The 111,682-nt window shown below is 67.4% G+C and carries 106 protein-coding genes, 1 tRNA gene and 8 pseudogenes (2 of these 115 running past the window's edge); 51 read left to right on the top strand and 64 right to left on the bottom strand.

Going from position 1 to position 111,682, the window contains the following annotated elements; genetic code table 11:
* Positions 1-202, top strand: partial view of a tyrosine-type recombinase/integrase gene (locus ACRXBZ_RS39360; RefSeq protein WP_433883408.1) — the 3' portion only. Its footprint begins 2,165 nt before the window's first position; only the last 202 of its 2,367 coding nucleotides appear in the window; its start codon lies beyond the left edge, outside the window; it ends in the stop codon at positions 200-202.
* Here the strand turns inward: ACRXBZ_RS39360 and ACRXBZ_RS39365 are convergent.
* Positions 135-1,388, bottom strand: coding sequence for an ISAs1 family transposase (locus ACRXBZ_RS39365; RefSeq protein ID WP_433883409.1), 1,254 nt, complete (start codon positions 1,386-1,388; stop codon positions 135-137). The genes ACRXBZ_RS39360 and ACRXBZ_RS39365 overlap by 68 nt on opposite strands.
* Before the next feature lie 279 nt (positions 1,389-1,667).
* On the opposite strand from ACRXBZ_RS39365, the gene ACRXBZ_RS39370 reads away from it, so the two are divergent.
* From ACRXBZ_RS39370 to ACRXBZ_RS39380, 3 genes and pseudogenes are all read left to right on the top strand, one after another.
* Complete coding sequence (locus ACRXBZ_RS39370; protein ID WP_433883410.1) at positions 1,668-2,381, top strand: tyrosine-type recombinase/integrase; 714 nt, start codon at positions 1,668-1,670, stop codon at positions 2,379-2,381.
* A gap of 204 nt (positions 2,382-2,585) precedes the next feature.
* Positions 2,586-2,762 (top strand): annotated as a pseudogene (locus ACRXBZ_RS39375) (hypothetical protein); the annotation flags it as partial.
* Positions 2,763-3,083: 321 nt separating this feature from the next.
* The gene (locus ACRXBZ_RS39380; protein ID WP_433883411.1) at positions 3,084-3,980 is read left to right on the top strand and encodes a C39 family peptidase; all 897 of its coding nucleotides are present in this window, start codon (positions 3,084-3,086) and stop codon (positions 3,978-3,980) included.
* A gap of 197 nt (positions 3,981-4,177) precedes the next feature.
* Here the strand turns inward: ACRXBZ_RS39380 and ACRXBZ_RS39385 are convergent, their stop codons facing one another.
* Positions 4,178-4,321 carry a hypothetical protein gene (locus ACRXBZ_RS39385; RefSeq protein WP_433882445.1) on the bottom strand — a complete coding sequence of 48 codons (144 nt, stop codon included), beginning with the start codon at positions 4,319-4,321 and terminating at the stop codon, positions 4,178-4,180.
* A gap of 377 nt (positions 4,322-4,698) precedes the next feature.
* Between ACRXBZ_RS39385 and ACRXBZ_RS39390 the strand changes: the two genes are divergently transcribed.
* From ACRXBZ_RS39390 to ACRXBZ_RS39400, 3 genes are all read left to right on the top strand, one after another.
* Positions 4,699-5,145: a hypothetical protein gene (locus ACRXBZ_RS39390; protein ID WP_433883412.1), complete on the top strand. Its 447-nt coding sequence runs from the start codon at positions 4,699-4,701 to the stop codon at positions 5,143-5,145.
* A gap of 45 nt (positions 5,146-5,190) precedes the next feature.
* Positions 5,191-5,412: a hypothetical protein gene (locus tag ACRXBZ_RS39395; RefSeq protein ID WP_433883413.1), complete on the top strand. Its 222-nt coding sequence runs from the start codon at positions 5,191-5,193 to the stop codon at positions 5,410-5,412.
* 378 nt (positions 5,413-5,790) lie between these two features.
* Positions 5,791-6,123 carry a hypothetical protein gene (locus ACRXBZ_RS39400; RefSeq protein WP_433883414.1) on the top strand — a complete coding sequence of 111 codons (333 nt, stop codon included), beginning with the start codon at positions 5,791-5,793 and terminating at the stop codon, positions 6,121-6,123.
* A gap of 604 nt (positions 6,124-6,727) precedes the next feature.
* On the opposite strand, the gene ACRXBZ_RS39405 is transcribed toward ACRXBZ_RS39400, so the two are convergent.
* A complete protein-coding gene (locus ACRXBZ_RS39405; protein ID WP_433883415.1) occupies positions 6,728-6,901 on the bottom strand; it encodes a hypothetical protein in 174 nt (57 codons plus the stop codon).
* Positions 6,902-6,957: 56 nt separating this feature from the next.
* Between ACRXBZ_RS39405 and ACRXBZ_RS39410 the strand changes: the two genes are divergently transcribed.
* Positions 6,958-7,587, top strand: coding sequence for a hypothetical protein (locus ACRXBZ_RS39410; RefSeq protein WP_433883416.1), 630 nt, complete (start codon positions 6,958-6,960; stop codon positions 7,585-7,587).
* Between the two features lie 852 nt (positions 7,588-8,439).
* On the opposite strand, the gene ACRXBZ_RS39415 is transcribed toward ACRXBZ_RS39410, so the two are convergent.
* The gene (locus ACRXBZ_RS39415) at positions 8,440-8,859 is read right to left on the bottom strand and encodes a hypothetical protein (protein WP_433884180.1); all 420 of its coding nucleotides are present in this window, start codon (positions 8,857-8,859) and stop codon (positions 8,440-8,442) included.
* A gap of 82 nt (positions 8,860-8,941) precedes the next feature.
* Between ACRXBZ_RS39415 and ACRXBZ_RS39420 the strand changes: the two genes are divergently transcribed.
* The gene (locus ACRXBZ_RS39420; RefSeq protein WP_433884108.1) at positions 8,942-9,598 is read left to right on the top strand and encodes an FHA domain-containing protein; all 657 of its coding nucleotides are present in this window, start codon (positions 8,942-8,944) and stop codon (positions 9,596-9,598) included.
* Positions 9,599-10,214: 616 nt separating this feature from the next.
* Here ACRXBZ_RS39420 and ACRXBZ_RS39425 read toward each other — a convergent pair.
* The 3 genes and pseudogenes from ACRXBZ_RS39425 to ACRXBZ_RS39435 all read right to left on the bottom strand — a co-directional run.
* Positions 10,215-10,511 carry a hypothetical protein gene (locus ACRXBZ_RS39425; RefSeq protein ID WP_433883417.1) on the bottom strand — a complete coding sequence of 99 codons (297 nt, stop codon included), beginning with the start codon at positions 10,509-10,511 and terminating at the stop codon, positions 10,215-10,217.
* Positions 10,512-10,732: 221 nt separating this feature from the next.
* Positions 10,733-11,215 carry a Tn3 family transposase gene (locus ACRXBZ_RS39430; RefSeq protein ID WP_433883418.1) on the bottom strand — a complete coding sequence of 161 codons (483 nt, stop codon included), beginning with the start codon at positions 11,213-11,215 and terminating at the stop codon, positions 10,733-10,735.
* A pseudogene (locus ACRXBZ_RS39435) lies at positions 11,112-11,341 on the bottom strand (transposase); the annotation flags it as partial. The gene ACRXBZ_RS39430 and the pseudogene ACRXBZ_RS39435, both read right to left, overlap by 104 nt.
* A gap of 249 nt (positions 11,342-11,590) precedes the next feature.
* Here ACRXBZ_RS39435 and ACRXBZ_RS39440 point away from each other — a divergent pair.
* On the top strand, positions 11,591-15,922 hold the full coding sequence (locus ACRXBZ_RS39440) for an HAD-IC family P-type ATPase (protein ID WP_433883419.1): 4,332 nt from the start codon (positions 11,591-11,593) through the stop codon (positions 15,920-15,922).
* On the opposite strand, the gene ACRXBZ_RS39445 is transcribed toward ACRXBZ_RS39440, so the two are convergent.
* Positions 15,897-16,265 carry a hypothetical protein gene (locus ACRXBZ_RS39445; protein WP_433883420.1) on the bottom strand — a complete coding sequence of 123 codons (369 nt, stop codon included), beginning with the start codon at positions 16,263-16,265 and terminating at the stop codon, positions 15,897-15,899. The two genes, ACRXBZ_RS39440 and ACRXBZ_RS39445, sit on opposite strands and share 26 nt — an antisense overlap.
* A 479-nt stretch (positions 16,266-16,744) precedes the next feature.
* Here ACRXBZ_RS39445 and ACRXBZ_RS39450 point away from each other — a divergent pair, with 479 nt between their 5' ends.
* Positions 16,745-17,359, top strand: a complete 615-nt coding sequence (locus ACRXBZ_RS39450) for a transposase family protein (protein ID WP_433879185.1) — start codon at positions 16,745-16,747, stop codon at positions 17,357-17,359.
* A 155-nt stretch (positions 17,360-17,514) separates the two neighbouring features.
* Here the strand turns inward: ACRXBZ_RS39450 and ACRXBZ_RS39455 are convergent, their stop codons facing one another.
* Genes ACRXBZ_RS39455 through ACRXBZ_RS39465 form a run of 3 tightly spaced genes read right to left on the bottom strand, consistent with a single transcriptional unit; the run spans position 17,515 to position 21,061 of the window.
* Positions 17,515-18,042 (bottom strand): DUF6262 family protein, encoded by a 528-nt coding sequence (locus ACRXBZ_RS39455; protein WP_433879186.1) that lies wholly within the window; start codon positions 18,040-18,042, stop codon positions 17,515-17,517.
* Positions 18,039-20,516 (bottom strand): site-specific integrase, encoded by a 2,478-nt coding sequence (locus tag ACRXBZ_RS39460; protein WP_433883421.1) that lies wholly within the window; start codon positions 20,514-20,516, stop codon positions 18,039-18,041. The genes ACRXBZ_RS39455 and ACRXBZ_RS39460 overlap by 4 nt, the downstream gene beginning before the upstream one ends.
* Entirely contained in the window at positions 20,513-21,061 is a 549-nt protein-coding gene (locus ACRXBZ_RS39465; protein ID WP_433883422.1) for a tyrosine-type recombinase/integrase, read from the bottom strand. Before ACRXBZ_RS39465 ends, ACRXBZ_RS39460 begins: the two co-directional genes overlap by 4 nt.
* Positions 21,062-21,202: 141 nt before the next feature.
* Here ACRXBZ_RS39465 and ACRXBZ_RS39470 point away from each other — a divergent pair, with 141 nt between their 5' ends.
* The 3 genes from ACRXBZ_RS39470 to ACRXBZ_RS39480 are packed head-to-tail and all read left to right on the top strand — an operon-like array spanning position 21,203 to position 25,448.
* The gene (locus ACRXBZ_RS39470) at positions 21,203-22,384 is read left to right on the top strand and encodes a tyrosine-type recombinase/integrase (protein ID WP_433883305.1); all 1,182 of its coding nucleotides are present in this window, start codon (positions 21,203-21,205) and stop codon (positions 22,382-22,384) included.
* Positions 22,381-24,870 (top strand): tyrosine-type recombinase/integrase, encoded by a 2,490-nt coding sequence (locus ACRXBZ_RS39475; protein ID WP_433882207.1) that lies wholly within the window; start codon positions 22,381-22,383, stop codon positions 24,868-24,870. Before ACRXBZ_RS39470 ends, ACRXBZ_RS39475 begins: the two co-directional genes overlap by 4 nt.
* Positions 24,867-25,448, top strand: a complete 582-nt coding sequence (locus ACRXBZ_RS39480; protein WP_433882206.1) for a hypothetical protein — start codon at positions 24,867-24,869, stop codon at positions 25,446-25,448. The genes ACRXBZ_RS39475 and ACRXBZ_RS39480 overlap by 4 nt, the downstream gene beginning before the upstream one ends.
* A gap of 54 nt (positions 25,449-25,502) precedes the next feature.
* Here the strand turns inward: ACRXBZ_RS39480 and ACRXBZ_RS39485 are convergent, their stop codons facing one another.
* Positions 25,503-26,174, bottom strand: a complete 672-nt coding sequence (locus ACRXBZ_RS39485) for a site-specific integrase (protein WP_433883423.1) — start codon at positions 26,172-26,174, stop codon at positions 25,503-25,505.
* A 133-nt stretch (positions 26,175-26,307) separates the two neighbouring features.
* On the opposite strand from ACRXBZ_RS39485, the gene ACRXBZ_RS39490 reads away from it, so the two are divergent.
* The 3 genes from ACRXBZ_RS39490 (at position 26,308) to ACRXBZ_RS39500 (ending at position 27,967) form a co-directional block, all read left to right on the top strand.
* Positions 26,308-27,384, top strand: a complete 1,077-nt coding sequence (locus ACRXBZ_RS39490; RefSeq protein ID WP_433883424.1) for an ISL3 family transposase — start codon at positions 26,308-26,310, stop codon at positions 27,382-27,384.
* Between the two features lie 58 nt (positions 27,385-27,442).
* Complete coding sequence (locus ACRXBZ_RS39495) at positions 27,443-27,571, top strand: hypothetical protein (protein ID WP_433883425.1); 129 nt, start codon at positions 27,443-27,445, stop codon at positions 27,569-27,571.
* A gap of 138 nt (positions 27,572-27,709) precedes the next feature.
* The gene (locus ACRXBZ_RS39500; protein WP_433883426.1) at positions 27,710-27,967 is read left to right on the top strand and encodes a hypothetical protein; all 258 of its coding nucleotides are present in this window, start codon (positions 27,710-27,712) and stop codon (positions 27,965-27,967) included.
* A gap of 154 nt (positions 27,968-28,121) precedes the next feature.
* On the opposite strand, the gene ACRXBZ_RS39505 is transcribed toward ACRXBZ_RS39500, so the two are convergent.
* The 5 genes from ACRXBZ_RS39505 to ACRXBZ_RS39525 form a co-directional block, all read right to left on the bottom strand.
* Complete coding sequence (locus ACRXBZ_RS39505; RefSeq protein WP_433883427.1) at positions 28,122-28,355, bottom strand: hypothetical protein; 234 nt, start codon at positions 28,353-28,355, stop codon at positions 28,122-28,124.
* 355 nt (positions 28,356-28,710) lie between these two features.
* Positions 28,711-29,538 (bottom strand): phosphate ABC transporter ATP-binding protein PstB, encoded by an 828-nt coding sequence (gene pstB / locus ACRXBZ_RS39510; protein ID WP_433884109.1) that lies wholly within the window; start codon positions 29,536-29,538, stop codon positions 28,711-28,713.
* A 93-nt stretch (positions 29,539-29,631) separates the two neighbouring features.
* Entirely contained in the window at positions 29,632-30,525 is an 894-nt protein-coding gene (gene pstA, locus ACRXBZ_RS39515) for a phosphate ABC transporter permease PstA (protein ID WP_433883428.1), read from the bottom strand.
* Entirely contained in the window at positions 30,525-31,499 is a 975-nt protein-coding gene (gene pstC / locus ACRXBZ_RS39520; RefSeq protein ID WP_433883429.1) for a phosphate ABC transporter permease subunit PstC, read from the bottom strand. The genes pstA and pstC overlap by 1 nt, the downstream gene beginning before the upstream one ends.
* Positions 31,499-32,449 (bottom strand): PstS family phosphate ABC transporter substrate-binding protein, encoded by a 951-nt coding sequence (locus ACRXBZ_RS39525; protein ID WP_433883430.1) that lies wholly within the window; start codon positions 32,447-32,449, stop codon positions 31,499-31,501. The genes pstC and ACRXBZ_RS39525 overlap by 1 nt, the downstream gene beginning before the upstream one ends.
* A gap of 333 nt (positions 32,450-32,782) precedes the next feature.
* Between ACRXBZ_RS39525 and ACRXBZ_RS39530 the strand changes: the two genes are divergently transcribed.
* From ACRXBZ_RS39530 to ACRXBZ_RS39545, 4 genes are all read left to right on the top strand, one after another.
* Complete coding sequence (locus ACRXBZ_RS39530; RefSeq protein ID WP_433883431.1) at positions 32,783-33,430, top strand: arsenate-mycothiol transferase ArsC; 648 nt, start codon at positions 32,783-32,785, stop codon at positions 33,428-33,430.
* Between the two features lie 299 nt (positions 33,431-33,729).
* Positions 33,730-34,134, top strand: a complete 405-nt coding sequence (locus tag ACRXBZ_RS39535; protein WP_433883432.1) for an FHA domain-containing protein — start codon at positions 33,730-33,732, stop codon at positions 34,132-34,134.
* Positions 34,135-34,404: 270 nt separating this feature from the next.
* Entirely contained in the window at positions 34,405-34,704 is a 300-nt protein-coding gene (locus tag ACRXBZ_RS39540) for an NUDIX hydrolase (protein WP_433883433.1), read from the top strand.
* On the top strand, positions 34,662-34,949 hold the full coding sequence (locus tag ACRXBZ_RS39545; protein ID WP_433884181.1) for an NUDIX hydrolase: 288 nt from the start codon (positions 34,662-34,664) through the stop codon (positions 34,947-34,949). Before ACRXBZ_RS39540 ends, ACRXBZ_RS39545 begins: the two co-directional genes overlap by 43 nt.
* Positions 34,950-35,004: 55 nt before the next feature.
* Here ACRXBZ_RS39545 and ACRXBZ_RS39550 read toward each other — a convergent pair whose 3' ends face one another.
* Positions 35,005-35,229 (bottom strand): hypothetical protein, encoded by a 225-nt coding sequence (locus tag ACRXBZ_RS39550; RefSeq protein WP_433883434.1) that lies wholly within the window; start codon positions 35,227-35,229, stop codon positions 35,005-35,007.
* A 1,487-nt stretch (positions 35,230-36,716) separates the two neighbouring features.
* Here ACRXBZ_RS39550 and ACRXBZ_RS39555 point away from each other — a divergent pair.
* On the top strand, positions 36,717-37,163 hold the full coding sequence (locus tag ACRXBZ_RS39555) for a DUF6292 family protein (RefSeq protein ID WP_433883435.1): 447 nt from the start codon (positions 36,717-36,719) through the stop codon (positions 37,161-37,163).
* Positions 37,164-37,235: 72 nt separating this feature from the next.
* Here ACRXBZ_RS39555 and ACRXBZ_RS39560 read toward each other — a convergent pair whose 3' ends face one another.
* Positions 37,236-37,625 (bottom strand): hypothetical protein, encoded by a 390-nt coding sequence (locus ACRXBZ_RS39560; RefSeq protein ID WP_433883436.1) that lies wholly within the window; start codon positions 37,623-37,625, stop codon positions 37,236-37,238.
* Positions 37,626-37,922: 297 nt separating this feature from the next.
* Here ACRXBZ_RS39560 and ACRXBZ_RS39565 point away from each other — a divergent pair, with 297 nt between their 5' ends.
* Positions 37,923-39,851: an acyl-CoA dehydrogenase family protein gene (locus tag ACRXBZ_RS39565; protein WP_433884110.1), complete on the top strand. Its 1,929-nt coding sequence runs from the start codon at positions 37,923-37,925 to the stop codon at positions 39,849-39,851.
* 1,179 nt (positions 39,852-41,030) lie between these two features.
* Here ACRXBZ_RS39565 and ACRXBZ_RS39570 read toward each other — a convergent pair.
* Positions 41,031-41,177, bottom strand: a pseudogene (locus ACRXBZ_RS39570) (MerR family DNA-binding protein); the annotation flags it as partial.
* 137 nt (positions 41,178-41,314) lie between these two features.
* Positions 41,315-41,996, bottom strand: a pseudogene (locus ACRXBZ_RS39575) (GNAT family N-acetyltransferase); the annotation flags it as partial.
* Between ACRXBZ_RS39575 and ACRXBZ_RS39580 the strand changes: the two are divergent.
* Positions 41,997-42,182, top strand: a pseudogene (locus tag ACRXBZ_RS39580) (flavoprotein); the annotation flags it as partial. It lies immediately after the preceding pseudogene.
* Positions 42,183-42,302: 120 nt separating this feature from the next.
* On the opposite strand, the gene ACRXBZ_RS39585 reads toward ACRXBZ_RS39580, so the two are convergent.
* A complete protein-coding gene (locus ACRXBZ_RS39585; RefSeq protein WP_433883437.1) occupies positions 42,303-42,509 on the bottom strand; it encodes a hypothetical protein in 207 nt (68 codons plus the stop codon).
* A 374-nt stretch (positions 42,510-42,883) separates the two neighbouring features.
* Here ACRXBZ_RS39585 and ACRXBZ_RS39590 point away from each other — a divergent pair, with 374 nt between their 5' ends.
* The 3 genes from ACRXBZ_RS39590 (at position 42,884) to ACRXBZ_RS39600 (ending at position 44,459) form a co-directional block, all read left to right on the top strand.
* A complete protein-coding gene (locus ACRXBZ_RS39590) occupies positions 42,884-43,363 on the top strand; it encodes a hypothetical protein (protein ID WP_433883438.1) in 480 nt (159 codons plus the stop codon).
* A gap of 276 nt (positions 43,364-43,639) precedes the next feature.
* A complete protein-coding gene (locus tag ACRXBZ_RS39595) occupies positions 43,640-44,011 on the top strand; it encodes a transposase (RefSeq protein WP_433883439.1) in 372 nt (123 codons plus the stop codon).
* A gap of 292 nt (positions 44,012-44,303) precedes the next feature.
* Positions 44,304-44,459 carry a hypothetical protein gene (locus tag ACRXBZ_RS39600; protein WP_433883440.1) on the top strand — a complete coding sequence of 52 codons (156 nt, stop codon included), beginning with the start codon at positions 44,304-44,306 and terminating at the stop codon, positions 44,457-44,459.
* On the opposite strand, the gene ACRXBZ_RS39605 is transcribed toward ACRXBZ_RS39600, so the two are convergent.
* Positions 44,437-45,681 carry a patatin-like phospholipase family protein gene (locus tag ACRXBZ_RS39605; RefSeq protein ID WP_433883441.1) on the bottom strand — a complete coding sequence of 415 codons (1,245 nt, stop codon included), beginning with the start codon at positions 45,679-45,681 and terminating at the stop codon, positions 44,437-44,439. The genes ACRXBZ_RS39600 and ACRXBZ_RS39605 overlap by 23 nt on opposite strands.
* 162 nt (positions 45,682-45,843) lie before the next feature.
* Between ACRXBZ_RS39605 and ACRXBZ_RS39610 the strand changes: the two genes are divergently transcribed.
* On the top strand, positions 45,844-46,800 hold the full coding sequence (locus ACRXBZ_RS39610) for a patatin-like phospholipase family protein (RefSeq protein WP_433883442.1): 957 nt from the start codon (positions 45,844-45,846) through the stop codon (positions 46,798-46,800).
* 19 nt (positions 46,801-46,819) lie between these two features.
* Here the strand turns inward: ACRXBZ_RS39610 and ACRXBZ_RS39615 are convergent, their stop codons facing one another.
* The 3 genes from ACRXBZ_RS39615 to ACRXBZ_RS39625 all read right to left on the bottom strand — a co-directional run bounded on the left by ACRXBZ_RS39615 (position 46,820) and on the right by ACRXBZ_RS39625 (position 48,536).
* Positions 46,820-47,077, bottom strand: coding sequence for a hypothetical protein (locus tag ACRXBZ_RS39615; RefSeq protein WP_433883443.1), 258 nt, complete (start codon positions 47,075-47,077; stop codon positions 46,820-46,822).
* A 102-nt stretch (positions 47,078-47,179) separates the two neighbouring features.
* Positions 47,180-47,380, bottom strand: coding sequence for a WS/DGAT domain-containing protein (locus ACRXBZ_RS39620; RefSeq protein ID WP_433883444.1), 201 nt, complete (start codon positions 47,378-47,380; stop codon positions 47,180-47,182).
* Positions 47,381-47,906: 526 nt separating this feature from the next.
* Entirely contained in the window at positions 47,907-48,536 is a 630-nt protein-coding gene (locus tag ACRXBZ_RS39625) for a wax ester/triacylglycerol synthase domain-containing protein (protein WP_433883445.1), read from the bottom strand.
* Between the two features lie 219 nt (positions 48,537-48,755).
* Here ACRXBZ_RS39625 and corA point away from each other — a divergent pair, with 219 nt between their 5' ends.
* A complete protein-coding gene (gene corA / locus ACRXBZ_RS39630) occupies positions 48,756-49,901 on the top strand; it encodes a magnesium/cobalt transporter CorA (RefSeq protein ID WP_433883446.1) in 1,146 nt (381 codons plus the stop codon).
* A gap of 40 nt (positions 49,902-49,941) precedes the next feature.
* Here corA and ACRXBZ_RS39635 read toward each other — a convergent pair whose 3' ends face one another.
* From ACRXBZ_RS39635 to ACRXBZ_RS39650, 4 genes are all read right to left on the bottom strand, one after another.
* A complete protein-coding gene (locus ACRXBZ_RS39635) occupies positions 49,942-50,166 on the bottom strand; it encodes a hypothetical protein (protein WP_433883447.1) in 225 nt (74 codons plus the stop codon).
* Positions 50,167-50,308: 142 nt separating this feature from the next.
* Complete coding sequence (locus ACRXBZ_RS39640; protein WP_433883448.1) at positions 50,309-50,899, bottom strand: LGFP repeat-containing protein; 591 nt, start codon at positions 50,897-50,899, stop codon at positions 50,309-50,311.
* A 64-nt stretch (positions 50,900-50,963) separates the two neighbouring features.
* Positions 50,964-52,115 (bottom strand): peptidoglycan recognition protein family protein, encoded by a 1,152-nt coding sequence (locus tag ACRXBZ_RS39645; RefSeq protein ID WP_433883449.1) that lies wholly within the window; start codon positions 52,113-52,115, stop codon positions 50,964-50,966.
* Positions 52,116-52,186: 71 nt separating this feature from the next.
* Positions 52,187-53,011 (bottom strand): class I SAM-dependent methyltransferase, encoded by an 825-nt coding sequence (locus ACRXBZ_RS39650; RefSeq protein ID WP_433883450.1) that lies wholly within the window; start codon positions 53,009-53,011, stop codon positions 52,187-52,189.
* Positions 53,012-53,364: 353 nt separating this feature from the next.
* Between ACRXBZ_RS39650 and ACRXBZ_RS39655 the strand changes: the two genes are divergently transcribed.
* On the top strand, positions 53,365-59,598 hold the full coding sequence (locus ACRXBZ_RS39655) for a PA14 domain-containing protein (protein ID WP_433883451.1): 6,234 nt from the start codon (positions 53,365-53,367) through the stop codon (positions 59,596-59,598).
* Positions 59,599-59,663: 65 nt separating this feature from the next.
* The gene (locus ACRXBZ_RS39660; RefSeq protein ID WP_433883452.1) at positions 59,664-60,176 is read left to right on the top strand and encodes a hypothetical protein; all 513 of its coding nucleotides are present in this window, start codon (positions 59,664-59,666) and stop codon (positions 60,174-60,176) included.
* An 850-nt stretch (positions 60,177-61,026) separates the two neighbouring features.
* Here the strand turns inward: ACRXBZ_RS39660 and ACRXBZ_RS39665 are convergent.
* The 3 genes from ACRXBZ_RS39665 to ACRXBZ_RS39675 form a co-directional block, all read right to left on the bottom strand.
* Positions 61,027-62,064: a tyrosine-type recombinase/integrase gene (locus tag ACRXBZ_RS39665; RefSeq protein WP_433883453.1), complete on the bottom strand. Its 1,038-nt coding sequence runs from the start codon at positions 62,062-62,064 to the stop codon at positions 61,027-61,029.
* Positions 62,061-62,396, bottom strand: coding sequence for an AbrB/MazE/SpoVT family DNA-binding domain-containing protein (locus tag ACRXBZ_RS39670; RefSeq protein ID WP_433883454.1), 336 nt, complete (start codon positions 62,394-62,396; stop codon positions 62,061-62,063). Before ACRXBZ_RS39670 ends, ACRXBZ_RS39665 begins: the two co-directional genes overlap by 4 nt.
* A 258-nt stretch (positions 62,397-62,654) precedes the next feature.
* A tRNA-Leu gene (locus tag ACRXBZ_RS39675) sits at positions 62,655-62,740 on the bottom strand.
* 124 nt (positions 62,741-62,864) lie between these two features.
* Between ACRXBZ_RS39675 and ACRXBZ_RS39680 the strand changes: the two genes are divergently transcribed.
* Both ACRXBZ_RS39680 and ACRXBZ_RS39685 read left to right on the top strand, forming a co-directional pair.
* Positions 62,865-64,220, top strand: a complete 1,356-nt coding sequence (locus tag ACRXBZ_RS39680) for a M20/M25/M40 family metallo-hydrolase (protein ID WP_433883455.1) — start codon at positions 62,865-62,867, stop codon at positions 64,218-64,220.
* A gap of 60 nt (positions 64,221-64,280) precedes the next feature.
* Positions 64,281-65,246 (top strand): tyrosine-type recombinase/integrase, encoded by a 966-nt coding sequence (locus ACRXBZ_RS39685; RefSeq protein ID WP_433883456.1) that lies wholly within the window; start codon positions 64,281-64,283, stop codon positions 65,244-65,246.
* Between the two features lie 110 nt (positions 65,247-65,356).
* On the opposite strand, the gene ACRXBZ_RS39690 is transcribed toward ACRXBZ_RS39685, so the two are convergent.
* Entirely contained in the window at positions 65,357-65,995 is a 639-nt protein-coding gene (locus ACRXBZ_RS39690; RefSeq protein ID WP_433883457.1) for a VOC family protein, read from the bottom strand.
* 76 nt (positions 65,996-66,071) lie between these two features.
* Positions 66,072-66,425, bottom strand: a complete 354-nt coding sequence (locus tag ACRXBZ_RS39695; protein WP_433883458.1) for a hypothetical protein — start codon at positions 66,423-66,425, stop codon at positions 66,072-66,074.
* Positions 66,426-66,493: 68 nt separating this feature from the next.
* Between ACRXBZ_RS39695 and ACRXBZ_RS39700 the strand changes: the two genes are divergently transcribed.
* The 3 genes from ACRXBZ_RS39700 (at position 66,494) to ACRXBZ_RS39710 (ending at position 69,637) form a co-directional block, all read left to right on the top strand.
* The gene (locus ACRXBZ_RS39700; RefSeq protein ID WP_168588588.1) at positions 66,494-67,282 is read left to right on the top strand and encodes a glycerophosphodiester phosphodiesterase family protein; all 789 of its coding nucleotides are present in this window, start codon (positions 66,494-66,496) and stop codon (positions 67,280-67,282) included.
* 103 nt (positions 67,283-67,385) lie between these two features.
* Positions 67,386-68,795, top strand: coding sequence for an MFS transporter (locus tag ACRXBZ_RS39705; protein ID WP_168588589.1), 1,410 nt, complete (start codon positions 67,386-67,388; stop codon positions 68,793-68,795).
* A gap of 497 nt (positions 68,796-69,292) precedes the next feature.
* Complete coding sequence (locus ACRXBZ_RS39710) at positions 69,293-69,637, top strand: RNA polymerase-binding protein RbpA (RefSeq protein ID WP_433883459.1); 345 nt, start codon at positions 69,293-69,295, stop codon at positions 69,635-69,637.
* 55 nt (positions 69,638-69,692) lie between these two features.
* On the opposite strand, the gene ACRXBZ_RS39715 is transcribed toward ACRXBZ_RS39710, so the two are convergent.
* From ACRXBZ_RS39715 to ACRXBZ_RS39730, 4 genes and pseudogenes are all read right to left on the bottom strand, one after another.
* Positions 69,693-70,481 (bottom strand): polyprenol monophosphomannose synthase, encoded by a 789-nt coding sequence (locus ACRXBZ_RS39715; protein WP_433883460.1) that lies wholly within the window; start codon positions 70,479-70,481, stop codon positions 69,693-69,695.
* A 53-nt stretch (positions 70,482-70,534) separates the two neighbouring features.
* On the bottom strand, positions 70,535-72,109 hold the full coding sequence (lnt, locus tag ACRXBZ_RS39720) for an apolipoprotein N-acyltransferase (protein WP_433883461.1): 1,575 nt from the start codon (positions 72,107-72,109) through the stop codon (positions 70,535-70,537).
* A 158-nt stretch (positions 72,110-72,267) separates the two neighbouring features.
* Positions 72,268-72,489 (bottom strand): annotated as a pseudogene (locus ACRXBZ_RS39725) (acyl-CoA synthetase); the annotation flags it as partial.
* Positions 72,490-72,746: 257 nt separating this feature from the next.
* Positions 72,747-74,111: a hypothetical protein gene (locus ACRXBZ_RS39730; protein WP_433883462.1), complete on the bottom strand. Its 1,365-nt coding sequence runs from the start codon at positions 74,109-74,111 to the stop codon at positions 72,747-72,749.
* Here ACRXBZ_RS39730 and ACRXBZ_RS39735 point away from each other — a divergent pair.
* Positions 74,088-74,429 (top strand): hypothetical protein, encoded by a 342-nt coding sequence (locus tag ACRXBZ_RS39735; protein WP_433883463.1) that lies wholly within the window; start codon positions 74,088-74,090, stop codon positions 74,427-74,429. The two genes, ACRXBZ_RS39730 and ACRXBZ_RS39735, sit on opposite strands and share 24 nt — an antisense overlap.
* Positions 74,430-74,563: 134 nt before the next feature.
* On the opposite strand, the gene ACRXBZ_RS39740 is transcribed toward ACRXBZ_RS39735, so the two are convergent.
* The 4 genes from ACRXBZ_RS39740 to ACRXBZ_RS39755 all read right to left on the bottom strand — a co-directional run bounded on the left by ACRXBZ_RS39740 (position 74,564) and on the right by ACRXBZ_RS39755 (position 80,311).
* On the bottom strand, positions 74,564-75,268 hold the full coding sequence (locus ACRXBZ_RS39740; protein ID WP_433883464.1) for a hypothetical protein: 705 nt from the start codon (positions 75,266-75,268) through the stop codon (positions 74,564-74,566).
* A gap of 13 nt (positions 75,269-75,281) precedes the next feature.
* Positions 75,282-76,148: a vWA domain-containing protein gene (locus ACRXBZ_RS39745; RefSeq protein WP_433883465.1), complete on the bottom strand. Its 867-nt coding sequence runs from the start codon at positions 76,146-76,148 to the stop codon at positions 75,282-75,284.
* Positions 76,149-76,214: 66 nt separating this feature from the next.
* On the bottom strand, positions 76,215-79,940 hold the full coding sequence (locus ACRXBZ_RS39750; protein ID WP_433883466.1) for a caspase, EACC1-associated type: 3,726 nt from the start codon (positions 79,938-79,940) through the stop codon (positions 76,215-76,217).
* A complete protein-coding gene (locus tag ACRXBZ_RS39755; protein ID WP_433883467.1) occupies positions 79,937-80,311 on the bottom strand; it encodes a hypothetical protein in 375 nt (124 codons plus the stop codon). Before ACRXBZ_RS39755 ends, ACRXBZ_RS39750 begins: the two co-directional genes overlap by 4 nt.
* A gap of 275 nt (positions 80,312-80,586) precedes the next feature.
* On the opposite strand from ACRXBZ_RS39755, the pseudogene ACRXBZ_RS39760 reads away from it, so the two are divergent.
* From ACRXBZ_RS39760 to ACRXBZ_RS39770, 3 genes and pseudogenes are all read left to right on the top strand, one after another.
* Positions 80,587-81,390 (top strand): annotated as a pseudogene (locus ACRXBZ_RS39760) (alpha/beta fold hydrolase).
* Between the two features lie 13 nt (positions 81,391-81,403).
* Complete coding sequence (locus tag ACRXBZ_RS42210) at positions 81,404-81,898, top strand: phosphotransferase (RefSeq protein WP_490885435.1); 495 nt, start codon at positions 81,404-81,406, stop codon at positions 81,896-81,898.
* Between the two features lie 179 nt (positions 81,899-82,077).
* Positions 82,078-83,121, top strand: a complete 1,044-nt coding sequence (locus ACRXBZ_RS39770) for a 2,3-butanediol dehydrogenase (protein WP_433883468.1) — start codon at positions 82,078-82,080, stop codon at positions 83,119-83,121.
* Between the two features lie 191 nt (positions 83,122-83,312).
* Here the strand turns inward: ACRXBZ_RS39770 and ACRXBZ_RS39775 are convergent, their stop codons facing one another.
* The 4 genes from ACRXBZ_RS39775 to ACRXBZ_RS39790 all read right to left on the bottom strand — a co-directional run bounded on the left by ACRXBZ_RS39775 (position 83,313) and on the right by ACRXBZ_RS39790 (position 87,196).
* On the bottom strand, positions 83,313-83,558 hold the full coding sequence (locus ACRXBZ_RS39775; protein ID WP_433883469.1) for a hypothetical protein: 246 nt from the start codon (positions 83,556-83,558) through the stop codon (positions 83,313-83,315).
* 80 nt (positions 83,559-83,638) lie between these two features.
* The gene (locus ACRXBZ_RS39780) at positions 83,639-84,484 is read right to left on the bottom strand and encodes an endonuclease/exonuclease/phosphatase family protein (protein WP_433883470.1); all 846 of its coding nucleotides are present in this window, start codon (positions 84,482-84,484) and stop codon (positions 83,639-83,641) included.
* A gap of 201 nt (positions 84,485-84,685) precedes the next feature.
* Positions 84,686-84,994, bottom strand: a complete 309-nt coding sequence (locus tag ACRXBZ_RS39785; protein WP_168588600.1) for a hypothetical protein — start codon at positions 84,992-84,994, stop codon at positions 84,686-84,688.
* Between the two features lie 681 nt (positions 84,995-85,675).
* Complete coding sequence (locus ACRXBZ_RS39790) at positions 85,676-87,196, bottom strand: molybdopterin-dependent oxidoreductase (RefSeq protein WP_433883471.1); 1,521 nt, start codon at positions 87,194-87,196, stop codon at positions 85,676-85,678.
* 137 nt (positions 87,197-87,333) lie between these two features.
* Between ACRXBZ_RS39790 and ACRXBZ_RS39795 the strand changes: the two genes are divergently transcribed.
* Positions 87,334-88,398 (top strand): NAD-dependent epimerase/dehydratase family protein, encoded by a 1,065-nt coding sequence (locus ACRXBZ_RS39795; protein ID WP_433883472.1) that lies wholly within the window; start codon positions 87,334-87,336, stop codon positions 88,396-88,398.
* Here ACRXBZ_RS39795 and ACRXBZ_RS39800 read toward each other — a convergent pair.
* Positions 88,360-88,482 (bottom strand): annotated as a pseudogene (locus ACRXBZ_RS39800) (sensor histidine kinase); the annotation flags it as partial. The gene ACRXBZ_RS39795 and the pseudogene ACRXBZ_RS39800 overlap by 39 nt on opposite strands.
* Before the next feature lie 52 nt (positions 88,483-88,534).
* Complete coding sequence (locus tag ACRXBZ_RS39805) at positions 88,535-89,896, bottom strand: hypothetical protein (RefSeq protein WP_433883473.1); 1,362 nt, start codon at positions 89,894-89,896, stop codon at positions 88,535-88,537.
* A 116-nt stretch (positions 89,897-90,012) separates the two neighbouring features.
* Between ACRXBZ_RS39805 and ACRXBZ_RS39810 the strand changes: the two genes are divergently transcribed.
* From ACRXBZ_RS39810 to ACRXBZ_RS39820, 3 genes are all read left to right on the top strand, one after another.
* Positions 90,013-90,657 (top strand): glycosyltransferase family 2 protein, encoded by a 645-nt coding sequence (locus tag ACRXBZ_RS39810; RefSeq protein WP_433884111.1) that lies wholly within the window; start codon positions 90,013-90,015, stop codon positions 90,655-90,657.
* A complete protein-coding gene (locus ACRXBZ_RS39815) occupies positions 90,651-91,337 on the top strand; it encodes a TIGR04282 family arsenosugar biosynthesis glycosyltransferase (RefSeq protein WP_433884112.1) in 687 nt (228 codons plus the stop codon). Before ACRXBZ_RS39810 ends, ACRXBZ_RS39815 begins: the two co-directional genes overlap by 7 nt.
* Positions 91,338-91,600: 263 nt before the next feature.
* Positions 91,601-91,984: a TraR/DksA family transcriptional regulator gene (locus ACRXBZ_RS39820; RefSeq protein ID WP_168588604.1), complete on the top strand. Its 384-nt coding sequence runs from the start codon at positions 91,601-91,603 to the stop codon at positions 91,982-91,984.
* An 87-nt stretch (positions 91,985-92,071) separates the two neighbouring features.
* Here ACRXBZ_RS39820 and ACRXBZ_RS39825 read toward each other — a convergent pair whose 3' ends face one another.
* The gene (locus ACRXBZ_RS39825) at positions 92,072-93,145 is read right to left on the bottom strand and encodes an FAD-binding oxidoreductase (RefSeq protein WP_433883474.1); all 1,074 of its coding nucleotides are present in this window, start codon (positions 93,143-93,145) and stop codon (positions 92,072-92,074) included.
* Positions 93,142-94,398 carry an aromatic ring-hydroxylating dioxygenase subunit alpha gene (locus ACRXBZ_RS39830; protein WP_433883475.1) on the bottom strand — a complete coding sequence of 419 codons (1,257 nt, stop codon included), beginning with the start codon at positions 94,396-94,398 and terminating at the stop codon, positions 93,142-93,144. Before ACRXBZ_RS39830 ends, ACRXBZ_RS39825 begins: the two co-directional genes overlap by 4 nt.
* A gap of 130 nt (positions 94,399-94,528) precedes the next feature.
* Here ACRXBZ_RS39830 and ACRXBZ_RS39835 point away from each other — a divergent pair, with 130 nt between their 5' ends.
* Positions 94,529-95,470, top strand: a complete 942-nt coding sequence (locus ACRXBZ_RS39835) for a LysR family transcriptional regulator (protein ID WP_433883476.1) — start codon at positions 94,529-94,531, stop codon at positions 95,468-95,470.
* 154 nt (positions 95,471-95,624) lie between these two features.
* Here ACRXBZ_RS39835 and ACRXBZ_RS39840 read toward each other — a convergent pair whose 3' ends face one another.
* Entirely contained in the window at positions 95,625-96,635 is a 1,011-nt protein-coding gene (locus ACRXBZ_RS39840; RefSeq protein ID WP_433883477.1) for a DUF1015 family protein, read from the bottom strand.
* Positions 96,632-97,642, bottom strand: coding sequence for an NAD(P)-dependent oxidoreductase (locus tag ACRXBZ_RS39845; RefSeq protein WP_433883478.1), 1,011 nt, complete (start codon positions 97,640-97,642; stop codon positions 96,632-96,634). The genes ACRXBZ_RS39840 and ACRXBZ_RS39845 overlap by 4 nt, the downstream gene beginning before the upstream one ends.
* A gap of 259 nt (positions 97,643-97,901) precedes the next feature.
* Here ACRXBZ_RS39845 and ACRXBZ_RS39850 point away from each other — a divergent pair, with 259 nt between their 5' ends.
* The 4 genes from ACRXBZ_RS39850 to ACRXBZ_RS39865 all read left to right on the top strand — a co-directional run bounded on the left by ACRXBZ_RS39850 (position 97,902) and on the right by ACRXBZ_RS39865 (position 100,008).
* Positions 97,902-98,147, top strand: a complete 246-nt coding sequence (locus ACRXBZ_RS39850; protein WP_433883479.1) for an SHOCT domain-containing protein — start codon at positions 97,902-97,904, stop codon at positions 98,145-98,147.
* Between the two features lie 181 nt (positions 98,148-98,328).
* Positions 98,329-98,949: an L-threonylcarbamoyladenylate synthase gene (locus ACRXBZ_RS39855; protein ID WP_190814117.1), complete on the top strand. Its 621-nt coding sequence runs from the start codon at positions 98,329-98,331 to the stop codon at positions 98,947-98,949.
* 199 nt (positions 98,950-99,148) lie between these two features.
* Positions 99,149-99,373 (top strand): FCD domain-containing protein, encoded by a 225-nt coding sequence (locus tag ACRXBZ_RS39860; RefSeq protein ID WP_433883480.1) that lies wholly within the window; start codon positions 99,149-99,151, stop codon positions 99,371-99,373.
* A gap of 431 nt (positions 99,374-99,804) precedes the next feature.
* Positions 99,805-100,008, top strand: a complete 204-nt coding sequence (locus tag ACRXBZ_RS39865) for a cold-shock protein (protein WP_168588610.1) — start codon at positions 99,805-99,807, stop codon at positions 100,006-100,008.
* Positions 100,009-100,102: 94 nt separating this feature from the next.
* On the opposite strand, the gene ACRXBZ_RS39870 is transcribed toward ACRXBZ_RS39865, so the two are convergent.
* The 10 genes from ACRXBZ_RS39870 to qcrB all read right to left on the bottom strand — a co-directional run bounded on the left by ACRXBZ_RS39870 (position 100,103) and on the right by qcrB (position 109,085).
* On the bottom strand, positions 100,103-101,539 hold the full coding sequence (locus tag ACRXBZ_RS39870; RefSeq protein WP_433883481.1) for an MFS transporter: 1,437 nt from the start codon (positions 101,537-101,539) through the stop codon (positions 100,103-100,105).
* A 27-nt stretch (positions 101,540-101,566) separates the two neighbouring features.
* Entirely contained in the window at positions 101,567-102,019 is a 453-nt protein-coding gene (locus ACRXBZ_RS39875) for a MarR family winged helix-turn-helix transcriptional regulator (protein WP_433883482.1), read from the bottom strand.
* 136 nt (positions 102,020-102,155) lie between these two features.
* On the bottom strand, positions 102,156-102,434 hold the full coding sequence (locus tag ACRXBZ_RS39880; protein WP_433883483.1) for a DUF6343 family protein: 279 nt from the start codon (positions 102,432-102,434) through the stop codon (positions 102,156-102,158).
* Between the two features lie 56 nt (positions 102,435-102,490).
* A complete protein-coding gene (locus ACRXBZ_RS39885) occupies positions 102,491-103,054 on the bottom strand; it encodes a winged helix-turn-helix domain-containing protein (RefSeq protein ID WP_433883484.1) in 564 nt (187 codons plus the stop codon).
* Between the two features lie 297 nt (positions 103,055-103,351).
* Positions 103,352-103,834, bottom strand: coding sequence for a DnaJ family domain-containing protein (locus ACRXBZ_RS39890; RefSeq protein WP_433883485.1), 483 nt, complete (start codon positions 103,832-103,834; stop codon positions 103,352-103,354).
* Between the two features lie 40 nt (positions 103,835-103,874).
* Positions 103,875-104,387, bottom strand: a complete 513-nt coding sequence (locus tag ACRXBZ_RS39895) for a mycothiol transferase (protein ID WP_168588658.1) — start codon at positions 104,385-104,387, stop codon at positions 103,875-103,877.
* An 86-nt stretch (positions 104,388-104,473) separates the two neighbouring features.
* Positions 104,474-105,316, bottom strand: coding sequence for an SAM-dependent methyltransferase (locus tag ACRXBZ_RS39900; RefSeq protein WP_433883486.1), 843 nt, complete (start codon positions 105,314-105,316; stop codon positions 104,474-104,476).
* 69 nt (positions 105,317-105,385) lie between these two features.
* Entirely contained in the window at positions 105,386-106,414 is a 1,029-nt protein-coding gene (locus ACRXBZ_RS39905; protein WP_433883487.1) for a CobW family GTP-binding protein, read from the bottom strand.
* 52 nt (positions 106,415-106,466) lie between these two features.
* Positions 106,467-107,384: a ribonuclease Z gene (locus ACRXBZ_RS39910; RefSeq protein WP_433883488.1), complete on the bottom strand. Its 918-nt coding sequence runs from the start codon at positions 107,382-107,384 to the stop codon at positions 106,467-106,469.
* A 36-nt stretch (positions 107,385-107,420) separates the two neighbouring features.
* Positions 107,421-109,085, bottom strand: coding sequence for a cytochrome bc1 complex cytochrome b subunit (qcrB, locus tag ACRXBZ_RS39915; RefSeq protein WP_433883489.1), 1,665 nt, complete (start codon positions 109,083-109,085; stop codon positions 107,421-107,423).
* 943 nt (positions 109,086-110,028) lie between these two features.
* Here qcrB and ACRXBZ_RS39920 point away from each other — a divergent pair.
* Both ACRXBZ_RS39920 and ACRXBZ_RS39925 read left to right on the top strand, forming a co-directional pair.
* Entirely contained in the window at positions 110,029-110,247 is a 219-nt protein-coding gene (locus tag ACRXBZ_RS39920; RefSeq protein WP_433883490.1) for a hypothetical protein, read from the top strand.
* Between the two features lie 56 nt (positions 110,248-110,303).
* Entirely contained in the window at positions 110,304-111,656 is a 1,353-nt protein-coding gene (locus ACRXBZ_RS39925) for an HNH endonuclease signature motif containing protein (protein WP_433883491.1), read from the top strand.
* Between the two features lie 15 nt (positions 111,657-111,671).
* Here ACRXBZ_RS39925 and ACRXBZ_RS39930 read toward each other — a convergent pair whose 3' ends face one another.
* Positions 111,672-111,682, bottom strand: the 3' end of a protein-coding gene (locus ACRXBZ_RS39930) for a hypothetical protein (protein ID WP_433883492.1). 349 nt of this gene lie beyond the right edge of the window; only the last 11 of its 360 coding nucleotides appear in the window; its start codon lies off the right edge, out of view; its stop codon occupies positions 111,672-111,674.

Genomic DNA, 111,682 nt, shown 5'->3' on the forward strand with positions numbered 1-111,682 from the left:
TATTCGATGTCCAATGCTCAGGGTGTCGCCGACGCAGCGGCCGCGCCTGGTCGAGATTATCCGAAATCTTGGCGACCGAATAACCGAGGCCAAGATGAACAACTGGCTGGGCGAAGTCCAGGGCAAAGGCAAGATCACTGTGTGTTGCGCCCCGCAACTTGGAGTGACAGGACGGGGAGTGTTCGTGTGCGGTCCCTGCTGATCCATTCGGTTGTCCGGCGGATGTCGTTGTGTCCAGTTATGCGAAGCATCGATATTGCGGTATTCCGTAATGTTGCCAGTATATGGGCGCCGGTGCCGGTATAGATTTGTTGTGCGTCTTCGTGGTATGTTGTGTCACGGACATGATGGCTTTTGTTTTCTATTCCCCAGTGGTCGCGGACTTGGTCGTGTAGGTCTTCGGCGGTGACTGTGGTGGTGTTCTGGCTGGTGATGATCCAGGCGTGCTCTTTGCTGACGAGTTCTCCGGAGAGGGTTGTTTCTTCTCGTTTGACGCAGGCTACGGAGCGCGCGTGTGGGAAATCGATTCCGTCGGCGTCGGTAATCCAGGTAGTCCAGCGGCGTATCCGGCCGTGGGTGTCATCGACGACGACATGATGCGGGGTTTTCCGCAAGAACGGAAGAGTGCGGTCGTATATCTTTTTCTTAAGCGCCGCTTGATTTCCCTTTACTGTCATGACGTAGTCGAATCCGCGTTCGCCGGCGATGTATTCGGCGGTCTCTCGCTGGGTGTGCACGGCGTCCATGGTGACCACCACACGGCCGTCCACACCGCGGGAGACACCGTCGAGCAGGGTCTTGACCTGGGTGATCTCGTTTGTGCCCGAGGGAACGGCCACTTGGGCGACGGTGACACCATCGCAGTGGATCATCGCGGAGAACAGCGTGAACGACTCGTGATCCCCGATCCACGAACCGCGCAGCACTTTGCCGTCGATAGCCAGTCGCAACGTGCCGCCCGGGATAGGCCGGGCATGACGCAGCAGCCACGGCCCGATCAGTCCTTCCAGCTTCGCTACATCGACATTTTCCAGTGCGCGCCGGATCGTGGACGTATCCGGGACACGGAAAAACCCGCGGAACCAGCACCATCGTCCACCTATTTTCCGCAGTAACGACGCCGGCAGATCGGCGACCTGGTCGGCGATCTGCCGGAAATTTGACGCGCCCGCCAGCACCGCGATCAACGACGCCGCGAGAAGGAACGCCAAACTGTACACACGGCCCTTCCGCTTACGGCGATCCGGCACCTTGCCGAGCAACTTCATCAGTTCCGCCAGATCGGCATCATCACCGTCGGCGCTACCCGGAAACGACGCCCATGACGAGCTATGAGAAAATGACAACGGATGGCCTTCTTCTGGAGTTTGGTTTTTCGCAATTTCCATGATCCCAGAAGGAGGCCATCCTCCATCTCCCGGCCCAGCACGCCAACCCGGCCGGCTACCCTACGAGCCGAGTTGATCACTCCGCGCGATCTTGCCTTAGCCCTGGGGCGAAGTCCAAGGGCTCCAGGTCAGCCTCGAAGCCGCCAAGGGCAAGCTCACCAGCCTCGACCGCAGCCTGCAACGCATGCGCACCAACCGAAGCAGTGGAACCACCGACCTCGGCATACCAATCATCACCAGCTCACGATGAGATCGTTACGCAACTTCGTAATCCGGAAAATGGAACTGCGACACAAGATCGAGATCCACAACCTGATCGGCCGCGTGGTCGAGTGCCCGCTGGACGAGATGAACCGGCCACGGGCCTCGGTCGAACCACAGCTGCGGATCCCGCCGACCGAGGCGGAGATCGAGCAGCTGTTCGCCGGATGGCGCGACGAGCTGGCCACCTGCCGCAAGTTCGCCCCTGCCGCCCGCAACTACGCCGTGGCCAGGCTGGCCGCCGATGTTGGCTTACGGATCAACGAGGCCCGGATGCTTGACCTGGACGACGTGCGGTGGGAGCTGGGCCGGTTCGGCAAGCTCAACGTGCGACACGGCAAAGGCTCCCGCCGGCGCGGCCCGAAGCCCCGCCTGGTGCCGCTGATCAACGGCGCCGACCGGAACCTGCGCTGGTTCATCGAGGATGTCTGGGGCCAGTTCGACGTCGATCACACCCGGACCGGTGCCCCGCTGTTCCCCTCGGAACGCAAGTGCCGGGACGGTTCCAGCGGCCGAGCCACCGCCGATGTGTTCCGACGATCGCTGGCCCAGGCCGCTGACCGGCACCTTCCCACCTGGACGGGCAAGGTCACACCGCATGTATTGAGGCATTTTTGCGCTTCCCAGCTCTATCTGGGTGGCATGAGCCTGTTCGCCATCCAGGAATTACTACTAGCTAGGACCCGCCACCCAACTGGGTGCGAGCCCTGGGTTCACCGCTGGTTCCACTGAGATCAACGCCGCCGCCACGATGGGCAAGACCGTGGCCGTCATCCGCAGTGCCCTGTCCCGGCTCCAGCCCGCGGAGCTTGAAGCCGTGCTCGCTCACGAGCGCGAACGCTGGCCCGCCGGCGACCTCAGCACCTCCATCCCACCACCAACGCCTGGCGAGCTCGAAGCTGATCTGGCCAGCACCCCCAGGGCGCCGACCAGTTCGCCGCCGAGCTCGGCTATGGCCCCCAGCTGCGCGCGGTCCTGCAAAGCTGGCTCGACCGGGGCTGGGGCGATGACGCCACGGGCCTGCTGGCCAAGGTGCTGAGCACGCATCCCCAGCTGGCCGACCGCATCAGCCGCTTGGAGGCGATCGCCGAGACCGAGGAGGCACGGGCATGAACCCCAACTTGGTGCCGTCCAATCCCACGGCCCTGGTTCCGGGCCAAGACAGCTGCCCACCGCACCGGTCTACATCCTGCCCTGCATCGCAAGCCGACCGGCTCCGTTCGGAGGCTTCCCGTTGATCACTGCCGCCAGCTACGGAGCGAAGTCAGTCGAACGGCGATCCTTGCGCTGATCAGGTGATCTATTGAAGCTTCAGTAACGCTCAGTTAGGTTGTCGGCAGTGCATCACGATCCGGTCACGACGCCTCGCCTCCGAGAGGCCACCGCACCCCCGGCGGTGGTGACCGGATCTCCCCCCGACAACGAAAGGCAACCGTGCCCAAGCATCACGAGGCGGACGGCCATGCCCCGAAGGCCGCAGTCCGCGCACTGGTTCACAGGTCCCGTTCCGGCAAGGCTGTCTCGGCGGTGCTCGCCGGTGGCGCGATCGTGGCGATCGGTTACCCGCTGGTGGCGGGTGCGGTTGCGGCGCCGGCGCCCGTCCCGCCACCCGCCGGCACCCGAGCCGCCGACATCCGAGCCGTCGAACACGCGAGTCCGGCGCCGGCACCCGCCCCAGCCCCGGCTGCGACGCCGACCCCGGCGCCGGCCGAGATGGCGGCACCCACGGCACCTGCGACTCCCGCTGCTCCCGCGGCAGCTCCGGTTCCGGAGACCCAGAGCGCTCCAGAGACCCACCCACAGGCCGTCACCAAGACGCTCACCGTCGACTACCAGGCGCAGCAGACCGGCTACTGGTGCGGCCCCGCGGCGGCCCGCATCGCACTGTCCAGCAAGAAGACCGAGAACCTGCCGGACCAAGCTGCGCTAGCCACCGAACTCGGCACCACCAAGAACGGCACGGACCACATCCGCCAGATCGTCGACGGACTCAACAAGCAGCTGGCAGGAACCGGCACCGACTACGTCACCAAGGACTGGGGCGGCCGCCCGCTCACTCCGGAGATGACCGAGGAGTTGTGGTCGGACACCGTCCGCAACGTCGACAACGGCAAGGCGATGGTGGCCAACATCGTCGCGCCACCCGGCAACCAGCCCGCCGGCTACCCCAAGAGCCAGACGATCTACCACTACGTCGTGATCACCGGCTACAACGCGGAAAACAACACCGTGCACATCTCCGATTCCGCACGGTTCAGTGGGAACGAGCAGTACTGGCTGAGCCTCGACCAGCTCGCATCGCTGATCCAGCCCAGGGGCTACGCCGCCTGACAGACAACACCAGCCCTGCAAGCAGTGAAGGCCCGCCGATCCCCGGCGGGCCTTCACTGTGTGGTGCACGCACCAGCAATCCGCGCGGCGCAGCGTGAGGTTCCCCGTGTGTCCTGAACGTGAAGGAGGGCTCGTGACGTAGGCGTCCCGAATTGGTGACCTCGCGGATTCAACTGTCGCGTGTTCTCCGTCCTGTGTCACCGGCAGTGGTCATCGGGGCGTAGCGGGGCCCAGGCGCCCCCGGCCTCGGTGGCGAGCCGGGCGGCGTGATCGAGGGTGTAGCCGAGCATCCTGGCGACCACCGGCGCGCTTGGAGGACGAGCTGCCGGAGCGCCAAACATCATCCACCATGGATCAAGCAAGGAGGGCCCGGCTGGTGAGGCCGACGGCGAACACGGCCAGGCCGCTGAGCACGACTCGCGGGCAGCTGTTCGCGTCCGCGCGGCCACCGGCAGGGATGAGACCGTGCCCACCGTGTTCGTCGGCGCGTAGGCGATGGTCAATCCCAGCTATCAGCAGGACCCGAGGCTGCGGTCCGCGAGTACACACCCCATTGGGTGGGCGCCATCGAACAAAACCCTCGCGGGCGTCGCTTCGGTGCCCCTGCGGAACAGCCTCGGTATTCGGTGGCCTGTTGTGTAACCGCTGGTACTGGCAGCCTTTGGGTGTGGAGCGGACGCTTGCCGCGAACGCTGTGTGTCGATGAGGAGGAATGATCATGTCCACTGCTGCGCATCCTGCACACCACCCGCTGCAGTTGGCCGTGGCCCGTGGGCTTTACGGCGCGGTCGCCGGCATCGGCGGCGGAATTGTGTTCGGCATTCTCATGGCGGTGATGGGAATGCTGCCGATGGTCGCGATGCTCGTTGGCAGCGACAACGCCGGGGTCGGGGTCGTGGTTCACCTGGTGATCTCGGCGATCCTCGGTGTGGGCTTCGGCCTGGTCGCCCCGTTCACCCAGTTTTGGCCGCTGCTGGGGGCTGGTGTGGTCTACGGTGCGATCTGGTGGGTTCTCGGTGGTCTGCTGCTCATGCCCGCCGGGCTGGGCATGCCGGTGTTCCAACTGGGTGCCATGGCGATGTGGAGTCTGCTGGGGCATCTGCTCTACGGCATCGTCACCGCCGCGGTGCTCTACGGTTTCCGTCACCGGGTGGGCCACTCGTGACCGACACCGAATCTCTGGTGTTGCGGATCTACATCGCACTCGGCTGTGCCAGTTGCTGGACCCGCGGTAAAGCTCGCGGCAACCCTGCGGCGGGTGCGGCCGGGTCGGCCGGTCGAGGTGATCGACCTCGCCGAGTGGGGGCCGATGCCCAAGGGACTCGTGGGCACGTCGGCCTACCGGCTCGGCGAGGCCACCATCTCGCTGGGCAACCCCTCGCTGCGGGAACTGCTGTTCCGGCTGGACAATCCCAGACCAGACGGAGGGTGATGGTGGCTAGTTCGGCGACCATCACCGGAGGTCTGGTGCACGACGCGTACTGCCTGTCCGAAGTCGACCTCTTCCGCGACCTGCCACGGCGGGAGATGGCCGACCTTGCAGCGCGTGCCCCGACACCCTTGCGAGCACGGTGGACCTTGACCCGATACAACAAGTGTGGGCGGTTCCCGCGTCTTCCGTTGGGCCAGGCGGCGATGGCAAAGCCGATGCGTGGTCGGCCTCGGAAGCGGCTAATGCCCGTGCGGGGCCCGGCTGTCGAGCAGGCCGCGCCGAAGCCACCCGCCACAATGGTCGGATCACCCTTGACTGCGTCGGAACCGGGCGTGTCTCGGCCCGGGCCGCCGCGACGGGAGCTTATCCTGGTCCGCCATGTCGCCCTCATCGCACGACGGAATCGTTGGCCAGGTTCAGGCAGCGGTCGACACGGCCCTGGTGAAGGTGCTCACCGCCGACGCAGCAGCCATGCCGCGGGCGCGGTCCCACGTGCAGCACGCCTTGGGGCTGCTGGCCCAGATCGACGACGATCAGGCGATCATCGTGCAAGACGCCGCGGACGCCATCCGCGGCGCGGATGAGCACCTGAACGCGGGCCGTTGGCAGGAGGCCCGTTGCGCACTGGTCACCGCACGCGGACGACTGGCCCGGCCCGGCGCCCGCTATACCGGCACCACCCGACCCACGAACAACCCCACACCCGAATAGGCCATTGAGCCGACGAGCACCGCGAAGAACGTAACGAGGGTCGGGTGGCCCGAGGGTGAGACCCCCTCGGTCGGGCCACCCGGCCTTGCTCGCGAGGGCGGTCCCTACCGTGATCAGTTCGGGTAACCGACAGTGGCGGGTGGACCTGCGAACGCCAGATCAGGACCAGTTGATTTCGTCGATGTGTTCGCACACCGGCAGAGAAATACATAATTGCGATTACTTGGTGTTCATATTTTCCGATCTCTTTGCTGAATTATCCTTCGATTAGGTGTGCGTCGTGTGGCCGACTCGCGATGGCCGCGTCGTCAAACCACGATGGGCCTACGGGGTGAAAGCGCTCCGGTCTCGACGGCACGTAGAGAGAGGAAAAAGATGTCGAATCACACCAGAGAGTATCCCCACTGTCCACCAAGGGGCATGGTGAGGAGATTACGACGAGTGACTGGAACGAGGCCGCCGTCCAGGTCAACCGTCTCCGGGACCAGCTTGAGCGCATGAAGTACGTGGATGCGCTAGAAAACAGAATCACAGAACTTGAAAATACTGTGCGGGAGATGCAGACGAAGTACCTGGAGGACAGGGACGGTGTGATTCAGGACCGTCATCTCGCGGAGGACTGTGTCACGACTACGAAGATCGGCAAGGATGCGGTCACCTCGAAGAAGATCGCCGACAATGCGGTCGCGGCCGCGAAGATCGCCGACAACTCGGTTACGACCCCGAAGATCGCCGACAACTCGGTTACTGACGTTGAACTCGCTCCGAATGCGGTCAAGTCCGAGAATATCTTCAAGGGATGCCGTCCTGCGAGACAAGATTGCCAACAACGTGGTGAACACCGACAAACTGGCGACCGACGCCGTCACGAGCGACAGGATCGCCGCGAATGCGGTCACCGACAGGGAGATCGCGAACAACGCGGTCAAGTCCGGAAAGATCGACGAGAACGCCGTCGCAGGCAGGGAACTCGCCAGCAACGCTGTCACGGCTGAAAAGATCGCCGACAACGCGGTGCAGGAAAAGAAGCTCACGAATGGCGCGGTCAGCTCTCACAAGATCGCGATCGGAGCCGTCCAGCGCAGCCACATCGCGCCCAATGCGGTGGGGACGGAGGCACTGGACGCCGGGGCCGTCACGACCGCCAAGATGGCGGACAACTGCGTCACCGACCGGCAACTCGCCCCGAACTGCGTGGCGGACGGAAAGATCGCGGACAACGCCATCGCGGGCCAGAAACTCTTGTCCGGGGCTGTGACCACGGACAAGATCGCTCAGAACGCCGTTACGGGCAACGAACTCGCACCCAACTCGGTGACCACCTGCCATGTAGTTGCAGCGGCCGTGACGAGCGAGAAACTCGCGGACAGCGCTGTTTCCGAACCGAAGCTCGCGAAGGACGCAGTGACGACCGAGAAGATCAAGGACAGCAGCGTCACTCCCGCCAAGACCACCTGGACGTAATCCTCACGTCCGCAAGCGCCCCCGCATCCTTCCGGTTCGCCGGTTAGATGCGGGGGCGCTTTTCTATTCGGGCTCCCGGCTTGCTCGGGGGGTAAAGCCGGACGCCGGACGGTTGCAGGAAAGCGGCTTGACAGTGCCCTACGGGTAGGGCCGGGGCACCGCCGCCATGAGTGAACTCTCCGCACCTGGCCCTACCCGTATCCACTTTTCAACAAGGCTGTAAAAGCCCTACAACGACAGTACGGCCGCCCGATCATGCCCGCAGACCCAGGCGGCCAGCTTCACTCAGGCAGGGAAAGCATGAACAGATGAGCTTCGATCTCGCCGTTGTTCGTGTTGAGACAGGCGGGACGACAGGCACGGAATTTCCGCAGGTCAGCCCCTTGCGTAATCGGTCGACAACCCGCAGTATTCCTTACTGCATGCGTCGCTGACCTGCAAAACCAACGTGGCATATGTGCCTTGGCGAGGAGTCGGAGGTCTCGCGAGGGAATCGGGGGTGGGCGGGCGATCATCGGGGGGTCGCCCGCCCCACGATCAGGGAAGGGGCTCGTGTGTTCCGAGACGAGCAGACTCGCCACGGAGCAGCGAGCGGTGTTATCGGAACCGATAAACTAGTTGCAGGCTCAACAATTCATACTGATCATGTGACGGATCAGTTACAGCGCGAGTCCGAGAAGGCCCATTTCGTGGGTTTCCAACAGTTGCCTCGTCAACCTCGAAGCGAGTCCAGAGTGAGCGATTCCCTGCAGTGGCTCGTCCGGGAGCTGACAGATCAACTTGAACACGCTGTTGACCAGGCGCACGAACGTCCGACGGAACAGTTGCATGCGTGCTGACGGCTACGACGTCTCAGCATCCACTGTGGAGCGTGCGACGTGGCGGCGGAATTTGCTGCAGCCGGTGGAATACCAGCGCGAGCGGCGGCTGGCCAAGGCGCGTAAGGCGTTCGTCGATCCTCCGACGCGACCAAATCGGGTGTGGCAGCTGGACTTTTCGGAGTTCGAGACCACAACCGGCGGGGTGTGGCGGATCGCCGGATGCGCGGACTATTTCTCGAAGTATGAATTCAGGTGGCATCTGGCTGCCGCCTGCAACGCCGGTGATGCCGTCACGGCCGTCGAGATCGCTATCGCCGAGGCCGAACGGCTCGCCGGCGGGGTCTCGTTGGCCGAGCAGCTCACCGACCCGATCACAGGGAAACTCGGGCAGGATCAAGCTGGTCACCGACAACGGTGGCGCGTTCAAGGGATCGCGGTTCGCGGCGTTCATCGCGTCCCGGTCCGAGCTGCACATCCGTACCCGGCGCAGCAGTCCTGGCCAGAACGGGGCTCGAGAGCGGGCGTTCGGGTCACTGAAGTACGAGCACCTCTACCGCCCGGAGATCAGCGACGGCCCGGCCCTCGCGCTTGAGACGGAGTACTACCGGCAGGTGTTCAACCACGTCCGGTCGCACGAAGCCCTCGGCTTCGCACGCCCGGTCGATGCCCACCAGGGAGATCAACACGCACAACTTTCAACCGAGCTGCCAGGAGGTGTTATGCAGACTCCAGCCAGCATGCCGAGCTCGGGGCCAGCGGAGGGGCCGCAGGAAGCTACCCGGCCTTCTGCGGAGATCCCAGAGTCCGTGAACATCCGACATCCTTCTCGTGAACCCAGTCCGTGTGTGTCGGCGGCACAACTGATCTACACCCGCGGTCCTGGTGCGGGGACGGGGGTCGCGGTGGAGCCGCCTTGCATGCTGGGACGCGATCGAGGCTGCGATGTGGTGCTCGATGATCCCACGGTGTCCCGCTTTCACGCCGAGGTGCTGCTGATCGGCGACCGTTACGTGCTGGCCGATGTGGGCTCGCTGAACGGCACCTACGTCAACGGGCGGCCTGTCGATCGGGCCGAGCTCGCCGACGGGGACACGGTGTGGATCGGCAACTTCCATCTCCGCTTCCGCGTCTCCTCCCAACATCAACCGTTCCATGGAGGTTCGCCTCGGCATGCCGATCGAGAGCGATAGCTCGCGCGTTCAGGTAGCACTCGATGGACTGGCCGGAGTGAGCCTGGGAAGGCTCACTCCGGCCAGTAGTGCGGGTCGGCGGGTGCATCGCCATTGCCAGGTCCTCGGTCCAAGAGGCCAAGATTGCCGAGCGTGCCTGGGGCTATGTGACGCTGGCTCACGCTCACATGGTCGTGAGGCCAACCGACTACTGCACGCGATAACCCCTCGCGATTCCCTGTACGATGGCTGCGTCGCACGCGCGGCCTCACGCCTCACCGGAGGAGGGCCCACTGCCGGCCGCTTCAGCTGTGGGTTCCTCACCTTCGGTGGGGCCCGGTTCGGTCTCTTCGGTGGTGGGGGTTTCGGCTGCTTCGGTCGTGGGTTCCTCACCCTCGGCAGGGCCGACTTCGGTCCCCTCGATGTTGGGCGGCGTAAACCGTTGTCTGCTGCGCGAAACCAACCGAGACGCCAAAGTGACCGGGTGTCACGTGGTTTGCCACGCAGCTCGAGGTGTGTGAAGCCAGGTCGCGCCTGGCATCCAGCTCGCTGCGGGTTCGTTCACCTGGTCCGATAGGAAGGTTCTACGCCGGACCTGGCGTCCAGCCCGACCTAGTCCCACCAGAACCGGGCGAGCTCAGTGCTCGTCGTAGTGGTCGCTGTGGACGGCGTGGCGATGTCCGTCATGGATGTAGTCAACGTGGTCGCCGTGGGGTACGGCGACGTGGCCGCAGCCTTCACCGTGAGCATGCTCGTGCCCTTCGTGTACGAGGTGCTCGCCCTGCTCGCACTCGTCATAGTGGTCGTCGTGCACCCGGTGCAGGTGCCCATCGTGCACGTAATCGACGTGGTCGCTGTGGGGTACGGCGACGTGGCCGCAGCCTTCACCGTGAGCGTGTTCGTGCGTGGGGTGCTCGTGATGCGCCATCGTCACCATCGACCTTTCGCTCGTTCCGAGCATTTCATTGACCCTAAAAGCCTAGTATCGGATGCAGCAATGCGCATAGAAAAATGTGACCAGTCCGGCGCCGCAGCTACGCGCCAGAACAAAGCGGGGCAATTTCTGTCTATGACCTGGGCAGCAGGCGGTCCGCTGCAGATCCGGGAGCGCGGCAACACCGTTCGCCGTCCTGGCCGGGGAGCAACAACGGTGACTCACTGAGCCGCCGCCGGGGCGAGGTCGAGCTCAAGGCGGGCGTCGAACGGTTCCGGGGTCAGTTCGATCTCGTCGGTGGCGTACTCCCCGAAACGCTGGATGCGGGCGGTCAGGTACGGCGAGAGCACTGTCAGATCCTCCAGGGTGATCGTCCAGCCCTCGGCGATCAGCTCGCGGACCACCATCATCATGTCCAGTGTGGTGTGGAAAATGACCGTGTTGGTCAGCAGGGTGGAGAACTTGAGGATCTTCTCCTGCTCCTCGGGGTCGTTGGCGGCGATCACCCCGTGGTTGCCGAACCGGCACCAGGAGGAGAACTTGTTGTAGGACTCGACCTTGTTCGTCTCGGCCGTGGTCCGCCGACGCAGTTGGGCGTCCGAGAGGAACCGCAGCAGTTGGACAAGTCTTGGCCCGTGTGCCGTTACGCGAGTTGCCGCCGTCGCGGCCGACCGGGTCGTGCTTGCCGTAGCCGAGATGATCATCCATCTCGCCGGCTAGCGCGGCCTCGGTGACCAGCTTGGTCAGCCGGCCCAGCAGCCCACCCTCACCAGTCAGCCGCAGCCCTTCAGCACGGCCCGATTGGCCAGCTGCTGGATCTGCTCATCCATCACCGCCAGGTCTGCCGCGGCGGCCTCGCTGGCCTGCTCTGCCTTCACCTCAGTCACTGGTGCCTCCTACACGGGTCTTTCGGGGTTCGCGTGGCGTTCGCGTGTCTTACGCTCGTGGTTTACCAACGTGCTCGTGCGTCAGGGAGGCGGGTCGTGGCTAGAGCAGCAGCGCGTGCGCGATCGCGGGAATCGGGTTCGAACGGCTCAGCGGATTCGGCTCGCACGGCGTCGAACGGCTGAGCGCCTTCGATGTTGCGTACGTTGGGTGCGTTGGCCTCGCAGATCGTGGCGCCGGTGGCGGCTGCCGCGCAGAGCATCGTGGGCTTGGGGCGTCGGCGGGCTTGGGTGTCGGAGGGGCGTGCGCACGTTGAGGTGCGTGGTGTTCACCAGCCGGGGAGCGAGGAAGCCGGCGAGCGGATCGTCCGGCGGTTGGAGAAGGTGCCGGGCGTTGTCTGGGTCGAGATCAACGCTGTGGTGGGGCGGGTGGTCATCGGGCACGATCCGGACCTGGTGGGGATCGCCGGGCTGGTGGGTGCGGTGGAGGATGCCGAGGCGGACACCGGCTTGGACGAGGAACCGTTCGCCGCGGTCAGCGCGAGCCACCCGGACAATCCGGCGAAGGTGATTGCCGAGGCGACGATGCTGGGTGCGAACTTGACTGGCGCTGCGATCGCGATGGGGGCCCGGCTGCTGCCGCTGCCCGCGCTGCCGCCGTCTGTTCCGGCACTGGTGTCGACCGGTGAGTCGGTCTCCCGGGTCCGAGGGCCGCTGGAAACGCGGATCGGGAAGACCGCCACTGACCTGCTGTTCGGGCTCAGCAGTGCGATGGCGAACACGCTCGCGCAGCGTCCGGCGAGTTTGCTGGCGGAATCGGGGTACCGGTTCTGCCTGTTGCGGGAGACGCAGGCGGCGCAGCGGAGCTGGGCCCGGTGGGAAGCCGGAACGGGGACGCATCCTGCCAGTCACCGCAGTGCGCCGGTGGCGGTTCGGCGGCGCCCTGTGCCGTTGCCCGATGGCCCGGTCGAGCGCGCCGCGAACGGTTCGGCTCTCGCTGGGCCGGCGGCGTTCGCGGGCATGCTCGGGGTGACGCGGAGCTTTCAGCGTGCGCAAGCGATGTTGGTCGCGGGCGCGCCGCGCGCGGCGCAGGTGGGGCGGGGCGCGTTCGCGGCGCAGCTGGGGTACGGGTTGTCCGAGCGGACGACGCTGGTGTTCGAACCCCGGGTGTTGCGGCGGTTGGACCGGGTCGACACGGTGGTGATCGACGCCGGCGTTGTGCGCACTGGTGCTCGGCTGGTGCATGACGTGATTCCCGCGCAGAGCGATCACGCGGTCGTTGAGCTGTGGGAACGGGCGCACCACTTGGTCGGTGTGACCAAGGCGGATGGAACGCGGCGTGAGGGTTGGTCGCTGTCTTCGGTGGCTCGGTCGCGGTTGCCTTCTGATGTGCGTGGCGCGGCGGGGCCCGGCATTGAGGTGTTCGCGCTCCGCCACGATTCGCGCAGCGTTGCGTGGGTCCTTGCCGCCGAGGAATTGGATCCTCTCGCCGAGGAGTTGGTCGCGGCAGCTCGTGGGGTCGGGTCGGTGGTCGTCGCTGGGGATGGGGGCCGGTTGGCGGCGCGGATCGGTGTTGATCGCGTGGTTGCGGGTGGGGTGCGGCTGGCTTCGGCTGTGCGGGAGATGCAGCGGGAGGGCCGTGTCGTCGCTGTGGTGTCCTCGCAGGCGCGGGCGGCGCTGGCGGCTGCGGATGTCGGTTTCGGTGTGACCCGTGATGGTGAGGTTCCGTGGGGTGCGCACCTGATCGCGGGCGCGAGCCTGGGGGAGCCGTGTGCGTTGTTGCGCAACGTGTCGACCGCGCGTCATGTCAGCAGGCGCAGCGCGCAGCTGTCGTTGATCGGTTCGGTCGGCGGGGCGGCGCTAGCCGCTTTCGGGCCCGCTATCGGGAGTCAGGCCCGTGCTGGAATTCCGGTGGCCGTGTGTGCGGCGATCGCGCTGGGAGCGGGAACGTGGTGGGGGATGCAGGCTGCGTGGCGCCCGGTTCCGCGCGCCGTGCCGCGCACTGCCTGGCATGCGATGGCGCCCGGCACGGTGCTGGAATTGCTCGACAGTTCACCAGAGGGCCTGACCGATGATGCGGCGCACCAGCGTTTCCCGGATCATGACGAAGGAGCGGACTTCCGCCGGATGGGTGTGCTGCGGGCGTCGTTGGAGGAGCTGGCGAGTCCGTTGACGCCTGCCTTGGCGGGTGGGGCCGCGATCTCGGCGAGCATCGGTGCCGTCGCGGACGCGACGATCATCCTGGGCGTGCTGGGAATGAACGGGTTGATCGGCGGCGTGCAACGTATCACCGCGGACCGTGCGTTGAACAAGTTGCTGGCGGCCAGCGTTGTTCGGGTTGTGGTGCGCCGCAAGGAAAACGTGACGCAGTTGCCCGCTGACCAGCTCGTGCTCGGTGATGTGGTGGAGTTGGTGGCCGGGGATGCTGTTCCGGCCGACTGCCGACTCCTGGAGGCGGACGGGCTGGAGCTCGATGAGTCGAGCCTGACCGGCGAGTCGATGCTGGTCACCAAGACAGTGACGGCGACTCCGGCGGTGCCGGTCGCGGACCGGACCTGCATGATCTACCGGGGCACCGCGGTCGCCGCCGGGCGAGCCGTGGGTGTCGTGGTCGCGATCGGTGCGAACACCGAGGCCGGCAGCGTGATCGGGCCTGAGGTCCGACGAGGTGCAGATGGTGTCGCGGCTCGCCTGCAGACGCTGGCGAAGGTGACGGTGCCGGTCTGCCTGGGAGCAGGTGGGGTTCTGCTGGTCACGGACATGCTGCGGGGGCGTCGGTTGGGGACATCGCTGGGGCGGTCGGTGAGCCTGGCGGTGGCGGCCGTTCCCGAGGGATTGCCGTTCGTTGCCACCGTCGCCGAGCTCGCGGCTGCCCGGCGGTTGTCGAAACGCGGGGCGTTGGTGCGTAACTCCGCGACGATCGAGGCTCTGGGCCGGGCGCAGGTGTTGTGCTTCGATAAGACCGGCACCCTCACCGAAGGGCGGATCGCGCTACGGCGGGTATCCGACGGCGCGTCGAGCCGGTGGCTCGAAGAAATATCCACAGTGGAACGCCGAGTGCTCGCGGGTGCTTTGCGGGCAAGTCCGTTGGTGGACAACGGTGAACTGCTCCCGCATCCCACCGATCGCGCGGTCGTCGATGGCGCGCGCGGCGCGGGAGTGCACCCGGCCGAAGGCAAGCAGGGCTGGGTGCCGATCGACGAGATGCCCTTCGAGCCCTCCCGCGGCTACCACGCGGTGCTCGGCACCTTCAGCGACGGCAATCTGCTGAGTGTGAAAGGTGCCCCGGAGATCGTGCTGGCCCAGTGCACCCGGTGGCGCAGACCAGATGGCGACGTGCCGCTGGAGGGTACCGCTGGTCGAGGCGTCGAGCGTGTTGCCGAAAACCTCGCCCGGCAGGGCTACCGGGTGCTGGCTGTCGCCGAGCGGGCTGCTTCGGATCGCAGTGATCTCGACGAGTCCCGGATCCGGGATCTGCGGTTGATCGGATTCGTCGTGCTGGCCGACCCGGTACGGCCCACCGCGGCCGCCGCCGTCGCACAGCTCCAGCGGGCCGGTGTCGAGGTCGTGATGGTCACCGGCGATCACCCCAGCACCGCCGAGGCGATCGCCGCCGAACTCAACGCGCTCAACGAACGCCGCGTCATGACCGGCACCGAACTGGACACCCTCGACGACGAGCAGCTGGCGGCGGAAGTAGCCGCCGTCGCGGTGTTCGCGAGGGTCAGCCCGGCACAGAAGGCGCGCATCGTCGAGGCCCTGCAGCGCAACGGCCGTGTGGTCGCGGTGACCGGGGACGGCGCCAACGACGCCCCGGCGATCCGGTTGGCCGACATCGGCATCGCGCTGGGGGAGCGCGCAACTCCTGCGGCGCGTGAGGCCGCCGACCTCGTGGTCACCGACGACCGCATCGAGACCATCGTCGACGCCATCGTGGAAGGCCGCGCCATGTGGGCATCGGTGCGCGACTCGCTGGCCATCCTGCTCGGCGGAAACCTCGGCGAGATCGGCTTTACCGTCGTCACCGGTCTGATCAACGGCGGGGGCAGCCTCAACGCCCGGCAGCTGCTGCTGGTCAACCTGCTCACCGACATCCTCCCGGCGATGGCGATCGCGGTAAGGCCACCGCCGACGATCACCGCCGAGATGCTGCTGGCCGAAGGCCCCGAAGCCTCGCTTGGCGCGGCGTTGACCCACGACATCTACCGCCGTGCCGCGGTCACCGCCGGGGCCGCCATCTGTGCGTGGATCCTGGGCAGAGCGACCGGAACCCTCCGCCAAGCCAACACGATCGCACTCGTGGCACTGGTCGCCGCCCAGCTCGGACAGACCCTGGTCGTGCGCGGACGGACACCACTGGTCGTGGGGTGTGCGCTTGTCTCGTTCGTGGCCCTGGCCGCCGTCGTCCAGACACCCGGGCTGAGCCAATTCTTCGGGTCCAGCCCGCTACTCCCGCACGGCTGGATGATCGCGGCAGGCGCAACGACCGCCGCCACCGCCCTCAGCCTCCTGCTCCAGAAATGGTGAACCTCCCCGGACGCGTTCGGCCGGCCATGGCGGGCTCCGCTACATCAGTCCACGAAGGACACGGCGTCCAGCAGCGCCAACATGGTAGACAGCACCGGCTCACGTCAGACCGCAGCCCGGTCATCACCTCCGCGACGTGGTACGCCGTCATCCGCCACGTTCCCTGCGAAGCGGCAGATGACTGTGGAACTCGCCCCTCACCACCGCGTAGCGGAGGGCCTGGCGGCCGATCGGAGCGGGCGAGGAAGTTGATCACTGGTTTGAGCACGAAGTTCAACGCGAAGGAGAGCACGTAGGACACGGTCACCGCGACCGCCAGCGGCAACCAGGTCCAGGTGCGCAACGACGCCAGGATCGTGAGATCGACCAGGAAGGTGAATCCGCCCAGGATCGCGAAGCCGACGAGGTCTCGGGGAAGTACCCGGCGCAGCGGCCGGGATCATCCACCGGAGCGAACGGCGGGAGATCGCCCGGGTGGTCACGTCGCCGACGGCCCGATCGTGTCGGTGGTGCCTGGTACCCGTTGCGGCCATGGATAGGTCGACCCCGGCTTCGGAAGAAGACATCGCCTCGGCGGGCGCCGCGCTCGGGGGGTGAATTACCGGAGGATCTGGTGGCGTGGCGGCGCTGCGCGGATGGCACCCACGCGATGGCCCAGATCTTGCCGTTCCTCTACGACCCGCTTGCGATCCGCGCAGCGCTGAGTGTCAGCTGCCACGAACTAGGGCTCTGTCGCAATTTGCGTGATCAACTATTGCCTGGGTGATCGGCGCTGGCCTGGTTTTGCGATCATGGTTCGTGTGTGATGATCACGGTGTTGGCGTGCTGCTTCCGCATCTGGCCGGGGTGGTGGTTGAGCGGGTGGAGCAGGAAGACGCGGGGGTGCGGATCTGGGCATCGGCCAGGGCCTCCTCGGCGGCGTGCCCGGCCTGCGGCAACTGTTCGGCGCGGGTGCATAGTCGGTACGACCGCACAGTGGCGGACGTGGCGGTGGCAGGTCGGCCGGTGGTGTTGTGGCTGCGGGTGCGGCGGTTTTTCTGCACTCACCAGGACTGTTCGGTGCGGACGTTCGCCGAGCAGGTAGAGGGCCTGACCATGCGCCATGCCCGGCGGAGCCTGCCGCTGCGCGGGATGCTGGAGTCGATCGGGCTGGCGCTGGCCGGCCGTGCGGGAGCCCGACTGGCCAATCGTCTGGGGCTGCGGGCGGGACGGGACACGCTGTTGCGGCTGGTGCGAGCCGTGCCCGACCCGCCGGTGGAAGCGGTAACCGTGCTCGGGGTGGATGACTTCGCGATCAGACGTGGGCAGAACTACGCCACTATCTTGCTGGACATGGCCACCCATCGACCCGTCGATGTTTCTCCGGGGGTTCAGAGTCTGAGGCGAGGCTCCGCGACGGAGTCTCAGCAGCTCAGCGGCTATGTCTGGGAAGAGTAGTGATCGCAACAGGTGTCGTGCAAGCGGGCAGCCTGATCGTCAGTCGACTGGGTGAGGATCAAGCGTGAGACGACGTGAGCAGGCTCGGCGCTGAGCATGAAAACGGTTGTGGGCATGAGGACCGTGGTCTTCATGCCCACAACCGTGTGGATGGGTCAGGCTCGTCGGTTCAGGTTGGCGATGAGTTCCCGGTTGGCCGCGCGGGCTGCGGCGAGTTCATCGTCGCGGCGCTCGAGTTGATCGGTGAGGTCGACGACTTGCTGCTCGAGGGTGGTGACGCGGTGCTGGAGTTGGTCGATGTCGGCGGGTGCGCCGAGTCCGGACTCGTGCCAGGCTTGCTCGCCGAGGACCGCGGTGAGTCTCTTCTCCAGTTGCCGGATGTGGGAGGCCTGCCGGGTCAGGCGGCCTTGGGCGTTGGCGAGGTCGGCTTGGAGTGAGGCCCGGCTGACCAGGGGGCCGTGGCCCTCGGCGGCTGGTGGGTTGGCTTGGGCGGTGTGGATCTGGGCCAGTAGGTCGTGGTGACGGTAGAGGAACGTGCGGTCAACGCTCGCGGCGCGGGCGATGGCCGACACGCTGATCTCCCCATCATGGGCGGTGGCCTCGTTGAGGGCCTTGATTACCCGTTGGCGGCGGCGGGCCGAGTCCGCTCGCCGGCCCTCGATCATCTGGTTGCTGGTGCTCATGCGCTCCGGTCCGGTCGGATGTCGGGAAGGGGTTGGCGGACGCGGGGCATGCCCAAACCGACGACCCGGCTGCGGGTGCGGCGGACGAGGGCGATGGCGTCCTCGATCTGGGAGCGTTCCTCGTCGCTGAGGTCGGCGAGGTCGGCGTTCATGCGGTTGATCAGGCGCCGGATCCGGGTGATCTCCTCGTCGGAGGGCATGGCCTCGGATTTGGCCCAGTCGTCGGCGTCGAGTGCGGCGAGCAGCCGTTCGCGGTTGCGCAGCAGGTCATCGTGATATGCCTGCAGATCCGGCAGGAATGACACGTCGCTGGAGAAGTGGCCGCACCCGATGCAGCGGAATCTGACGGGGCAGTCGTGGCCGCCCGCGGCGACGTTGCTGGGCTCGGAGCATCCTCCATAAGGGACGGCGACCTCGCCGACCGCGCGGCGGGCGTGCTCGGAGTCCAGCATGGCCTTGGCCTGCCGCCAAACACGATTGCCATGCCGGTCGAACTGCATCGTGGTGACGCGCTCCACCGCCTCCCGGCGACGCTCTTCCCCGACCCGGTAATACCGTTGCGCCGTCAGGATTTGACGATGATCCATCAACTCGCGCAGGACGTCGACCGGAACCCCGGCGTCGGCGTGCCGTTGCGCGTAGGTATGCCGGAAGGCATAGGGGAAGATCCTTCTCTTGTCGAATGGCAGCATCTTCGTCGTCGTTCTGCTATCGACCGTGACAGCTATCGGGACCAGGATGTCGGGTAGCGCGTCGACCCACTTCCGGTGTCGGCTGGTGACACCGTTATCGGTGATCGAGCGCCGCCCGTGTGGGTTCCGGGCTGGGGCGGGCAGGAGCTTGAGGAGGTCGGTGGGCTCGGCGGGGAACCGCAGCCGGACACACTGCTGTTGCGCGGCGATCGCCGCGGCGGTCGCCGCGGGGATCGGAAGCCGGCGACCATGCCGGTGGGTTTTGATGTTGTCGTAGACGAGCATGGGCTTGCCGTCGGCGTCGCGTTCCAGGCAGTCGAGGGCGAGTTGGCAGATCTCATCCGGCCGGCGCCCGGTGTCGATCAGCAATTCGACGGCGACGCGGATCTCTGTGCAGCTGGTGTCTTCCAGGAGTTGGAGGTGGGCGCAGAGGTGCCGCATGACCTCGGGCGGGAGGTCTCTGCCGGCTTCGGCGTCCTCGGGCTCGTCTGGGATGTCGTCTGGGCCCAGGGTGAATTCGTCGGGCATCCCGGACATGGGCTCGCCTTGCCGGGTCAGCCCCATCGCCCGCATCCGAGACAGCAGGAGCCGGACGTCGCGGCAGAACACGATCCTGCGGTAGGCGCTGATCGTGCCCTGCTGCGTGAGGTAGGCGAGCCGGTTGCAGAAGGCGGTGATGTCGGCGCGGAGCAGGAGCGCGGGCAGGCTGCCGTGATCCTCGCGCTGCAGCCGCAGGCTCGTGGATAGCTGCGCTATCGAGTTGATCCGGGACTGCAGGATCCCTCTGATCGAGGTGCCCCGGTGTCGTGGGAGATCGTCGAACGCCCATTTCTTGGTGGCCTCCCGCAGCCAGGGCTGGCTGATCTCTGTGAACCGCAGCGTTCCGCGCATCCCGAACACGGACAGCTCCCAGACGTCCTTGTGGCGTTCGGATTCTGGGGTGAGCCTTCGCCGAACAGCATGGTGGACGATGCTTTTGTGAAGCCCGCGATGGCTGTTCGGCATAGCTTCGGGATCGAGGTCGCCCAGCGACGCCACCTGCTGCGAACGGGCCAGGTCGCATAGCGGCCGCAGCCGCGTGAGGTTGTTCTTGATGCCCTGCTTGGTGCGTTCCTGCAGCCCATGGATCACCTCGGCGACAACGCGCGGCGGCAGCCCGCGAAGGCTCACCGTGTTGTTCTCCGCGACGGCGGACGTCGTCCGCCGCCAGTGGCCTTCCTCCGGCGCGTTCCCTCGCTGTTGCGCCACTTTCCACCGATACTTGTGGGCAGAACAGTAGGGGGCCGCGCCGCCGCGATCACGGGTGCAGGCCTCCACCAGGCACTGGCCGTAGGCGGGCAGGGCCACCACGTCGGGGTGCGCCAGGAACTCGGCCAGCGGCAGTCGCAGAGAGCCGTGTTGGGCGTAGTGGGTGCCGCAAAGTAGGAGCCGCGCGCTCTTCCACGGACGTGGACATGAGGGAACGGAGCAGCGGCCCGCGCCTATCGAGCGCCAGTGCCGTCTCGCGGTGACGAGGAACTCCTCCCACGGCGTCTCTTCGGCTGCCTGCCAGCGGTTGTGGCAGGCAGCGCACAGGTGCTTGGACGACCTGCCGATCTTCTCGCAGCCCTCGACCAGGCACTCCTTCCACCCCAGCAGGGGATGCTCCTGCGGAAAGGACAGGATCCTCACCGCGGGATCCCAGCCCAGCAACGTCACGAATTCCGGCTCGATCGCCTCCCACAGACCCGCGGTGATCTCCTCGTCGCCCTTGGCCTCCAGCGCAGCCGCCGCCGCTGTCACCGGGAGATCCCCTCGACCAGCGCGCGGGGCGTGGGCACCCGGTCAACGGCGGCCCGCAGGCGGGAGGGATCCGGGTGCAGATATGGCTGCGAGGATGAGGGGCTGGCATGCCGCATCAGGTTTTGAATCTCATCGAGCGCGGCGCCGGAGTCGGCGAGATTGCTGCCGAACGCGTGCCGGCACATATGCGGCGAGACCGCCCTGGCCAGCTCAGCGCGCACGCTCAGGGCCCCGAACAGCTCGTTGATCGCGTCCGGTGGGACCGGGCCACCCAGCGGCTCCCGGAAGAGGTTGACGAGCAGGAAGTCGCTGTCAGCTGCCGCCGGGCACTGCTCCCGCTCGGCGACGTACTGGTCGATGGCGCGCACGACTAGGAAGTCCGCCGGCGCCGAATGAGTGCGCCGCGACTTCGCCCACGCCCCGTTGATGTTGTCCCGGCGGACCACATGCAGATGCGCTCCCCGGACCTCGCACCCCACGGATCGGTTGTCCGGCAACAGATGCAGGTCGCTGCGACGCAGGCCTGCCACTTCGCTGCGACGCATCCCTTCTCCCGGGTTCCTGACCCTGTTGCATGATGTCGCCTGAACCGGGTGATCTTGCTGGTGGTGCGGCGGTTCTCCGTGGGTGTGGTGCTCGTGGCTGGTAGTCGTTCACGACACTGTCCACTTGAGAGTGAGAAACGCATGCGGGCATTCCGGGTGAGGTTGCCGTCCGGCCAGCAGTATTGGACGGTACTGGATGAGGATCTGCAGGTGGTGGCCGTCGCCGATGACTTTCTGCGGCAGCAGCGGTTCGGTCGCGACGGGGCGGAGTCCACGACGAAGGCGTATGCGCATGCGATCGCGTTGTTCCTGCGGTGGTGTGCCCGCACGGGGCGGTCCTGGCAGGCCGGTATCGAACACATGGCGTTGTTCATTACCTGGCTGGCTCATGCCGGGCCGGACACCTCGAGCGCTGAGGCCTCCGGTAGCGGTGGGGTGGTGTTCGCGGGTCCTGGCGCCGCGCTGGCGCGGTCCCCGTCACGGATCAACGCGATCCTGACCGCGGTGCGGGGCTTGGTGGTGCACGCGGTCGCCGCCGGGCAGGCCTCGGCTGGTTTGGTGTCGCTGCTCTATGAGGTGGCCGACGACCGTGATCTGCCGGAGGCCGCTCGGGATGCGGAGGGGCGGATGGCGTGGCGGCTGCGAGCGCGGCATCGGTTGCGGGAGCCGGAAACCACGATCGATCGGGTCAGTGACGCCGAGATTGTCGCGCTGTTGCGGGCGTGCCGCTCGGCGCGGGACCGGCTGATCGTGTTGTTGATGGCTCGGGCAGGGCTGCGCCGTGGGGAGGTGTGCGGGCTGCGCCGCAGCGATGTCCACTTGCTGATGGATTCGCGTGCACTGGGGTGCGAGGTGTCTCGGTCGCATCTGCACGTGGTGCGCAGGGAGGACAATCCGAACGGGGCGTGGGCGAAGTCCCGCCGTCAGCGGGCGGTGCCGCTGGATTTCCTTGTCGTGCAGGCATTCGACACCTACGAGTTCGAACGCATGAGGGTGCCGCAGGCCAGGAACAGTGACCATGTGTTTGTCAATCTGTTCCGTGGCCGGCTCGGCGCGCCGATGCGTCCGGACGCGGTCGGGGAGCTGATGGCGGCGGCCTCTCGCCGGGCGGGGCTCGACGGGCCGGTCCGCGCGCACCAGTTGCGGCATGCCGCCGGCAGCAATTTCGCGGATGCCGGCGCCGGGATCGATGTGGTCGCCGACGTGTTGGGGCACGCTGCGGTCTCCTCGTCGAGTGTGTACGTGCATCCTGACCCGTCCCGCCTGCGGGCTGCGGTGGACGCGGTGCCCAGCCCGCGCGAGCAGGCGGAGGTGGGTCGGTGAGCACCGTCGTGGCGCGCGCCGTCGCGGTCGCCGAGGATGCGCGTGAGTTCCCGCACGTGTTGGGTGGGGTCAAGTTGGACGGCCCGGCGGCGCGCCTGGCCTCGATGGTGGAGCGCGACTTCCTGGATGAGGCGGGGTGGGACCCGGCGATGCGGGTGTTGTCTCCACCCGCGGAGCATCGGCTGCTGGGTAGGCGGGTCTGCCGGGCGCAGGGGTGTGAGGGCACCGCCCACAGCAGGTTCCGCGTGGTGTGTCACCGCTGTTCCACCCGGTTGACCGGGCTGGGGATGAGCGCCGAGGAGATCGCTGCTGCTGCGCAGCTGCCGGGAGAGCCTGCGCGGGCGGAGCGTTGCGCGGTGCCGGGATGCCAGTGCGTGCCGACGATGCGGCATGCGGTGTTGTGCGAACCGCACGCCAAGAAGTTCCGTGTCCGGCGGCCGCGGAGGTCGCTGGAGGAGTTCCTGGCTGATCCGCGGGTGCGACCTTTCCCGCCGATGCGGCCGTGCCAGGTGGCGGCGTGCACCCGGGCGGCGGACGGCGCGTGCGGCTACTGCAATACCCACTATCAGCGCTGGCGCGCGGCCCAGGGAAGCGACCCCGAGCTGGATCAGCGGGAGTGGCAGGCCATCGAATCGGGTGTGGCCGAGCCTGGGCAGGTGAACCTGCGAGCGCTGCCGGTTCGGGTGGCCGTGGAGGTGCTGTTCGGCATCCAGCAGCGTGTCCGTGGCGGGGCGCAGATCCCGCAGGTGAGTTTGCGGGTGCTCTGTGACACGCTGCGCCGTCAACAGGTCGGCTCGATCGAGGACGGTGAGGTTGTCCGCGATAAGCCGGTTCGGGTGTTGCTCACCGCGCTGACCCAGCATGTTCGTCGCGCGCTGGCTGACCCCGGTGTCGAGCAGGGCAAGGATGTCTGGGATTTGGCGATCTTCGGTCACCGCGGAACCCTGTCGTTCCTCGGGATCGGGCAGCCGTGGCTGCGCCGGTCCGTCAAGCGGTGGGCGGCCGAGCAACTGCCCCGCCACCGTGGCCGCGGCGCCGCCCGGGTCCGCAGCAAGGTCAACGCGCTGGGGCTGCTCTCGGAGTATCTCGGCTGCCGATCGGACCGTGGGGGCGATCCTGCCGCGCTGGGCCGCCGGGACGTCGAGGGATTCCTCAATCGGCTGGCCTACCTGGAATCCAGCGATCAGATCAGCCGCTACCGCCGGAACTGCCTCTGCCGCGACGTGCGGGCGGTCCTGGCCGGGATCCGCGCCCTGGGCCTGACCCGGCCCGGTCAGCCCGCGGCGGGGCTGCCCGGCGATTTCGCCCTCGGGCGTAGTGACATCCCGGCCGAACCCGAGCGCGGTGAGCCCGGCCGGGACCTGCCGCCGGAGATCATGGCCACGTTGTGCGCCAACCTCGCCACCCTCGAGCCCGTCGATGTCAGGGTTGCCGCCCAGCTCGGTATCGACACCGGACGCAGGCCCGAAGACATCCTCGGCCTGCCGCTGGACTGCCTGGACCGCGACAAGGACGGTGGCCCCGTATTGGTCTATGACAACCACAAGGCCGACCGGCTGGGCCGGCGTCTGCCGATCAGCCAGGCCACCGCCGCGGTGATCACCGAGCAGCAAGACCGGGTTCGGGCCCGCTTCCCCGCTATCCCACCGGCCCGGCTGGTACTGCTGCCCTCACCACGCCGTAATCCCGACGGGCGCAAGGCGATCAGCATCGACATGCTGGACAACCGCCACCGCGAATGGGTTGATGCGCTGCCGATGCTGCGCACCCGCGAGGGCGCCGAGTTCGACAAGACCAAGATCACCCCATATGCCTGGCGGCATTCTTATGCCCAGCGCCATGCCGATGCAGGGGTGCCGATCGACGTGCTGGCTGAGCTACTTGATCACCGGGACTGGGGCGCGACTCGGCGCTACTACCGCATCGGGGAAGATCGGCGCCGCGCCGCCGTTGACGCGGTCACCGCGCTCAGCTTCGACCGGCACGGCAACCGGATCTGGCGTGACGCGCAGTCCTTTTTGGACTCTGAACATGCTCGCTACGCGATCGGGGAAGTTGCCGTGCCCTACGGCACCTGCAGCGAACCATCCAACGTGCAGGCCGGGGGCGGAGCCTGCCCGGTGCGCTTCCGATGTGTTGGCTGTTCCCACTTCCGGACAACGGTTGCGCACCTGCCCGACCTACAGGCCTACCTCGACGACCTGCTGCACACCCGTGAGCGGCTGGCCGCCACCGTCGACGGGGTCGACGAGTGGGCCCGCCTCGACGCCACCCCCACGCAAGAGGAAATCACCCGGATCCGGCAGCTGATCAACCGCATCAACGGTGACCTCGCCGACCTGGACCAGACCGAGCAAGCCCGCATCCACGACGCGGTCGCGGTGGTGCGCCGTCACCGCGCCGCGCACGCCGTTGCCCTCGGCATGCCCACCGCCCGGACCGCCGCAGTCCCGGCGCCGGCTACCACCGCGGAGGCCACCGCATGACCGCCACGACGAGCCAGCCAGTCAACACCATGCCGGCAAGCAGGAGAACCCAAGCGATGCGCGACGGTCGTCACGCCGACACCGCACGTCGTCGACAACGCGTCCTGGCCGCCCTCGACCGCGCCGTCGCCGAGGGCTCCGAGCTCGGCGCATCCGCCATCGCCCGCGCCGCGGGCGTCGATCGCAGTTTTCTCTACCGACACCGTGACCTGCTGGAGAAGATCCACGCCGCCGACGCCGAGCCACCTGCCACCGACGAGGGCACCGGGCCAGCGGTCACCCGGGCCTCGCTGCAAGCCGATCTGCTCGCCGCGCACGAACGCGCCGCCCGCCTCAACACACGAGTTCAACACCTCGAGAAGCGGCTCTCCGAGGCCCTCGGGGAGCAGGCCTGGCGCGAATCCGGACTCGGCACCCCAACCGACATCGACGCCCTCCACCAGCAGATCACCCACCTCGAACAACAGGTCGTCGACCTACGCCTGCAACTCGCCGAACGCGACGAGGACCTCGAAGCCGCCCGCGCCGCCAACCGCGAACTCATGACCCGCCTCAACGCCCCCAACACCAACAGGTGAACAACCCCAGCAGCCACTTGCACCACACCTGTCGCACCAATAACATCATCACCATCAGCCTCTGAGCTGCGCAAACGCGAGGAAACGACCTCCACCACAGGGCGGACCCGCGGAGAACAGCCCGACGCGGGCCAGCAACAGCACGATCAGCCGGTCGCGAGCCGATCGGCACGCCAAGAGCAAGGCGACGATCTCCTCGTCGCTGGCACGGTCCACCGCGGTGTCCGGTTCGCTCAGCCGGTGCCGGGCACGCAACCGGTGGGACAGCCCGCCGTCCTCGCCCTGCGCCTCCAGAGGCAGATCACGGGCGTCAGCCAGCTCGTAGATCTGCCCGAGGACGCACTGCGGAACCTCCTTGTTGGCCACCGCGAACGACAAGAAGCCCCGTACGGCCACCAGCACCCGGTTGATCCGCCCCTCGCTGCGCGCTGGCATGGCGCCAGGGCCCAGCACGACTCGGTCATCGCCGGCCGGGGTGTACTTCAGCCACGTCATGAACAGGCCCATATCGGCCGCGGCCGTCCGCCAGTCCCGGCCAGTCTTTGCGCACCAACGGGCGAACAACGCCACGCCACCCGCGTACGCCTTCGTCGTGGACTCGGCCCGATCCCGGCCAAACCGCAACTCCCGCAGGAACCGGTCGGCGACTGGCATCACCTCCAACTCCTCGTCAAGCACCGTCCAATACCGGCCACCCGAGGGCATCTGCACTGGAAACACACGCACTGGCTACCCCTGCTCGTTCTTGATCGGCAACAAGGAGCCACAGAGCTACACCCCGAGAGAACCGTCGCAGGACGCGCCACGCGGGCGATCAACGCAACGTCACACCACAGACTGAAGAACCCGAGAGAACGATGTGCTGGAGGGTCGGGAGGCCGACACCCTCGCCGAGTGGCTCAAGAAGCATCCCGAGGTCCAGGTGATTACACGCGATAGGTCCGGAGCCTATGCCGAGGGCGCTTCCCGCGGTGCGCCTCAGGCGGTGCAATGCGCGGACCGGTGGCATCTGTGGAAGAACCTGGGCGAGGCAGTGGAGAAGACCGTGCTCGGGCACCGCGGCTGCCTAACCGAGCCCGCCGTCGACGATGTACGCGGCGAAGGCGACACCGTTGCCGACGGCGCGGCCGAGGTGTCGCCGAGCCCGACACCGGTCGCAGAGCCAGCCGTCTCTGGCGAGGCCGCCGAATCCGGCCTGGCGGCGCGGATCCGCCAGCGGTACGCAGCCGTGCAATCTTTACGTGCCCAGGGCAAGGGCATCCGTGCGGTGGCACGCGAGCTCGACCTCGACCGCAAGACCGCGCGCCGATACTTCCAGGCCGGCAGCGTCGAAGAACTCGTCTCCAAGACCGCCTCCCGTTCATCCTTATTGGACGAATACAAGCCCTACCTGCACCAGCGGTTTAACGACGGCTGCGCCAACGTCTCCCAGTTGGTCCGCGAGATCCGCGAGCAGGGCTACGGTGGCAGCGCTCAGACCGTCTATCGCTACCTGCGTCCCTTCCGCTCCACCGGCAAAGCCCCCGAGTCTGCGCCGAGGCCGCCGAAGATCCGGGAGGTCGTCGGCTGGATCATGCGCGACCCCGACAACCTCCCGGACGACGACGGGCAACGACTCAAGGCCGTCCTGGCCCGCTGCCCCGAGTTGGAGGCCACCCGCCGCCACGTCGGCGCGTTCGCCAGCATGATCCGCGACCTGCGCGGCGATCTGCTGCCCGACTGGATGGACCGCGTCCGCGCTGACAACCTGCCCGCTCTACGCTCGTTCGTCAACGGCCTCCGCCAAGATCTGGCCGCGGTCACCGCCGGGCTCACCCTCACCTGGAGCAACGGCCCAACGGAAGGGGCCGTGAACAGGGCGAAATACCTGAAAAGGCAGTCCTTCGGGCGGGCCAAACTGGACCTACTACGCAAGCGCATCCTGCTCACGACATGATCCCCAAGATCCGGCCACCAAAAAGTTGATCACGCAAATTGCGACAGAGCCCTTCCTCGTGGCAAATGACACGCTGAGCAGCAGGGAGATCTGGCTGAAAGTGATGGAGGACTTCCACGCGCCAGACGACCTCGCCTCGCTCAGCGCACAACAGGCGGGTTCGGTCGCGGAAGCGTTCGTGCCCTAATTGCTTACGATCGCCGCCGATCACGGCGGTTGCGACCTCGTGGTTGATCTACGGCCAGGATCCCGTCGGGGATGCGTTCGCGCGTACGACAAGGTAAGGGCTGGTGATGCGGAGCCGCTATGGGAGAGCGTGATAGCCATGCTTGGCGATGTCGCCAGCGCGCTGGAGAACGGCACGATCGCTTGTCTCGACCACGACGCGGCGATGCGCGCACGGGGTTTCGACACCGCGGGCGGCTACGTGGCGGTAGTCGAGGACGGCCACCTGAGCTGGGAGCCACCTGAGGGCTGGGTAGGACCAGCACTGACTCCGGCGCTCTGGCTGCCTCGGCTCAGGTCCAGCAACAAGGGAAACGGCCGCCGGAGACGGGACGCCGAAGGGCAATCGCCGCCCTGATCACAGTCATGTGCCTGGCCTTGCTGCTTTGGCTGATCAGGCCAGCTGTGTGGTCGCGATCAACCCAGACGCACTTTCTGCGCTGGTAACCCGGCCATCGTCGAGGGGCGGGCACCTGTCTGACAGCTGAACGAGCAGGGAAGGTACTCCGCTGTTAGGAGGCGAGCGACTTTGGCTCGTCTGGGACCAGGAAGCGGGAGGCGGAGGGCCGCAACGGGCCGTCTTTGCGGCGGAGGTATTCCAGCGCGGCAAGGTATTCGTCGGCGACGCGGTAGCAGCTCCAGGTGCCTTTGCGTTCGCGTTGGAGGATTCCGGCGTTGACGAGGATCTTGAGGCGCTTAGGGAGGGCTGGGGCATGTCGAACTGGTCTGCGAGGTCCCGGATGCATGTCTCGCCCTCGGCGGAGGTGGCGACCAGGGAGACCAGGGAGACCAGCTGCAGGCGTACGGGGTCGCCGAGGGCTTTGAACAGCCGGGCTGCTGCGGTGGCCGTGTCTTCGGCGACGTCCGATCCGCCTGCCAGCAGGGCTGGACGGCCGGTTCGGCGGTCAGGCGAGCGGACTTGGTCATCACAGGTCCATCCTCGTCACGCATGATGAACGGAAGATGAACTTGTGTTGGGCTGTCCACAGCCGGTAGCCCATCCCGCGGACGGCGTTGATCCACTGCGGTCGGCGGTGGGTGTCGCTGAAGGGTGCCTTGCCTGGCGCGGGCGTGGCCCATGGGAGGCGGGCGCTGCGGCCATCAGCCGAACTTTCCGGTGATGTAGGCCTCGGTGCGGGTGTCGGAGGGGTTGCCGAAGATCTTCTCGGTGGTGTCGTACTCGACCAGCCGGCCGGTGCGGTCGCCGTGCTCGTCGGCTTCGGCGGTGAAGAACGCGGTGCGTTGGGAGACGCGGCCGGCCTGTTGCATGTTGTGGGTGACGATGATGATCGTGAAGTGGTCCGCGAGGTCGTTCATCAGGTCTTCGATCTTGGCGGTGGCGATGGGGTCCAGTGCCGAGCAGGGCTCGTCCATCAGGATCACCTCGGGTGAGGTGGCGATGGCGCGGGCGATGCACAGGCGTTGCTGCTGTCCGCCGGAGAGGCTGAAGGCGTTGTTCTTGAGCTTGTCCTTGACCTCGTCCCACAACGCCGCGCGGCGCAGTGCCTCTTCCACTACGTCGTCCATGTTGGACGATTTCATGCCGGTGACGCGGGGGCCGTAGGCGATGTTGTCGTAGATGGACTTGGGGAAGGGGTTGGGCTTCTGGAAGACCATGCCGATGCGGCGGCGCAGTTCGATCACGTCGACCTGCGCGCCGTAGATGTCCACCCCGTGGTAGGCGACGGTGCCTTCCACCTGGGCTTCCGGGATGAGGTCGTTCATCCGGTTGAGGCAGCGCAGCACGGTGGATTTTCCGCATCCGGAGGGGCCGATCAGTGCGCTGATCTCCTTGCTGCCGAAGCGGAGGTTCACATCCGCGACGGCCAGGAAGCCGTGGTAGCGGACGCCCAGGTTCTGGACGGTGATGACGCCGTCCGGGGCGGTGGCCGGGGTCTCCAAGGACCTGTGGTGATCCAGTTCCGTCATCAGTCGCCGGGTTTGGTCGCGCCGGTCCTCGGGTGAGGACTGCGGGTTCGCGGTGCGTTCCGGTCGAGTCATGGGATGGTTTCCTCCGGTCCTTCACCAGCGCTGGAAGTAACGGTTGCGCAGCCAGATCGCCAGTGCGTTCATGACCACGAGGATGATCATCAGCAGCAGGATCGCCGCCCACGCCAACTCCCGGAACTCGATTTGGGGCAGGCTGACCAGATTGAAGATCTGGACCGGCATCACGGTGTAGCGGTCCAGGACGTTGTCTGGGTTGAACGTCACGAACGTGGTGGCGCCGACCAGGATCAGCGGCGCCGCCTCGCCGATGGCTCGCGAGAGCGCGAGGATCGACCCGGTGGCGATCCCGGGAATCGCCGCGGGCAGCACCTGGCGCCAGGTGGTTTGCAGCGGGGTGGCGCCCAGCGCCAAGGATCCTTCGCGGATCTCCTGCGGCACCGCGCGCAGCGCCTCGCGGGTGGTGATGATGATGACCGGCAGGATCAGCAACGCCAATGCGACCGACCCGGCCAGGGCCACGGCCCCGATGGAGATCGGGCCGCGCACCACGAAGGCGAGCGTGAGGATGCCGTAGATGACCGTGGGAACGGCCACCAGGTTCTGGATGTTCAGCTCGATCAACCGGTTCCACCAGCGGGTGGCGTCGGCGTACTCCTCCAGGTAGACCGCGGCGGCGATGCCCAGTGGCAGCGCGATGAGCGCGGTCATGCCGATCACGATCAGCGTCCCGAAGATGGCCGACTGCACCCCGGCACCTGCGGGGTTGATCTTCGAGGGTTGCTGCGTGACCAGGTCCAGGTCGAACCGTGCCAGCCCCTTTTGCACAATGGTGGCCAGTACGAGGAACAGGAACACGCACACCAGGGCCAGGCAAGCCCACAACGCGAAGGCGAACGCCGCCGAGCGCAGGTCGCTGCGGCGGCCGCCGACCAAGGCGTGTTCTGTAGGCAGCGTTGTCGCGGTCATCAGTACGCCTGCCTGTACTTGCGGACCATCCGGATGCTGATCATGTTGACCACCAAGGTGATGAAGAACAGCAGCGCGCCGACGGCGAACAGCGAGTAGTACACCGGGCTGCCCTGCGGGGCGTCGCCACTGGCGACCTGGGCGATGAAGCCGGTCATCGTCTGCGCGCCCACGGCCGGATCGAGGGTGAACGTCGGCCGGTTGCCGGCGGCGATCGCCACGATCATCGTTTCGCCCACCGCGCGGGAGATGCCGAGAACGATGGCCGCGACGATCCCGGAAATCGCGGCCGGGAACACCACGCGCACCGTGGTCTTCATGCGATTGGCTCCGAGGGCGTAGGAGCCCTGCCGCAGTGCCTGCGGGACCGCCGACATGGCGTCCTCGCTCAGGGACGCGATGGTGGGCACGATCATGAAGCCCATCACCAAGCCCGGCGAGAGGTTGTTGAACAGCTCCACGCCGAGCAGCGTCTGCAGGTAGGGCGTGACGATGGTCAGGGCGAAGAATCCGTAGACCACGGTCGGCACCCCGGCCAGGATTTCCAGCAGCGGCTTGACGATGCGCCGAACCCGGTCGCCCGAGTACTCCGACAGCACTACAGCCGCGCCCAGGCCGAGCGGCACGGCGACCAGTAGCGCGATCACCGTGGTCGACAGGGTTCCCACGATCAGTGGCAGCACGCCCCAGGCTTTGTCGTCCCAGTCGAACTTTCCGCCGAACCCGGCCGTCCACGACGTGCCGGTCAGGAACTCACCGACGCCGACATGGCTGAAAAACGTGCCCAACGGCGCCAGCAGGGAGACGACGATCCCGGCCGTGACCACCACCGACAGAAACGCGGAGCCCGCCAGGATCGCCATGACGATGTGCTCGTTCCACCGGCGGCGGCGCGCCACCAAGCCGACCGCCGCCGCAGGCCCGAGGTCCCGGGCTCCCCGCGGGGCACCCGGGGCGGTCGTGCCGCGTGCCATCAGTTACCGGCTTTCGCCTTCAGCTGCTGGAGCTCGCCCTGGGACTCGCCCTTCTGCTGCTCGGTCAGCGGGATGAACTTCGCGGCCTCCACGATCTTCTGGTTCTGCTGCAGGTAGAACTCCGCGAAGCTCGCCACCTGCGGCTTCTTCACGCCAGCGTCCGAGGCGTAGATGAACAGCGGACGCGACAGGGGCTTGTAGGTGCCGTTCTGCGCGGTCTCCGGCGACGGCGCAACGCAACCGCCGCCGCTATCGACCTTGACCGCCTTGAGCTTGTCGGCGTTGGCCTCCAGGTAGGAGTAGCCGAAGTAGCCGAGCCCGCCCTTGGAACTGGCCACACCCTGCACCGTGACGTTGTCGTCTTCGGAGGGATTGTAGTCGGTCCGGCTCTCGCCTTCCTTACCGTTGATGGCCTCGGTGAAGTAGTCGAAGGTGCCCGAGTCCGAGCCCGCGCCGAACAGCGCCAGCGGCTCGTTCGGGAATTTCGGATCGACCTGGTTCCAGGTCTTCACCTGGGAGCCCGGCTCCCAGATCTTCTTGAGCTGGCCCACCGTCAGGCACTCGGCCCAGGTGTTGTCCTTGTTCACCACGACGCTCAAGGCGTCGTTGGCCACGTGCAACTCGGTGTACTGGATGTTGTGCTGCTGACAGATCTGAGCCTCCTTATCCTTGATCGGACGCGAGGCATCGGAGATATCGGTCTCGCCGGCGCAGAACTTCTCAAACCCCCCACCAGTACCGGAGGTCCCAACGGTCACGTTCACCTCGGGGTGCTCCGACATGTACAGCTCCGCTGCCGCCGACGACAGCGGTTCGACCGTGCTGGACCCGTCGATGACCACGGGGCCCGACACCCCGCCGCCTCCTCCAGGACTCCCGCACGCACCCAGCATCAGCAACGCGGCAGCGAACGCGGCACCGCGCGCTACCTTCACCTGACGGATCGTCACAGCTTGTCCTTTTGCGGTCGGTCCACTCGATCCCGACGATCGATCCCCGCCATTCGCGTGACGCCTGTATTGAAGGTTCTCAATCCAAACTCCAGATGAACAGAAGCTGTACAGCTAGGGTTGGATTGAAAAATCCCGATCCAAGACGTGAGCGGAGGCCGTTGCGTGCGCAGCGTGTCTGTCAGGCGGGGCTCGTGGTGTCAATGTTGTTGTGTCGCAGTAGGTTTCTCCTGGATTGACAAATATCCATCCAGCGGCTGTGATGCCTCCGTGAGGAGTGCCGCTTCGCTCCACTGTCGCAGTTCTGCAGTTCCACGCCAGTCGGGGGATGACATGTCCGGGACTCAAGCCGAGGGGCGCGCCCGCCGCATCGACCACCAGCTCGAAGAACTCACCGCCGAACTGGCGGAGCGCTTCCACGGAGTGTTCAGCGAACAAACGGTCTACCGGTTCGTGCTCGAGACCTACGGGATGTTCCGGCAGCAAGCTACAGTGGACATTCACTTGGTGAGCCTCACGGCGCACTTCGCTCGGCAGCGCCTCACCGACTACGGACGTGCTCAGGGATTGACCCACATCACCGCGCCGCAGGTGCTGTTCGTCTGCGTGCACAACATCGGGCGTTCGCAGATGGCCGGTGCGTTGCTGGAATACCACGCTTTCGGCAGGGTCATGATCCGCTCGGCCGGGTCGCAGCCCGCCGGGAGTATTCCGGCGACGGTGGTGCAGGCTTTGGAGGAATGCGGCATCTCGTTGACGAAGGCCTATCCCAAGCCGCTGACCGATGAGGTCGTGCGGGCCGCCGACGTGGTCGTCACGATGGGCTGCGGTGATTCGTGCCCGGTGTTACCTGGGCGCCGTTACCTGGACTGGGATGTCGAGGATCCCGTCGACCGGCCGATCGAGGACGTCCGGCGCATCAGGGACGACTTGGAGCGGCGGGTGCTCGGCTTGCTCAGCGAGCTGTGGGATGACCAGTAGATCGTTACTCGTCGGTCTTCATGTCGGAAACGGTGGGCTTGGCGGTCCGGCTGGCGCCGACGAGGGTCGCCGATGGATGCCAAGACGGAGTCCACCTGATGAACGCGGCGTTTCGCAGACCCGAACTCCTAATGTTTTCTCAGCTCTGCCCCAAGGGTTTCTGAGTTGTGAGGAATAGCTTGCGAAGTGAGCCGGGCAAGGAAACCTCCTCGCAGGCGAGCAGCAACAGCCTCGCCCTGCCCCGCGGAGGCCGGGCTCCGACGGGACCCCGACCCCGCACGTTTCGTCAGGAGACCGTCATGAACGAGGCCCAGCACAACCGGCCCAGCACTGGGGACGACCGGACCCGCCCCGCCGTGCCGGTACCGGACGCCCCGCTGGCACCTGCGCCGACCAGTGGGGCGTTGACTTCCGGGGCCGCGCGGCTGATCCTCAGCCGCGGGCCGCAGGCCGGGACCGTCATCCCGGTCGCAACACCGTCGACCACCGTGGGCCGCAGCAGTGCGTGCGACGTCGTGCTCGATTCGCCCACAGTGTCGCGCTGCCACGCCGAAATCCGCCACGACGGCCGCGGCTACACGATCGTCGACAACGGCTCGCTGAACGGCACCTACCTCAACCGCCGACCGGTCGACCGGGCACCACTGACCACCGGCGACGAGATCTGGATCGGCACGTTCCGCTTCACCTTCCACGCTCCGTAACGCCGCTTTCCAGCGAGGAGCGAAGGGCGCTACTAGAGCTAGAGGAATGATCTGAGCGCCGGAAACCCAAGGGTGCGAGCGTGTCCGAAACACGTGCGCCACTGAGACCGTGCTGACTTGACAGCGAGATACGCACGCCGTCGGCGCATCAGTGCCGTGACGTGGCTGTCGCTGCTGCGGTTGAGTCACAGCCGTCGGTGCGTAGTTGGGGCGGGCGACCTCCCAAGGGGGCGCCCACCCCCGGACAACAGATCTTGTGCTGATCAGCGAATGATCTTCGGGCGGCAGCACTCGTGCCTTTCGGCGGGCCTGGCACCTGCTGGGCTGCCTACGCTTGTCGGTGTGCCGCGGCAATCGGCGTACTACCACGATCCGAACGCCCCCGTGGCCAACTCGCTGGCTCCCACCTCGTTCGCGGTGGTTCGTGATGCTCGTGGTCGGGTCTTGCTGTTGGAGCGCATCGATACCCGGAACTGGGAGCTGCCGGGCGGGAAGGTGAACGTCGGCGAGTCGGCACTGGATGCGTGGTGCGTGAGGTGGAGGAGGAAGCCGGCATTCTCATCACCGTGACCGGGTTAGCCGGCGTCTATACCGGCCCTGGGCACGTCATGGTGTACTCCAGCGGTCAGATGCGCCAGCATTTCGCTGTGTGCTTGCACGCCAAGCCGCTGCGGGGCGAACCGCGCCCGGATCACGAAGAACGATCAACGCCGCGTGGTGGAACCGAAGCCCTGGACGCACTCCCGATCCACCCGAGCATGACCCTCCGCCTGATGCAGGCGGTGAAACAGCCTGCACAGATCCATCTGGCCTGAGCGCCGTCGCGGCGTGCTAGCCGACTCATCCGCTCCGGAACCGTCGGCCACCCGATTACTCCGAGGCCGTGCTGCCGGCACGCTGTGCGACCACGACACCCACGCTGATCGCCGCCGCCACTGGCCAGTCGATCACCGAGAACGCGGCCAGTGCTCCCAGACCACCGTAGAAGGCAATCATCTGGGCGGACGGGAGATAGCCTCGAACGGTCTCGACGGTGCTAGTAAGATCATCGCGAGTGGGGATGTAGTGATCGGGGCGGTGGAACTCGGCGGTCACACCGGGGAGACTCACCGTCGTCCCCCCAGCACCCGATGGCGTCCCCCCAGCGCCCGATGCCGTCACCTCAGTACCCGCTGGCTTCCGCTGCTTAGTAGCCATGGCTCCTCCTCAGGACAGACTCCATGCCACATGATCAGCCGTGCACAGGTTGAAATCACCCGAACCGGACCATTCGAACAGCACGATTTTACCCTTGGATGCGAGGAAAGCGCCCGCCCCGAGACGTTTGGGCTAGGGCTCGTTGCCGCAGCTGATCCCTTCAAGCGTGGTGTTTCAACACCGTTGATGCGCGCGGTGCGCCCGGCAGCCCCGGCCACCCGAACGCGGTAAAGGCCCCCCGCATCGACGACGTGCCCCGCCGCGATAGCCATTCACCGGCCGGCATTGAAGCCCGAAGGTGCGAGGCGCTGGGGCTGCATCGCCCAAGCCGGCGGCGTGGAGTCGGAGAGGGAGCTCGCTCTTGCCGGGCTGCATCAGGTGTGCGCGCCGATGCTCGACCGGCTGGGGCTTGCCGGGTCCGCAACGGGGTGTGCTGCGGGGCGCGGGTCGTGTTCGGATTGCGGGAAGGAGGCTCCCCGATCGTTCCTGGCAGTCAAAGTCAGTCGCGCGTGGCAGCCCGGTCCGTTTCGGAGTTTCGGTGGCGACGTCATTGGTTTGAATGTGCAGCTGGCCGCCTGCTACGGCCGGGGCGCGGTCGTGTACGGCCGACTGACCATGAGAGCCCCCGCGTGGGCAGGGTCGGCCCTGAGGTACGACCACCACGGCGCCGACCGTGTCCCCAGGACGCTTGACGCGAACTGCGTCTTACTTCGATCGGGGCATTGCAGGACAGGACCACCCCGTCGGGCGATAAGATCCTGCTGCGCTGCGGCAACGCCGATCACCCGGCCGCTGACGTGTGTCGGCGGCGACGGCCGGCGAGGCCCGGATCTTCCGCAGCACAACGCTCGGTGGACGATTGATTTGAGCAGATCAGCGGCCTGTGTAGCGGCAGCGGTGCCGCCGCGCCCTGCTCGGGAACCCTCCGCACGAGCCAGGCCGTCTCCTGGTTGGGGCCGCGCGAGGGCCCACGGTTGCCCAGGCCGCACACGGGCCACGGGCATACCTTGTGCCAGAGTGATCGCGGTCCTCCCCCCGAAACAGCCGCGGCGCCGCGATCGCCCGCCGTGGCCTGCTTCTTCGGCCCCGGAGACCCTCCGAAGAAGCAGGCCACCTCATCCATCACACAGCATGCGAACGGTGACTTCGGTTCGCACGGTGAGCACGAATCGTTCCGCGGAACTCCAGATACATTGGTCGAGGAACGCCACGACCGTCCCCTGGCAGCCCAGAACCGCCACCTTGCCCTCCTCGTGCTCCAGGACCTCGAAACGCGCTTCCTCGGGTCCCTGGGCCCGTTCACTGCTGATCTCCGCCCGGTCTGTGGGCCGCCCAATCGTGTTCGATGTGGCAGTCGGCAAGACGGGTCGTGACGCGGTATGCCAGTGACGTGGATATTGGTCAAAGTGGATATCGATCCTGCCGGATCTGTGGCGACAGCCGTCATGGACTACGTTCACGCGGTCGCCCGCGGCGTGGGGGTGTGCACAGACGGCAATGCGGACACCGTTGAGGTCGAGTTTGATCTGTTGACCTCTGCGTACGTCGCGTTGCCTTTTCGTGCCCCTAACTTCCCCGCTTACGATCTCGCGCTGGTGTGGGATGAGGAAAGTGGTTGGGCCGTGGCGATCGAATCAGACCCGAACTACCCGCCGATTGCCATTGTCTACCAAGGCGGGCAAGTGCTGCCTGCCCCCGCAGCCGTGGTCGCTTTCGTCGACGATCTACGTGCTGGCCGACAGCCGGGACAGCCGAACCGTCCGGTGTTTCGCCGTGGCAGCGACGACGATGACCTCCGTGCCCGGCTGACTGACTACCGCCGGTGCCCCTAAACTAAAAGAGGGCCGAACAGTCAGTGGTGGCTGCGGCAGGCTGGAGTGTTGGTGCCACCCAGGAATGCCCACTCACGGTTGCCTTACCCCGCCGGGCCGCTTCGCAGGTATGGCCGCGAACGGCGCGGCGTCCTCGTACTCGGCGTCGCTCATGGCGGGGTCAGCGGTGTCTGACGGTGGCCGCTGATCGCGGTCCGGGTACGGGATCTCCTCGCTGTCTCGGCGACATGCGCGCTCACAGCCCACAGGCCGGATCCCGTCGGGCCCCAATGCTCCCAGCCCATGACGGCCATGCCGGAGCGGTGTTTGCATCTTTTGGCCACGCGTGCGCCAGCCGGTAATGGCCAGCGGCATGTGCTTGAACGTCACCGAGGCCGTGTCGCCCGGGACGATCAGGTAGCACGTGGTGAGGTTCGTCTTGGCCGTCCCGTCGAGCCCGCCGAACGCGCCGCGGCCAGCCAACCGCGCTGACCTCGACGCTCGAGGGCTATGCCGTCGTCCGCGCCTTTGGCATCGTCATGCCACAGACGAACAACGAGGTCAGTGTTGTGCAACGGCACCTCGGTTCGGGTGGAGACGATTAGTTGAGTGTTCCGCTGGGGCTGGCTGGTGGTGAGGGTAGTAGATCGTCTGGCGTTAGGCGGGTGGTACCTGCAGCGGTCTCGGGTTGTTGGAGGAGCCGATCGCTTCCGGCTGTTACCCGCCGGTAGTACCGTTGGTTTGTCTATGTCACATGCGGCGGTGCCGTTGGGGGCAGCGATGAACACGGTGGGCAGCCATTTCGCGAGTGGGGCGCAGGTCGACGCGGCCCGGGCCAGGCAGGTGGCCGAGGAAGCGCGTGAGTCCCGTTGGGACAGGCCGAGTTTCGGTAAGGAGTTGTTCCTCGGGCGGCTTCGGCTCGATCTGATTGACCCTCTGCCCGAGGCAGAGCCCACGGTCGGGGGCGAGGCGTTCCTCGAACGGCTGCGCGAGTTCTGCGAGGCCAAGGTCGATGGCCGGCAGATCGAGCGGGAGGCGTGGATTCCCGATGAGGTGATCAACGGTTTGAAGGACATTGGTGCCTTCGGTATCACGATCTCGAGGGAATACGGCGGTCTGGGCCTGCCGGCGGTTTATTACCACCGTGCGTTGATGCTGGTCACCACGGTCAACCCGTCGATCGGGGCGTTGCTGTCGGCGCATCAGTCGGTCGGGGTGCCGCAGCCGGTCCAGTTGTTCGGTACCGAGTGGCAGAAGCAGGAGTTTCTGCCGCGGTGTGTCCGCGAGATCACCGCGTTCTTGCTCACCGAGCCGGATGTGGGCAGCGATCCGGCGCGGCTGGCTGTCAGTGCGGTGCCCAGCGAGGACGGGCAGAGCTACACGCTCAACGGGGTCAAGTTGTGGACGACCAACGGGGTGCTGGCCGATCTGCTCGTGGTGATGGCGCGGGTGCCCGAGTCCGAGGGGCACCGGGGTGGCATTACGGCCTTCGTTGTTGAGGGCGCCGCAGCGGGCATCACGGTGGAGAACCGCAACGCGTTCCTCGGGCTGCGTGGCATTGAGAACGGCGTGACCCGGCTGCATAACGTGGTCGTCTCTGCCGAGAACCGGATCGGTCGCGAGGGCGACGGTCTCAAGATCGCGTTGACCACGTTGAACACCGGGAGGCTGTCGCTGCCCGCGATGTGCGCCGCCGCCGCGCGGTGGTGTCTTCGGATCGCCCGCGAGTGGTCGTCTCAGCGGGTCCAGTGGGGCCGACCCATCGGTGAGCACGAGGCGATCGCCAGCAAGGTCTCGTTCATTGCCGCGACGGCCTTCGCGCTGGAGGCCGTGGTCGAAGTGTCCGGCAGGTTGGCCGACGCCGACCGGCACGACATCCGCATCGAAGCAGCGCTGGCCAAGCTCTACAGCACCGAGCTGGCCTGGCAGGTCGCCGACGAGCTGGTGCAGATCCGCGGCGGCCGCGGGTACGAGACCGCAGAGTCGCTTGCCGCCCGCGGTGAGCGCGGGGTGCCCGCCGAGCAGTTGCTCCGGGACCTGCGCATCAACCGGATCTTCGAGGGATCCAGCGAGATCATGAAACTGCTCATCGCCCGGGAGGCGGTCGACACACACCTGTCGGTGGCCGGCGACCTCATCGACCCGACCGCCGATCTGCCGCGCAAGGCGCGCGCCGCGGCCCGCGCCGGCAGCTTCTACGCCCGTTGGCTGCCGACGCTGGTGGCGGGCAAGGGCCAGGTGCCGACCGGCTTCGCCGAATACGGCCCGTTGGCCGGACACCTGCGGTTCGTGGAACGGGCCAGTCGGCGCATCGCCCGGCAGACCTTCTACGGGATGACGCGCTGGCAAGCCAGGCTGAAACACCGCCAGCTCTTCCTCGGTCGCATCGTTGACATCGGTGCGGAGCTGTATGCGATGAGCGCGAGCTGCGTGTACGCACGAACGGGCGACCGGGACGAGTCGGCGGTCGAGTTGGCCGACACGTTCTGTCGGCAGGCCCGCCTGCGCGTCGAGGACCTGTTCCGGCGCCTGTGGCACAACACCGACGCCGACGACCGCGGCCTCGCTCGGCGGGTGCTGGAGGGCCGGTATTCCTGGCTGGAGGAAGGGATCCTCGATCCGTCGATCGACGGCCCGTGGATCGCCGAAGCGGCAGCCGGTCCGTCGCAATACAAGAACCATCGACGGACAGTGCCCCACGCCGGTTGAGTGTCCATCGCGACGTTCTCGGTGGATGTGCTGGGTCCGGACCGTGACTTGGCCCCTGGCGTTGTCTGCCCGCCTCGGATAACGAACGCGGCGATGTCTTGGTCGCTGGTGTGGTCCCTGACGCCGACGGCTGCGGCCCCCGCCTCGGTCACGCTGGTTGATGCCAGGGCGGATTCCACCTCGGTGGCGTCCTGGACTGGCAGGGATGCCGAAAACAACTACAGGCATGATGATCTGCAGCGCTCGCCCGCAGGTCTGATCCGAACACGAGGGCAGGCCACGACGTGCGATCTCGGCTGGCCAGGATGCGCAGGATCCCTTGGGTCTGCGAACCGGGTCATGTGCTGTGCCGTCGTAGCTGGTCCTCACCCGGTCTGGAAGATGTTGGAGGTTCACAAATGACACGTCAGATGAGCACAGAGATGCAGCAGTGCATCGACATGTGCAATAACTGCCACGAGCGCGCTCCGGTGACCGCATGAGATCGAATAGACCTGCATCGGTGTTGGTGCCGGCATCCCGATGGTCGATTTTTCGCGGTTCCCCTGCGCGTGTCGGTCCCCCTGGGGGAGGGATATCAGCAGATCAAAACTCGGTGTTTGCGGTACCGGACTCAGCGGAGCTGATCATCCCGATCATGCTGAGGGTTGCGCGCTCGATCTAGCGGCGGATACGGAACGTGACGTGAAGGCCCCGATTCACACCTCGTCGCCGTCCGCGAGTTCGGCTTGGTCGATCGGTTCGCGGTTGTGGCAGGTGCCATTCACGAGCCTGTATCCGCGAGAACGTACCGTTGGTTGGCCAGAAGTATTTCCGCCGCGCAACTGAGCGACCACCTCGTTGGGCACCACTCGCGTTGGTGACTCGTCGGGCATCCGGCGTCCGGTGCTGCTGCACTGGACACTTCCCCGGCGGCAGGGCCCGCGGGACACCTTGAAGGAGTTGTTATGTTGCGAACACTGACGGTCGTCGGGTTCATCGCTGTGGCCACACTGGCCGGTTTGTTCCTCTACCGCCGCGCCGGTAAGCGCAGCTGACCACAAATGCTCGATCTTCACCGGCGGGGTTTCGCTGTGTCCGGGGTCGTGGCAGTGGTGTGCCGGGCACGGCGGTGAGCATCGCCGCGAGTTCGGCGCGCAGCGCGGTCAGCCGCCGCATCTCGGCGTCGATTTCGTCCAGGTGGCGGGCCAGCAGCTTCTCGGCGGGCTCGCAGGCGCACACGCCGGTGTCGCGTACCTCCAGCAGTTCGCGGATCTCGGCCAGTTGCAGCCTCAGCCGTCGCGCGCCGCGGATGAACAGCAGGCGGTCGATGACGGTCTCGTCGTAGCTGCGGTGATCGCCGCTGGTGCCGCGTAGCTGGCGGCCAGGCGGTACTGGCCGCCGCCGATGACGGTGGCGTCGTGGTCGTTCATCGGGAACCTTTCACCGAGCCGCCACCCCGGACGCGAGTGACGGTTCGTTCATCAGATGTCGTCGCGGGCGCGGCGGCGTTCGAGGAAGACGGTGTCGCGCCAGATGCCGTGGTGCTTGGCGATGCGTTCGCGGATGCCGACGGTGCGGTATCCGGCGGAGTAGTGCAGGGCGATGCTGGCGCGGTCTCCGGGAAGATCGAGGTTTGCAGCGTCCACAGGCCGTCGGTGTCGGCGGCGGTGACTTGCTTGTGCAGCAAGGCTTTTCCGATGCCAAGTCTGCAGAATCCGTCGCCGACGTAGACTGATGTTTCGGCAACTCCGGCGTAGCAGTGTCGGTTCGACACGGGGGTGACGGCGGCCCATCCCGCGACTTCGCCGTCGATCTCGGCGGCCCAACTATGGTCCGGAAGCCATTTTGCTTCCAGGGATTTCCTGGGCGGGACTTCGGTTTCAAAGGTGGCGTACCCGGTGTCGATGCCCTCGGCGTAGGTGCGGCGTACTGCAGGCCAGTCCCCGGGTTCGAGGGATCGGACGGTGACGTCATCGGGTAGGTTGGTCGGGCAGCAAGGTCGCGCGAGCATGCCCATGACGGCCTCAGCCGCGTGGGGGAGTCCGGTGCAGCAGGCGGTGCCGACCGAGACACGGGTGGCGGTGCTTCCTTGTGTAGCAGCACGAATCCGGCATCGGCGAGCTTGCGCACGTGGTGGGAGCCGGTGGACTTGCTGATGCCCAAGTGGGTGCGGGCCCGGTGGGTTTGGCCCCGCCGGCAAATGTTGCCGAGCATGGGCTGGAGCCGCTGGTACTGGAGGCGAGCAGCGAGGTGGGGGCCTCGGTGCGCCAGTGGGGGCATGTGCGGTTGTTCTCGCAGTGGTCGGAGCTGATCGATCCGGCCACCGCCCGGCTTCTGGAGCAGCAGGGGTGAATCTCCACCCACCGTAGATGTCGTCAGTGCTCTCTACAGGCAGGTCCGCGCAGCTCACACGGGGTTATTTCACCCAGGTGAGGGGGCGTGTCGGGATTGGACAAAGCCACCGGATGCTTAACGTGGGACGTCATGTCGCACCCCGCGCATGATGCCATCGCCTGCCAAGTACGGGAGGCGATCGATACGGCATTGGTGGCCGTGCTCACCGGGGACGGTGACGCCACCCAACAGGCCCATCCCCACGTGCAGCGTGCCGTCGACCTGCTTGCCCAAAACGATGAACAGCCAGCGGTTGCGGACGACGCTGCCGAAGCTGTCCACGCCGCAAATGATCACCTGCGCTCGGGCCGGTGGGATGATGCGCGCTCCGCTCTGGTGACCGCCCGAGGACGCTTGGCACGGCCCGGTTCCCGCTACACCGCCACCCCATCCAGGGCAGAGAACTCCTCGGCCGAATAGCCCTGTGCATGCCCCTTCGCCGCCGACGAACGAAGGAGAGCAGCTTCGGGTGCACGGTCAGTTACCGCCATGCTCGTACCTAACCCTCGGGCACTCGCGGTACCCGGAGTGAACCTACCTCCGTCACGCTGCGGCTGACCGCCCGTTTTGAGAGAGTCAGCCAGACCCTGCAGGTTGGGAACCTCGGGGTGCCACTGCTGTTCGGGCAGGTGAGTACTGAGTGAGAGGTAGTCGTAATGGGTCTGGTCAAAGAGACGCAGCGATCGCTGTACGCCACGGTGGGTGCCGCGGCGTGGACGATGGACGCGATGCGCGCCATTCCCGATCAGATGGGGCGCGCGTGGCAGCAGCGCACGCAGTGGATGAACCGTGCCGGCGAAGCGTATGACGACCTCGCCGAGCGCGGGCAGGCCATCATGGGCGGCGCGAGGCAGGAAGTCCAGCACCAGGCCGGTCAGGTGGGCGAACAAGCCCGTCGAATCCCTGGCGTCGCGCGCGCCGAGCGGGCCATGACCGGAAGGGTCGTCGATGCAGACCAACTCCCGATCGCCGATTACGACAGCCTCACGGCGGGAGAAGTTGTCCAGAGACTGCAGGGTCTGTCTCAGCGGGAGCTGCAGAAGGTCGCAGGCTACGAAAAGCGGCACCGGGCGCGCGCGACCGTGCTGAACCGCATCGACGAACTGCTCGCCAAAAGCCCGACTACGACGACATGACTGCTGCCGAAGCGGTTTTGACCGCTGAGCAGCAAGAGGATCTAGGGCCGACGAAAGGCGCCACAAGCCGCGGCATCCTCGCGTCGGCTAGTTGGAGCCGCCGGCTGCCCAACGCGGGCGGGGCGTGGCCATACCTTCAGCCGGAGGCACTTCGTCCCTGCTCACGAGCCCCGGCATCAGTAAGGCTGAAAGTGCCTCGGGGCGGGATGGCGCTACTGTAGCGACTCACCAGACGAGCCCCGCCCGCCCCGAGGCCTTTCGCGATGCCGTCCCTTCATGGCGCGCAGGACCGGTAGCTGGGGGCTCCTGCGGACGGTGTGGATCAAGCAGTACCACCGCACGATCACCGGCGACAGGTGTCAAACGTGTCCTGTCCGTCCACAGTGCACACGCTCCACCCGCAGCGGCCGGCAGTTAATGCTGCGGCCCCGCGAGATCCACGACACGGTCGAGCACGCCCGCGCCGAGCAGACCACCGACGAATGGAAACAACGGTACGCCACCCGTGCCGGGGTTGAGGGCACGATCCACCAAGCGGTCGCGGCCACCGGCATCCGCCGAAGCCGCTACCTCGGCCTGGCCAAGACCCACCTCGCCCACGTCATCGCTGCCATCGTGATCAACCTGATCCGCCTGGATGCCTGGTGAACCGGCACCCCCACCGGGCAGGACACGCACCAGCCACCTCGCCAGACTCGACCTCACTCTCGCCGCATAACGATCAATTTCGTGGGCTGACCTGCTGACCTGCTGATCCTGGCCGGCCACGTCGCGCTGGAGTCGATGGGCTTCAAGACCTTCGGTTTCGCCGGTGGTCGTGAGGACGTCTGGGAGCCCGACGAGGACGTCTACTGGGGCCCCGAGACCACGTGGCTCGGCGAGATCATCCGCCACGTTCGAAGCGTGTGCGCAATGCGTTGGTCAAGGCCTGAGGTCGAAGATGCCGGACGCGAATCTCCGGGCGGTGGTGGTGCACGCCGTGGAAGTCCACACCGGAGACTCCAGCGGAGGCGCGTTGGTTGCGGTGCTGACCGAAAAGCAGACCGTGCTGTCTTCCGTGCCGGACGGGGTGATCAGCGTGGGAGGGGCCCGGTGAGTTGGGGGAGGGGGCCGATTTGCCAGGGATCGTTGTCGGTGGTGTGGGTGAGCCAGTGGTGTGCGTCGTGTTGGCCCATGGCGATGAGTTCGTCGAGGTATTGCGGGTCGAAGAACAGGTAGCTGAGCAGTTCGCCGTGGGCGGGGCTGTCGCCGCCGAGGAACTGGCTGAACAGCCGTTGGCGGGCTGAGCGGAGGCTGAGTTTGCGGCTGCTGGAGCGGAAGATCTCCAGGGCGTGTTCGCCGATCGCGCCGCGCCGGTCCGGCGCGATGAAGATGTAGGGGACCCGGCGGTATGGGGGTTTGCCCCGGGCCTTGCGGTATTGCTGTGTTGCGGGTGCGGCTGCGGGATCGGTGTAGAAGAGGTTGATGTTGCCGAGGGTGATGATGTCTTCGGCCAGCGGGTCGACCAGGGCGCCTTCGAGGACGTGCAGTGCTCCGTCGGCGAGGTCTGGGGGACTGCCTTCGTGTCGGCCCGGTTCGTCCGATGGTGGGGTGACCGCGTCGGTGCCGATGACCACGATGCGGTCGGCTCCGAGGTCCAGTGCCGGTTTGATGGGGGTGTTCAGGCGGGTCCCGCCGTCGACGTACCAGCCGTGCGCCTCGGCTGGGGATTCGATGCGGACCGGTGGGAACAGGACGGGCAGTGCGGCGGAGGCTTGCAGGTGCACGTGGTCGATCGTCGCGGGTACGTAGTCGAGGACGTGGGAGAGGTGCAGCGTCGGCTGGACCGCGCTTTCGACGAACACGACGGTGCGGCCACTGCGGACGGCGGTCGCCACGACGGCCACGGCGTTGACGCGGCGCTGCATGACGTTGTGGTGCAGCGCGGAGAGGTCGATCCACTCTTGCAGGCGCCGTTCGAGCGGCGCCGGGTCCAGCAGGCTGGAGAACCGGAATCCCGGCAAGGACAGTGTTTCGCCCAGGTAGCGGGTTGCGGCGAGGAGCATGTGTTGGTGCAGCGGGCGCATGACGTGTCCCTTGCCGACATCGCGCCAGCGCTCCAGCATGCCTGCAGCGACGTCCTCGGCGCTGCGGTCGTGGGAGGCGGCGAGGTAGGCAGCGTTCATGGCACCCACGCTCGTGCCTACGAACAGGGAGGGGCGCTGACCGAGGCGGTCGAGCTCGGGCACGAGCACGGACAGCACGCCCGCCTCGTACGCGCCACGGGCGCCACCGCCGGCCAGAACCAGCGCGATTCGTTCGCCGTCCACCATGCCCATCGTCGCATCGATCCGTGCAGTGCGTGCACGCCGAGCTCATCACCGGTATTGGTAGCCGATCAGGTGGTTGGCGGGCGGCCGGTGGGCGGCAGCCGCTGCCCGGTCGCAGCATCGTTGCGCGCCCCTCGATCGGGTGCGGTGACAACGGAAAGGACGCGGATGATGCAAGCGGATCTTGTGCTTGAGGGTGGTGGGGTCAAGGGGATCGGCACGGTGGGAGCCGTCCTCGGGCTGTTGGAGCGTGGCTACGCGTTTCCGCGGATCGCCGGTACCTCGGTCGGGGCAATGGTGGCCGCGCTGACAGCCGCGGGAGCCGACGCCGGGCAGATCCGCGGCGCGATGGGCAGGCTCGACCTGTCCCGGATGCCTGACCGGATGCCACCACGTCTGCCGTTGATCAGCGAGGGACTTGCACTGATTACCCGGAATGGTGCGTACGAAGGTGACTACGTCCGGGATTGGATGCGCCGCGAGCTGCAGGCGCTCGGGGTGACGACGTTCGGCGATCTTCGCCGCGAATCCGACGGCGACGACGGCAACCTGCATGGCGATCAGCGCTACAAACTCGTGGTGCTGGCCACCGACATCACCCATGGTCGGTTGCTGCGGCTGCCGTGGGACTACCACCTGTTCCACCGCGAGCCCGACGAGCAGTCCGTCGCCGATGCGGTGCTGATGTCGATGTCCATCCCGCTGTACTTCGAGCCCCAGCGGCTCACCGACCCGGCCACCGGAGACGCCTCGGTCATCGTGGACGGCGCGGTGCTGTCGAACTTCGCCGTCGAGATCTTCGACCGCACCGACGGACGGCAGCCGCGCTGGCCCACCTTCGGGGTCCGCATCCTGCCCGACCTGCCCGCTGGGATCGGCCAGGTCTTCCCCGCGCTCGGGCTACCGCTGCCACCACCGTTCGAACTGCTCAAGAAGGTGGTCGTCACCGCCTTCGTGGGAAACGACCAGACCCACCTCAACCTTCCCGAGGTCCGCAACCGCACGATCGCCATCGACACCGCAGAGGTGGGCATCACCGAGTTCGACGTAGACCCCGACACGGTGCAGACGTTGGTGCACCACGGGCGGGATGCCGTCGATGACTTCCTGACCAACAGGCACGAATGACTCCTTCTGCGTCGGGTTCTCATGTTGCGATCCACCACGTCGCTCGCCGGGTATCGACCACCCGCAACAGCCGTACCTGATCAACACCGAGCACGCGAGCCACCCAATGCACGACCTTGTCGAGGTCAGCGCGCCGTGCGGGCTCGTCCTCGCTGGGCGTCGCCGGCATCGACGCACACTCGCGCCACTTGCCGTCCAGGGCCGTATAACCCATCACCCAGCGAGGCGGCACCGGCTCAAGCTGCACCACGATGTTGCTGTGCGGTGGCTTGCGCATCGTCGACCCTTCACTTCACGGCATTGCGTCAGCAGCGCGGCACCGATCGGTTGCCAGCCCCAGAGCGGTGCGAACAGCCGTGCGGACCCCGCAGCGTGATCTTCAGGAGTCGAGGTCGTCGAGTTCCGCGACAGCGTGGGGTAGGGCTTCGCTGAGCTTTTCCAGATCGCCACAGCGCGCCGGTTGGCCTGGACTCCGATGTGGATGGTCCCGGTACTGGGTCACGGTGACCGACAGGGCATGACCGGCGGCGAGCGGCGCCAGGGGATAGAGCTCACGCAGCGAGGCACCGTCCAGCGACACCGAATGTCGGGCAGCGGCGCATTGGTGACCACGGTGTCGAACAACAGACCGGCAGCGTGACCGGCCAGCGGGGCGGCGATTCGGTGCGTGAAGGACGACATCAGACCAGCGAGCACGGGGAACGCACCCGTGTAGCGGACCGGCGCTCTTGTTGCGGTGCATCGCGGCCCGGACCATCCGCAGCGTCACGGGGTCCGGCTAGATCGCACAGGTAGCCAGACAGTTGGTTGTTGTCGGGTCGGGACTTCTCTCGTGATCGGTGGTTGACCGGGACCAGAGCCCGCACGGTGAGCCCGTCGAGGGCGTACCTGCGAGTGTCCAGCCACCGACGGAGCGCTCCGGTCACCACCGTGAGTGCGATGTCATTGGTCGTGCCTCCGTGGCGGGTGCGGATCCGGCGCACGTCTCGTCGTTCGACGGGGACCAAGGCCACGCGACGGGAGGCTGACGCACGAGCGTGCAGCGGGGAATCCGGCGCGTGTAGTCGCATGTTGCGCACCACGGCGGAGGCGATCCCGACCGTCTGCTACACGGTCCCCGGGAGATCACCAGCGGCGGAGAGCACGTCGCCGAGCAGCCGGTGCGGTCGCGAGACCATTCCCACCGCACGCCAGGCAGCGTTGAGCACGGGATCCGCGGGTGGCATGGTCTGCCGCGGCGCCCAGTCGGGGGTGAAGCCGTCCAGCAGTCCGAGCCCGGCTTCGACCGCTCCGCAACCGTCGGCCAGGGCGTGGTGCAGCTTCACCAAAACCGCGAACCGGTCACCGTCCAGACCGGTGATCACATGCAGTTCCCACAGCGGCCGGCTCAGATCCAGCGGTAGGGCGTTGAGCTCCGTGACGAGCACAGCGAGCTCTTCACGACCGCCCGGTGACGGCAGCTGGTGGGTGTGGACGTGGTCCCGGGCACGGAAATCGGAAGGCTCTTCCCAACGCGCGTGACCTGGAGGAAACCACGAGCTGCGGACCCGCAGGCGCAACCGCGGAATCCGCGCCGCTCGCTCTGCGAGCACGCCCGCCACTCGCCCCGGATGCACTGGGCGCCGCGGTGCGAACACTGCGACCGCGCCGAGGTGCATCGGTGCCGCGTCCCGCTCCAAGCACAAGAACGCCCAATCGAGCGCACTGACCGCCTTGGCTGGGGGCCGTCGCAGCACGTCGGCGCGCTCAATGGGGCAGGCTCGTAGGGGTGGTTCAGCGGCTTGGGCGGGGGGTATCTTCGGGTCGGTTCCGTTACGAGGCCGGGGGGAAGGGGGTGGGGCCGCGATGAGCAGCCAACCTCCTAGTCGTCCGTACTGATGTTGCCGCTTTCCGCTGGCCGTTATGTCTGGTTGCGGCTGTCCGTGTGTTTCGTGTTCCTCGTCCGGAGGCCTGTCATGCCTGAGTGGCGTCCGCGTTCGTTGCGTCGTTCCAAGGTGGCCCGGCTGCCCGAAGAACAGCGCAGCGAAGCGCCGGAGCAGTCGATGGATCCGCGGTCGCAGGCGGAGACGCCGTTGGCGGATCGGCCGCTGATCGACACCGCGATCTACCACGAAGGGGTCCGGGTGGCGACCCCGTCCAGCCTGGCCGAGACCTACCGGCAGCTGCCGGGCGAGGACGGCACGATGGCCTGGATCGGGCTGTACCGGCCCGACGAGAAAGAGCTGCTGGCCGCCGCCGAGGAGTTCGACCTGCACAAGCTCGCGGTCGAGGACGCCATCGTCGCCCACCAGCGCCCCAAGATCGAGCGCTACGGCGACACCCTGTTCGTCGTGTTGCGGGCCGCCCGGTACCTGGACGAGGTCGAGGAGGTCAGCTTCGGCGAGCTGCACCTGTTCATCGGCCCGCACTTCGTGCTGACCGTCCGCCACGGCCAAGCACCGGACCTGTCCGTGGTGCGCCGCCGGATGGAAGCCGATCCCGACCTGTTGCGCCACGGCCCGGAGGCGGTGCTGTACGCGATCCTCGACAACGTCGTCGACGGCTACGCACCGGTGATCGCCGGTCTGCAGAACGACATCGACGAGATCGAAACCGAGGTCTTCGGCGCGGACCCGTATGTGTCGCGGCGCATCTACGAACTCTCCCGCGAGGTCATCGAGTTCCAGCGGGCCACCCGCCCGCTGCTGTCGATCCTGCGCAGCCTGGAGGCGGGCTTCGAGAAGTACGGCATCGACGAGGAGCTCCAGCGCTATTTGCGGGACGTGACCGACCACGCCACCACGGTCGCCGAACGCGTCGACGGGTTCCGGCAGATGCTGGACAACATCCTCACCGTCAACGCCACGCTGGTCACCCAGGCCCAGAACGAGGAAATGAAGAAGATGACCGAGGCCAGCTTGGCGCAGAACGAGGAGATCAAGAAGATCTCAGCGTGGGCGGCGATCCTGTTCGCACCGACGCTGATCGGCACGGTGTACGGGATGAACTTCGACTTCATGCCGGAACTGCACTGGCTCGGCGGCTATCCGTTCGCGCTGGCTCTCATGGCCGCGGTCTGCATCGGCCTGTACGCGATCTTCAAACGCCGAAACTGGTTGTGACTCGACCAGGTCACCACCGGCCTGGGGTGCTGAGGGCCGGTCAGGTTCGACTCGGCTTCAGGGTTGGGGCGCCGATCTGGTGCAGGTAGTAGTCGCGGTCGGCGCGCGAACTGGTGCAGCGCCAGGTCGAACAGGCGCCCAGGAAGCCGCCGACCTGCAAGCCATTGCCGAAGCCACCGACGCTGAATCCCATCCGCGTGGCCGTCTCCGGTTCGGCCGGTTGGCCATCGAGTACGGCATTCACAGCAGCGGGCGCAATGCGCACTGAAGCAAGTCGACCAGGCCCACGCTGCTTTACCGGAGAACAACTCCGAAACCGAAGGGGCCGGCGCTGCGCCGTAGCGACAGTCCCAGTCTGGCCCAGGCAATTTCTGCTGAGATCCTTGCGACGCGGCAGTTGAGGTGCATTACTGGCGGTATGCGGTGGTGATGCCGGTGGTGGTGTTCCATTCGATGTAGCCGCCTTGGAAGTCGCTTCGGCGTCCGGCGGGTACCGGGTATTCGTCGCTGGTAGGGTAGCCCAGCCAGGACGTTTCCCAGCCGAGGGTGCTCCAGTGGTCCCGGATGGCTCCGTGGACGAGGTGGGCGCCGGTGGTGGGTGTCCAGTAGATGGAGGCGTTCTTGGTGAAGTGGTTGTAGCGGCCGACTCCGTCCGGTGTGGCGAGTTCGTCGGTGGTGGGGTAGCCGGCGGGGCCGGTTTCCCATCCGCTGGAGGCCCAGGCGTTGCGTATGGCTCCGTGTACGGCGTGGGCGCCGGTGTCCGGCGTCCAGTAGATCGAGGCGCTGTGGGTGAAGTGGTTGTAGCGACCAATGCCGTCGGGCGTGCCCAGTTCGTCGGTGGTCGGGTACACGCCCGCAGTCGGACCGCCGAGCCGGTTGTAGGTGCCGTGGATGTCACCCTTGACCCAGTGCGCCCCGAGGTCGCTGCGCCAGGCGATGGTGGACCATCCGCTGCCGAACACCGTGGCTCGGCCGTCCTCGGGCCAGTTGGTTTCCACCGCGTAGACCGGGCCTGCCGTGTTCTCGCCGCCGAGTGTCTGCCATTTCTGGTGGATCGGCCCGTTAGCGCCAGTCTCCGGCCAGTTGCGTGGTGCGGTCCCGGACCGAACCGAGTGCGTTGTAACCGAAGTTGCCCGGACAGACGGTGCTTCCCACGTCGCGGTGGGCGAAGATGGTGGGCAGCGTGACCGGCGTTCCTGTGGCGTATTTCGAGGTGCCGCCTCCGGCGCTGACGAGTGTGACGCTGCCGAGGGGATCGACGTAGCTGTTGGTGAGTTTCCACGCGATCATCTGCGACGCGGATTCCAGCGTCGCGGTGCTGGGCGGAATCGCGTCGTGGTCGCCGATCATCGAGATGCCGAAGACGTGGCGGTTGAATCCGCCGGTGTGGGCGCCGAGGGTCGGCAGGTGCAGGCCGCCGGTGCGGCCTTCGAAGATGGTGCCGCACTTGTCGACCAGCGCGTTGTAGCCGATGTCGCCCCATCCGTTGGTCACCGAGTGGTAGTAGTAGATGCCCCGCACCAGCGCTGCGGATTGGTCGCAGGTGTAGTCGTTGCTGTCGGCGGTGTGGTGCAGCGCGGCGGCCTTGACCGTGGTCGCGTATTCCGGGGCCCAGGTCATCAATGATTCATCGGCGCCCCACTGCGCCCGCGTGACGACGGTCGGCATGGTGGAAACGCCGCTGCCCGCGGCGGAGAACTGGCTGATCTGGGCGTCGTTGGTCGAGGTGCCCGGATCGATGGTGACCAAGGTCAGTTCGTCGGTGGCGGGGGCGCCCGCGCGCTGGGCTCGGACCTGGACGCGGGTGGCGGGCCCGGTCCACAGCGGTTCGGTCGTCTTCGGTGACTGGCGGCGGTCCGGACCGCCGTCCTGCTGGTCCAGGGTCTGCCACGCACTCCAGGTGCCTCGAACGGATTGGGTGCGCAGTTCGATCGTGTCAGGCTCCGCGCCTTGCCAGGTCAGGCCGACGAGCGAGAACTGCCGCTGCGGCGCGGCTTCGCGCAGGTCGGCCGGCGCTCCTGGTGGCCGACCTGCATCGGCCAGCGGGACCGTCTCCGCTCGCGGGGTGACAGCGTTGGCGTCGGGCACCGCGGCTGGATGAGCGGCTTTCTCCGCGAGTCCCGCTGGACTCGCCTGGGCGTGGGGCAGGCCACTGGCCGACAACGCGAAGACGATGGCGAAAAGTGCGATTCTCGAGTGACGATTCGTCGTCATTGCCACCTCGGCAGGTCAGAACCAGAAAAAACAAACAGCACGGTTTTCAGGACTCGGCAACCAGAGAACCGCTATGCCTCAGTATCAATCCGGGTAGCGGTGAGAGCGAGGGCTGGGCCGTGGGGATGGTCGGGGGTGTCGAAGCCGATGTTGGTGACCGTCCAGCCGAAGTGTTCCAGGGCGGCGAGCAGGTCGGCGCGAGTGAGCCAGTTGCTGTAGGGCGCGCTGCCGCCGCAGAATCCGTTGCGTTGCAGGGCTTCTGCGTAGTTGAAGCGGTGCAGAGTGTGGTCGAAGCCCTGGTGGGTGGCCCGTTGGTGGCTGGGGAAGCGTGGTGCGAGCAGCTCGCTGCGGGTGATGACGTCCTCGTCATAGACATGGGTCCACAGGAAGAGCTTGGTGGCGACTTTCGCGGTGAGTGCGATGGTTTCGACGGGGTTGCGCATGTGGTAGAGCACGCCGCTGGCGAAGCAGAGGTCGAAGCGCTCCTCGGCGTCGCGCAGGTAGGGCGTGAAGTCACCCAGCAGAAACCGGGCTTGGGGCATGCCCAGCAGTTCCTTGACAATCAGGCATTTCAGGTAGGCGCGGGTTTGCGCTTCGACCGCGATGATCTCGGCACCGGCCGCGTGGAGTTGGTAGGTGTGTCCGCCTTCGAGCGGCCCGAGTTCGAGGATCCGGCTGCCCGCCACACCACCAAAGCTGTCGATGGCCCAGGTGACCCGGGCGTCATCGAACAAGGGCAAGGGTCCGGCTTGGATGTCCTGCAACGGCGGGGGAAGCTGCGATGACCACTCCCCGGTGAACAGGTCGATGGCGTTCTGCGGTGAGGGTGCGCTGGTCACGTACTCGTCGAGGATCGACGGCGCGGCCGCCTCCGGTGGCTCCGGTGACGGTGGCATGGATGTGCGGGACCTGCGAAGGAGCGAACGCACGGCCTGGCCCTTTCTGCTCCTGGTCGGCGATGGCCAGGTATGCGCTTGTCAGCGGCGACGCAGGGCCGCCGAAAACCGGGTTGTCGCGGCATTTATCGGTGCGACCACATCGGACGTTACACGAAAATCGCGCCCTCCCAATATTTTTCATTGTCGACAGCCAGACGCGTGTCCGTGTCCGTTACTGATCGCTTCCGAAGTGTCGCTGTCAGCTATCACTCTTTTGTCGTATTGGTGTACTGATGGTCGTCTGGTGAAGATTTGAGAGCTTTCTTGGCGCGGGCTGTGGGGCCTGCACCGATTCTTCGAGGAGTTTCGGCATGGTCCCTGCCCGTCGTGGTGATGACGCGCGCTCTCGTGATCACGGTTTCGTGGTTCGTTGGCTTTCTGTTCTTCTGGTGTTCGCCGTCGTTGTCTCGGTTGTCGAGGTTGTGGTGCCGCCTCCGGTGGCGTCGGCGGCCGAGCCCACGCAGCGCGACCCGCGTGAGAATCCGCTGCTGCCCGGTCAATCGACGCCCGAGCGGACCTCGCCTGGCCAGACGGATGCTGACTTCGCGCCGTTGACGGCTCGGGACGGGTATGTGGGGTCGCGGTTCGATCCGGTGCGGTCGAAGCCGGTGTCGCGGTCGATGTTTGTCGAGGAGTGGGCGAACCCGGACGGGACGCGGACGGTGCGGCAGTCGACGGTGCCGTTGAACGTCCAGGACGCGGCGGGCCAGTGGCAGCCGGTGGACACCACGCTGGTGCCCGATCAGCGCTCGGCGCGGGCGCAGGCGCCGCGGCATGTGCTGCACCCGTCGGTGGCGGGCAAGGCCAACGATCCGGCCGTGGTCGCGGTGGAGGTCGAGGGCAAGAAGGCGTCTCTGGCGTTGGAGGAGTCCGCGGACCGCCCGGTGCGCCTTGATCGGGACAAAGCGACGTTCACCGAGGTTCAGCCGGATACGGACCTGACCTACGAAGTCACACCAGGAGCGGTGAAGGAGACCATCGTCCTGAAGCGTCAGGGCAGGTCGTCGTGGCGTTTCCGTTTGAACACCGAGGGTCTCACGCCTGAGTTGGATGCCACCGGTGGTGTGGTGCTCAAGGATGCCGGTGGTGTGGTGAAGGTGGTCCTGCCGCCGATCGAGGCATGGGATTCCTCCGGCGGCGGCGAGAAGGCGCCCGCGATGATCGGTGGCCGCTACGAGCTGGCCCAGGACGGGCCGCAGTGGTTCCTCACGGTCTCGGTGGATGAGCAGTGGTTGCGGGCGCCGCAGCGGCAGTACCCGGTGTTCGTGGACCCGACGATGTCGTTCGGTGTGATCGACTCGCGTGCGTACCGCTCCGATGGGTACGAGTGCGCGAACTGCGGGCTGCGGGTGGGCAACAGCCAGGCGGCTGGTGACACTTACAACCGCAGCGTGTTCAAAGTGGACTACTCGCCGCTGTTCGGCAAGACGGTGGTCGGTTCGCGCCTGGACGTGTGGAAGGTGCCGGGTTACACGGGCTCGGTGAAGTCGTGGAACACCGACCTCTACCACGCCTCCGGTTTCCACTTCAACGGTGTGGGCGGCTACGTCGCCAGCACCTACGTCGGGGACACCGGTCAGTTCTCCGGTGACGGGTTGACCGGGTTCATCCGCTACCTGGTGGAGCGGGGTGATCCGACTGCGTGGTTCATGCTCATCGGGCACGAGCAGGCCGGGGTGTGGACCTACAAGCACCTCGACGCCACGCTGCTCGTTGACGTGGGATCGGCGCCCCCGGCTGCGCCGCTGGTGGCACCTGCGGACAACGCGACGGTGACGACCACGACGCCGACGCTGCAGGTGGGGGCGGTGTCGGATGCTGATGGGGAGGCGGTCAAGTACTGCTTCCGCGTCGCCACCGGCCCGGACGCCAAGACCGGCGTGGTGGTGGAATCCGGGTGCCTGGACACGCCACAGTGGACAATTCCGCCCGGGGTGTTGCAGGACGGTGTGGCCTACACCTGGCAGGTCACCACGGTGGCGAACCTGACCAGCACGACCTCGCCGTGGGTGGGGCATGTCAAGGTCGATCTGCGCATCGGTGACCACGGCCCGTCCCCGACCGATGATGTCGGCCCAGTCGAGGTGAACCTGGCCAACGGCAACGTTTCCACACAGGTGTCCTCGCCGACGTTTACCACGGTCGGTGGCACTGCGGGTGTGTCGTTCTCCTACAACTCGCAGCAGACCGACCCCAAGGGGCTACGTGCGTCGTATTTCAAGGACCTCAACCGCAACACGGTGATCGATGATGGTGTGCAGCCGACGCTGGTGCGCACCGAGCCGCAGGTCAACGTCGACTGGGGCACGACTTCGCCGTTCACGCCGGCGTTACCGGCGGATGACTTCATCGTGCAGTGGAACGGTTTCTTCCAGGTCCCGGCCACCGGCAGCTATTTGTTCGCGGGGGTGCACGACGACAAGACCACGGTCTGGATCAACGGAACCCAGGTCTACCTGGGCGAAGGGCCCAGCGATGTGAACTGGACCCAGGCCACCGGTGTGTCGTTGACCGCGGGGCAGCGCGTGCCGATCAAGGTGGAGCTGGCGGAGAAGACGGGTTCGGCGCGGCTGCGGTTGTTCGTCAAGACCGCCGATGACGTGACGGTGCCGTCGCAGATCGTGCGCTCGGACTGGCTCTACACCGAGGACCTGCCCGCGCTGTCGGAAGGCTGGACGCTCTCGGCGGATCTGGACGGCAACGGCGGCAGCTACGTCTCGGCGCAGGTGGCCGACCAGACCGTGGTGCTCACCGACGCCACGGGTGCGAAGCACACCTGGACCAAGGCCGCCACCGGCGGCTACACCCCACCCACCGGCGAAGACGGCGTGCTCGCGCTCGACACGGCTGGGCGCGTGACGCTGACCGATGGCGGTGAGGTGTTCGTCTTCCGCGCCGACGGGAAGCTGGAGTCGCAGAACTCCGTTGCGGACTCCCGCAAACCCGCTGCGCTGCAGAACATCTACGACGGCAGCCCGGTGCGCCTGCGGGAGATCAAGGACCCGGTCTCCGGTCGCTCCCACGTGCTGCACTACAACCGGCCCGGCGACGACTGCTACGGCGGCACACCGGTGCCGCCTGGCGGGGACGCGTTGCCGCCGGCGCAGATGCTGTGCCGCATCACCTACTGGGACGGCACCGAAACCCGCCTGTGGTACGTGGCCGGGAGGCTCTCCCGGATCGAGGACCCGGGCAGCGAACTCACCGACTTCGGCTACAGCCCCGCAGCCGGCAAGATCGACGTGATCCGTGATCCGCTGGCCAACGACTGGATCGCCGTGGACCCCGCGACGCGCGAGTCGAGCACCGAGGTCTTCACCGCCATCAACTACGACACCACCACGGGCAAACCGAAAGCCACGTCGGTGACCCAACCCGCGCCCGCATCCGGCCAGGCCCGCCCCGCGCACACCTACCGCTACATCAACACCGGTGAAACCCAAGTCGACGTCGCCGGCCTGGCGCCTGCGTCGGGCTTCGCGCGGAAGGTCACCTTCGACGCCGGGTACCGGCAGCTCACCGACACCGACGCCACCGGCAAAACCAGCCGCCAGGAGTGGAACGTCAAGGACCAGGTCGTCGCCGCGATCGATGCGGCGGGCCGCAAGACCACCACCATCTACGACCACGCCGACCGGCCCACCGACACCTACGGACCCGCACCCGAGTCCTGCTTCAACGGCCTGGTACCAACCACCGCCTGTTCGTCTACTGTGGATCACAACCGCACCGAATACGACGGCGGTATCAACAGCCTCGCGGTGTCTCTCTACGACAACCGCGAACTCGCGGGAGCGCCCAAGGTCTACGTCACCGGAATCGGCACCGTCGACGGCAGTTTCGCCCGCAACCTCGGTTATGACGCCCCGGTACCTGGATTCCCGGCCGACCACTTCTCACTGCGCGCCACCGGCGAGATCGTCTTCCCACAGGCCGGGACATACACCCTGCGGGTGCTGGCCGACGATGGGGTGCGCCTGTGGGTGGACGACCAGATCGTCATCGACGACTGGCGCAACACCACACCAGCCTGGCGGCAGGCCACGGTGTCCAGCCCCAGTGCGGGTGCGATCAAGCGGATACGTATCGAGTACTACGAGTACGACCTCACCGCGCAACTGGAGCTGCACTGGACCACTCCGTCCGGCCTCCAGGAGGTCGTGCCCGGCACCCAGTTGCGGCCCCGCTACGGGCTGACGACCTCGACCACCGAGGACGAGTCCAACGGGGTGCCCAACAAGGTCACCACCACCCGCTACAACGACAACGGCCTGGACTGGATCTACGGGCTGGCCACCGCCACCGTCGCCGACCCCGGGGGACTGGCGCTGACCAACTCCAGCGCTTTCGAAACGCCCGGTGTCGGTTATCTGCGGCAGACCGGGAATACCATGCCGTCCGGCGCGCAGGGCACCAACACCTACTACGGCGACGCCGAAACCCGCGACGACCCCTGCACCCAGGCGGTTGATCCCGCCAACCAGGGCGGGCTGGCGAAGCTGACCACCGCGCCAGCACCCGCTACCGGCCCGGCGCGGGTGGAGGAGCAGGTGTACGACGCCTCCGGTCGTGTCGTGGCCGAAGCGGTCAACGGCGCCTGGATCTGCACCCGCTACGACGCCCGCGACCGGGTCATCGAGAAGACCTATCCGGCCAATCCCACCGCCCCGGCACGCACCGGCACTACCAACTACGCCGTTGGCGGCGACCCGCAAACCACGTCGGTGACCGACTCTGCGGGAACCATCACCACCCGAGTGGACCTGCTGGGCCGCACCACGCTGTACACCGATGTGCACGGCACCCGCACCGAAACCAGGTACGACCAAGCAGGCCGCGTCACCAGCGAAATCGTCACCCCTCCGAACATCGCCGACTCACCCCAGACCACGGAGTACCGCTACGACGACGCGGGCCGCGTCCTGGAAGTCAAACTCCTGGCCACGGTCAACGGAGTCCCCACCACCACGGTGCTCGCGATGCCCGGCTACGACGCCGCCGGCGAGCTGTCCTTGGTCAACTACGGCAGCGGCACCTCCCTGACCACGATCGGCAAAGACCAGGCCGGACGCATTACCTCACTGACCTGGCGCAAGCCCGACGCCACCCAGGTCGTGTCCACGGTGACCCGCAGCCGGGCGGGCACCATCACCGACGAGACCCTCGCCGGTGTCGATGCCCGACCCGCAGGCCCGAACTACGTCTATGACGCCGCCGGTCGGCTCACCGAGGCGTGGGTGACCGGCCACTATTACACCTACGACTTCACCACCGCACCCAGCGGCTGCCCCACCGGCACCCAAGCCACCGCTGGAACCAACACCAACCGGCTGCGCCTGATCGACGCCGCCACCAGCGGCACGACCGAGACCGGCTACTGCTACGACGCCGCCGACCGCATCCTCGCCACCACCGGCACCAACCCGGTCGCCGGCATCACCTACGACGACCACGGCAACACCACCCAATACACCCAGGGCGCGGTCACCACCCGGCTCGGCTGGGACAGCGCCGACCGCAACCTCACCGCCAGCACCACCAGCACCAACCCCGCCGACGTCGCAGCGGTAACCTATGGCCGCGACGCCGCCGACCGCATCGTCCGTCGCGACACCACCCAGGGCGACACCCCGGCTGCGGTGCTCTACAGCTACACCGCCGGCGGCGACACCGCCGACCTCGTCCTGGACGCCAACAAGCGGGCTGTCTCCCGCTCGATCTCGCTGCCGGGCGGGGTGCTGTGGACGGCCACGCTCGACGCTCAAGGCAATGCCACCTCGCGCTACGACCACCCCACGGTCCGCGGCGACCTCACCCTGACCACCGACGCCGCCGGTGTCCAGCTCGGCGACCTCCGCACCTACACCCCCTACGGCGAACCGTTGACGGCCGCGGGTGTCGTCGACCCGGACAACGTTCCAGACAACCAAACCGGCCAACTCGACTACGGTTGGCTCGGCCAACACCAACGCCCCTACGAACACGCCGGCGCCCTGTCCCTCATCCAGATGGGAGCCCGCCCCTACTCACCCTCGCTCGGCCGGTTCCTCTCGGTCGACCCCGTCGAAGGCGGCTCCGCCAACGACTACGACTACGTCAGTGCCAATCCCATCAACGCCACCGACCTCGACGGCCGCTGTCCCTGGTGCCTCGGCATTCTCGCAGGCATCGCCGCTAGAGCCGTCGTTTCCTGGGCTTTTCGGGCTGCGATCCGCCCTGCGGCAACATGGGCGTGGAGCAGAGCCCTCGTGCCCGCTGCTCAGTACGTCCAAGTCCAGACGAGAGCCTTCATCACGCGCCGTGTAGTCGGCAGGCTGCGATTCACCAACACTGCTCTTAAAAGTTATGGAAGGCCCTATCAGCACAGTCGGCAACTCATCAAGATGATCACTAAGGCGAAGGCTGTTCGAGATCCACGCGGGGCGAGGGGAACGGTAGCATGGTTCGTGAGAGGATCGTGGAATGGTAGGCGAGGAATCTATGAGCTGGTAGTGCATCCTCGGAAGAGGCTCATCTACCACTTCTTGTTCAGGAGAGGAAAGTGACGTCGCCCCAGTATTCTCCTTGGCCAGTCGTGGTTCCAGGCGAACCAGAGCCATGTGTCTGGTCGTTGGCGTTCACTCCCCTCCCAGGAGCGAGGGGCTGGTTCGAGCTCTACAACAGGCTGCCCGACGACTACACGCCACCGTCCGAAGGGCTTTCACCGGTGCTCGTCGACGAGTTCGACATCGAAATTGGCGTGACGAGTCACAAAATCGAAGGAATAGGAGCGAGAATCAATTCTCGTGAATGGGTCTGGGGGTCGCTTCCTCATGGTGTCCCACGCGGCGGTCAAACCGTGGCGGTAAGCCTTGGGCTCGACTACGAACCAGAGCTCGCAGTCGGAGTGGAATATGAAAGTAAGTTTCCGGTCAGGCTGGCTGCCGACGACGGGCTGTACGCGGGTCCTGCCGAGCACGAGGAAGTAACGCGTTGGGTGTATGGCTCGTGTGGTTTCTGGCTCGGCGCTGACGACAGCGGTTCACTGAAAGCGCTCTATTTTCCTGTGCAGGCCTCCGGTATGTCGGAACGGGAAACAGCGTCAAAGCGGACTTCGTGGCTGAAAAGGCTTGGGCTGCACTGATCTGGACTGTCCCTCTGGTCCTATCGGGGCTGCCATTCGTGATCACTGTTCAAATGCCGTAAGCGGCGCTGGTCAGCAGGCCCAACGGGTGCATCCCGGGCCTCAGCTAGCGCTGGGGTTTCCATTGCTAGCGATCGACGTCATCGCCGGGCATCGCCTGAGCGTCCCATATTAGCTGCCGCGCTTGAACGGCAGTTTGTGGAGCACAGGTCAGGTTTGCTGAGTGGGTGGCGGCAGGGTGCCGTTCGGTGAGCTGGCCCATGGCAGCCGTCGGTCCTCTGCGGACGGGGTAGCTGTGGGGAGGTCGAGGATAGGTGGGGACTCGACCTTCCCGCGTGCTGGGGAGCATGGGCGTGTGTATCAGCTGGTCGGCCACGGGCCGCCGGCAGATGCTGGCCGATGATTAGTGGTTGGGGTCTTGGTTCAAGACGGTCCACGGGATTGAACTCCTACTGGCGCTGGAGGGTCCGGGAGCTGAGGCTCGTGATCCTGGGCAGTCGTACAGTGTGACGTTTCCTCGCCCGGGCTGGATAGCAGGAGCAGGAGCGAATCTGGAGCGAGGGATGTACCGTAGTAGGTGGGAACTGCGTGGAACCGCTGTCAACTTACGCGGTTTGTCCAGCGGTTTCTCGGTTTTCGCTGGTGAGTGTCCTCATAGGACTTGGCTGGGGGTCAAGGGGTCGTGGTCATGATGCGGGCGCGTCTCGGCGTAGGAAGTAGGGCACTGCTCCAGGTTGGCAAAGTGGAGCCGGACGCTGCTTGTTGGAGCGTCCGGCTCGATACTTCGGTGTAATCGATATTTTCAGTCTTAATTGAAATTCATGTGATGTTCTGCTGTTCCGTCGTCGGTTCAGGCGAGTGGGTGGGGTTCATCGGTGAGTCCTGCGAGTGCGGTGGCGATTTCCTGGATGGTGGCTCGGATGTAGGTGGTGGTGGTGCCTGCGTCGCCACTGCCACTGTCGGTGTGTCCGGCGTAGGCGCGGGCGACGGCGTAGCCGTAGTTACGTTCGACCCAGGTGAGAGTGGTGTGCCGTAGCCAGTGGGTGGAGATCTGCTGGGTGGCGACCCAGGGTAGGTGTCTGCCGATGCGGTTCCAGAGGTGGTCGTAGCGGCGGGTGGTGATTGGCCGGCCGTTGGTGTAGCGCAGCAACTGCCCAGTGCGCGGGGCGCCTCGCTGTTTGGCGTGCTGCTGTAGGTGGGCCATCAAGGTCGGCGAGACGGGTTGCCAGCGGACGCTTTCGCCTTTTTCTCGGAGGAAGATCAGGCATTGTGTGGGGTCGAGGTCTTGGGGGCGGAGGGCGAGTGCGCCGCCGCGGCGGCAGGCGGTTTCGGTGTGGAGCCGGAGGAGGAGGGTGTCGAGTGCGGGGTCGTTGCCGGTGGTGGCGGCGATGTGGTTGATCTCGGCCAGGCGGGTGTCGGCCACGGCGCGGCGGGTGGAGGGCAGGCGGCGGGGTTTGGCGACTTTGCTGGCGGGGTTGTCGGTGGGGGTGATGAGTCCGTCGTCTTCGGCGTGTCGGTAGAGGCAGCGGAGTGCGGCGATGAGGTGTTCGCCGGCGCTGCGTCCGCCGCGGGCGTTGCGGCGGGCGATGACGTGGCTCTTGATGTGTTCGACGAGTTGCTTGATTTCTGACGGTGTCGGTTCGTCGAGGCGGCGTTGCCCCCAGTGGTTTTGGATGCGGTTCCAGTAGGAGCTGTAGACGCGGCGGGTGCCGTCGGTGACGGCCGCGGAGACGATCGGGATGTAGTCGGCGAACGTGGGCACAGGCGGCCGGTTCTCGGGTGTGGTGAGCAGGTCTTCAGCCGAGAGACCTAGGCGGTCTAGGAGCAGGCGCGCGGCTTCCAGATCGGCTTGAGACGTGTGCGCGGGCTGGGGTTGGCGGGTTGTCATGCGGGATCACCGTCCAGCAGCCTGGCGCGGCAGCGGGTGATCATGTCGTCCAGTACGGCGGGCGGGTGCACGACGAGGACACCGTGGGCGGGTTCGGCGGCCAGCAGGACCCGGTCTCCGGGCAGCAGGCCGCAGCAGTGCCGGACCGATGCGGGAAGCCGTAGATGCCCCTGCTTGGTGATACTGAACACGCCGTGGGCATCGGTGCGGATGGTCAGGAGGCCGTGTGTCTCGCGGATGGCCAGTCGTGTTCCAGGTGTCCAGCCGAGTGCCCTCAAGACTGCTTGGTCGGCGACCCGGCCCCTGGCATCGACAGCCGCCAATCCGTGCACCAGGCCACGCTCGCGCGGTACTGGGACGGAAGGGAGGGGAAGCGTTCGACGGGCGCTGGTGACCCCGGGGTGCCCTACGGCCGACGGGCCGTCCCGACGTTCGGGAGTTGTGGAGGGAACTACCGGCTTGATCACTGGGCCGGTCACATCGACCACCCCCACCGCAAGCAGCGGGGCGACCGGGAAAACGCTGATCCAGCGTGTTGGAGTGCCTTCAAACACTGGCACGTCAGATGTAGCAGGGATGCCACATTTTTGTGTCCGAGGGGGGACTTGAACCCCCACGCCCATTAGTAGGGCACTAGCACCTCAAGCTAGCGCGTCTGCCATTCCGCCACTCGGACATCTTCGGTTCGGCCCCTCTTTCCTTTTGGGCCGTCCCGCTGTGTTGTGTAGATAGATTAGCCCATGGTCAAACATGCTTGAACGGCACCCCCCTCTTTGCTGGTCGGGTGATAGAAATGCCTGGTGAGTGCACATAACAAGGGTATCTCCGGCACTGATCACGACGCTGGGTTGCTGCGGGCCGAGGACGAGGTAGTCGGTTTGGCCAGCGACCTGATCCGCATCGACACCACCAACACGGGCGACCCCGAGACGCTCGTGGGGGAGCGGGCCGCCGCCGAGTTCGTGGCCGCCAAGCTCAGCGAGGTCGGCTACGACGTCACCTACGTCGAGTCAGGGGATCATCCCGGGCGGGGCAATGTCGTCGCCCGGTTGCCAGGGGCCGACGAGACGCGGGGTGGGCTGCTGGTGCACGGGCACCTCGACGTCGTGCCCGCGGATCCTGCCGAGTGGTCCGTTCATCCCTTCTCCGGGGCTGTGCAGGACGACTATGTGTGGGGTCGGGGCGCCGTCGACATGAAGGACATGCTGGCCATGAGCCTCGCAGTCGCGCGGCGGCTCAAGCGCGATGACATCACTCCGCCGCGGGATGTCGTCTTCGCTTTCTTGGCCGACGAGGAGGCCGGCAGCTTCCACGGGGCGCAGTGGCTGGTCGATCATCGGCCGGAGCTGTTCGAGGGCTGCACTGAGGCGATCAGCGAGGTCGGCGGCTTCTCGGTGACGCTCAAGGACGGCGTGCGCGCCTATCTGATCCAGTCCGCCGAGAAGGGTATTCGCTGGTTGAAGCTGCGGGTGCGGGCTCGCGCCGGACACGGCTCGATGGTGCACGACGACAACGCTGTGACCAAGCTCTCCGAGGCTGTGGCCAAGCTTGGCAACCACCGCTTCCCCCTGGTGTTGACCGACTCGGTACGCGAGTTCCTTGATGGCGTGACTGAGATCACCGGTTGGGACTTCCCGGAGAACGACATCGAGGGCGCTGTGGCCAAGCTCGGGAACCTGTCGCGGATTGTTGGCGCCACGCTGCGCGACACCGCGAACCCGACGATGCTCACCGCCGGGTACAAGCACAACGTGATCCCGTCGGTCGCCGAGGCCGCCGTGGACTGCCGGATCCTGCCCGGTCGGGAGGAGGCCTTCGACCGTGAGCTGGCCGAGCTCCTCGGGCCGGACGTGGAGCGGGAGTGGGTCGGGTTGCCTCCGGTGGAGACCAAGTTCGAGGGGCGCATCGTCGATGCGATGACCGCTGCGCTGCTCGCCGAGGATCCCGGTGCGAAGGCGCTGCCCTACATGATGTCCGGTGGGACTGACGCGAAGTCGTTCAGCCGACTGGGCATGAACTGCTACGGCTTCGCGCCGTTGAAGCTGCCCGCGGACCTCGACTTCGCCGCCTTGTTCCACGGCGTTGACGAGCGGGTGCCGGTGGAGTCGCTGAAGTTCGGGACCCGCGTGCTCGACCGGTTCATCCGCAACAGCTGATTGTCGGTGCCGTCTGGTTTCATCTACCCGAGTTGATCATGATCACCGGGGAGGTGTGGCGTGGACGTGGCGCGCTTGATCGAGGTCTACCTGGAGCACCTGCAGGCCAGGAAGCTCGCGGCGAACTCGCTGCGCGCTTATCGCCGCGACCTGGAGTCGGTGGCCGGTGAGCTGGTCGAGCTCACCGGCACCGGCGCCGACCGGTTGGCCGTGGACCAGGTCACGGCTTCGGTGCTGCGGTCGGCGTTCGCGCGGTTCGCCGTTTCGCGGTCGGCTTCGTCGGTGACCCGCGCCTGGTCGACCTGGAACGGTTTCTTCGGGTTCCTCGTGGTCGAGGGCGCGGTGTCCGGCAACCCGATGCAGGTGGTGCCGAAGCCGCGCAATGCCCCCTCGACGCCGAAGCCGTTGCAGGGCGAGGACACGCCCGAGCGGCTGCTGCGCACGGTGGCCGCCGGGGCGCGTCGTACGCGGAATCCGTGGCCGGAGCGCGACCTGGCCGTGCTCGCCACGTTGTTGTGCACCGGGGTGCGGTCGGCCGAGCTGTTGGAGCTCACCATCGCGTCGTTGGCGGGGCGGCCTGGGGATCGGCGGCTGCACGTGCACGGCAAGGGCGGCAAGAACCGGTCCATCCCGATCGAGGACACCCTGGACGCGTTGATCCAGAGCTACCTGCAGTCAAGGCGGGCGCGGTTCGGTGAGCGGCTGCCCGGTGGCGAGCCGTTGTTCGTCGATCACCACGGCGATGCGCTGCGGCGGGGCGGCCTGCAGTACCTCGTGCGGCAGTCTTTGCGGGCTGCGGGCGTTTCGGATCGGGTGCAGCCGGGTGCGATGGTGCACGCCTTGCGGCACACATTCGCGACGCGGCTTGCTGAGGACGGGGCGAGTGCCGCCGAGATCGCCAAGCTGCTCGGGCACTCCTCGATGAATTCGAGCCAGACCTACATCGACGTGACCGCGCGCGAACAGCGGTTGTCGGTGCGCGCGAACCGGACGTTGCAGGTGCTCGGCGAGCTCTCCGGCGGTTAGTGCCCTGATCGGGAACGACCCCCGGAGCGATAAACCCCAGCCGTGGTTATCGGGAACGACCCCCGGAGCGATAACCCCAGCCGTGGTGGGTCTGCGGAGCGAAACCTTCTTCAGCCCCACGTGTCGGCGGCTGCCAGGCCGATTGCCGCACCGGTCGGGTCTGCTACCACGGCTGTGGTGCCCAGTACGGGGTGATCGCTGCGGTCGATGGTCTTGCCGCCCAGCTTCGGCGCGCGGGAGCTGATCGCTTCGACATCCTTGACCGCGAAGTAGCACAGCCAACCCCAGCCGGCCGGTCGGCGCGTCGTGCGGGATGCCAGCGGTCGCTCGCCGACGAGGTACTGGTCGGCGAGCACCGACCAGCCCAGGATGTCGGCCCAGAACGTGTCAGCGCGTTCCAGCGCTTGCGTGCTCAGCTCGACCCAGCAGGGCTCGCCGGGGCGCGGGCTCGGCGCCCAGGGGCCGTGCTGGGCCCGCCCCTTGACGACCAGCGCGACCGCGTCATCAGGACCGGTCAGCGAGCCGTCTTGGGTCATTCCGGCGAACATCGGCCGCCAGCCGGGTCGTTCGCCGCCGCGGGGAGTGCGCATCGCGGCGCAGCGCCGGTTGCCCACCCAGCAGTCGAAGCCGGCGCCGGTCGGTGCCGGGGTCCAGTCGAGCAGGGCCCGGTAGAAGACTGCGGAAGCTATCGGGTCCTGGCTGATCAGGTCGGCGCGGCGCAGGCCGCGGACTACGGGACGTGCGGGCACCGTCGATTCCTTGCCACGGCTGGGGACCAACCCATCCTGGTCACCCAGACCGGTGGGCACAATGCTCCGTTCGTCCTCACCGCAGCCGTTCGAGCTCCTCGGCCACGGCGACGACCTGGGTGGCGAGCTTGCGCAGTTCGGCCTGGTCGGCGGCGTCCTCGACCGCGGTGATCACGTCCTCGGCCGCGCAACGCAGCTGGAACAGCCGGTCCTGCAGGTCTGCCAGTTCGGCCGCTGAGAGCACCACCGCGTCCTCTGGGAGGCCGCCGCGCTGGACCGCGGTGCGGCGTTCGTAGGCGCGTTGGCGGCAGGACTGCGCGCAGTACAGGCGGGGACGTCCCTGCCGGCCCGATTCCGGAACGCGACGTCCGCACCAGGCGCAGTGCCGGGTTTGGCGTTGGCGGCGGGGCGGTGGGACGGAGGTTTCCACGATCGATCACGTTAGCCAAGGGCCCCGCCTGCGCGGTGAAGGCACGCCGATCAGGCAGAGTTGCTCGCGTGACGCATCCTTTCCTGCTCGGCCCCCGGCCCCGCGCGTTCGCCCACCGCGGTTGGCACCTGGGGGAACTGCACGATCTGGAGAACTCGCTGGCCGCGTTCCGCCGCGCCGCTGACGAGGGGTACCGCTACATCGAGACCGATGTCCACGCGACCGCCGACGGGGTCGTGGTGGTGAACCACGACGCGACGCTGGACCGCACCACGGACGGTCGTGGCGCCATCGAGCGGTTGCCCTGGTCCGTGGTCGGATCGGCGTTGATCGGCGGTCGGGAACCCGTGTGCAGCCTGGACGCCGCGCTGGAGGAGCTGCCGGAGACGTTCTTCAACATCGACATCAAGGCGGACTCGGCGATAGGACCCGTGCTGCGGACGCTGCGCGCGCACAACGCCTGGGACCGGGTGTGCCTGGCGTCGTTCGCCGAGCACCGGTTGGCCGAGCTGCGCCGGGCCGTCGGGCCGCGGCTGATGACCTCGACGGGGCGCCGGTCGGCCGGGTTTCTGTGGCTGGGCTCGCGGTGGGGCGGCTGGCCGCTGCGGTCGTCGGTCGCCGGTGGCGCGGCCCAGGTTCCGCGAGAATTCGGGCCGCTGCACTTGATCGACTCCCGCTTCGTGCGCCAGGCTCATCGCTGGGGGATCGAGGTCCACGTGTGGACCGTCGACGACGCCGCGGAGATGCGGGAATTGCTGGATCTCGGCGTGGACGGGCTGGTCACCGATCGGCCGGACGTGCTGCAGGAGGTGTTGCGAGAGCGGTCCGGCGAGCCGCAGCCGGAAATCGGTGGATGAGCGGAACTACGCATTGTCCCCGCACGGACCTCCACCGCATTCCTTGAGCCAGTAAGGTCCGGTTACCCCCCAATCGAGTGATCTTGGCCGGAGGACCGAACGGATGAGCGTGATGGACAGCGACCTGGCGCCCGACGCCGCGCGGAGGCGGCGCCGGGAACAGCGGGGTTGGTGTTGGTACGACTGGGCCAACTCGGTGTTCCCGACATCGGTGACAACGGTCTTCCTCTCGCTCTACCTGACCTCGGTGGCGACGGAGGCCGCCAAGGCCGACGTGGCGCGCAACGGCCCGAACGCTTGTCCCCAGGACAACGCGCTGGTGCAATGCGACATCTCGGCGTTCGGGCTGGTGTTCCCGGCCGGCTCGCTGTGGGGCTACCTGCTGTCGGTGGCCACTGTCGTGCAGGTGGTGGTGCTGCCGATCACTGGCGCGATCGCGGACCGCACCCAGAGCAAGCGGCTGATGCTGGCGATCTTCGCCTTCGGCGGCGCTGCGATGACGGCGTTGCTGGCGCTGGTCGGCGGGCAGAACTGGCAGCTCGGCGTGGTGCTGTTCATCATCGCCAACATCTGCTTCGGCGCGTCGGTGGTGGTCTACTACTCGTTCCTGCCGGAGATCGCCGACGTCGACGAGCGGGACGACGTCTCGACCCGCGGCTGGGCCATCGGCTACCTGGGCAGCGGTGCCGCGCTGGCCATGCACCTGGTGATCTACCTCGGGCACGACTCGGTTGGCCTAAGCACGGAAGCCGCGGTGCGGCTGATCTTCTTGTCCTCGGGCGTCTGGTGGGCGGTGTTCACGCTGCTGCCGCTGGCGGCCCTGCGGCAGCACCGGAACCCGGAGAAGACCGAGCGTGGCGCGTCCGCCGTCACCGCCGGCTTCAAGCAGCTGGTCACGACGTTCCGGGAGGCGAAGCACTTCCCGCTGACGCTGGCGTTCCTCGGCGCGTACTGGATCTACACCGACGGCATCTCCACGGTCACCCAGGTTTCGGCGCAGTACGGCAGCCTGGAGCTCAAGCTGCCGCAGGATTCGTTGATCATCACGTTGCTGATCGTGCAGTTCATCGCCTTCGTCGGCGGGATGCTGCACGGGGTGGTGGCACGGCGCATCGGCGCGAAGAAGACGATCCTGATCAGCCTCGCCACCTGGCTGGTGGTGCTCGTCGCCGCGTACTTCGTGCAGGCCGGGCAGGACATGCAGTTCTACGGCCTGGCGGTGGGCATCGGTCTGGTACTCGGCGGCACCAACGCGCTGTCGCGGTCGCTGTTCAGCCAGATGGTGCCGCCCGGCCGGGAGGCCGAGTACTTCTCGTTGTACGAGGTGGGGGAGCGGTCCACCTCGTGGCTGGGCCCGCTGGTGTTCGCCGGGGTCGGGCAGGCGACGGGGTCGTTCCGGCTGGCCATCATCTCGTTGGTGGTGTTCTTCGCGGTCGGGTTGGTACTGGTCTCGCTGGTGCCGGTGCGGCGGGCGATCGAGGCGGTCGGCAACCCCGCGCCGAAGGTCCTCTGAGTCGGTTTGCGGCGACGCTGAGTGCGCGGCGCGTGACGATCTGCGGCCGCCTCGCCAAGGCGGCCGCGTTGCTCCATGCTGGTGACAGGCGCTGCCGAGGTTGGCCGTGTGATCGGAATATGCCGGTACGCAGCGTTGTTACAAGAGGGAACCAAATGGTGCTACATTCAGTTACCGATTTTCGTCCTACCGCGCCCGATCGTGTCGTGATCTACGTCCCACTATCGCTACTTTCCCGAGACCTGGCTTGGCCATAGTGACTCAACATCTGGCACTATCACCCGTTCGACCGCACCTATAGATTGCGAGTGGGATAACGCGTCACGAACGCAGACCGGCTGCATCTCTAGGGAGACAAGCTGTCGTTGATGGGTGAACAACGTCACCGACGGCAACCAGAACCACCACACCGGGAACATACGGCGGGTCCCCCGTCGTTGCACACGGTGAGCACAATCGCCCGGGCTCGGTCCCGGGCCGAAGTGAAAGGAACCGTCATGGCCGACCGCGTTCTGCGTGGCAGCCGGCTCGGAGCCGTGAGCTACGAGACCGACCGTAACCACGACCTCGCACCGCGCCGGACGGTGCGCTACGCCTGCCCCAAGAGCCACGAGTTCGAGGTGCCGTTCTCCGACGACGCCGAAGTGCCGCCGACCTGGGAGTGTCGCCTGCACGGCGCCGAGTCGAAGATCATCGACGGCAACGAGCCGGAGCAGAAGAAGGCCAAGCCGCCGCGCACCCACTGGGACATGCTGCTGGAGCGGCGCACCATCCCGGAACTCGAGGAGTTGCTCAACGAGCGCCTCGACCTGCTGCGGGAGCGGCGCGGGCAGTCCGTCTGAGCAAGAGCATTCGACGAAGCGCCTGGGACGCTGAGTCCCTGGCGCTTCGCCGTGTTCAGCGCTTCAAGCCGCGCAGGAGGAGGCTCGCCGCTTGGTTGCCCCGGCGGCGCAGGCCCCACTTCGTCACGCGGACCAGGGCCTCGCGCACGACCTCGGCGTCCATCTTCGAGCTGCCGATCTCGCGTTCCACGAACGTGATCGGCACCTCGACGACCACGAACCCGGCCTCCACCGCGCGCCACGCCAGGTCAACCTGGAAGCAGTAACCCTGCGAAGCGACGTTGTGCAACTGCAGTGTCTCCAGGACCTCCCGCCGGTACACGCGGTAACCGGACGTGATGTCGTTGATCGACACGCCGAGCGCCAGCTTGGAGTACACGTTGGCGCCGCGGGACAGCAGCTCCCGGTACCAGGGCCAGTTCACCGTCCGCCCGCCGGGCACGTAGCGCGACCCCAGCACGACGTCGGCGCCGGTGCCATCCGGGCCGAGCATGCCGATCAACCGGGGCAGGTCCTCGGGAGAGTGCGAGCCGTCGGCGTCCATCTCGATGACCGCGTCGTAGTGCCGCGCCAGCGCCCAGTCGAAACCCGCCACGTACGCGGCGCCGAGCCCGGCCTTCTCGGTCCGGTGCATCACGTGCACCCGCTCGTCCTCGACGCCGAGCTCGTCGGCGAGGTCACCGGTGCCGTCCGGGCTGCCGTCGTCGACGACCAGCACGTGCGCCATGGGTAGCGCGGTCAGCAGCCGTCGCACGATCGGTTCCAGGTTGTCCCGCTCGTTGTAGGTGGGGATCACCACCAGCGCCGATTCGGCACCGGCTCCGGGGGATTGCCGGTTCGCCATCCATGTCCTCCTAGCCGGTCCGATCGGCCGGCTGTGCATTCGTTTGTTCGGGTTCAGACGTCCGCTTCGCGCCGGGGCCGCCACCAGGACAGCACCACCGCGCCGACGCCGAGCACGACCAGTGTCCACATCGGAGCGCTTCCCAGCTCGGTGGCGAGCGTCTGCGTCGAGCGCAGCGGCACGTCGGCGACGAGGTTCTGCGCGGTGAACAGCTCGGTCTGCTGGGTCACGGTGCCATCCGGTTGGATGACTGCGCTGACCCCGCTGGTGGCCGCCACCAGGACCGCCCGCCCGTGCTCCACGGCGCGCAGGCGCGACATCGCCAGCTGCTGGTAGCTCATCTCGGAGTGGCCGTACCAGGCGTTGTTGGTCGGCACCGCGAGCAGCGTTGCGCCCTGCTGGGCGGCGCCGGTGAACACATCGTCGTAGGCGACGTCGTAGCAGATCCCGACGCCCAGGTGGACGGCTCCGACGTCGAGGACGCCGGGCTCGTCGCTGGGCACCATGTCCTGGCGGAAGCGGTCCACGAACGGGCTGACCAGTCGAGCCACCGGCCGCATCGGGATCGTCTCGGCGAAGGGCACCAGGTGTTGCTTGATGTAGCGGTCGCCCGCGCCCGATGCCGGATCCCACCGGATGATCTGGTTGTGCAGCTGGCCGTCGGCGTCCTCGCCGAGACCGCCGACCACCAGCGGGACTCCGAGCTGGGCGGCGATGCCGGACAGGTCCGGGTCGGTCCGGCTGGGGCCCCAACTGCCGACCTGCTCGGGCAGCACGACGAAGTCCGGTTGCGGTACCCGGCCCGCTTTCACGTCGTCGGCGAGCTGCTGCGCGGCGGCGATGTGGTTGGCGTGCAGCACGTTGTCCTCGTAGAGCAGGCCCAGCCCCAGGTTGGGCGCATTGCCCTGCACGATCGCGACCCGGGCGGTGCCGGCGTTGGGATCGGTGCCGATGAACGGCAGCATTGCCAGGCCGGCCACCAGCGGCACGAGGACCGCGGCCATTGGGGCGGCCCAGCGGCGCGGGGTGCGCGCGCGGCGGGCCAGTTCGGCCAGGCCGCCGCCGACCACCGCGACGGAGAATGACACCAGGGCGGTGCCGCCGAGCGCCGCCAGCGGCAGGAACAGGCCCGTGTCCTGGGTAAACGCCAGCCTGCCCCACGGGAATCCGCCGAAGGGCACGGCGGAGCGCAGCGCCTCGGCGGCGACGAACACCGCCGCCATCCACACCGGGGCACCCTGCAGTCGGCTGACGCGCGCCATCCCGGCCCCGCCGAGCGCGACGAACAGCGCTTGGACGGCGGCCACCCCCAGCCACGGCCACGGACCGAAGTCGGCCCCCAGGAAGTCCTGCAGCCAGCCCAGCAGTGGCAGCAGGTACGCCGAACCGAACAGCAGGCCGTAGCCGAACCCGGCGCGGGCCTTGCGGCCGCGCAGCACCGCCACGAACACCGCGAACGCGATCGGCGCGATCCACCAGAGGTCGCGCGGGGGAGATCCGGCGTAGAGCGCGAACCCGGCGGCGACGACCGCGAGCATGCGCAGCCAGACCGCGCCGAACGATCGGCCTCTGGCCTTGCTGCGGCCCTGCCGCTCAGCGCGCTGCAGACGAGCCGTGGGGACAACCACCCGATCAACCTTCTCGGTGCCGCGGTCCCGGACCGGCCAGGACGGAAACGTTCTGTCGTGTTCGTGCGTGGGCAGCCCGGCGCGCACTCAAACAAATGTACGCCGGGCGGCCGAGCCGGGACGGCAGTGGGCAAATCCGAACAAACGCCCGAAGTGGACGCGACGATGTTCTCGCCGCTGCGGCGGATCATGTCCTTGGTGCGTCCCGAGTAGTAGACGCGGCCGTCGTCGTCCATCCGGGCCAGGTCGCCGGTGCGGAACCAGCCTGCGCGGAAGGCGCGATCGGTGGCCTCCGGATCGCGGAAGTAGCCGTGCATCAGGCCGACGCCGTGGATGGCCGGCTCGCCGGCGCCGACGCGCGGCACTGGAGCGCCGACATCGACGCGCGGCACTGGTGCGCACGGACTGGTCGCAGACTTCGTCGACGACGCCGGCCGCGAGCGTCGTTTAGTAGCGGACACCATCCAGGTCCATCTCGAGGCCGCCGCGCCGCGGGTGCGCTGCCGGGGACATGGGCCGCCGTGGTGCGGCTGCCGTGGGCGCGCCACGGCGCCGGGCACACTGACGCCTTCGACGACACGGGGACGTGGCTGGCGTGCGCTCCTCGAAATCGGCCCCATCGAACGGGACTCTTCGTTTACCGGCGGAACCAGCGCTTCAACTGCTGCCAAATGCTCTGCGGCGTCGGTTCCGTCGGCCATCTGGTGTCCCAAGATGGCGCCGACCACCCTGACTGGAGGTGTGGGGGCGGGTTCGGTGGTGGCGGTGGTGAGACCGGCTCAGGCGGTAGCCGGTAGACCCGATGCTGCGGCGGAACTGGTCCTGGCACCAACGGGGGGCGAGCCGTTGAAGATTGCGTTGGCGAAGGCGGCTCGAGTGGCCGGTTGGAGAGCTCGCCAACCGGCGACCGAGTTGCCGATCCTGTTGGGTCTTTCTCCCCACGCGGAGAGACCTGTGCGGCGAACCCAGGGGAGGAATACAGCTTGCCGAGACGCTGCTGCAGGTCGGCCGCGCCGCTAGCGGATACGGCCGGCCTGCCGTGCAGCGGCACGGCAGAAGTCGAGGCTGGTGCCGACCGCGTCTGTGGCGGTTCGGAAATATCTCTCCACGAGCGTTGTGCTTTGGGAGGCTCGCACACCTGCTCGGGTTCATCGGGGAGGTCGCCGTCGGCGGCCTCTTCGAACTCCTTGACCTGTTGCGCATTCAGCATGCGAAGTGCCCGCAGCCGGCTCAGTTCGATCTGAGGGGTCCAATATGGACGCTTGCCCCGATACGCGGTGACCAAACCAGTGATCGACACCCACCGCCCCCTCAGTCCGGTCAGATCCGCGTCGTACTCCTGGCAGAGTTCCACGCAGGTGCGATCGAAGGCGATGATCGCGAAGTCTCCTCGTCGCCAGTCACCGAGGTTTATGAAGGCCATCTTGCCGTACGCGGTCTGCCATACGCGCGTATCGGTAACTTGCCCGAATGTGGTGACTTCGTCGCCCTGGCATGCGAGCAGCGTCTCGCGCTCGGCAGCCGGAACCGGCCGCGGAAGGTTGTAGTGGCTGCACGGCGTCCGGCCATTTCCGCGTGCGTTTCCCCTTCCTCGCAAGGTTTCCGGCACTGCGGCGAAATCGACCGTGCAGGCTTCCCTGAGCCGCTGCAACCGGTCCGCGAGTGGGCCGATCTCGGCGAGGCCGGCGAAGACCTCGGACTCCTCTGGCCTGACGAAATCAGCTGCGCTGAAGAGCAGATTCTCACCAGTGTGGAACTTGTCCCAAAGGCCCGGCTCGTACTGGAGGGCCTCAAGCGACAGATCGATCACGAAAGTCGCGAACAGATCGATGGACTCGTCGTAGTGGTCCGCCCGATCTGGGTGTTGGTAGTTGCGATGGCCGCGCTCAGATGCGCCGAGTTCGCGAAGCGCTGGCAAGAACATCCCGTCGTAATCGACGAACCGCACTTGGTGGTCAGATCCCACCAGGATGTTGCCATGCTGGAGGTCGCCGTGTGCCACGCCCGCTCTGCGCAGCGCGGTGACCGCTTCGCGGATGCGTCGCCGGGCGACGCCGAGCGCATCGGGTTCGTCGAAATAGTCATCGATCCAGTCGCTCAGCGGGTCGCCGTCCACCCAGCGCATTCGAACGATCGGGAGGTCCCGGTCGCGCACCTGGATTCCGGTGGGGATGTAGTCGACGTCGACCAGGAAGTCGAGCTGTTCGTTTCCCCCGATGAAGTCGGCTATCTCCGCGTAACGTCGCTGAAGGTGGCTGCCTTCCTTGTGGAAGCAGCGCACCGCGAAGCACTCCGAGCCGACCTCGACCTTGAATGTTAGCGCGAACCCGCCGGACGCCACCTTCGGTAGGCCGAGAGCGTTACGAACCGGCTTGCCGCGTCGAAGGACGTCGTCCTTGAACGCTCGTTGCGGGATCTGGACGGCAGCCCGGTAGTCAACCGGCGTCGGCAATTTCAAGTCTGCACCACGCACACAGTCGTATCGTCGTTGTCCATGCCGCTCTCCCGGGAGCGGGTCACGAAATCGGCGAAGGCAGCTGGGCTTCCGAGGTGATCGGAAACCGGGAGGAGACATCCGGTCGTCTCGTACGCCTGGAGGAGGTGTTTCGCCAACGCGTCGGTAGCGAGTACGAAAAGATCGCCGGCTTCGTAACTGCCGCCTCCGTCCCAGATGGCGTCGGCGGTCGCCGACGCACCGGGACGAGTGCTGACGAGGGTGGGGAAACGCGAGAACAGGTCCGCTCTGTCGAGCGGTCCCGCCAGCAGCATCTCCGGCCCACGTAGGTGGAAGAAGCAGGAGTCCCCGACCGCACGCACCTGGTAATCAGAACCGCGGGTGGTGAGCCCGACGAAGGCGGCCGCCCCACCCTGCGGCAGCTTTTCCCGCGCCCACCACGGCAGGCCGGGCCGGGCAACCCGCTGCCACCATGACCGGCGCAGCCGGTCCAGAATGTCTGGCGCCAGCGGATCAACGCCTTCGTGGGTGAAGGCGTTGACGAGGATTTCGCTCCACACCTCAGGGCGTGCCGAGGTCGACGCGCCGTCGGCCACCGCGAAACGGCCACTTCCCATATCGCACGACACGCTGTCTTCGTTCTCCGCTGCGATCCGGCCACGCTTCGGCACGGTCTGCGCCGAAGCGTGGAGCCGCAGGCCCATGCCTGCCCGCAACCTACGACTCGCGACCGTCGGTGAGCTCCTTGAGCCCGGTCGGGGTCACGGCCCGGGTTCCGATGTCGAGGAACTCGACCACCATGTGGGCTTCGGCGTTGTAGACGAAGCCCCGTGCACCGGCCTTGACCTCGTAGCCGGCGACAGCCGTGGCCTCCAGCATCGTTGGCGGCAGCTCGCTGGAGATGTTGAACAGCGTTTTCGCGTAGACGTCGGGGAGTCCGGCCGTGTCGTTCGGCAGGACCACGGATGGATTCGGCATGCCGGACAGGTGCAGGTTGAACAGCAACACGTTGCCGTCCTCGGTGCCGGTTTCGCGGATCTGCTGGGCCACCTCGGTCGGATCGCCATCGGAACTCACGCCGTCGGTGATGTTTATGACGATGGGAGGGAAGCTGCGGGGGTTCCGGAGGCACCAGGAGTCGGTGATCTCGGCGGCCGTTCTGAACGCCGCGACCATGGGCGTCTGTCCGTTGTACAGCGGGTCGACCCAGACAGGGTTGACCGTCGTGGTCTCAAAGAAACCACCCACGCCGTCGGGAATCTTCTGCATGAGCTGGTCGGTCCGCTTGGGGTTTCGTGCCACCTCGCCGATGGGTAGAAGCGGGTTTCCGTGGTCACTGCCGTGCAGTACGGGACTGACGTCCGAACCGTATCCGATAACGCCGACCTCGAAGTAGTCGAAGATCCGGTCGTCGCCCTTGCTGCACAGCAGAACAGCGTTGCCCAGGATATTGTTCACCGAGAGAGCCAGCTGATCGGCTTTGGACTTCCCGGTGCCTGCCCACGGCTCGGACATCGAATACGACTGGTCGATGAGCAGCAGCAGGCAGGCCCGCTGGTTTCGGTTGATTTCGGCTGAGTACAACCCGGGATCCTCCGGTTTGGGAAATGGTTTCTGCGCGGAAGGCAATGCGTCTCGCCCAACGTCCCGTCAGGCCGTCGGGGTCTTGTGATGCTCCAGGAGGCTCGTCTGGTCGCAGTAGAGCTGCCAGGCCGGGACACGAACACACCGGCGAGCACCGTCTTCTCCCGAGAGCAGCCCGAGCCGCTCGAACTGCAGCCGCAAGTGCCGTGCGGGAAGAACCTGGTTGGAGCCGGGGCCTCGGTCGATCAGCACAGCGGTCAGTGCGGAGTTATCGCGAAGTAGTGCGTCCGCCAGGTACCCGTCCACGGTGGTGCTGAGTCTAACGTCTGAATCTGTGCTGGTGCCGAGGCCGAGCCGTTTGTGCAGTCGCAGGAGAAGCGGGTCCACGGCCATCTCGGTGCTGTCGTCGCCATCGGGTTGTTGGTCTGCCTGCCGTTCCGCCGCCTCGACCAGCGCCGCACCGACTCCGCCCTGCCGACGCCAGAACTCGCGGTCGCCCACCACTAGCAGGTGTGCCCGCGCACGGGTGATGGCGACGTTCCACAGGTTCAGCTGGCCGTTCAACCAGACCCTGCTGCGCTTCGGTGTGTCGGGCCCCGCGACCAGCGAGAAAACGATCGCGTCCCGTTCTGATCCCTGGAACGTGTGTACCGTGCCGACCTGGATCCGGTCGTTTCCTCGCCATTGCTGCTCGATCGCCTCGGCCTGTGCCCGGAACGGGCTTACGACACCCACGGTACCCTCCGGTGGCAGTTTTTCCAGCAGGTGCTGCACCGACCGGTTGACGAGGTCGATTTCGGCTTTGTTCGTCCAGGAACCACCACGCCGGCGAGTCGTGCCCGATGTGTCCAGCCACAGAATCGGATCGCGGTCCATCCGCCGCTGCTTCCTCGTATCCGTGAGGACGGTCAGCTCACCACCGTAGAACCGGTCGTTCGCCACCGCAGCGATGGCCGGATGGCACCGGAAATGTTCATCGAGCAGGGCACTGCCGCGGGCCGCACGGTCGAACGCGTGGAACGCCGAGTGGCGGTGGAAGGTGCAGCGGTGCTCCTCCAACCAACTGGCGCTTACGCCAAGGCCGCGCCGAATGCTCGCTTCCTGCACGGGTTTTAGGGTGATCACGGGTTCCAGCTGCATGGGGTCACCGATGATCAAGGCTCGTTTGGCTCGGAACAGCACGGGAAGCACTTGCGGAATGGAGCACTGGCTCGCCTCATCTACCACGACCAGATCGAAAAGTGCTGCTGTAGTGGGGAAACGCCGGACACTCAGATTGGTGACCGCCCAGCCACGCACGTGCTTGAGCGCGGACTCGACCTCGGCCCAGTCCCTCTGGCCTGCGCTGTTTTGGACCAGCGACTGGATGACGCGCTTGCCCGCCTTCGCCGTGGTGAGCACAGAAGTCTCAAGAAGCCGTTTCGAGTGCACCCGGAACTTCTCGTAGTGCTCGTCCAACGCGTGCTTCAGCTCGTCATCGCGAGGTGCCTTCGCCATGGCAGCCCGTGCGGTCCTCCAGCGGCGCTCGACATCCGCCCAAGCGCCGATTAGCTCGCACGCTCGCTTGTGACCGTCCGCTGCTTCCCATCGAACTTTCCGGAGGAACCGGCGTCGCCGCCAGCCGGCGAGGAAACGAGCATCGCTCAACCTGCTGGCACGCTTGGCAAGCCCCCCGAGATCGATGGTGTCGCCGAAATGAGTACGAAGCTCCTCCGGTGTGCGGCCCAGTTCCCGCGCCGCCCATTCGCGATCCTCGCCGATCTGGAGCAGTTCCGTTTCTCGGCGGGCCTTGTCGGCCATCCTGGTCACTACGCGATCGAAGTCCTCGCGGGCCTGCCAGAGGTCGGCGCGTGCGGTGCCGATGTTGGTGGCCGGACCGGGACTCGTCGCCAGGAGCCGGAGAGATTCCCTTTCAGTCTCGCGATAATTAGTCGTCCCACTTCTAGCCCCGGTTCGCACCAGGCATCCGGGCACGAGCCGTTCGCACCGTTCCCAGACCTCGTTGACCGCACGATTGTTGGTGGAGGCGACCAACACGCTCTGGCCGTTGGAGACCGCGGTCGTCACCAGGTTGCCGACGAGCTGACTCTTGCCCGTTCCTGGTGGGCCTGTCGCAACGGTCAGCCGACGTGTCATCGCGGCCTTGATCACCGACTCTTGCCCCTCGTTCAGCAGGAGCGGAGCGACCAGCTGGAAACCATCCTCGGGTTCCTGATGAACGCCGCTTTCCTCGAGGAGAGCTCCGAGCGCAGTGCCCCGGATCGCACCCACGTTGCGGGAGATGCGATCGAGGTCCTTCAGCAGACCGTTGCTGCTCTGGTTCTTCTGCGGGGCTAGGAAGAGAATCGCAGCGTTGCGCGCTCCTTGCGCAGGCGTGTCGACGTCGATGCTCGTGGCCAGGTCTCCCGGCTGCAGAGGCTGGGCGTCGATCAGTTTGAAGTCCTCCCGCAAGTCGTGCCTGATCTGCTGGACCATCTGACTGTGCATCCCGGCATGCCATTGGGGCATGAACGTGTCGCGGAGTACAGCCGCCTGTTCGGCTCCCAGAACATGCTCGGCCAGTGCGGGATGCGGGATCGGCGTCCCGTACGGTCTGATCCGGGGGCCGTCGTCGCCAGTGGTGATTTCGACGGGGCGAATTAGCAGCGGAGCGAACCGCGGTCGTCGGTAAGTCTCGCCGTTCGGCGCTTTCCGCAAGAGGACGGCCGGGTAGCCGTACCAGAGCGCCGCTTCCTCCCGGTCCGCTTGTTCGGCGAGTTTGGTCGCGTCGTCAGGAAGCGGGATCGATCCGGTCTCGTCCAGATCGCCGGACAACAAGCGTTCCGTGCCGGGCAGGCACACGTAGGTCTCATCGGCCTCATCCACGTTCATCAGCGACATGTCAGACGCTGACGCCGTGACGCACTCGCGGTAGTAGTCGAGCAGCAGCTGCCAGGACACCGGGCTCCCGTCAGCGTCAGACTTCGTCGTACGAGGCCCAGCCGGCTCCGGTGCTCGCCGCACCATCGGCGGGGTCAAAGGCGGTCCGGCGTAGCTGCGGGCGAGGTGGATCTGGCCGTTGACCTTATCCGCCGAGTAGGCGGGTATCTGAGGCTCGTCCAGTTCGAGCCTGCGGACGCGCTCGTTCACGTAGTGGAAGAGCTCCTCGGCGGACACCAGCCCGTCGTTGCCGGTGTCGCCTCGGCCGGTCCGTAGCGCTTCGACGAGTTCACTGGTGAATGCTGAGGGGCGAGGATCGGGATGGGCATCGCCGTCGCCCCACGATTTCTCGTCAGCTCCAGACGACGACATCACGAACACGCCACGGCTACTTAGAAGCGCAGAAGAGTTCGACATGGATTTGGCGTCATGGGTGCGGAACCCCAGGCTGAAGCCGCCGCTGTAGCAGCAGTCGAAGATAGCCACCTTCTGCGGTGAAAGACACAGCTCCAGCTGCTCGTTGACGAAAGTAGCGCTGACCCCGGTGTGCTCGATCGCGTCGCCATCGGTATCTGACGCGATGAAGAAGAACTCCCCCGTGGTGCGGGCCAACCGGATACCGTGCCCGCTGATGTAGAGCAGCGCGAGATCACCGGATCCCAGCTTTTCAAGGAAATCGCCGATAGCGACGCGCATTTCGTGGGCGGACGGGCTATCAAGGACGTCGACGCTGTCGAAGGCGCCGATCGCGGGATGCTCCAGGACCTGCCTGAATTGCGCCGTGTCCGCTCTGGTGCAGGCCAAGGGCTTGAAGCGGTTATCCGAATACTGGGCCGTGCCGATCAGCAGCGCCCGCTTGCCGAGAACTGTCACGAGTCGCCGCCCTCGAAGAATTTCTCGATGATGCGTTCCTGTGCGGCGTCAAGGTTTCCGTGGACCTCGACCGTCTTATCGCCCCGGCCGAGCAGGACCTTCCGGTTCCGCTGCCGTTCGGACCAGGCCCTGATGCCTTCGATGACTACCGGGGCCGCGGCTCTCGTACCGAGAAACACCCACAGGGCCAGATCCGCTGCGACTCCACCTTTGGCTCCAGCAGCAGCGGTGGTCGTCGAGTCCGCGAACTCCACTTCGACGCCATCGATCGCATTCAGTTCGGTGCGCAACGAGCGAGTGAGACGTTCCCCCAGGATTGTGTTTCCGTCGGCAACTACTTCCAGCGTGAAAGCCGGGGCAGACGGCGTCATTAACCCTCCAGCGAAGATTTTTGATCCATTATCGAGACCTTATGTCCGGGGGCACGTTACACCGGTCGCCGCCTGCCGAGGTCCGGTTTGTGTCAACCAAGATCAGACGCTGCGAGTTGATCACCGAGTTGGAGCAGTGCTGTCAACGAAATCGTTGCGACCCCGTTTTGGTGATTGACAAAGTGGGGTGAGCCTGGTCGTTCTGCGACTTACGTGGACGGGATACGCTGTTTTCCCAGCTCGGGATCCGCCCACCCGAGGTTGACCGGTGCGCCATGCTGGTTATTGCTGGGGAACATCGGTGTTGGAGGTGGGAAGTGCCTGCTGGGCTCGAAGAAGTCGGTCACGGGGATCACCCGGTCATCGCTTTGCACGGTTGGTTCGGCTCCGGGGCCGCTTAGCGGCCGTTGCAGCCGTACCTGGACGGCGCTCGTTTCCGGTACGTCTTCCCGGACTACCGCGGATACGGCTCTAGGATCGCCGAACCCGGTTCGCACACCCTGGAAGAGGCCGCCGGGGACGTGCTCGCGCTCGCCGACGAATTCGGCTTCGACCGATTCTCGCTGGTCGGCCACTCGATGGGCGGTGCGGTGATGCAGCGCGTCCTGGCGGATGCACCTGAACGGGTTCGGGCCCTGGTGGGGGTTTCGCCGGTGCCGGCCAGCGGCGGGGAGTTGGACGAAGACGGCTGGGCGTTGTTCTCCGGTGCGGTCACCGAAGCCGGGAACCGCCGGGCCATCGTCGACTTCACGACCGGCAACCGGCTGACCGGGGTGTGGCTGGACGCGGTGGTGCGCCACTCGCTGGACACCTCCGATCCGCAGGCCTTCGGCGACTACCTGGTGGCGTGGGGCAAGTCCGACTTCCACGGCGAGATCCAGGGCAGCGAACTGCCGGTCAAGGTCATCGTCGGCGAGCACGATCCGGCGCTCGGCGAGTCGAGGATGCGCGCGACATTCGAGCAGTGGTATCCGAGCTGCGAGATAGAGGTGCTGCGCAACGCGGGCCACTACGCGATCGACGAAACCCCGATCGCCCTCGCCACCAGCATCGAGACCTTCCTCGCGGGGGTCGAGTAGTCGCGGTGCGTGGATGCATCCGGGTCGATATTCTCCTGCGGACACGTGTATCCACTGTGGATGGAGAGACCCGGATGATCAAGTCGCCTGTTCGCCTGCCCGCCGCGGTGCTGGCTGCTGGGCTCATCGGAGTGGGTGGCCCCGTGGCCTACGGCGCCCTCGCCGAGGAGACGCCGGCCGAGCGGGCGGTCGGCGCGGCGTACCTGGAGACCAGCGCATCGAGCAGGAGGCTGCGGAATCCGTTGTTTGCCACAGAGACCTGTGCCTGCCCAACATCATCCTCGACCCGGACACGCTGGACGTCGCGGGCTTCACCGACCTCGGCCGGCTCGGCACGGCCGACCCGTACGCCGACATCTCGCTGCTGCTCGCCAACGCCCGGGAAACCTGGCCGGGCGAAGCCGAAGCCCGTGTCGCGGACGAGGCCTTCGCCCGGCGGTACGGGATCGAGCTCGACGAGGACCGGAGACGGTTCTACCTGCACCTCGACCCGCTGACCTGGGGGTGAGCCGGAACACCCGGCGGGCCCGGTCGACGCCCTCGTAGCACTGCAGCCGACCAGGCGAGCGTCGTCGGCAGTGACCCGAACGTCTTGCAACGGTTGCCCGGGCAGCGCGGACGGAGTGTGCTGGAGGAGAGGCCACGGAGCCTTCTAGAGGGGCGGCAACGGAGCCTTCTGGAGGAGACATGCGTGCAGCTGTGTACCGAGGCCGCGAGGACGTCGTAGTGCAGGACGTGGCGGAGCCCTCGTGCTCGTACGGGCAGGTCAAGGTGAAAGTCGAGCACAACGGGATCTGCGGGAGCGACCTGCACGAGTACTACGCGGGGCCGATCTTCGTGCCGACCGAACCGCATCCGCTGACCGGGCAGCAGCTGCCGCTGACGTTGGGGCACGAGTTCGCCGGGACGGTCGTGGAGGTGGGGGAGGGCGTCCAGGACATCTCCGTCGGTGACCACGTGGCGATCGAGCCGGTGTACCGCTGCGGCGAGTGCCCGCCGTGCCGCAGCGGGTACTACAACATCTGCCAGCAGATCGGCTTCCACGGGCTGATGGCCTCCGGTGGCATGGCCGAGTACACCGTGGTGCCCGCAGCTATGGCGCACCGGCTCCCGGAGTCGATCAGCCCGGAGCTCGGCGCGCTGGTCGAGCCGATGTCGGTGGCCTACCACGCGGTGCGCCTCAGCGAGGCGCGCGACGGGGACACCGCCGTGGTCTTCGGCGCTGGGCCGATCGGCATCGGTGCCTGGTTCGCCCTGCGTGGGGTGGGCGTCGAGGACATCACCATCGTCGAACCATCGCCGGTGCGCCGCGACGCCATCTCCACGTTGGGCGCCACCGACGTGATCGATCCGACCGCGACCGACCCGGTGCGGCACGTCCTGCAGCGCACCGGAGGGCGGGGTGTCGACGCTGCGTTCGACGCTGCGGGCGTGGAAAGCAGTGTGGCTGCTGGGCTTTCCTGCCTGGGTGCCCGCAAGCGGCTGATCGCGGTGGCGATCTACGAGCATCCGCTGACCACGAACCTGCTTGAACTCGTCATGCGCGAGGCCATGGTGCAGGGCTCGCTGTGCTACACCTCCGACGACTACCGTGCGGTGATCGACCTGATGGCCCGCGGCCACTACGACACCACCGGATGGGTCACCCACGTCCCGATCGACCAGGTCGTCGAGGAGGGCTTCGCGGCGCTGCGCGCCGGCCGGAAGATGAAGGTCCTGGTCGATCCGTGAGCCCCCGCCCGATGGGTCGTTCTTAGCCACCAGGCGACGAGGCAGCCGAGCCAGATCGCGATCATGCCGACGACGTTGCGCAGCGCGGCCTTCTGGTCAGCATGCCGACCACCCGGCGGCCAAGCGCACCGTCGAACTGCTCCACGCGCTCACGCGGGAGCCACCGGCCATCGCGCAGTGACGGCTTGCGGTCAGTCGAGTTGTTCGGCCCCCGGCTCGGTGAGCTCGGCGGCCACCACGTCTCCTGGCTCGCCGGGCACGGCCGGGCGTACGAGACCTTGGTGCACGAGCCAATGGGCGGTCTGCTGGTCGCAGAACGCCATGCCATCGATGTACAGGTCCGGCTCGCAGCTGTAGGTGATTCGAACGCGGCCTGCGGCGACCGCCCGCAGGGTGGCGCGTTCCCGGTTGTTGAGCTCTACACGCACGTCGGGCATGTCCCCCAAACCCCCTCCCGACGTCATCGGCGTTCGCCGAGTGTTCCAGCGGTGCGGCCGGTCGGACAGGGCGGAAAGACCTATCTCGTGATGGTCACGACCACGGGTCGGTGGTCCGACGCTCGCGTGTCGGGTACTCCGGCGCGGGTTGCGCGCAACTGTCCGGCGAAGGCCACATAGTCGATCCGGTTCTGCGGCGCCGATGCGGGGTAGGTCAGGCCGCCGTCCGGTCCGTTCGCGGCGGCCCAGCCGTCCCGCATGCGGCCCAGCAGCGGTGCCAGCTCGGGGGCGCCGGGGCCGGCGTTGAAGTCGCCGAGCAGGAGCTGCCGGGAGCCGGGCGGGTCCTGGTCCAGGATGCGGATCGTCTCGTCGGCCTGGGTCCGCCGGACAGCCGGGTCGGGCCGGTAGTCGAGGTGGGTCGCGTAGACGTGCGTCGGGCCCCCTGGGGTGGCGAGGACTGCCTCGGCGAAGCCCGGCATCGGCTTCGGCACCGGAGCGGGGTCAACCGTGGAAAGCCGGGTGATCCAGTGGTTCTCGGTGCGGATGATGGGGAACCGGCTGAGCACCGCGACGCCGTACCGGCGGCGCTCGGTGTGCCCGGACTCCGGGTCCAGGTCGTAGATCGGCGCGAAGAACGCGTGCATCCCGGTCAGCCGGGCCAGCTGCTCGGCCTGGTCGGCGTAGCCGCTGCGCGCCGACCAGTGCACGTCGACCTCCTGCAGGCCGACCACGTCCGCCCCGTTGCGGGTGATCACGTCCGCGGTGCGCGCCAGGTCGAGCCGTCCGTCGGTCCCGATCCCGGTGTGAATGTTGAAGTCGAGGACGTCGAGGTCGTGGCCGGGTGCCGCCTGCGCCGCCTGCGGCAGTAGCGCGATCACGGCGGTGGCGAGGGCGATCACGACATTGGTCCGGCGAGAAGCGGTCACAACTCCGGCAGCATACGAGCCCCCGATGACGGTGTCGTGGACTTCGCCTCGCCGATACCTAGCGAGTGCGTGACATCGTGGTCGGAGTCGTGACGGAGTTTCGCCGTCCGCTGCCGAGGAAGCGCATGTCGGTCGCCGGGCTTGGTTCGGTGCGTGTTAGTGCTCCCCGGGGCTGAAGCCCCGGGGAGGGAAGTCCTTATTTCACTCCTGGACACCAATCCAGTTGATGTACCACTGCCAGTTGTTGATTACGTCGGAAACGCTGAGCTTCTGACCGTCCGACCGCAGGATGTAGACCTTGAAACTGGTTGCGGTCGGCGAGTAGACCGAAGCGGCGCCGCCGCCGGCGATCCACATGTTCCCGCCGGGGCCGCTCAACGAGATCGTATAAGTGGGCGTTTCCGTGAATTTCGCGCTGGTGGTGTCGACGAGCAGCGTGACACCGTTTCCGTGTTCCTGCCAACCGGATCCTGGCTGCGTCGACCCTGCCCCGATACGAATGCTGGGCATGACTGCACTCCCTTTCCCCGTTGAAGGGAAACATTTCCGCCAAAATATGCTGCAAAGGCGTTCGTTCCGGAGGTTCCCGGAACGGTAAAAGGTTGACACGAATCGACGACGGCCAATATCTGCCAGTGGAATGACTGACTTCCACCGCAGGGTGACATCGAAACGTAATCAACCAGATCGGCCCGCGCACGCGCGTATCGAATTTCGGACACCAACACAACCGCCGCCCGCCTGTCCTCGATAAACCGAGAGGTCGACCTTCAGGAAAAGTGCCAAGACGTTCAGGATCAGCACGATACAAACCATCAGTAGATTACCGAGAATGAGCGAACCCCGCGCCGAAATTCGGTTCATGCAATGTTTCCGGCCAACCGCCAGGACATGAGAAGAACCCGGCGACGGGGTGAAATCGGCTCATCGAGCGCTGAACCCGAAAAACGGCGCGGAAGACGTGTCGACAATCGAGGCCACAGCGCACCAGCACCGTCGCGACCAGGCGGCAACGGAGCGTGGTCGGCAGCTTTGACCTGGCCACTGCCGACCTGATCAACGGCCACCGAGCGGATGCGATGTGCTGCTGAACCAGCGTCGAACTACGGCGGTGAGCCGCGGCTCAGTCGGTGATGAGGAGCTTGGCGTCCGCCGGCTCAGCGCTGCCCCGGGAGCTCCTGGGACAGCGGGTCAACTGGTGCAGGTGAACTCCACGGCGTGCCAGCCGGTTGCCCCGTCCGGGACGACCGGGCGGCGCTCCGGCGGCTGCGTCCTTCCGGTCCGGTCGGTGGCGCGGCATTCCACGACGTGACCACCGGGCGGGAGGTCCAGGGTGGCGCGCCACATCCGCCAGGTGTCCCGGCTCACGTCGGTGGCGAGTTCGGCGGGTTGCCACCGGCCGCCGTCGGCGCGGACCTCGACCCGGTCGATGCCGGTGTGCTGGGCCCAGGCGATGCCGGCCACCGTGACCGGCCCGGCGGGCACCACCGACCCTGCCCGCGGTCGGTCGATGCGGGACTCGGTCTTGATCGGCGCTTGCCGGGCCCACCCCCGCCGCTCCCAGTAGTGCTGCCGGTCGAAGGTGGTGACCTCGGCGTCGACCAGCCATTTGGTCGCCGACACGTAGCCGTACAGCCCGGGAACGACCATGCGGACCGGAAAACCGTGCTCGGTGGGCAGCGGGTCGCCGTTCATGCTGACGGCGAGCAGCGCGCCCCGGTCCGGTTCGAGCAGGACGTCCAGCGGCGTGCCTGCGGTGTAGCCGTCGGCGCTGGTGGTGAACAGCTGCTGCGCACCCGGCTGAACCCCGGCCTCCAGCAGGAGATCACGCACCGGCACGCCGGCGAACGTGGCCGTGGAGATCAGCCCGCCGCCGACCTCGTTGGACACGCAGGTGATCGTGATCGTGCGGGCTTCGACCCGGCGCTGCAGCAGTTCGTCGTAGCTCAGCACCAGTTCCCGTCGCACCAGGCCGTGCAGCCGGAGCCGCCAGTCCTCGGCGCGGACCTGCGGCACCACCAGCGCGGTGTCGATCCGGTAGAAGTCCCGGTTCGAGGTCAGGAACGTCGGTGTGCCGGAGGCGACGAAGTCGGCGCCGGGCGGGATGGGCGGCACTGGGACCTTCGGGATGCGGGCGGCTGCCGCGAGCTGCGAGGAGATCACGCCCGCGCCCCGTTGCAGGAACCCGCCGACGATTCCGGCCGCGCCCGCGGCGAGCACCACCAGCGACGAGGTGATCAGGAACCGCCGACGGCCCGCGTCCACCTCGGCCGGGGCTTCACCGGCCATTCCCGCGGTGTGGTGCAGCAACCAGAACACGACGACCCCGACCACCAATGCCGTCAGCGCTGCCGCCACGCCGTCGCCGGGGCGGGACATCGCGGCGGCCACTCCGATGAGCCCGAACAGGCCGATCACGATCGCCCCCGGCCACCAGCGCCGCCGGGACAGCAGCCCGGCGACCGCTGCCAGCAGCGCGATCACGAGCACCATTCCGGTCTGCAGCGCCAGCTTGTCGGCGGTGCCGAACAGCGAGATCGCGAGTTCCTTCACCGGGTTGGGTGTCAGGTCGATGAGCGCGCCGCCCACCGCAACGAACGGTGCCGGGCCGCCGGCCAGTCCTGCCGCGAGCTGTCCCGCGCCAAGCGCGGCGCCCGCGGCGAGCAGGCCGGCCACGGCGGCGCGCAGCCGTGGAATCGGTACCGAGGTCATGCTTCCCATTCGACGCCCCCCGGCCCGCATTTGCGACCGGCCGAAAGGCGTCGTAAGACAACGGCAAGATCTGACGGAACGATGACGTCGAGGCGCTCGGCGAGCCGGTCGGCGCCGATCGCACTTACCTTCGGGGCGTGCGAATTCTGGTAACCGGCGGGGCCGGGTTCATCGGATCGGCCGTCGCCGACGCAGCAGTCGACCGCGGGCACGATGTCGTGCTGCTCGACGCGTTCCTGCCTCAGGCGCACGGGATCGAGCCCCGGTCGCGCCACCGGTTGGTGCGCGGCGACGTACGGGAGTTCGACGTGGTGCGCGGGCTGCTCGATGGGGTGGACGTCGTGTGCCACCAGGCCGCGATGGTCGGCCACGGCGTCGACCCGTCCGACATGCCCGACTACGCCTCGCATAACGATTTCGGCACCGCGGTGCTGCTCGCCGCGATGTGCGATGCAGGGGTGCGTCGCCTGGTGCTGGCTTCTTCGATGGTCGTCTACGGGGAGGGGCGCTACCGCTGCCCGCGGCACGCGCTGGTCCGGCCCGCTCCGCGACGCGCGGACGACATCGCCGCCGGGCAGTTCGAGCCGCGATGCACTGCCTGCGGTACGCCGCTGGAGCCCGAACTGGTGCCGGAGGACGCGGCGCTCGACCCGCGCAGCACCTACGCCGCGACCAAGCTCGCCCAGGAACACCTCGCGGCGGCATGGGCCCGGCAGACCGGTGGCGGCGTGTGGGCCCTGCGCTACCACAACGTCTACGGGCCGTGGATGCCCAGCGGAACGCCGTACGCGGGCGTCGCATCGCTATTCCGCTCGGCCCTGCACGACGGCGAAGCTCCGGTCGTGCTGGAAGACGGCCGCCAGCGGCGGGACTTTGTGCACGTCGCCGACGTCGCCGCGGCCAACGTGGCGGCGGTGGAAACCGAGCCGCCGACAGGCGGTCCGGACGCGCTCAACATCTGCTCCGGTCGGCCGCACACGATCGGCGAACTCGCGGCCGAGCTCGCGCGGGCCTGCGGCGGGCCAGCACCGCGCGTCGTGGGCGGTGCGCGGCCCAACGACGTGCGCCACATTGTCGCCGATCCAGCGAAGGCGGCGCGGGTACTGGGATTCCGGGCGTCGGTCGATTTCGCCGAGGGCGTGGAGGCTTTCGCGAACGCCCCGCTACGCCATTCCGCCGCGCTCGGCGGGGGCGAGCGGTAGCCGGACCTCGAAGCGGCAGCCGGGCCCGTCGTTGCGGGCGGCGATCGTGCCGTGGTGCGCCTGCACCAGACCTCGTGCGATCGCAGGCCGAGCCCGGCGCCCGCCTCGTCCCGCCTCGGCCTCGTGCTCCATCCGCTCACCAATTCGTCGCGATCAGGTGGTTCACAGCCAGCGCGGTCAGCGCCTGCCCGGCCAGCCACCAGCGGTGGTGCCGGGCGGGCAGGAGCGCGGCCCCGACAGCGAACCACACCGCGAACGGCAGCCAGATCCGCTCCACTTCGGCCTTGCTCAGCCCCGAGACGTCGGCAGCCAGGACCGCCACCGCGGCGGCCAACACCAGCCACGCCGCGGCGCCCCGGTCCAGGATGGCGCGCCGGACGGCCACTGCCGCCAGCGGGCCAGCCGAAATCAGCAGCGCGGCAAGGTTGCCGCCTACCCAGTAACCGTACGGTCGCTGAGCGAAATCTCCCTGCTGGTAGCGCTGGATGACCAGGTGGTAGCCGTCGAGCCACCAGAACCCGTGGAGCGCGAACGCGGCGACGACACCAGCGGTACCCACCGACGCGAGGAGCACCGCACGAATCCCACGTTTCCGCAGCAGCACCACGCACACGAGCGGGAACATCAGCACCAGGCCGTAGTTCACGAACAGCCCGAATCCGAGCAGGACACCGGCGAACACCGCAGTCGCCCAGGCACCCGGACCGGTCCGGACGGACGCGACGGCCAGCAGCGCCACTCCGGTGGCCACGATGCCGGCGAACATCCAGTCGGCGGAAACCCCGGCCCACACCGCGCCCGGGAACAAGACCGCGAACGGCACGACGGCCCGCGCCGCTGTCGCCCCGGCCAGGGCCCGCACGGTGACCGGTACCGCGACCACCGCGAGCGTGCCGACCAGCACTGTCACGACCGCGGCCCACGCGCCGCCGCCGAGGCCGATCCGGTCCAGCCACACGTAGCACAGCGGGACTCCCGGCGGGTGTCCGGAGACGTGCACCGTCCAGGAATCAGGCCGTCCGGCCAGGATGTGTTCGGTGAAGGAACCGAGCATCGCACCGATGTCGGTGACTCGCGGGACGTCGTGCAGGTACTCGGTCCAGTCGGTGAGTCGTCCGGCGATGCCGTCCTGCCAGCCGTCGATCAGCGCCAGCGAGAACGTCCAGCACAGCGCGGCGAGGTATCCGGCCGCCAGCAGACTGCTCCAGGGCAGGCGCGCGGCCAGCGGCGGTCCCCAAGCGATGACGACGCCCGCAGTGGCCACCGCGAGAGGTGTGCCAGGACCGATGCGGGGTAGCCAGAACCCGAACAGCGGTGCCGCGTCTGCGTGCAGCGGAACGCCCGCATCGTTGAGCAGGGCACCGGCCACCGCGGCAGCCGCGGTGCCGGCGACTGCGACGACGAACGCGATCAGATCGGCGCGCGCCGACTGGATTCCGGGGCGCTGGGGGAGGAGCCGCACCACTGCGAAGGTAATCCCGCCGGGCCTGTCGGCCAACTCGGCGGTGCGGTCCGTCAGAACATCGTAAGAACTTCTCGGACGCAATGATTCCTTAAGCCTGGCTTGAGTTTCCGAGTCGTCCGCTCTGGGTTTCACTGGTTGCCGTGGACGATGTGGACGTCGTGCTGCCGTGCTTGGACGAAGCGGCCGCGCTGCCCGGAGTGCTTGCTGCTATGCCCCCCGGCTTCCGGCCGCTGGTGGTGGACAACGGTTCCACCGATAGCTCCGCAGAGGTCGCGGCGGCGCACGGTGCGGTCGTGGTTCGGGAGCCCCGGCGCGGTTACGGCTACGCCGTGCACGCCGGGTTGATGGCGGCGACCGCGGAATTCGTCTGCTTCCTGGACTGCGACGGCTCGTTGGACCCGGGTGTGCTGCCGTCGCTGGTCGCTCTGGTGCGTCAGGGGAATGCGGAACTGGCGGTCGGGCGGCGGGTTCCGGTGTCGGCCGAGGCCTGGCCGTGGCATGCGAGGGTGGGCAACGCGGTGATCGCCGGGTTGCTGCGGCGTCGGGGCTTGCCGGTCCACGACATCGCCCCGATTCGTGCCGCCAGGCGAACCGACCTGCTGCGGCTGGCGGTAGCCGACCGCGCCTTCGGATACCCGCTCGAACTGCTGTGCAAGGCGGGGGAGGCGGACTGGCGAGTGCGGGAACTGGACGTCGTGTACCGGCCCCGCGCGTCGGGAACCCGGTCGAAGGTATCCGGCTCGGTGCTTGGCACGGTCCGCGCGGTCCGCGACATGGCCGGGGTGCTCTGGTGAGCCCGACCGCGCTCCTCGTGGTGGCGAAGGCTCCCGTGCCGGGCCTGGTCAAGACCCGGTTGTGCCCGCCTGCGACGCATGCCGAAGCGGCCCGCATAGCCGCCGCGAGCCTGTTGGACACAGTGGACGCTGTGCGGCGCACTCCCGGCGTCCGACCAGTAGTCGCCCTGGCCGGGGATCTGGCGGAGGCCACCTGTTCGGCTGAGCTGCGCAACGCGCTGCGCGGATGGACGGTGCTCGGTCAACGTGGCGATCGTTTCCCCGCGCGGTTGGCCGCCGCGCACGCCGACACCGCCGCCGCGCATCCCGGCTTTTCGATCGTGCAGATCGGGATGGACACGCCGCAGGTGACACCCGAGCTGCTCGCCGCGGCGTGCGAAGCGCTCGACAGCGCGGACGCGGCGCTCGGCCCGGCCGAAGATGGCGGCTGGTGGGTGGCGGGGTTCCGGTCGGCCGCCGATGCGCAACTCCTGCGCGGGGTTCCCACGTCTCGTTCCGACACAGGTGTGCGAACCTTGGCCACGCTGCGTGCCGCAGGTCTGCGCGTGGCCGCACTGCCGCGGCTGACCGATGTGGACACCATGGAGGACGCGGTCCGCGTCGCGGGTCTGGTGCCGAATTCGCGATTCGTCGCGAGCTTGCCGGCCCCGTCGACGTACCGGAACGTCGCCGACGGGTAACGCGGGGAGAACGGCCGTGCCGGTGTATCCGGGACAATGTAGACGCCACCCGTGCGGGCGTTGATGATCAACCGGTACGGCGCATGACCTCAGCCAATCGCGCGAGCAGGCTGGATGCGATGATCGCTTCGTTGCTGCAGCCGCCAACAACACGGACGACGACGCCGACGTGCGGATCCTGCGGTCGGCGGACGCGGTAATCGACTCCCGGGAAACGCGTGAACCGGCGGAATAGCCGACCGAGTGGCGGCGTTCACTTCGTTATGAGCAAGCGGGTGCCGCAGGACGCGCCGTCCCCGCTCGAACCGCGGACGGCGAGGGAATTGCTGGCCGAGGAGCGCGCCGGTGCGATGGCGCGCATCGAGGCCTTGGAACGCCACCTGGAGTCCATCGGCGAGGTGTCGACGTGGACCGGCACCGATGACGAGCACGACCCCGAGGGTGCGACCCTCGCGTACGAGCGGGCCCAGGTGCAGGGCCTGCTCGCGGACGTCCGGCGGGAGCTCGACGAGCTGGAGCGGGCCACTGCGCGGCTGGACAAGGGCACCTACGGCAGCTGCCAGCGCTGCGGGAAGCCCATCGCGCCGGAGCGCTTGGAGGCGCTACCTGCGGCGACGACCTGCATTGCTTGCGCAACCCGCCGCTGAACACGTCAACCCGAGCTCGCGACGGCAGGACGGTAGAAGGTGCGGCGGAGTGCTCACGGGTCCGGAGCAGGGCGGAACCGGCGGTCCTCAGGCGTCGATGACCAGGTCCTCCAACGGTTTGGAGCAGCAGAGGAGGATCTTCTGCTCGGCTCGGTCGCGGGGGCGGATGCCCCCGTTGTGCTGCATGTCGACGGAGCCCTTGAGCAGCGTCGCTTTGCAGGTGCCGCACATGCCCTGCCCGCAGGACGACGGCAGGCTGATGCCCGACCGCGCGGCGGCGTCGAGCACGGACGTGCCGGCGGCGCACTCGATGGTCAGCCCGCTGCGGGCGAGCTCCACCGAGAAGGATTCGTCCACACCGGGCACCGCACGCACCGGCTCGGGCGGGGTGATCGTGAAGCTCTCCTGGTGGTAGTGGTCCATGGGGAAACCGGCTTCGGCGAGCATCAGCCGCACGGCTTTCATGTATCCGGCCGGGCCGCAGACGAACGCTTCGCGGTCGAGGAAGTCCGGGGCGATCTGCCGCAGCACGTCGGTGGTCAGGCGCCCGCGATGCCCGTCCCACCGCTCGGTCGGCCCGTCTGCCTCGCAGATGTGGCTGACGCGGATCCGCTCCGAGGTCGCCGCCAAGAACGCCAACTCCTGCCGGAAGACGATGTCATCCGGGGTGCGGGCGCTGTGCGCGAAAACCACGTCGACCGGGGACGCCAGGTCGTGCAGCGTCCTGGTCATCGACATGAGGGGAGTCACGCCGCTGCCGCCGGAGAGAAAGAGGTACTTGTCCGCCGGGTGGCGGACCATCGAGAACTCGCCGAGCGGTCCCCGCGCCCGCAGCACCGCGCCGGGTGTCATGTGGTCGTGCAGCCAGTTCGAGACGGGCCCGCCGGGAACCCGCTTCACGGTGATCGCCACGAGGTGCGGACGCGTCGGTGGGGAGGAGATCGTGTAGCACCGCTCGATCTCCCGCCCGTCGATCTCGACCGCGACGACGAGGTGCTGCCCCGGGTCGTGGCGGAACAGCCGGGGCTCGGCGGGTTCGAGGACGAACGTTGCGACGTCGCTGGTGATCTGCTGGACCTGCTTGCAGACCAGCTGCTGATCCGCCGCGTCATCCCAGTCGCGGTGGCCGGCCAGGGACCGGAAGGCTGGCGCGCCGTTCATCGCGTCAGGTGCGCTCGGAGGCGGGTAATGTACCAGTTGCAGAACGCCTCGACCTGGTACTCGGTGGGGGCGTATGGCCCGGGCTCGTACGCCGGGCTGCCGACCCCGCGCTGCGCTCGGGCGACGAGCTCCGCATCCTGCTCGTTCGTGGCCGTCCAGACCGCGAGGAGCTCGTCCGGGTCGTAGTCCACGCCGGCCTCCGCATCCGGGTGCACCAGCCAGGTGGTGCGCAGCAGCGTCCGGTCCGCGGCCAGCGGTAGCACCGCGAAGGTGATCGCGTGGTCGCTGACGAAGTGGAACCAGGAGTTGGGCTGCAGGTGCAGCGCCAGGTGGCCGAGGCGGGGCGTCGGGAAGTCGCCGAGCAGCGGTCGGCACGCGGCTTTGCCGTCCGCGGTGAAGGATTCACCGGCGAGGTTGAGCGCGTCACGCTGGATCCGGAACCCGGTGGCGCGGGTGTCCAGTTCCTCGATCAGCTCGTACGGCAGCCCGAGGCGCTGGCAGGTCTGGCGCAGCTCGGCGTCCACCCGCAGGTAGCGCTCGTGCACGGGGCGAAGCCGCGGCGGGAGGTTTTCCTCGGTGTAGCCGTAGGTCGGGAAGAAGGAGCGCAGCAGCTCGGGATGGCCGTCGCAGTGGTAGCACTCCCGGTTGTTCTCCATCACCAGCTTCCAGTTGCCCTCCTCGACGAGGTCGACCTGCGCCGCGACCTTTGCGCCGCGCAACTGGTGCGGCAGCAGGTAGGGCTCGATTCGCGCGGCGATGTCGGGGAAGTCGCTAGGCGGCTGTTCTGCGAGGCAGACGAACACGAGCCCGGCGACGCTGCGGACGTGCACCGGCTTGAGGCCGAAGCAGCTGGGGTCGAAGCCCTGCGGCTGGGACGGCGCGTGCAGCAGCGTGCCGTCGGTGCCGTAGGTCCACTTGTGGTATCCGCAGACGATGTTCCCGACCGATCCGCGTTCCTGCTCCAGGATCCGTGCGCCGCGGTGCCGGCAGATGTTGTGAAACGACCGGAGGTTCTCGTCGTCGTCGCGCACGACGACGATCGAGTACGGCCCGAGCGCGATGGTGACGTAGTCGCCGGGTTCGGGGAGTTCGGCCTCGGTCGCCACGAAGATCCAGTGCTCGGCGAAGATCGCCGCGACGTCGAGGTCGAAGAACTCCGGACTGGTGTAGAACGGTGCTTCCAGGCTGCGCCCGACGGCCCGGCGATCGATCAGTTCCGCCGGTGTTGCCGCGATGTCTGGGAGTGCAGTCACTTCTACTCCTCACGAATTCCGTTCGGATTGAAGAGCACGCGCTGCCGGAGACCGGCACACCGCAAGCGTGGGGCTCGAACGGCCAGCGGACAATCAAACGTTCATGCAAAGAATCGTGCAAACTGCTTGCATGATTGACAATCGGCTCCGGGTGCTGCAGCTCGTCGCCAAGCACGGCACCGTCACGGCTGCGGCTCGCGCGCTGCACTACACGCCTTCGGCCGTCTCGTACCAGCTCCGTCAGCTGTCGGCCGAGCTCGGCGTGGAGCTGGTGGTGCCGCAGGGTCGCAGGATTCGGCTGACGTCGGCCGCCCGGGCGCTGCTGGACCACGCCGCGCTGCTCTTCGCGCAGTGGGAGCGCGCCCAAGCCGATCTGGCGGCAGTCGCCGACGAGCCCGGCGGATCGTTCACGCTGTGCGGTTTCTCCACCGCTGCAACGCATCTGCTGCCACCTGCGGCCGCCGAACTGCGCGACAGCTTCCCGAACCTGCGCGTGCGGCTGATCGAAGCCGAGCCGGCCCGCTGCTTCGACCTGCTGCTCGCAGGCGATGCCGATCTCGCTCTGGTGATCGTCACCGCCGACACTCCGCCGCTGTCGGACTCGCGCTTCGACCAGCTGCCGCTGCTCGACGACCCGCTCGACCTGGTCACGCCCGCGGGTCACCCGTTGGCGGCTCGCCCGGTTGTGACGTTGGCAGACGCCGCGAACGAGTCGTGGATCGTGGGCCGCCCGGACAGCACCTACCACCACCTGGTGATCATCGCGTGCATGGCGGCGGGCTTCAGCCCGGACATCGCACATTACGCGGACGAATGGGACACCGGCACTGCCATGGTCGCCCACGGTTTCGGCGTCATCTTGGTGCCCCGGCTGGCCCGGCTGCACCGCGACTGGCCGGTCGCGCGCATCCGCCTGCACGGGGAGCCCGCCCCTGCCCGCCGGATCCTCGCCGTCACCCGGTCGGGCGGCCGGGACAACCCCACGATCGCCCGTGCGCACGAGGCGATCACCAAGACCGCGGCCGGGATCCTGCCCGTCGTCCCGGCGGCGGAGGCGAACTCGCCGCTTTGATGGTGAGGCGGGGTCCCGGAGCTCATGCCACGATCACTCGTAGGGGTGGCCATCGACGCCGGCCGACGCGTGATCGTAGTGCGGTTTCCGCCGCAGGTGTAGGGGTGTTCCGGCTCGTCTCGCGGGGTTCACCGCCCGTTTCGCACGCGCCTGGTCAGGTGAGCGGGCGGCGGAACAGGTCCGGGGCGGGTTTCGGGTCGAACCAGGTGGACTTCGGCGGCATCGGCCGGCCCGCGTCCGAGGTCGCCATCACCTGGTCGACCGTCGGTGGGTGCGGGATCAGCCGGAGCGCGTTCTCGTTGCTGCACCAGCAGGTTTCCACGGCGTGGTGCAAGTGCGGCATCGCCTCGATCTGGTGGTCCACGAGGTCGTGCAGCTTCGGCAGGAGGTCTTGCTCGACGGCGAAGGCGTCGAGGACTCCCGCGGTGCGCAGCCGCAGCCGGTACCACCGGTCGCCGAGACCGACCGCCACCACGCCGGATTCCGTCTGCGCTGCAGGGGATTCCTCGATCCGCGCGGTCAGCGGGTGGTCGGCGAGGCGATCCAGCACATCCCGGGTGGACGTGCCCGGCGTCAGCGCGAAACAGCGGTGGTACCCCAGGATGCGCATCTCGTCGCTGGGGAACAGCGCAGCGAGGGTGAAGGCGCTGGGGTGGTCGGGACCGAGGTGGCCGTGCCGTGCGGCGTAGCGCTCTGCGGCCAGCATCCGGTGGTGGCCGTCGGCGATGTAGAGGTCGCCGATGCGGCCGATCTCATCGCACAGCGCCCGCGCGCAGGTCTCGTCGCGCCGGACCCAGACGGTGTGGGTGACGCCGCCGCCGGTCAGGCGTGCGGTGGGAACATCGGCGGTGATCTCGGCGATCCGGGCGTGCAGATGTCCTCTGTGGACCAGCATCACGGGCATCCGCTCGATCCCCGTGGTCTCGGTCTGCTCGTCGAGTTCCCGCACGCGGGACGGTTGGGCTGCTTCGTGGCGGCGGATCCGGCCCTGCCGGTAGTCGTCGATCGAGACCTCGACCACGACCCCGGTCTGCCGGTGCCGATCGCTCTCCAACCGGTACACCACGACCGCCGGTTCGGACAGCGCGCTCCCGTGCAACAGCACGCGCGGCGGCCGTGCGGTGATCCCGGTGGTCTCCGATGCGCCCTGCCGGGTGGTGCTCATGAGCCGTCGCCGAAATGCGTTGCGGGCTGCGGGAAACGCACGTAGTCGAGGTTCACGCAGTGCAGCATCCTGCCCGAGGCGAAGGCCTCCACCATCCGCACCACTTCCGCGGCGACTGCCTGTTGCGCCTGCTCGGTGGAGGCCCCGATGTGATGGGTGCCGTAGACGTTCGGGTGCTTGGCGAGCCTGGACTCGAGGTGCCCCGTGCTCGTCGCGGGCTCGTCCGCGTAGACGTCGAGACCGGCGCGGATGTCCTTGTCCTCCATGGCTTCGATGAGCGCGTCCTCGTCGACGAGATCGCCGCGGGAGGTGTTCAGGATGATCGTGCCCGGCCGCACCTGGGCGAGCAGCCCGGCGTCGATCAGGTGCCGGGTGTCGTCGGTCGCAGGCACGTGCAGCGAAAGGACGTCGCAGGTCCGCGCGAGGGTGTGCAGGTCGTCGACGAAGTGCACGCCGATCGAACTGGCGCGGTCCAGGGTCTCCTGCGAGCGCCCGGGTTTGGCCACGGCGTGCACCTCCATCCCGAATGCGGCCGCGCGTTCGGCGAACGCCAGCCCGATCTGGCCCAGTCCGATGACGCCGACCCGGCGGCCGAGGATTCCCCGTGCGCGCGAGTACCGCTTCTTGTCCCAGCGCCCCGCCCGCAGGTCTGCGACGTTGTCGCAGATGCTGCGATCCAACGCGAGCAGCAGGGCGAAGGCGAGCTCGGCCACCGCGACCGCGTTGCGCCCGGGCACGTTGCACACGTGGATCCCGAGCCTGGACGCGGCCTCGCAGTCGATCGTGTTGGTGCCGGATCCGGCCCTGATGACAAGCCGCAGCGCGTCGGCGCCGTCGAGCGCAGAGGCGGGGACACGGGTGCTGCGGACCACCAGTGCCTCGCATCCGGTGAGCCGCTCGGCGAGCTGATCGGTCGTGGCGTCCGGCCGGTAGTCGCAGTCGTGGCCCAGTTCGGTCAGCTCGGCCAGGTGAGCAGCGGGGAAGGCATCGGCGAGCAGGATCCTCATCGGTAACTCCCAACCAGCTGGCGTCCCGGAACTGTTGCTCATTGCGCACCGTGCTGCGTATGGCGCAATGGTGGCGGTCGGGCCGGAGTGCAGTCAACACCCGACCGAAGGCCTCGCGCCGCGGTGATGCGCACGTAGTCCTGCGTACGCGCACTACGTCGAGCGCGGTAGACCAATTGCCGCTCGCCGACCGACGACATCCGGGGTCGCCGAACCGAAGCTTGAGCAGCAAGTGGATCCGGCTTCGGAGGTGGTAGTGATGTTGACCGAGTTCTTGGCGCAGTGGGGTCCCGGCTGGCACGGAGCGCACGGCGGCCCGGGCTGGATCTTCGGGTTGTTCTTCCTGCTGTTGATCGCCGCCCTGATCGCCACGGTGATCTGGCTGGCGGTTCGCGGCCGGCACCGCTCCGGTGTCGAGCGGGCGAAGGAGATCTTGTCCGAGCGCTTCGCCCGGGGCGAGATCAGCTCCGACGAGTACCGCGAGCGACTCAACGAGCTGGATTGATCCCGAGGGCCGCCGGAAGTGGTTTCCGGCGGCCGAGCGCATTGCCGGCCAAGGGGATTCAGGGCGGACTGGACGCGATCGGCGGCCGGTCGGCGAACCACATCGACGTCGCATTCCCGCCAGTCGATCGAATCCGCCATGCCGGTGGTCCCCGGCTTGCGAGTGATCCTAAGCTCGGTGCATGGCGAAGTACTTCGACGTGCATCCGGAGAACCCGCAGCGGCGCGCGATCAACCAGGTGGTGGACATCGTCCGCGACAACGGGCTCATCGCGTACCCGACGGACTCGTGCTTCGCGCTCGGTGCCCAGCTGGGCAACAAGGACGGCATAGACCGGATCCGGTCCGTCCGGCACCTCGACGACCGCCACCACTTCACCCTGGTGTGCCAGAACTTCGCGCAGCTGGGGCAGTTCGTGATCATCAACAACGCGGTGTTCCGAGCGATCAAGGCGTCGACGCCGGGCAGCTACACGTTCATCCTGCCCGCCACCAAGGAAGTGCCGCGCCGGTTGATGCACCCGAAGAAGAAGACCGTGGGCGTGCGCATCCCGGACCACGTCGTCGTGCAGGCGCTGCTGGCCGAGCTCGGCGAGCCGATGCTGTCCAGCACGCTGCTGCTGCCCGGCGAGGAGGAGCCGATGACACAGGGCTGGCAGATCAAGGACGAGCTCGACCACGTCCTGGACGCCGTGATCGACTCCGGCGAATGCGGCACCGAGCCCACCACCGTCATCGACTTCTCCGGCCCCGAGCCGGAGATCATCCGCCGCGGCGCGGGCGACACCTCTCGCTTCGAGTAACGCCCCGAACACCACGAGTGCACGGCTCCCGACGTCCAGTAGGAGCCGTTTTTCATTGCTCTGAACAGTGGATGCGTTCGCATCCGACGTTGGTGACGTTCACATCGTGGAACGTATACACCTTTGACGTGTACACATCCGCGATCGAGGATTGCAGCGACGAAAGCAACCGGACGCTGATCCGGATGATCAACCGCTGATGGACGTGCAGAAGATCTTCAACCCGCTGATGAAGGTGCACGACTTGGCGGAGATCTCGAAAGGCCAGCAGCAGCACCACGAACCGGTGGCCGCATTGCGCGACCGCGACCCGGTCCGGGCGCGCGAGATCATGGCCTACCACCTCACCAGCGTGCGGCAGATCCGGGTGGCCGAGTTCGCCCGCAGCCTGCACGCGACCGAGCGGCGCGGGGGATCGCCATGACCGCCGCGCACGCCGCCCGGACCGCCCGGTCGGGCTGGCCCAGCAACTGACCCCGTCGGATTCACCGGTTGAAGGGCACCTTCGCGCGAAAGATTCGCCCGGCGGTGCCCTTTCCCTTTTCTCCAGAGCCCCATCAAGAACACGCGGAACACGCGAAACACCAGAACCGCGGCGGTCCCGGCGCCGGTGGCGAAGTACCCTCGATCGTGCGACACGCCGGGCGATCCAGCACGACATGATCGCCGCCGACCGTGTAGTGTCTACGACGGTCGTATTTTTCTGGGGTCGTGTTCGCGCGCACTCGCAGGATGGTGATGCGAGCGTGCTGCTATCTGGTTGTAGCTGGAGAAGTCGCCGTTCGAGATCCGCGACCCAGGCGGTCACGCAGTGTGAGTGCCTGTAGTAGTACCGGCTCCCAGAAGGAGAGAGACATGGCACAGGGAACCGTGAAGTGGTTCAACTCGGAAAAGGGCTTCGGCTTCATCGCGCCTGACGACGGTGGCGCGGACGTCTTCGTCCACTACTCGGCGATCGACGCTCGCGGTTTCCGCAGCCTCGACGAAGACCAGAAGGTCACCTACGAGGTCACCCAGGGCCCGAAGGGCCCGCAGGCCAGCGACGTCCGACTCGTCTGAGTTTCGGGTTGCCCGGCCGGTACCGGGATCCCGGGCCGGCCCCTAAGCTCGCGAAGGCCCCGCACCCCACCAGGTGCGGGGCCTTCGCCCGTGTTCAGGCGCGTCGGCGGCGGAGCAGGCCGAACAGCGAGGCGGCGAGCAGCGCGCCCGCGATGATCGAGATCGCCAGTCCCATCCGATGCAGGCCGGCATCGTCGGCGTGCCCGCCGATCACCAGCGCCAGGAGCGCGGCGGCGAGGTTCGCGCCGACGTACTGCGAGGTGCGGTAGAGCCCGGATGCCGCGCCCATGCGCTCGGCCGGGGCGGCGGCGTACATCGCGCCCTGGTTGCCCATGTTGTTGAACCCGTTGGGCAACCCCAGCATCGCGGAGACCACGAGCAGCAGCAGGATCGGTGAGCCGGCATCCGGCACCGTCAGCAGCAGCCCGCCGACGCACAGCGCGGCCGTCCCGACGAGCAACGCCGCTCGCGGCCCTTGCTTGCGCTGCAGCCGGGTGGCCAGCAGCGTGGACACCGCGCCGACGGCCGCGATCGGCAGCACCACCAGGCCGGTTCCGACCGGTCCCAGCCCCCTGGCTTCCTCCAGCCACTGCGGCAGACCGTAGAAGACGCAGTAGAAGGCCGTGTAGGTCACGATCGTCCGGACGTAGGTCAACGACAACCCGCCCCGCGCCAGCAGGCGCATGTCCAGGAACGGGTCGCGGGCTCGCAGGCCCCACCAGGCGGTCAGCGCGACGGCCGGGACCGCGACGGCCAGCCACCACCACACCGGGGTCGCGGCCAACGACAGCAGCCAGAACATCAGCGTGGTGATCGAGACGGCGAAGAGCAGCATGCCGACCGGGTCGACCCGCGCGAGCGACTTCAGCCGCCCGCTGCTGTGACCTCGTGCCGGCGCATCCGCCGGGCCCCACCGCATGATCACCGCGCCGCCGAACACCGCCAGCGGCACGTTGATCCAGAACACCCCGGCCCAGCCGAACCCGCCGACGAGCAGCCCGCCGAGGGAGGGCCCGAGCGCGGCGGTGACCTGCGAGCAGATGGCGAGCGCGGCGAGAGTGTTGTTCGGCCGGGAGCGAAGCCGGTCGGCGGCGCGGCGGATCATCGCGACGCCGCACGGGTACTGGGCCGCGGTGCCGATGCCGATGAGGATGCGGCAGACCACGAGCGTCGCGACGTTCGGCGCGAACGGCGCCACCGCCGAAGTGGCGCCGACCAAGACGATTCCGGCGAGGCTGGTGCGGCGCGGGCCGAGCACGTCGGCGATGCGGCCCATCGCGGGGGCGGCGACGGCGGTGGCCAGGTAGAGCGCCGAGACCAGCCAGGTCACCGAGGTGCCCGCGTCGAAGTGGGAACGGATGCCGACCAGCGCGACCGCGATCATTGACGAGTTCAGCGGTTGCAGGATCGTGCCGAGGGCGATCGGGGTGACGAACTTGCCCGGTAACTCGGGCTTGGGGTCCGTCGATCGCAACAGGTCTTCAGCGTTGCTGTCTTTTTGAGAAGGGGATTCGTGCGTCGTTCGAGGCATCGGGCCGATCCTGGGTAGAAGCCGGTGTCAGGATTCGGCGAGCCGGTCCAGCAGCCTGGCCGCGAGCACCAGCAGCTCCCGTTCGACGTCGGTCAGCCCGGTCATCGCCTGGGCCAACCACGCCTCGCGCTTGCCCCGGTCCTGCCGGACCGTGCGACGGCCCGCCTCCGTGATCCGGATGATGGCGGCCCGGCGGTCGGCCGGGTCGAGGTCGCGCTCGGCCAGCTCGGCGTCGATCAAGTGCTGCACCATTCGAGCCATGGACTGCGGGGTGACCCGCTCGGCAGCGGCCAGCGCGCTGGCGGTCGCCGGACCGTCGCGCTCCAAACGGCCCAGCACCGCCAGACGACCCAGGGTCAGCTCGCCGGGATCGCGCTCGGCGCGCAGCCGGCGCGCCAGGCGCATCACGCCTGTCCTGACCTCGGTGGCCGCCTGAGCGATCCCGGCGGTGTCTTCGGCAGCGGGAAAGTCGCGACTCATATATTCAGCATAGCTGTGTTTATCGGAGGTGTCTTTCCGCCAGGTAGGGAACGTGAGCCCCGGCACTCCGCGAGCCCCGGGCGTGACGATCGGGCGAGCGGTTAGAGACATCGCGCCAGCTGTAACGCGGCTCCGATCAGCCGGGTTCGCCGCGGCGCTTGCGGTGGGCGACCCAGCCGAAGTCGATGAGGGCGGTCACGGCCAGCACGATCAGCGCCCACCCCAGCCACGCCAGTTCCGGCACGAACAGGAACACCAGCACGGCCGCACCCGTGCAGAACACCAGGCCGAATCCTGCCAGCCAGAGCCGCAGGGTCAGGGCGCTGCGCGCGTAGGGCGCTCCGGCGAAGCCGGCGATCGGGTCGTGGTAGCCCGGCAGCCCTCGCTCGTAGTCCTCGCGCTTGCGCTTCGGCATGCCGCCCGGCTACCCGCCTCGCCTCGGCCTCAAGCCGCCCGGAAGCTGGCGCGGTCTCAGGACGCGTAGGGGTCGGGCTCGATGTGGACGTCCGAGAGGCGGTCCATCCGGTAGCCGACCCCGCGAACCGTGGTGATCAGGTCCAGGTCCGGCCCGAGCTTGCTGCGGATCCGGCGGACGTGCACGTCCACCGTGCGGGTGCTCGGCGTGCTGTTCAGGTGCCAGACGGCGTTGAGCAGCGAGCCGCGCCGGTGCACCCGCCCAGGGTTCTCGCACAGGAACAGCAGCAGGTCGAACTCCAGCCGGGTGAAGTCGATGTTCGTCCCGTCGGCCCGTACCACCCTGCGCGGGGCGACCAGGATGCGCAGGGCGGGCTCCGTCGGAGCGGGCAGCGACCGCAACCGCGGCACCTCCGGCCTGGTCTGTATCTCAACAGTGGACTGGCTGGGAACCTCCACCAAGGCGCGCAGTTTCCGGGCGAAATCGCTTTCCAGCGTGGCGAGATCTCGTTGCGGGACGACGAACCGGGCGGTCACCTCGATCACCGCACCGTCCCCCAGCGGACGCGCCTCCGGGGACTCCGGACCCACCGGCTCCCGGAAAGCAGCTTCCAGCGACATGGCACAGTTCTCCGTCTCATCGCGATGCCGGGGTCCACCGACACCGATGCGAACAACAGCACCTCGGCGGCAGGTCACCGGCGAGGCGAGGGCAACCCGGCGGCAGGCGGCTCGGACGAGCAGCGGGGCAACGCCGGGCAGGGGAGATCAAGCGCGCGGACAAGCCGCGGAAGCGACCCACAACAGGTCGATGTGCGCGCGCTGCACGAGCAGCGGTCCCGGCGTCATGACATTGATCAAAGCACCGTCGACAACTTCCGTCAAAGCCGTTCAAAAGGTGGGAAACGGCTGGCCGGATCAGCGGCGGAAGCGTTGCCACCAATGCGTTTTCCGCGGTACGGGCTCGTTCGGCGCGGATGCTGGGCGCCGCTGCGGATCGGGCCGGTCGGCGCGCCACCGGGCCACCACGTCATCGACGTTCACCGGTCCGACGGCGACCTGCGGTCCGGTCGGTGCGCGGAGGTATTCGACGATGCGGCGGTTCAGGTCCGCTGCCACGTCGCGGACCTCCTGCTCGGTGGTCAGGTCGCGAACGGTTTCGGGCAACCGCTCGACCTCCTTGCGCACCTGCAGCGGGGCGGGCAGCAGGGCATCGCCGGACAGCCCCTCGCGGCGGATGTACTCCTTGACCCACCAATGGTCGTCGAGCGGTGCGCCCGCGCCGGGCAACGGCTTACCCGCGCCGGGCAGGTCGTCGAAGTCACCGCGCTCCTGGGCGGTGCGGATCTGCTTGTCGATCCATGAGTCGAACGTGACACCGGGTGGCTTGCGCTCGGTCATGCCGCGATTGTCCGCCACCACGCTGCCCCGGTGCCACCGGCTATCCGGTGCGTTCGACGATGCCGCGGATGAAGGCGGCCTGGCCGGCGTGCTGGAGGTCGTCGGCGATCACGCTCACCAGCCGCACACCGAGGGTGACCGGGGGAGTCCACCCGGCGTCCACGACCTCGGCGAGGTCGTCGTCGGTCAGCTCCGAGACGAAGGCCACCGTCTGCGCGTGGACGGCGTCGTGGTAGCCGGTCAGCAGCTCACCGGAGTCGACGCGCACCTCGCCGACCTCGTTGGGGTCGTGGCCGTAACCGATGTCCTCGTGCGTGAACGGCAACCCGAAGCGCCCCAGCCAGTCCTGCGCGGTCCAGACCTGCTCCACCTCGGCGACGTCCGAGACGTGGTCGTCCTGCACCCGGGTCAGGTGCCACACCAGCCAGGCGATGGAGTTGGCTTCCGGATCGCCCCGGTACGCCAGCTGGTCGGGAGCCAGGCCCGAGACGGTCTCGTGCACCACTTCGCGGATTCGGCTGAACGCATCGACGAGCACCTCGGCGCTGGACATTCGGCACGCTCCTGTCGGCGAGTCGGAACCGGTCTGCGCCACGGTACGACCGCCGCCGGGATCCGGCAGCTGATCCACAGTGGACGCTACCCGGGCAGCACGCCCACCCCGGCCACCGCGCGGCTCTCCAGCGCCTGCTCGCCGGTGACCGGCCGGTCGGGCCGCCAAGCCGAGGTGAACACCAGGCCCGGCTCGACCATCTCGTAGCCGTCGAACAGGGTGGCGACCTGCGCCGGGTTGCGCAGGTGCAACGGGTGGGTGCTGGACTGGTATAGCTCGATGGCCTCCGCGACCTCGCCAGGCCAGTACTCCGGCGTCAGGCTGTGCGACAGCGCCAGGTAGCTGCCGGGCGCGCACGCCCGCCGGTAGCCGGCGATGATCCCGGGCGGGTCGTCGGCATCCGGGATGAACGGGAACACGGAGATCATCAGCACCGCCACCGGCCGGGAGAAGTCAAGCAACCGCCGGGCGTCGGGGTGGCCCAGCACGAGGTCCGGGTGCCGAAGGTCCGCGCGGATGATGGTGGCCAGGTCGTTGCCCGCGAGCATCCGCTGCGACTGGGCGACCGCCACCGGCTCGTGGTCGACGTAGACGACGCGCGCCGCGGGGTCCAGGAGCTGGGCGATTTCATGCACGTTGCCGACGGTCGGGATGCCGGAACCGAGGTCGAGGAACTGGCTGATGCCCGCCTCTTCGACCAGGTTCCGCACCGCGCGCTGCAGGAACGCCCGGTTCTCCTGGGCGAAGGTGCGGGTCTCGGGCAGCACCGCCAGCACCCGGTCGGCGGCCTCGCGGTCCGTGGCGAAGTTGTGCGCCCCACCCAGGTAGTAGTCGTACATGCGGGCCGGATTGGCGCGGCTGCGGTCTACCCCGGCCAGGCTCGCGAACAACTCCGCCTGGGCGGGATCCTGCCCCGGATAGCCCTGCATGGCAGCCCCTCCCAGTGTCGCGTCTTGATCGTCCGTAGGCTGCCCGCGCGAGCGCGCTTCCGCAAGGTCTCAGGAGCGCGTGTACTTCAGCACGTCCAGCATGCTGTGCTCGTCGGACCGGTCCGGTTCGCCCAGGCAGGCGGTCAGGCCGCTGCGCACCCGGTCCCGGTCGAGGCCGGAGCCGATCACCACGAGCTGGGTCCGCCGCGGCTCGTCCCGGCGCCACCGCGTGCGGTAGAAGCGCAGGAAGTCGCCGACGGTGTGCAGGGTGAACTTCTGCCCGCGTCCCGGCGCGCCGAAGTGGACCTGCCCCTTCATCCGGTAGATCCCGGCCGGGCGGTCGTCCAGGAACCGAATCAGCGCTCGCGGATCCACCGGGCTGTCGGCCGTGAACTCCACACTCTCGTACGCGGCGTGCAGGTGCTCGCGGCAGTCGTCGGCAGGCTCGGCCAGCAGTTCGTCGAAGGACATCTGGCGCGCGATGTCCTGCCGTTCGCGGCCCGCTTCGCGCTCGAACAGCAGCGTCGGGTCGACGCGGCCGTGGTCGGTCGGCAAGACCGGCTTTCCGTCGGCGAGCCCGCGCACCAGTTCCGCCAACCGCCGCTGGTCGGACTCGTCGACGCGGTTGATCTTGTTAAGCAGCACTAGATCGGCGAAGCGCAGGTGCTGGTCGATCTCGGGGTGCCGCCGCCGGGTCGCGTCGAACTCCGCGGCGTCGACCACCTCGACCAGCCCGCCGTAGCCGAGGCGGGGGTTCGCGCTGTTCAGCAGCAGCCGGACCATGCCGCGCGGGTCGGCCAGCCCGCTGGACTCGATCACGATCACGTCGATGTCGCTGCTAGGCCGCGCGAGCTTGGCCAGCAGGTGGTCGAGCCCGCGGGCGTCGACGGCGCAGCACAGGCAGCCGTTGCCCAGCGAGACGGTGGAGTCGACCTGGCCCGCGACGCTCAGCGCATCTATGTTGATCTTCCCGAAGTCGTTGACCACGACACCGATCCGGGCGCCCTGCGGGTTGCGCAGCAGGTGGTTCAGCAGGCTGGTCTTCCCGGCTCCGAGGAACCCCGCGACGATGACCACGGGAATCGGTTGCCGAACCAACGAACCTGCCTTTCGCGCGACGACTGCCCGCCCGGCAGCATATCGGCACGCCTCAACGGCGCCGCGGCACCGGGACCCGCTGCAGGTCTTCGGCCACGACCACCGGGCCGTCGAAGACCGCCGCGGCCTCGTCGTGGAAGCGCTGCGGATCCGAGTAGCGTTGCGAGAAGTGCGTCAGCACCAGGCAGCGCACACCGCACTCGGCGGCGACCCGGGCCGCCTGGGCGGCGGTGAGATGGCGGTACTCGTCGGCCAGCCGCGCGTCCTCGTCCAGGAACGTGGACTCGATCACCAGCAGATCGGCGCCGTCGGCGACGGTGAACACGCCATCGCACAGCCGGGTGTCCATCACGAACCCGAACCGCTGCCCGGCGCGCGGCTCGCTGACCTCCTCCAGCGTCACCAGGCGACCGCCGTCCAAGCGGTGCGTGTGCTCCTGCTGGAGCTTCCCGATGGCGGCTCCGCGCACTCCCAACTCGGCCAACCGCTCGGGCACCATGCGCCGGCTGTCCGGCTCCACCAGCCGGTAACCGAACGTCTCGATGCGGTGGTCCAGCCGCACCGCCTCCAGCCTGCCGAACGGGCCGGTGGCGATCGTGCCCTCCCACTCGATCGGCCGCTCCTGCAGGTCGACGACCTCGTCGAACGCGGACGCGTAGCGCAGGTTGCGGAAGAAACCGGCGCCGCTGGCCGGGTAGTGCGCGTGCACCGGCCGCCGCAGCCGGTCCAGCGAGAGCCGCTGGACCACTCCCGGCACCCCCAGGCAGTGGTCGCCGTGGAAGTGGCTGATGCAGATCCGGTCGATGTCGTGCGCGCTGACACCCGCGTGGATCATCTGGCGCTGAACGCCTTCGCCGGGGTCGAAGAGGAAGCCGGTGCCGTCCCAGCGCAGCAGGTAGCCGTTGTGGTTGCGAGACCGCGTCGGCGCTTGGCTCGCCGTGCCGAGCACCACCAGTTCCCGATTGGACACGCGCGCACCCTACGGCAACGGCCGGGGCAGCGCCGATCACCGTTCGGGCGCCTGCGGGCGGCCCGAACGGACCTCGACCTCGGCCTCCCTAGCGGCGCGCCCCTCCTCGGCCTCCCGGCGGCGGGCGGCGTCGAGCGATTCGGTCTCCTCGCGCGGATCCGGTACCAGCAGACTGCCCGGCACCGACCGGCCGGCGGCACCGAGCTGGTTCATCTTCTTCGGCACCGGGGTGGCCTGGTACGGCAACGGCACGGGGTGGCCGTGTTCGTCGACGGGGCCGAGCGGCTGGTGGACCTCGATGAACTCGCCGTGCGGCAGGCGCTTGATGATGCCGGTCTCCACGCCGTGCTCCAGGACCTCGCGGTCGGCGCGTTGCAGGCCCAGGCAGATCCGGTAGGTCACGTAGTAGGCGATCGGCGGCGCGAGCAGAACGCCGATCCGGCCCGCCCAGGTGGTCATGTTCAGCGACAACCCGAACTGGAAGGCGATGATGTCGTTCGCCCCGGACAGCAGCACCACCAGGAAGAACGTGATGGCCATCATGCCCAGCGCGGTCCGCACCGGCGCGTCGCGCGGTCGCTGCAGCAGGTTGTGGTGCGCGGTGTCGCCGCTGAGCTTGCGCTCCAGGAACGGGTAGATGATCGCCACGGTGAACACCAGGCCCAGCCCGACGACGAGCGGGAAGAACACCGCCGGAATAATGTACGGGCCCAGGTAGACCTCCCACGGCGGCCACAACCGCCCCATGCCGTCGGTCCAGATCATGTACCAGTCGGGCTGGGAAGCCGCCGAGATCATCGAGGCCACGTAAGGGCCGAAGTTCCAGATCGCGTTGATCTGGAAGATGCCGCTCATGATCGCCAGTACGCCGGTGATGATCAGGAACAGCCCGGTGCTCTTGACCGCGAACACCGGCATGATCCGCACGCCCTCCACATTGGACTCGGTGCGCTTCGTGCCGGGGTACTGGGTGTGCTTCTGGTACCAGACGATCGCCAGGTGCGCTGCCACCAGGCCGAGGATGAGCCCGGGCAGCAGGAACACGTGGAACAGGTAGAACCGCGGGATGATCTCGGCTCCGGGGAATTCCCCGCCGAAGAGCAACCACTGCAGCCAGGTGCCGATGACCGGGACCGAGAGCACGATGCCGGAAGCGATCCGCAGCCCGGTGCCGGACAGCAGGTCGTCGGGCAGCGAGTAGCCGATGAAGCCCTCGAACATGCTCAGGAAGAACAGCAGGATGCCGATGGTCCAGTTCACCTCGCGCGGGCGGCGGAACGCGCCGGTGAAGAAGATCCGGAACATGTGCGCCACGATCGAGGCCATGAAGATCAGCGCGGCCCAATGGTGCAGTTGGCGCGCGAACAGCCCGCCGCGGACGTCGAAGGAAATGTCGAGCGTGCTCTCGAACGCCCGCGACATCGTCACGCCGCGCAGGTTGTTGAAGACGCCGTTGTAGGTCACCTCGGTCATCGACGGGTCGAAGAACCAGGCGAGGTAGGTGCCGGTGAGCACCAGGATGATGAAGCTGTAGAGCGCGAGCTCGCCGAGCAGGAACGACCAGTTCGACGGGAAGACCTTGCTGATCTGCCGCCGCAACCCGGGAGCCAGGCGGAATCGCTGGTCCGCCTCGTCCGCCTGGTCGCGGACCCTCCGGAACAGCTTGCTTTCGGGCTTGGTCGGTTGCGTCAACCTGCTCATGTCGGCTCCCGGCACCGCGTCCCGAGCCGCCGACGGGGGTCCTGTGCTGCCGATTCCGCGAACTCCCGCCGAATGGCTGGGCGAAACGACATTGCGCGGCTACGAGCGTACTGCGTCCGTGGGTCCCCGGCAGCCGTATGGGCGTCCGATCGCTCCGCCCGGCGGCACTTGTCATCTCCAGTCAGACCCGACAGCGTAGACGTCCTACGTCCTACGTCCTACGTCTTCTGTCGGGAGGCAGAGGAGTGGTATGTCCGAGCTGGTCGGCGGAGTGATCCCGCCCCCGTGTACGCCGCTGATTCCGGATTCGTGAACTCGACGTGCCATCGCTGGAGAAGCTCACCGCAGGTGTTCCTGCTCAACCACCACGTTGGGAGCGTGGTGGTTGAGGTTGGGGGAGCGGCGGTTGGAGATCGATCTCCGGGTCCGCCGTGGAGGTCCTGGGGGGAGCGCCTGGGGGGAGCGCCTGGGGGCGCCCGGGGTGGAGGGCCTGGGATGGAGGGCCTGGAGGGGTCGATCATGGGGTGGAGGGCCTGGGGGTAGGTCATGGGGAAGGGCCGTTTGGTGGCTCGTGTGGGCGGGTTGTACCCGGTTCGTATCGCTTCGGCATGTGTGGGGTTTGGTGGGTTTGGTTCGGGGTTGGGACTTTTGGCGTTCTGTTGTGGGTGGGCCATCCCCGTGTCGGTGGAGTGTGGGGGCTGCGGGCCGGAGGTCAAGCCCGGCCTTCGGCCGCCCCTTCGGGGGTGAACGGCTTGACATCCGTCCCGCAGCCCCTGTTTCGGCTTTGTGTCACGGGGATGGCCAGGAGTGGTCTGGCGGGGTGGGGCTATTGCGTTGCAGGGGGGCGGAGTACCGGGGGTGGGAGCGGTGGTGATCGCTGCATTCCGAGGTGGCCCGTGCGTGGTTTTCGGTGCTATAGCACTCGAAACCGCTCACGACAATCATGCTGGTGCTGGTGCTGGTGCTGGTGCTGGTGCTGGTGCTGGTGCTGGTGCTGGTGCTGGTGCTGGTGCCGTGCTGGTGCCGTGCTGGTGGTGAGGTGGAATGGTGCTGGGGTGTCGCCTTCGGCGTGCCCTGGTTTTTGTTGCTGTGTCGTGGTTTCCGGTGGTTTCGCTTCCGCTCGGGTTGGGTTTTTGGGCTTTGGGGCGGGTGTTTCACCTGATCAAGTGACCATAAAAGGCGTGCGAACTGGTGTGCTAATGCGGGAGAATACTTGGTATGACACCGCTGTTGAACACCCAGGATCCGGCCGTCGGCACCGCTGGTGCCCGGTCGGCGGTGTCGTGCACGGATGCCGAACTCGCCGCCCGTATCCGTGAACTGGAGGAGGGGATGCGGGTGTTGATGATGGAGCAGTTGCTGTGCATCGCCGAAGCCGACCACCGTGGTGTGTATGCCGAGTTGGGGTTCCGGTCGACGCAGGTGTGGCTGCAGGGGCTGCTCAACATCGATGCGCGTGATGCGAAAACCCGCGTCAAGGTCGCCCGCAATGTTGAGGACCGGCAGAGCTTGTATGGCGAGGTCATGCCCGCCGACCTGCCCGAGACCGCCGCGGCTTTGGCCGAGGGTGCGATCGGGTTGGAGCATGCGCGGGTGATCGTGGACGGGGTCCGTCGCCTGCCGGAGTATGCCCGCTGCCATCAGGTCGGTGAGGTCGAATCAACCCTGGCCGGGTATGCGCGGATGATGACGCCTCGTGAGCTGGAGAAGCTTGCCGAGCGCATCCGCTATCTGCTGGACCAGGACGGCGCCTACGACGACGAGGAAGACCAGCACGAGTCACGGGAGCTGCACTACACCGTTGCCCGGGACGGGATGACGGTCGTCAAAGCCCGCCTCGACCGCGAGGCCGGCGCGAAGTTCGCAGCGCTCATGCAGCCGCTGGCCGCTCCCCGTCCGGAGGTGGAGGGGGAGAAGGACCCGCGCACGGTGGGGCAGCGCAACGCCGACGGGTTCGCCGCGATCCTGGACCTGGCGCTGGATCATGACGGGGTTCCGCGCACGGGTGGGCAGCGCCCGCACCTGACGATCTCTATCGATTTCGAGGATTTGAAGAAGGGGCTCGGGTTCGTCGCCGCCGAGACCGGTATGCCCGGGACCCTCAACACCGAACGGGCCATCACCGCCGAGAACGCCCGACGGATCGCCTGCGATGCCGAGGTGTTGCCGATGGTCCTCGACGGGGACGGGCTCCCGCTGGACGTGGGCCGGGCGAAGCGGACCGCGCCCGCCCAGATCCGTGCCGCGTTGCTGCAGCGGGACGGGGTGTGCGCGTTCCCGAGGTGCGACCGGCCGCCGGGAACCCCGGAAGCACACCACCTCGCCCACTGGGCCGACGGTGGAACCACCGAGCTGAGCAACATGGTGATGCTCTGCGGTCACCACCACCGGACCCTGCACAACCAGCGATGGGAAATCACCATGCGCGGTGGGCGACCGGTGTTCATCCCACCGCCCACAGTGGACCCAAAGCGAACACCACGACCAGGCGGTAGAGCACTACCCGCCCAGCACCGCGAGTACCTCCGGGACCTCATCCCCGCGCCACGGGGCCCGGCGGGCGATTCGTGACGCCCTTCGGCGCTCTCAAGCGGTGT

It is taken from the genome of Saccharopolyspora hattusasensis, from assembly GCF_050972075.1.
Classification (GTDB): domain Bacteria; phylum Actinomycetota; class Actinomycetes; order Mycobacteriales; family Pseudonocardiaceae; genus Saccharopolyspora; species Saccharopolyspora hattusasensis.

Coding starts and splice junctions, on each gene's coding strand:
- ACRXBZ_RS39365 (WP_433883409.1), bottom strand. CDS start 1,388: ATGGAAATTGCGAAAAACCAAACTCCAGAAGAAGGCCATCCGTTGTCA.
- ACRXBZ_RS39370 (WP_433883410.1), top strand. CDS start 1,668: ATGGAACTGCGACACAAGATCGAGATCCACAACCTGATCGGCCGCGTG.
- ACRXBZ_RS39385 (WP_433882445.1), bottom strand. CDS start 4,321: ATGTTTGGCGCTCCGGCAGCTCGTCCTCCAAGCGCGCCGGTGGTCGCC.
- ACRXBZ_RS39390 (WP_433883412.1), top strand. CDS start 4,699: ATGTCCACTGCTGCGCATCCTGCACACCACCCGCTGCAGTTGGCCGTG.
- ACRXBZ_RS39400 (WP_433883414.1), top strand. CDS start 5,791: ATGTCGCCCTCATCGCACGACGGAATCGTTGGCCAGGTTCAGGCAGCG.
- ACRXBZ_RS39415 (WP_433884180.1), bottom strand. CDS start 8,859: ATGAACGCCGCGAACCGCGATCCCTTGAACGCGCCACCGTTGTCGGTG.
- ACRXBZ_RS39430 (WP_433883418.1), bottom strand. CDS start 11,215: ATGATCATCTCGGCTACGGCAAGCACGACCCGGTCGGCCGCGACGGCG.
- ACRXBZ_RS39440 (WP_433883419.1), top strand. CDS start 11,591: ATGTTGCGTACGTTGGGTGCGTTGGCCTCGCAGATCGTGGCGCCGGTG.
- ACRXBZ_RS39455 (WP_433879186.1), bottom strand. CDS start 18,042: ATGAGCACCAGCAACCAGATGATCGAGGGCCGGCGAGCGGACTCGGCC.
- ACRXBZ_RS39465 (WP_433883422.1), bottom strand. CDS start 21,061: ATGCGTCGCAGCGAAGTGGCAGGCCTGCGTCGCAGCGACCTGCATCTG.
- ACRXBZ_RS39470 (WP_433883305.1), top strand. CDS start 21,203: ATGCGGGCATTCCGGGTGAGGTTGCCGTCCGGCCAGCAGTATTGGACG.
- ACRXBZ_RS39480 (WP_433882206.1), top strand. CDS start 24,867: ATGACCGCCACGACGAGCCAGCCAGTCAACACCATGCCGGCAAGCAGG.
- ACRXBZ_RS39500 (WP_433883426.1), top strand. CDS start 27,710: ATGCTTGGCGATGTCGCCAGCGCGCTGGAGAACGGCACGATCGCTTGT.
- ACRXBZ_RS39505 (WP_433883427.1), bottom strand. CDS start 28,355: ATGCATCCGGGACCTCGCAGACCAGTTCGACATGCCCCAGCCCTCCCT.
- pstB (WP_433884109.1), bottom strand. CDS start 29,538: ATGACGGAACTGGATCACCACAGGTCCTTGGAGACCCCGGCCACCGCC.
- pstA (WP_433883428.1), bottom strand. CDS start 30,525: ATGACCGCGACAACGCTGCCTACAGAACACGCCTTGGTCGGCGGCCGC.
- pstC (WP_433883429.1), bottom strand. CDS start 31,499: ATGGCACGCGGCACGACCGCCCCGGGTGCCCCGCGGGGAGCCCGGGAC.
- ACRXBZ_RS39530 (WP_433883431.1), top strand. CDS start 32,783: ATGTCCGGGACTCAAGCCGAGGGGCGCGCCCGCCGCATCGACCACCAG.
- ACRXBZ_RS39535 (WP_433883432.1), top strand. CDS start 33,730: ATGAACGAGGCCCAGCACAACCGGCCCAGCACTGGGGACGACCGGACC.
- ACRXBZ_RS39540 (WP_433883433.1), top strand. CDS start 34,405: ATGATCTTCGGGCGGCAGCACTCGTGCCTTTCGGCGGGCCTGGCACCT.
- ACRXBZ_RS39565 (WP_433884110.1), top strand. CDS start 37,923: ATGAACACGGTGGGCAGCCATTTCGCGAGTGGGGCGCAGGTCGACGCG.
- ACRXBZ_RS39590 (WP_433883438.1), top strand. CDS start 42,884: ATGGGTCTGGTCAAAGAGACGCAGCGATCGCTGTACGCCACGGTGGGT.
- ACRXBZ_RS39595 (WP_433883439.1), top strand. CDS start 43,640: ATGGCGCGCAGGACCGGTAGCTGGGGGCTCCTGCGGACGGTGTGGATC.
- ACRXBZ_RS39600 (WP_433883440.1), top strand. CDS start 44,304: ATGCCGGACGCGAATCTCCGGGCGGTGGTGGTGCACGCCGTGGAAGTC.
- ACRXBZ_RS39605 (WP_433883441.1), bottom strand. CDS start 45,681: ATGGGCATGGTGGACGGCGAACGAATCGCGCTGGTTCTGGCCGGCGGT.
- ACRXBZ_RS39610 (WP_433883442.1), top strand. CDS start 45,844: ATGCAAGCGGATCTTGTGCTTGAGGGTGGTGGGGTCAAGGGGATCGGC.
- ACRXBZ_RS39615 (WP_433883443.1), bottom strand. CDS start 47,077: ATGCGCAAGCCACCGCACAGCAACATCGTGGTGCAGCTTGAGCCGGTG.
- corA (WP_433883446.1), top strand. CDS start 48,756: ATGCCTGAGTGGCGTCCGCGTTCGTTGCGTCGTTCCAAGGTGGCCCGG.
- ACRXBZ_RS39645 (WP_433883449.1), bottom strand. CDS start 52,115: ATGACGACGAATCGTCACTCGAGAATCGCACTTTTCGCCATCGTCTTC.
- ACRXBZ_RS39650 (WP_433883450.1), bottom strand. CDS start 53,011: ATGCCACCGTCACCGGAGCCACCGGAGGCGGCCGCGCCGTCGATCCTC.
- ACRXBZ_RS39655 (WP_433883451.1), top strand. CDS start 53,365: ATGGTCCCTGCCCGTCGTGGTGATGACGCGCGCTCTCGTGATCACGGT.
- ACRXBZ_RS39665 (WP_433883453.1), bottom strand. CDS start 62,064: ATGACAACCCGCCAACCCCAGCCCGCGCACACGTCTCAAGCCGATCTG.
- ACRXBZ_RS39705 (WP_168588589.1), top strand. CDS start 67,386: ATGAGCGTGATGGACAGCGACCTGGCGCCCGACGCCGCGCGGAGGCGG.
- ACRXBZ_RS39710 (WP_433883459.1), top strand. CDS start 69,293: ATGGCCGACCGCGTTCTGCGTGGCAGCCGGCTCGGAGCCGTGAGCTAC.
- ACRXBZ_RS39715 (WP_433883460.1), bottom strand. CDS start 70,481: ATGGCGAACCGGCAATCCCCCGGAGCCGGTGCCGAATCGGCGCTGGTG.
- ACRXBZ_RS39735 (WP_433883463.1), top strand. CDS start 74,088: ATGCTGGAGGTCGCCGTGTGCCACGCCCGCTCTGCGCAGCGCGGTGAC.
- ACRXBZ_RS39740 (WP_433883464.1), bottom strand. CDS start 75,268: ATGGGCCTGCGGCTCCACGCTTCGGCGCAGACCGTGCCGAAGCGTGGC.
- ACRXBZ_RS39755 (WP_433883467.1), bottom strand. CDS start 80,311: ATGACGCCGTCTGCCCCGGCTTTCACGCTGGAAGTAGTTGCCGACGGA.
- ACRXBZ_RS42210 (WP_490885435.1), top strand. CDS start 81,404: ATGCATCCGGGTCGATATTCTCCTGCGGACACGTGTATCCACTGTGGA.
- ACRXBZ_RS39770 (WP_433883468.1), top strand. CDS start 82,078: ATGCGTGCAGCTGTGTACCGAGGCCGCGAGGACGTCGTAGTGCAGGAC.
- ACRXBZ_RS39775 (WP_433883469.1), bottom strand. CDS start 83,558: ATGCCCGACGTGCGTGTAGAGCTCAACAACCGGGAACGCGCCACCCTG.
- ACRXBZ_RS39785 (WP_168588600.1), bottom strand. CDS start 84,994: ATGCCCAGCATTCGTATCGGGGCAGGGTCGACGCAGCCAGGATCCGGT.
- ACRXBZ_RS39790 (WP_433883471.1), bottom strand. CDS start 87,196: ATGACCTCGGTACCGATTCCACGGCTGCGCGCCGCCGTGGCCGGCCTG.
- ACRXBZ_RS39820 (WP_168588604.1), top strand. CDS start 91,601: ATGAGCAAGCGGGTGCCGCAGGACGCGCCGTCCCCGCTCGAACCGCGG.
- ACRXBZ_RS39825 (WP_433883474.1), bottom strand. CDS start 93,145: ATGAACGGCGCGCCAGCCTTCCGGTCCCTGGCCGGCCACCGCGACTGG.
- ACRXBZ_RS39835 (WP_433883476.1), top strand. CDS start 94,529: ATGATTGACAATCGGCTCCGGGTGCTGCAGCTCGTCGCCAAGCACGGC.
- ACRXBZ_RS39840 (WP_433883477.1), bottom strand. CDS start 96,635: ATGAGCACCACCCGGCAGGGCGCATCGGAGACCACCGGGATCACCGCA.
- ACRXBZ_RS39845 (WP_433883478.1), bottom strand. CDS start 97,642: ATGAGGATCCTGCTCGCCGATGCCTTCCCCGCTGCTCACCTGGCCGAG.
- ACRXBZ_RS39850 (WP_433883479.1), top strand. CDS start 97,902: ATGTTGACCGAGTTCTTGGCGCAGTGGGGTCCCGGCTGGCACGGAGCG.
- ACRXBZ_RS39855 (WP_190814117.1), top strand. CDS start 98,329: ATGGCGAAGTACTTCGACGTGCATCCGGAGAACCCGCAGCGGCGCGCG.
- ACRXBZ_RS39860 (WP_433883480.1), top strand. CDS start 99,149: ATGGACGTGCAGAAGATCTTCAACCCGCTGATGAAGGTGCACGACTTG.
- ACRXBZ_RS39865 (WP_168588610.1), top strand. CDS start 99,805: ATGGCACAGGGAACCGTGAAGTGGTTCAACTCGGAAAAGGGCTTCGGC.
- ACRXBZ_RS39870 (WP_433883481.1), bottom strand. CDS start 101,539: ATGCCTCGAACGACGCACGAATCCCCTTCTCAAAAAGACAGCAACGCT.
- ACRXBZ_RS39875 (WP_433883482.1), bottom strand. CDS start 102,019: ATGAGTCGCGACTTTCCCGCTGCCGAAGACACCGCCGGGATCGCTCAG.
- ACRXBZ_RS39880 (WP_433883483.1), bottom strand. CDS start 102,434: ATGCCGAAGCGCAAGCGCGAGGACTACGAGCGAGGGCTGCCGGGCTAC.
- ACRXBZ_RS39885 (WP_433883484.1), bottom strand. CDS start 103,054: ATGTCGCTGGAAGCTGCTTTCCGGGAGCCGGTGGGTCCGGAGTCCCCG.
- ACRXBZ_RS39890 (WP_433883485.1), bottom strand. CDS start 103,834: ATGACCGAGCGCAAGCCACCCGGTGTCACGTTCGACTCATGGATCGAC.
- ACRXBZ_RS39895 (WP_168588658.1), bottom strand. CDS start 104,387: ATGTCCAGCGCCGAGGTGCTCGTCGATGCGTTCAGCCGAATCCGCGAA.
- ACRXBZ_RS39900 (WP_433883486.1), bottom strand. CDS start 105,316: ATGCAGGGCTATCCGGGGCAGGATCCCGCCCAGGCGGAGTTGTTCGCG.
- qcrB (WP_433883489.1), bottom strand. CDS start 109,085: ATGAGCAGGTTGACGCAACCGACCAAGCCCGAAAGCAAGCTGTTCCGG.
- ACRXBZ_RS39920 (WP_433883490.1), top strand. CDS start 110,029: ATGCTGGTGCTGGTGCTGGTGCTGGTGCTGGTGCTGGTGCTGGTGCTG.
- ACRXBZ_RS39925 (WP_433883491.1), top strand. CDS start 110,304: ATGACACCGCTGTTGAACACCCAGGATCCGGCCGTCGGCACCGCTGGT.